The organism is Micromonospora sp. NPDC049004, assembly GCF_040649315.1.
GTDB lineage: Bacteria > Actinomycetota > Actinomycetes > Mycobacteriales > Micromonosporaceae > Micromonospora.
This window is the reverse complement of record NZ_JBEZFG010000002.1, coordinates 1-110,562: the sequence shown is the minus strand read 5'-3', so window position 1 is coordinate 110,562 and position 110,562 is coordinate 1. Positions and strand designations below refer to the sequence as shown.

Annotated in this window: 116 protein-coding genes and 2 tRNA genes (1 of these 118 only partly in view); 59 read left to right on the top strand and 59 right to left on the bottom strand. The window is 71.8% G+C overall.

The genetic code is table 11. From position 1 onward, the window contains the following. The 3 genes in view from AB0B97_RS05210 to AB0B97_RS05200 are tightly spaced (at most 25 nt apart) and all read right to left on the bottom strand, a layout consistent with a single transcriptional unit that may run on beyond the window. Window positions 1-2,216, bottom strand: partial view of an FAD-binding and (Fe-S)-binding domain-containing protein gene (locus AB0B97_RS05210; RefSeq protein WP_357490807.1) — the 5' portion only. 652 nt of this gene lie to the left of the window's left edge; only the first 2,216 of its 2,868 coding nucleotides appear in the window; the start codon lies at window positions 2,214-2,216; its stop codon lies off the left edge, out of view. Window positions 2,217-2,241: 25 nt separating this feature from the next. Continuing rightward, window positions 2,242-3,414 (bottom strand): anhydro-N-acetylmuramic acid kinase, encoded by a 1,173-nt coding sequence (locus tag AB0B97_RS05205; RefSeq protein WP_357490805.1) that lies wholly within the window; start codon window positions 3,412-3,414, stop codon window positions 2,242-2,244. 11 nt (window positions 3,415-3,425) lie between these two features. After that, window positions 3,426-4,994: a sodium:solute symporter gene (locus AB0B97_RS05200; protein ID WP_357490803.1), complete on the bottom strand. Its 1,569-nt coding sequence runs from the start codon at window positions 4,992-4,994 to the stop codon at window positions 3,426-3,428. A 188-nt stretch (window positions 4,995-5,182) separates the two neighbouring features. On the opposite strand from AB0B97_RS05200, the gene murQ reads away from it, so the two are divergent. Further along, window positions 5,183-6,076, top strand: a complete 894-nt coding sequence (gene murQ, locus AB0B97_RS05195) for an N-acetylmuramic acid 6-phosphate etherase (RefSeq protein ID WP_234586562.1) — start codon at window positions 5,183-5,185, stop codon at window positions 6,074-6,076. A gap of 41 nt (window positions 6,077-6,117) precedes the next feature. On the opposite strand, the gene AB0B97_RS05190 is transcribed toward murQ, so the two are convergent. From AB0B97_RS05190 to AB0B97_RS05160, 7 genes are all read right to left on the bottom strand, one after another. Beyond that, the gene (locus AB0B97_RS05190) at window positions 6,118-7,401 is read right to left on the bottom strand and encodes a GAF domain-containing protein (RefSeq protein WP_357490800.1); all 1,284 of its coding nucleotides are present in this window, start codon (window positions 7,399-7,401) and stop codon (window positions 6,118-6,120) included. Between the two features lie 138 nt (window positions 7,402-7,539). Continuing rightward, on the bottom strand, window positions 7,540-7,827 hold the full coding sequence (locus AB0B97_RS05185) for a hypothetical protein (protein ID WP_234586555.1): 288 nt from the start codon (window positions 7,825-7,827) through the stop codon (window positions 7,540-7,542). A gap of 32 nt (window positions 7,828-7,859) precedes the next feature. Further along, complete coding sequence (locus tag AB0B97_RS05180) at window positions 7,860-9,668, bottom strand: hypothetical protein (protein ID WP_357490798.1); 1,809 nt, start codon at window positions 9,666-9,668, stop codon at window positions 7,860-7,862. Further along, the gene (locus tag AB0B97_RS05175) at window positions 9,665-9,994 is read right to left on the bottom strand and encodes a hypothetical protein (protein ID WP_234584290.1); all 330 of its coding nucleotides are present in this window, start codon (window positions 9,992-9,994) and stop codon (window positions 9,665-9,667) included. The genes AB0B97_RS05180 and AB0B97_RS05175 overlap by 4 nt, the downstream gene beginning before the upstream one ends. Next, entirely contained in the window at window positions 9,978-10,412 is a 435-nt protein-coding gene (locus tag AB0B97_RS05170; RefSeq protein ID WP_357490795.1) for a YbaB/EbfC family nucleoid-associated protein, read from the bottom strand. The genes AB0B97_RS05175 and AB0B97_RS05170 overlap by 17 nt, the downstream gene beginning before the upstream one ends. Window positions 10,413-10,781: 369 nt before the next feature. Then, window positions 10,782-13,238: a ricin-type beta-trefoil lectin domain protein gene (locus tag AB0B97_RS05165; protein WP_357490793.1), complete on the bottom strand. Its 2,457-nt coding sequence runs from the start codon at window positions 13,236-13,238 to the stop codon at window positions 10,782-10,784. Window positions 13,239-13,669: 431 nt separating this feature from the next. Next, entirely contained in the window at window positions 13,670-15,040 is a 1,371-nt protein-coding gene (locus AB0B97_RS05160; RefSeq protein ID WP_357490791.1) for a lectin, read from the bottom strand. Between the two features lie 560 nt (window positions 15,041-15,600). Between AB0B97_RS05160 and AB0B97_RS05155 the strand changes: the two genes are divergently transcribed. Further along, window positions 15,601-15,963, top strand: coding sequence for an STAS domain-containing protein (locus tag AB0B97_RS05155; RefSeq protein ID WP_357490789.1), 363 nt, complete (start codon window positions 15,601-15,603; stop codon window positions 15,961-15,963). On the opposite strand, the gene AB0B97_RS05150 is transcribed toward AB0B97_RS05155, so the two are convergent. Continuing rightward, window positions 15,964-17,187, bottom strand: coding sequence for a PP2C family protein-serine/threonine phosphatase (locus AB0B97_RS05150; RefSeq protein WP_357490787.1), 1,224 nt, complete (start codon window positions 17,185-17,187; stop codon window positions 15,964-15,966). Window positions 17,188-17,379: 192 nt separating this feature from the next. Between AB0B97_RS05150 and AB0B97_RS05145 the strand changes: the two genes are divergently transcribed. The 3 genes from AB0B97_RS05145 to AB0B97_RS05135 all read left to right on the top strand — a co-directional run bounded on the left by AB0B97_RS05145 (window position 17,380) and on the right by AB0B97_RS05135 (window position 20,808). Beyond that, entirely contained in the window at window positions 17,380-17,913 is a 534-nt protein-coding gene (locus AB0B97_RS05145; protein ID WP_234584297.1) for a SigE family RNA polymerase sigma factor, read from the top strand. Further along, on the top strand, window positions 17,900-19,135 hold the full coding sequence (locus tag AB0B97_RS05140) for a hypothetical protein (protein WP_357490785.1): 1,236 nt from the start codon (window positions 17,900-17,902) through the stop codon (window positions 19,133-19,135). Before AB0B97_RS05145 ends, AB0B97_RS05140 begins: the two co-directional genes overlap by 14 nt. A 269-nt stretch (window positions 19,136-19,404) precedes the next feature. Continuing rightward, complete coding sequence (locus tag AB0B97_RS05135; protein ID WP_357490783.1) at window positions 19,405-20,808, top strand: glycoside hydrolase family 6 protein; 1,404 nt, start codon at window positions 19,405-19,407, stop codon at window positions 20,806-20,808. A gap of 200 nt (window positions 20,809-21,008) precedes the next feature. On the opposite strand, the gene AB0B97_RS05130 is transcribed toward AB0B97_RS05135, so the two are convergent. After that, window positions 21,009-22,229, bottom strand: a complete 1,221-nt coding sequence (locus AB0B97_RS05130; protein ID WP_357490781.1) for an MFS transporter — start codon at window positions 22,227-22,229, stop codon at window positions 21,009-21,011. Between the two features lie 254 nt (window positions 22,230-22,483). Between AB0B97_RS05130 and AB0B97_RS05125 the strand changes: the two genes are divergently transcribed. Beyond that, window positions 22,484-23,134, top strand: a complete 651-nt coding sequence (locus tag AB0B97_RS05125; protein WP_357490779.1) for a CGNR zinc finger domain-containing protein — start codon at window positions 22,484-22,486, stop codon at window positions 23,132-23,134. 96 nt (window positions 23,135-23,230) lie between these two features. Beyond that, the gene (locus AB0B97_RS05120) at window positions 23,231-24,634 is read left to right on the top strand and encodes a nitrilase-related carbon-nitrogen hydrolase (protein WP_357490777.1); all 1,404 of its coding nucleotides are present in this window, start codon (window positions 23,231-23,233) and stop codon (window positions 24,632-24,634) included. 1,162 nt (window positions 24,635-25,796) lie between these two features. Here the strand turns inward: AB0B97_RS05120 and AB0B97_RS05115 are convergent. From AB0B97_RS05115 to AB0B97_RS05105, 3 genes are read right to left on the bottom strand one after another with little or no spacing between them, the layout of a single operon-like run. Next, window positions 25,797-26,468, bottom strand: coding sequence for an HAD family hydrolase (locus AB0B97_RS05115; protein ID WP_357490775.1), 672 nt, complete (start codon window positions 26,466-26,468; stop codon window positions 25,797-25,799). Next, a complete protein-coding gene (locus tag AB0B97_RS05110; protein WP_357490773.1) occupies window positions 26,468-27,223 on the bottom strand; it encodes a phytanoyl-CoA dioxygenase family protein in 756 nt (251 codons plus the stop codon). The genes AB0B97_RS05115 and AB0B97_RS05110 overlap by 1 nt, the downstream gene beginning before the upstream one ends. Next, on the bottom strand, window positions 27,220-28,248 hold the full coding sequence (locus tag AB0B97_RS05105; protein WP_357490771.1) for a DUF5919 domain-containing protein: 1,029 nt from the start codon (window positions 28,246-28,248) through the stop codon (window positions 27,220-27,222). The genes AB0B97_RS05110 and AB0B97_RS05105 overlap by 4 nt, the downstream gene beginning before the upstream one ends. 132 nt (window positions 28,249-28,380) lie before the next feature. On the opposite strand from AB0B97_RS05105, the gene AB0B97_RS05100 reads away from it, so the two are divergent. The 6 genes from AB0B97_RS05100 to AB0B97_RS05075 all read left to right on the top strand — a co-directional run bounded on the left by AB0B97_RS05100 (window position 28,381) and on the right by AB0B97_RS05075 (window position 31,332). Further along, on the top strand, window positions 28,381-28,569 hold the full coding sequence (locus AB0B97_RS05100; protein ID WP_357490769.1) for a hypothetical protein: 189 nt from the start codon (window positions 28,381-28,383) through the stop codon (window positions 28,567-28,569). A 678-nt stretch (window positions 28,570-29,247) separates the two neighbouring features. Then, complete coding sequence (locus AB0B97_RS05095) at window positions 29,248-29,775, top strand: DUF6244 family protein (protein WP_357492030.1); 528 nt, start codon at window positions 29,248-29,250, stop codon at window positions 29,773-29,775. A gap of 185 nt (window positions 29,776-29,960) precedes the next feature. Beyond that, entirely contained in the window at window positions 29,961-30,371 is a 411-nt protein-coding gene (locus AB0B97_RS05090; protein ID WP_357490767.1) for a hypothetical protein, read from the top strand. 14 nt (window positions 30,372-30,385) lie between these two features. Continuing rightward, complete coding sequence (locus AB0B97_RS05085; protein ID WP_357490765.1) at window positions 30,386-30,841, top strand: SitI3 family protein; 456 nt, start codon at window positions 30,386-30,388, stop codon at window positions 30,839-30,841. Further along, window positions 30,838-30,975 (top strand): hypothetical protein, encoded by a 138-nt coding sequence (locus AB0B97_RS05080; protein ID WP_357490763.1) that lies wholly within the window; start codon window positions 30,838-30,840, stop codon window positions 30,973-30,975. The genes AB0B97_RS05085 and AB0B97_RS05080 overlap by 4 nt, the downstream gene beginning before the upstream one ends. A 284-nt stretch (window positions 30,976-31,259) precedes the next feature. Beyond that, window positions 31,260-31,332: transfer RNA gene (locus AB0B97_RS05075), tRNA-Arg, on the top strand. 156 nt (window positions 31,333-31,488) lie between these two features. Here the strand turns inward: AB0B97_RS05075 and AB0B97_RS05070 are convergent. Beyond that, window positions 31,489-32,454 (bottom strand): aminoglycoside phosphotransferase family protein, encoded by a 966-nt coding sequence (locus tag AB0B97_RS05070; RefSeq protein ID WP_357490761.1) that lies wholly within the window; start codon window positions 32,452-32,454, stop codon window positions 31,489-31,491. A gap of 187 nt (window positions 32,455-32,641) precedes the next feature. Between AB0B97_RS05070 and AB0B97_RS05065 the strand changes: the two genes are divergently transcribed. Beyond that, entirely contained in the window at window positions 32,642-33,163 is a 522-nt protein-coding gene (locus AB0B97_RS05065; protein ID WP_357490759.1) for a GNAT family N-acetyltransferase, read from the top strand. 9 nt (window positions 33,164-33,172) lie between these two features. On the opposite strand, the gene AB0B97_RS05060 is transcribed toward AB0B97_RS05065, so the two are convergent. After that, complete coding sequence (locus tag AB0B97_RS05060; protein WP_357490757.1) at window positions 33,173-34,075, bottom strand: NADP-dependent oxidoreductase; 903 nt, start codon at window positions 34,073-34,075, stop codon at window positions 33,173-33,175. A 105-nt stretch (window positions 34,076-34,180) separates the two neighbouring features. Here AB0B97_RS05060 and AB0B97_RS05055 point away from each other — a divergent pair, with 105 nt between their 5' ends. Beyond that, window positions 34,181-34,579: a helix-turn-helix domain-containing protein gene (locus AB0B97_RS05055; RefSeq protein WP_234584306.1), complete on the top strand. Its 399-nt coding sequence runs from the start codon at window positions 34,181-34,183 to the stop codon at window positions 34,577-34,579. Between the two features lie 40 nt (window positions 34,580-34,619). Here the strand turns inward: AB0B97_RS05055 and AB0B97_RS05050 are convergent, their stop codons facing one another. Both AB0B97_RS05050 and AB0B97_RS05045 read right to left on the bottom strand, forming a co-directional pair. Continuing rightward, window positions 34,620-34,931: a DoxX family protein gene (locus tag AB0B97_RS05050; protein ID WP_357490755.1), complete on the bottom strand. Its 312-nt coding sequence runs from the start codon at window positions 34,929-34,931 to the stop codon at window positions 34,620-34,622. A gap of 158 nt (window positions 34,932-35,089) precedes the next feature. Next, entirely contained in the window at window positions 35,090-35,860 is a 771-nt protein-coding gene (locus tag AB0B97_RS05045) for a hypothetical protein (protein WP_357490753.1), read from the bottom strand. A gap of 258 nt (window positions 35,861-36,118) precedes the next feature. Between AB0B97_RS05045 and AB0B97_RS05040 the strand changes: the two genes are divergently transcribed. From AB0B97_RS05040 to AB0B97_RS05030, 3 genes are read left to right on the top strand one after another with little or no spacing between them, the layout of a single operon-like run. After that, a complete protein-coding gene (locus AB0B97_RS05040; RefSeq protein ID WP_357490751.1) occupies window positions 36,119-36,955 on the top strand; it encodes a CPBP family intramembrane glutamic endopeptidase in 837 nt (278 codons plus the stop codon). Further along, entirely contained in the window at window positions 36,955-38,109 is a 1,155-nt protein-coding gene (locus AB0B97_RS05035) for a histidine kinase (RefSeq protein WP_357490749.1), read from the top strand. Before AB0B97_RS05040 ends, AB0B97_RS05035 begins: the two co-directional genes overlap by 1 nt. Further along, window positions 38,106-38,765, top strand: coding sequence for a response regulator transcription factor (locus tag AB0B97_RS05030; RefSeq protein ID WP_357490747.1), 660 nt, complete (start codon window positions 38,106-38,108; stop codon window positions 38,763-38,765). Before AB0B97_RS05035 ends, AB0B97_RS05030 begins: the two co-directional genes overlap by 4 nt. A 10-nt stretch (window positions 38,766-38,775) precedes the next feature. Here the strand turns inward: AB0B97_RS05030 and AB0B97_RS05025 are convergent, their stop codons facing one another. Together AB0B97_RS05025 and AB0B97_RS05020 are read right to left on the bottom strand one after the other, a co-directional pair. Continuing rightward, on the bottom strand, window positions 38,776-39,375 hold the full coding sequence (locus tag AB0B97_RS05025) for an ATP-dependent Clp protease proteolytic subunit (protein WP_357490745.1): 600 nt from the start codon (window positions 39,373-39,375) through the stop codon (window positions 38,776-38,778). 135 nt (window positions 39,376-39,510) lie between these two features. Continuing rightward, window positions 39,511-40,098, bottom strand: coding sequence for a helix-turn-helix transcriptional regulator (locus AB0B97_RS05020; protein ID WP_357490743.1), 588 nt, complete (start codon window positions 40,096-40,098; stop codon window positions 39,511-39,513). Between the two features lie 265 nt (window positions 40,099-40,363). Between AB0B97_RS05020 and AB0B97_RS05015 the strand changes: the two genes are divergently transcribed. Further along, window positions 40,364-41,377 carry a potassium channel family protein gene (locus AB0B97_RS05015; protein WP_357490741.1) on the top strand — a complete coding sequence of 338 codons (1,014 nt, stop codon included), beginning with the start codon at window positions 40,364-40,366 and terminating at the stop codon, window positions 41,375-41,377. 10 nt (window positions 41,378-41,387) lie between these two features. Here the strand turns inward: AB0B97_RS05015 and AB0B97_RS05010 are convergent, their stop codons facing one another. Next, on the bottom strand, window positions 41,388-41,867 hold the full coding sequence (locus tag AB0B97_RS05010) for a MarR family winged helix-turn-helix transcriptional regulator (protein ID WP_234584315.1): 480 nt from the start codon (window positions 41,865-41,867) through the stop codon (window positions 41,388-41,390). A gap of 82 nt (window positions 41,868-41,949) precedes the next feature. On the opposite strand from AB0B97_RS05010, the gene AB0B97_RS05005 reads away from it, so the two are divergent. Continuing rightward, window positions 41,950-42,594 (top strand): NAD(P)H-dependent oxidoreductase, encoded by a 645-nt coding sequence (locus tag AB0B97_RS05005; protein WP_357490739.1) that lies wholly within the window; start codon window positions 41,950-41,952, stop codon window positions 42,592-42,594. A gap of 69 nt (window positions 42,595-42,663) precedes the next feature. Here the strand turns inward: AB0B97_RS05005 and AB0B97_RS05000 are convergent, their stop codons facing one another. From AB0B97_RS05000 to AB0B97_RS04990, 3 genes are all read right to left on the bottom strand, one after another. Further along, window positions 42,664-43,698, bottom strand: coding sequence for a 2-oxoacid:ferredoxin oxidoreductase subunit beta (locus AB0B97_RS05000; protein WP_357490737.1), 1,035 nt, complete (start codon window positions 43,696-43,698; stop codon window positions 42,664-42,666). Beyond that, window positions 43,691-45,538 carry a 2-oxoacid:acceptor oxidoreductase subunit alpha gene (locus AB0B97_RS04995; protein ID WP_357490735.1) on the bottom strand — a complete coding sequence of 616 codons (1,848 nt, stop codon included), beginning with the start codon at window positions 45,536-45,538 and terminating at the stop codon, window positions 43,691-43,693. The genes AB0B97_RS05000 and AB0B97_RS04995 overlap by 8 nt, the downstream gene beginning before the upstream one ends. Window positions 45,539-45,761: 223 nt before the next feature. Further along, window positions 45,762-47,204 (bottom strand): hypothetical protein, encoded by a 1,443-nt coding sequence (locus AB0B97_RS04990; protein WP_357490733.1) that lies wholly within the window; start codon window positions 47,202-47,204, stop codon window positions 45,762-45,764. Between the two features lie 127 nt (window positions 47,205-47,331). On the opposite strand from AB0B97_RS04990, the gene ndhC reads away from it, so the two are divergent. Then, window positions 47,332-47,709, top strand: a complete 378-nt coding sequence (gene ndhC, locus AB0B97_RS04985; RefSeq protein WP_234584320.1) for an NADH-quinone oxidoreductase subunit A — start codon at window positions 47,332-47,334, stop codon at window positions 47,707-47,709. 70 nt (window positions 47,710-47,779) lie between these two features. Here the strand turns inward: ndhC and folP are convergent, their stop codons facing one another. Then, entirely contained in the window at window positions 47,780-48,649 is an 870-nt protein-coding gene (gene folP, locus AB0B97_RS04980) for a dihydropteroate synthase (protein WP_357490731.1), read from the bottom strand. Window positions 48,650-48,800: 151 nt separating this feature from the next. Here folP and AB0B97_RS04975 point away from each other — a divergent pair, with 151 nt between their 5' ends. Both AB0B97_RS04975 and AB0B97_RS04970 read left to right on the top strand, forming a co-directional pair. Next, window positions 48,801-49,436, top strand: a complete 636-nt coding sequence (locus AB0B97_RS04975; RefSeq protein WP_357490729.1) for a DivIVA domain-containing protein — start codon at window positions 48,801-48,803, stop codon at window positions 49,434-49,436. Continuing rightward, a complete protein-coding gene (locus tag AB0B97_RS04970) occupies window positions 49,433-49,930 on the top strand; it encodes an SRPBCC family protein (protein WP_234584323.1) in 498 nt (165 codons plus the stop codon). The genes AB0B97_RS04975 and AB0B97_RS04970 overlap by 4 nt, the downstream gene beginning before the upstream one ends. Here the strand turns inward: AB0B97_RS04970 and AB0B97_RS04965 are convergent. Further along, window positions 49,875-50,768 (bottom strand): sterol desaturase family protein, encoded by an 894-nt coding sequence (locus AB0B97_RS04965; RefSeq protein WP_357490727.1) that lies wholly within the window; start codon window positions 50,766-50,768, stop codon window positions 49,875-49,877. The genes AB0B97_RS04970 and AB0B97_RS04965 overlap by 56 nt on opposite strands. 138 nt (window positions 50,769-50,906) lie before the next feature. Here AB0B97_RS04965 and AB0B97_RS04960 point away from each other — a divergent pair, with 138 nt between their 5' ends. Beyond that, entirely contained in the window at window positions 50,907-51,476 is a 570-nt protein-coding gene (locus AB0B97_RS04960) for a DNA-3-methyladenine glycosylase I (RefSeq protein ID WP_357490725.1), read from the top strand. Window positions 51,477-51,501: 25 nt separating this feature from the next. Further along, the gene (locus AB0B97_RS04955) at window positions 51,502-52,125 is read left to right on the top strand and encodes a hypothetical protein (protein WP_357490723.1); all 624 of its coding nucleotides are present in this window, start codon (window positions 51,502-51,504) and stop codon (window positions 52,123-52,125) included. Here AB0B97_RS04955 and AB0B97_RS04950 read toward each other — a convergent pair. Genes AB0B97_RS04950 through AB0B97_RS04935 form a run of 4 tightly spaced genes read right to left on the bottom strand, consistent with a single transcriptional unit; the run spans window position 52,122 to window position 56,352 of the window. Beyond that, window positions 52,122-53,363, bottom strand: coding sequence for a DUF1501 domain-containing protein (locus AB0B97_RS04950; protein ID WP_357490721.1), 1,242 nt, complete (start codon window positions 53,361-53,363; stop codon window positions 52,122-52,124). The genes AB0B97_RS04955 and AB0B97_RS04950 overlap by 4 nt on opposite strands. 16 nt (window positions 53,364-53,379) lie before the next feature. After that, entirely contained in the window at window positions 53,380-54,678 is a 1,299-nt protein-coding gene (locus AB0B97_RS04945) for a DUF1800 domain-containing protein (protein ID WP_357490719.1), read from the bottom strand. Between the two features lie 59 nt (window positions 54,679-54,737). Then, a complete protein-coding gene (locus tag AB0B97_RS04940) occupies window positions 54,738-55,529 on the bottom strand; it encodes an enoyl-CoA hydratase-related protein (protein WP_234584328.1) in 792 nt (263 codons plus the stop codon). 4 nt (window positions 55,530-55,533) lie between these two features. Then, a complete protein-coding gene (locus tag AB0B97_RS04935) occupies window positions 55,534-56,352 on the bottom strand; it encodes a PaaX family transcriptional regulator C-terminal domain-containing protein (protein WP_007455243.1) in 819 nt (272 codons plus the stop codon). A 190-nt stretch (window positions 56,353-56,542) separates the two neighbouring features. Here AB0B97_RS04935 and AB0B97_RS04930 point away from each other — a divergent pair, with 190 nt between their 5' ends. Further along, window positions 56,543-56,710, top strand: a complete 168-nt coding sequence (locus AB0B97_RS04930; RefSeq protein WP_007455245.1) for a DUF3117 domain-containing protein — start codon at window positions 56,543-56,545, stop codon at window positions 56,708-56,710. Window positions 56,711-56,858: 148 nt separating this feature from the next. After that, complete coding sequence (locus AB0B97_RS04925; RefSeq protein WP_357490716.1) at window positions 56,859-58,334, top strand: leucyl aminopeptidase family protein; 1,476 nt, start codon at window positions 56,859-56,861, stop codon at window positions 58,332-58,334. 3 nt (window positions 58,335-58,337) lie between these two features. Here the strand turns inward: AB0B97_RS04925 and AB0B97_RS04920 are convergent, their stop codons facing one another. Continuing rightward, window positions 58,338-58,925 carry an O-methyltransferase gene (locus tag AB0B97_RS04920; RefSeq protein ID WP_234584332.1) on the bottom strand — a complete coding sequence of 196 codons (588 nt, stop codon included), beginning with the start codon at window positions 58,923-58,925 and terminating at the stop codon, window positions 58,338-58,340. Between the two features lie 281 nt (window positions 58,926-59,206). On the opposite strand from AB0B97_RS04920, the gene AB0B97_RS04915 reads away from it, so the two are divergent. Continuing rightward, a complete protein-coding gene (locus AB0B97_RS04915; RefSeq protein WP_357492028.1) occupies window positions 59,207-60,553 on the top strand; it encodes a trypsin-like peptidase domain-containing protein in 1,347 nt (448 codons plus the stop codon). Window positions 60,554-60,629: 76 nt separating this feature from the next. Next, on the top strand, window positions 60,630-61,052 hold the full coding sequence (locus tag AB0B97_RS04910) for a preprotein translocase subunit TatB (protein ID WP_234584334.1): 423 nt from the start codon (window positions 60,630-60,632) through the stop codon (window positions 61,050-61,052). 70 nt (window positions 61,053-61,122) lie between these two features. Here the strand turns inward: AB0B97_RS04910 and AB0B97_RS04905 are convergent, their stop codons facing one another. From AB0B97_RS04905 to AB0B97_RS04895, 3 genes are all read right to left on the bottom strand, one after another. Continuing rightward, complete coding sequence (locus tag AB0B97_RS04905; RefSeq protein ID WP_357490713.1) at window positions 61,123-62,271, bottom strand: Mrp/NBP35 family ATP-binding protein; 1,149 nt, start codon at window positions 62,269-62,271, stop codon at window positions 61,123-61,125. 87 nt (window positions 62,272-62,358) lie between these two features. After that, window positions 62,359-62,985, bottom strand: a complete 627-nt coding sequence (locus tag AB0B97_RS04900; RefSeq protein ID WP_234584336.1) for a DUF1003 domain-containing protein — start codon at window positions 62,983-62,985, stop codon at window positions 62,359-62,361. Continuing rightward, window positions 62,978-64,264, bottom strand: coding sequence for a CBS domain-containing protein (locus AB0B97_RS04895; protein ID WP_234584337.1), 1,287 nt, complete (start codon window positions 64,262-64,264; stop codon window positions 62,978-62,980). The genes AB0B97_RS04900 and AB0B97_RS04895 overlap by 8 nt, the downstream gene beginning before the upstream one ends. A 33-nt stretch (window positions 64,265-64,297) precedes the next feature. Between AB0B97_RS04895 and AB0B97_RS04890 the strand changes: the two genes are divergently transcribed. Together AB0B97_RS04890 and AB0B97_RS04885 are read left to right on the top strand one after the other, a co-directional pair. Further along, a complete protein-coding gene (locus AB0B97_RS04890; RefSeq protein ID WP_234584338.1) occupies window positions 64,298-65,173 on the top strand; it encodes a PhzF family phenazine biosynthesis protein in 876 nt (291 codons plus the stop codon). Between the two features lie 12 nt (window positions 65,174-65,185). Continuing rightward, complete coding sequence (locus tag AB0B97_RS04885; RefSeq protein ID WP_234584339.1) at window positions 65,186-65,716, top strand: hypothetical protein; 531 nt, start codon at window positions 65,186-65,188, stop codon at window positions 65,714-65,716. A 17-nt stretch (window positions 65,717-65,733) separates the two neighbouring features. On the opposite strand, the gene AB0B97_RS04880 is transcribed toward AB0B97_RS04885, so the two are convergent. After that, window positions 65,734-66,459: an HAD-IA family hydrolase gene (locus tag AB0B97_RS04880; RefSeq protein WP_357490710.1), complete on the bottom strand. Its 726-nt coding sequence runs from the start codon at window positions 66,457-66,459 to the stop codon at window positions 65,734-65,736. Window positions 66,460-66,565: 106 nt separating this feature from the next. On the opposite strand from AB0B97_RS04880, the gene AB0B97_RS04875 reads away from it, so the two are divergent. After that, on the top strand, window positions 66,566-67,525 hold the full coding sequence (locus tag AB0B97_RS04875) for a DMT family transporter (protein ID WP_357490708.1): 960 nt from the start codon (window positions 66,566-66,568) through the stop codon (window positions 67,523-67,525). A gap of 6 nt (window positions 67,526-67,531) precedes the next feature. On the opposite strand, the gene AB0B97_RS04870 is transcribed toward AB0B97_RS04875, so the two are convergent. From AB0B97_RS04870 to AB0B97_RS04860, 3 genes are all read right to left on the bottom strand, one after another. After that, window positions 67,532-68,176 (bottom strand): hypothetical protein, encoded by a 645-nt coding sequence (locus AB0B97_RS04870; RefSeq protein ID WP_357490706.1) that lies wholly within the window; start codon window positions 68,174-68,176, stop codon window positions 67,532-67,534. Window positions 68,177-68,483: 307 nt separating this feature from the next. Beyond that, window positions 68,484-68,759, bottom strand: coding sequence for a hypothetical protein (locus tag AB0B97_RS04865; RefSeq protein WP_357490704.1), 276 nt, complete (start codon window positions 68,757-68,759; stop codon window positions 68,484-68,486). A gap of 10 nt (window positions 68,760-68,769) precedes the next feature. After that, window positions 68,770-69,594 (bottom strand): SDR family NAD(P)-dependent oxidoreductase, encoded by an 825-nt coding sequence (locus AB0B97_RS04860; protein WP_357492026.1) that lies wholly within the window; start codon window positions 69,592-69,594, stop codon window positions 68,770-68,772. 125 nt (window positions 69,595-69,719) lie between these two features. Here AB0B97_RS04860 and AB0B97_RS04855 point away from each other — a divergent pair, with 125 nt between their 5' ends. Next, the gene (locus AB0B97_RS04855) at window positions 69,720-70,676 is read left to right on the top strand and encodes a CoA ester lyase (RefSeq protein WP_234584344.1); all 957 of its coding nucleotides are present in this window, start codon (window positions 69,720-69,722) and stop codon (window positions 70,674-70,676) included. A gap of 75 nt (window positions 70,677-70,751) precedes the next feature. On the opposite strand, the gene AB0B97_RS04850 is transcribed toward AB0B97_RS04855, so the two are convergent. After that, window positions 70,752-71,249, bottom strand: coding sequence for a DUF4190 domain-containing protein (locus AB0B97_RS04850; RefSeq protein WP_357490702.1), 498 nt, complete (start codon window positions 71,247-71,249; stop codon window positions 70,752-70,754). 117 nt (window positions 71,250-71,366) lie between these two features. Here AB0B97_RS04850 and AB0B97_RS04845 point away from each other — a divergent pair, with 117 nt between their 5' ends. After that, a complete protein-coding gene (locus AB0B97_RS04845) occupies window positions 71,367-72,272 on the top strand; it encodes an SDR family NAD(P)-dependent oxidoreductase (protein WP_234584346.1) in 906 nt (301 codons plus the stop codon). A 13-nt stretch (window positions 72,273-72,285) separates the two neighbouring features. Here the strand turns inward: AB0B97_RS04845 and AB0B97_RS04840 are convergent, their stop codons facing one another. Next, entirely contained in the window at window positions 72,286-72,822 is a 537-nt protein-coding gene (locus AB0B97_RS04840; RefSeq protein ID WP_234584347.1) for a DUF4190 domain-containing protein, read from the bottom strand. Window positions 72,823-72,998: 176 nt separating this feature from the next. On the opposite strand from AB0B97_RS04840, the gene AB0B97_RS04835 reads away from it, so the two are divergent. Then, on the top strand, window positions 72,999-74,195 hold the full coding sequence (locus tag AB0B97_RS04835; protein ID WP_354855922.1) for an acyl-CoA dehydrogenase family protein: 1,197 nt from the start codon (window positions 72,999-73,001) through the stop codon (window positions 74,193-74,195). Between the two features lie 60 nt (window positions 74,196-74,255). Here the strand turns inward: AB0B97_RS04835 and AB0B97_RS04830 are convergent, their stop codons facing one another. Then, window positions 74,256-74,663, bottom strand: a complete 408-nt coding sequence (locus AB0B97_RS04830; protein WP_357490699.1) for a CoA-binding protein — start codon at window positions 74,661-74,663, stop codon at window positions 74,256-74,258. A 26-nt stretch (window positions 74,664-74,689) separates the two neighbouring features. Then, the gene (locus AB0B97_RS04825) at window positions 74,690-76,756 is read right to left on the bottom strand and encodes an intein-containing Rv2578c family radical SAM protein (protein WP_357490697.1); all 2,067 of its coding nucleotides are present in this window, start codon (window positions 76,754-76,756) and stop codon (window positions 74,690-74,692) included. Window positions 76,757-76,848: 92 nt separating this feature from the next. Between AB0B97_RS04825 and AB0B97_RS04820 the strand changes: the two genes are divergently transcribed. Then, the gene (locus tag AB0B97_RS04820) at window positions 76,849-77,268 is read left to right on the top strand and encodes a DUF393 domain-containing protein (RefSeq protein ID WP_357490695.1); all 420 of its coding nucleotides are present in this window, start codon (window positions 76,849-76,851) and stop codon (window positions 77,266-77,268) included. Here the strand turns inward: AB0B97_RS04820 and AB0B97_RS04815 are convergent. The 3 genes from AB0B97_RS04815 to trxA all read right to left on the bottom strand — a co-directional run bounded on the left by AB0B97_RS04815 (window position 77,232) and on the right by trxA (window position 79,151). Continuing rightward, window positions 77,232-78,197 carry an HTTM domain-containing protein gene (locus AB0B97_RS04815; RefSeq protein WP_357490693.1) on the bottom strand — a complete coding sequence of 322 codons (966 nt, stop codon included), beginning with the start codon at window positions 78,195-78,197 and terminating at the stop codon, window positions 77,232-77,234. The genes AB0B97_RS04820 and AB0B97_RS04815 overlap by 37 nt on opposite strands. Then, complete coding sequence (locus AB0B97_RS04810; RefSeq protein WP_234584353.1) at window positions 78,194-78,634, bottom strand: hypothetical protein; 441 nt, start codon at window positions 78,632-78,634, stop codon at window positions 78,194-78,196. Before AB0B97_RS04810 ends, AB0B97_RS04815 begins: the two co-directional genes overlap by 4 nt. A 154-nt stretch (window positions 78,635-78,788) precedes the next feature. After that, window positions 78,789-79,151: a thioredoxin gene (gene trxA / locus AB0B97_RS04805; RefSeq protein WP_030329190.1), complete on the bottom strand. Its 363-nt coding sequence runs from the start codon at window positions 79,149-79,151 to the stop codon at window positions 78,789-78,791. A gap of 548 nt (window positions 79,152-79,699) precedes the next feature. Here trxA and AB0B97_RS04800 point away from each other — a divergent pair. From AB0B97_RS04800 to AB0B97_RS04750, 11 genes are all read left to right on the top strand, one after another. Further along, complete coding sequence (locus AB0B97_RS04800) at window positions 79,700-80,215, top strand: MaoC family dehydratase (RefSeq protein WP_234584354.1); 516 nt, start codon at window positions 79,700-79,702, stop codon at window positions 80,213-80,215. A gap of 104 nt (window positions 80,216-80,319) precedes the next feature. Beyond that, window positions 80,320-80,844 carry a hypothetical protein gene (locus AB0B97_RS04795; RefSeq protein WP_234584355.1) on the top strand — a complete coding sequence of 175 codons (525 nt, stop codon included), beginning with the start codon at window positions 80,320-80,322 and terminating at the stop codon, window positions 80,842-80,844. A 53-nt stretch (window positions 80,845-80,897) separates the two neighbouring features. Further along, window positions 80,898-81,521, top strand: a complete 624-nt coding sequence (locus tag AB0B97_RS04790) for an RNA methyltransferase (protein WP_234584374.1) — start codon at window positions 80,898-80,900, stop codon at window positions 81,519-81,521. Between the two features lie 47 nt (window positions 81,522-81,568). Further along, complete coding sequence (locus tag AB0B97_RS04785) at window positions 81,569-82,279, top strand: DUF6758 family protein (protein WP_308195366.1); 711 nt, start codon at window positions 81,569-81,571, stop codon at window positions 82,277-82,279. Window positions 82,280-82,395: 116 nt separating this feature from the next. Continuing rightward, window positions 82,396-82,554, top strand: a complete 159-nt coding sequence (locus AB0B97_RS04780; protein WP_007455302.1) for a hypothetical protein — start codon at window positions 82,396-82,398, stop codon at window positions 82,552-82,554. Window positions 82,555-82,560: 6 nt separating this feature from the next. Continuing rightward, window positions 82,561-83,430, top strand: coding sequence for a PH domain-containing protein (locus AB0B97_RS04775; RefSeq protein WP_234584357.1), 870 nt, complete (start codon window positions 82,561-82,563; stop codon window positions 83,428-83,430). A 103-nt stretch (window positions 83,431-83,533) separates the two neighbouring features. Continuing rightward, window positions 83,534-84,376: a SigE family RNA polymerase sigma factor gene (locus AB0B97_RS04770; protein WP_357490689.1), complete on the top strand. Its 843-nt coding sequence runs from the start codon at window positions 83,534-83,536 to the stop codon at window positions 84,374-84,376. A gap of 83 nt (window positions 84,377-84,459) precedes the next feature. Next, window positions 84,460-85,635 carry a hypothetical protein gene (locus tag AB0B97_RS04765; protein ID WP_357490687.1) on the top strand — a complete coding sequence of 392 codons (1,176 nt, stop codon included), beginning with the start codon at window positions 84,460-84,462 and terminating at the stop codon, window positions 85,633-85,635. Between the two features lie 183 nt (window positions 85,636-85,818). Beyond that, the gene (locus AB0B97_RS04760) at window positions 85,819-86,691 is read left to right on the top strand and encodes a PHP domain-containing protein (protein WP_357490685.1); all 873 of its coding nucleotides are present in this window, start codon (window positions 85,819-85,821) and stop codon (window positions 86,689-86,691) included. Between the two features lie 41 nt (window positions 86,692-86,732). Next, window positions 86,733-87,347 carry a MarC family protein gene (locus AB0B97_RS04755; RefSeq protein ID WP_234584361.1) on the top strand — a complete coding sequence of 205 codons (615 nt, stop codon included), beginning with the start codon at window positions 86,733-86,735 and terminating at the stop codon, window positions 87,345-87,347. A gap of 136 nt (window positions 87,348-87,483) precedes the next feature. After that, window positions 87,484-88,311 carry a PD-(D/E)XK nuclease family protein gene (locus AB0B97_RS04750; RefSeq protein WP_357492024.1) on the top strand — a complete coding sequence of 276 codons (828 nt, stop codon included), beginning with the start codon at window positions 87,484-87,486 and terminating at the stop codon, window positions 88,309-88,311. Between the two features lie 44 nt (window positions 88,312-88,355). Here AB0B97_RS04750 and AB0B97_RS04745 read toward each other — a convergent pair whose 3' ends face one another. Next, window positions 88,356-89,219 carry an oxygenase MpaB family protein gene (locus AB0B97_RS04745; protein WP_357490683.1) on the bottom strand — a complete coding sequence of 288 codons (864 nt, stop codon included), beginning with the start codon at window positions 89,217-89,219 and terminating at the stop codon, window positions 88,356-88,358. A 49-nt stretch (window positions 89,220-89,268) separates the two neighbouring features. Next, on the bottom strand, window positions 89,269-89,697 hold the full coding sequence (locus AB0B97_RS04740; RefSeq protein ID WP_357490681.1) for a Fur family transcriptional regulator: 429 nt from the start codon (window positions 89,695-89,697) through the stop codon (window positions 89,269-89,271). 204 nt (window positions 89,698-89,901) lie between these two features. Here AB0B97_RS04740 and AB0B97_RS04735 point away from each other — a divergent pair, with 204 nt between their 5' ends. Next, window positions 89,902-90,384, top strand: a complete 483-nt coding sequence (locus AB0B97_RS04735; protein WP_357492022.1) for a DUF2231 domain-containing protein — start codon at window positions 89,902-89,904, stop codon at window positions 90,382-90,384. 19 nt (window positions 90,385-90,403) lie between these two features. Here AB0B97_RS04735 and AB0B97_RS04730 read toward each other — a convergent pair whose 3' ends face one another. Further along, a complete protein-coding gene (locus tag AB0B97_RS04730; protein WP_234584364.1) occupies window positions 90,404-90,733 on the bottom strand; it encodes a hypothetical protein in 330 nt (109 codons plus the stop codon). Window positions 90,734-90,837: 104 nt separating this feature from the next. Between AB0B97_RS04730 and AB0B97_RS04725 the strand changes: the two genes are divergently transcribed. After that, a complete protein-coding gene (locus tag AB0B97_RS04725; RefSeq protein ID WP_357490679.1) occupies window positions 90,838-91,020 on the top strand; it encodes a hypothetical protein in 183 nt (60 codons plus the stop codon). Window positions 91,021-91,649: 629 nt separating this feature from the next. On the opposite strand, the gene AB0B97_RS04720 is transcribed toward AB0B97_RS04725, so the two are convergent. Beyond that, window positions 91,650-92,081, bottom strand: a complete 432-nt coding sequence (locus AB0B97_RS04720) for an FmdB family zinc ribbon protein (RefSeq protein ID WP_357490677.1) — start codon at window positions 92,079-92,081, stop codon at window positions 91,650-91,652. A 27-nt stretch (window positions 92,082-92,108) separates the two neighbouring features. Further along, a complete protein-coding gene (locus AB0B97_RS04715; RefSeq protein ID WP_357490675.1) occupies window positions 92,109-92,786 on the bottom strand; it encodes a 5-formyltetrahydrofolate cyclo-ligase in 678 nt (225 codons plus the stop codon). A gap of 85 nt (window positions 92,787-92,871) precedes the next feature. Between AB0B97_RS04715 and AB0B97_RS04710 the strand changes: the two genes are divergently transcribed. The 8 genes from AB0B97_RS04710 to AB0B97_RS04675 all read left to right on the top strand — a co-directional run bounded on the left by AB0B97_RS04710 (window position 92,872) and on the right by AB0B97_RS04675 (window position 101,165). Then, entirely contained in the window at window positions 92,872-95,241 is a 2,370-nt protein-coding gene (locus AB0B97_RS04710; protein ID WP_357490673.1) for a diguanylate cyclase, read from the top strand. Window positions 95,242-95,250: 9 nt separating this feature from the next. Continuing rightward, entirely contained in the window at window positions 95,251-96,213 is a 963-nt protein-coding gene (locus AB0B97_RS04705; protein WP_234584368.1) for a UTP--glucose-1-phosphate uridylyltransferase, read from the top strand. Continuing rightward, complete coding sequence (gene glp, locus AB0B97_RS04700; protein WP_139582488.1) at window positions 96,210-97,523, top strand: gephyrin-like molybdotransferase Glp; 1,314 nt, start codon at window positions 96,210-96,212, stop codon at window positions 97,521-97,523. The genes AB0B97_RS04705 and glp overlap by 4 nt, the downstream gene beginning before the upstream one ends. Before the next feature lie 73 nt (window positions 97,524-97,596). Beyond that, window positions 97,597-98,247 carry a GNAT family protein gene (locus AB0B97_RS04695; protein ID WP_234584369.1) on the top strand — a complete coding sequence of 217 codons (651 nt, stop codon included), beginning with the start codon at window positions 97,597-97,599 and terminating at the stop codon, window positions 98,245-98,247. Window positions 98,248-98,424: 177 nt separating this feature from the next. Beyond that, window positions 98,425-99,204, top strand: coding sequence for a hypothetical protein (locus tag AB0B97_RS04690; RefSeq protein ID WP_357490670.1), 780 nt, complete (start codon window positions 98,425-98,427; stop codon window positions 99,202-99,204). 440 nt (window positions 99,205-99,644) lie between these two features. Further along, window positions 99,645-99,721: transfer RNA gene (locus tag AB0B97_RS04685), tRNA-Ala, on the top strand. A 137-nt stretch (window positions 99,722-99,858) separates the two neighbouring features. Further along, window positions 99,859-100,509, top strand: a complete 651-nt coding sequence (locus tag AB0B97_RS04680) for a VTT domain-containing protein (protein WP_357490668.1) — start codon at window positions 99,859-99,861, stop codon at window positions 100,507-100,509. Between the two features lie 113 nt (window positions 100,510-100,622). Continuing rightward, the gene (locus AB0B97_RS04675) at window positions 100,623-101,165 is read left to right on the top strand and encodes a hypothetical protein (RefSeq protein ID WP_357490666.1); all 543 of its coding nucleotides are present in this window, start codon (window positions 100,623-100,625) and stop codon (window positions 101,163-101,165) included. On the opposite strand, the gene AB0B97_RS04670 is transcribed toward AB0B97_RS04675, so the two are convergent. The 3 genes from AB0B97_RS04670 to AB0B97_RS04660 all read right to left on the bottom strand — a co-directional run bounded on the left by AB0B97_RS04670 (window position 101,162) and on the right by AB0B97_RS04660 (window position 103,746). Beyond that, the gene (locus AB0B97_RS04670; RefSeq protein ID WP_357490664.1) at window positions 101,162-101,860 is read right to left on the bottom strand and encodes a hypothetical protein; all 699 of its coding nucleotides are present in this window, start codon (window positions 101,858-101,860) and stop codon (window positions 101,162-101,164) included. The genes AB0B97_RS04675 and AB0B97_RS04670 overlap by 4 nt on opposite strands. A 185-nt stretch (window positions 101,861-102,045) precedes the next feature. Further along, entirely contained in the window at window positions 102,046-102,948 is a 903-nt protein-coding gene (locus tag AB0B97_RS04665; RefSeq protein ID WP_357490662.1) for a hypothetical protein, read from the bottom strand. A 141-nt stretch (window positions 102,949-103,089) separates the two neighbouring features. Continuing rightward, window positions 103,090-103,746, bottom strand: coding sequence for a 4'-phosphopantetheinyl transferase superfamily protein (locus tag AB0B97_RS04660; RefSeq protein ID WP_357490660.1), 657 nt, complete (start codon window positions 103,744-103,746; stop codon window positions 103,090-103,092). A 185-nt stretch (window positions 103,747-103,931) separates the two neighbouring features. Between AB0B97_RS04660 and AB0B97_RS04655 the strand changes: the two genes are divergently transcribed. Beyond that, window positions 103,932-104,201 carry a hypothetical protein gene (locus AB0B97_RS04655; protein ID WP_234585444.1) on the top strand — a complete coding sequence of 90 codons (270 nt, stop codon included), beginning with the start codon at window positions 103,932-103,934 and terminating at the stop codon, window positions 104,199-104,201. A 55-nt stretch (window positions 104,202-104,256) separates the two neighbouring features. Here AB0B97_RS04655 and AB0B97_RS04650 read toward each other — a convergent pair whose 3' ends face one another. The 4 genes from AB0B97_RS04650 to AB0B97_RS04635 form a co-directional block, all read right to left on the bottom strand. Continuing rightward, complete coding sequence (locus AB0B97_RS04650) at window positions 104,257-105,039, bottom strand: peptidase (RefSeq protein ID WP_234585446.1); 783 nt, start codon at window positions 105,037-105,039, stop codon at window positions 104,257-104,259. Then, window positions 105,039-106,334: a VWA domain-containing protein gene (locus AB0B97_RS04645; RefSeq protein ID WP_357490657.1), complete on the bottom strand. Its 1,296-nt coding sequence runs from the start codon at window positions 106,332-106,334 to the stop codon at window positions 105,039-105,041. Before AB0B97_RS04645 ends, AB0B97_RS04650 begins: the two co-directional genes overlap by 1 nt. A gap of 87 nt (window positions 106,335-106,421) precedes the next feature. Then, window positions 106,422-106,787, bottom strand: a complete 366-nt coding sequence (locus AB0B97_RS04640) for an MmcQ/YjbR family DNA-binding protein (protein ID WP_357490655.1) — start codon at window positions 106,785-106,787, stop codon at window positions 106,422-106,424. 379 nt (window positions 106,788-107,166) lie between these two features. Then, window positions 107,167-108,720 carry a phospholipid carrier-dependent glycosyltransferase gene (locus tag AB0B97_RS04635; RefSeq protein WP_234585793.1) on the bottom strand — a complete coding sequence of 518 codons (1,554 nt, stop codon included), beginning with the start codon at window positions 108,718-108,720 and terminating at the stop codon, window positions 107,167-107,169. Window positions 108,721-108,966: 246 nt separating this feature from the next. Between AB0B97_RS04635 and rsmI the strand changes: the two genes are divergently transcribed. Next, the gene (gene rsmI, locus AB0B97_RS04630; protein ID WP_234585464.1) at window positions 108,967-109,815 is read left to right on the top strand and encodes a 16S rRNA (cytidine(1402)-2'-O)-methyltransferase; all 849 of its coding nucleotides are present in this window, start codon (window positions 108,967-108,969) and stop codon (window positions 109,813-109,815) included. A gap of 12 nt (window positions 109,816-109,827) precedes the next feature. Here rsmI and AB0B97_RS04625 read toward each other — a convergent pair. Next, window positions 109,828-110,562, bottom strand: a 735-nt coding sequence (locus AB0B97_RS04625) for a hypothetical protein (protein ID WP_357490652.1), incomplete at its 5' end; no start/stop codon positions are given.

Below are 110,562 nucleotides of genomic sequence, written 5' to 3'. Positions count from 1 at the left end.
AACGCCGCCGCCGAGCCGCCGGACGGGCCGTCCTCCGGCGCGAAGACGCTGCCGATGCACGCCGCGAAGAACACCGCCCGCGCGTCCGGCGCGCTGCGCGGCTCGGGCCGAGGGCCGCCGCCGCGCGGCATGTCGGCGCTCCACTGTGGTACGAGTTCGGTGGCGCCGAGGGAACGGATCACCCCGGTGGCCGCGCGGGTCAGCGGTGTCGGCACGGCGTGCGCGGCGTTCAGCCCGACCCGGACGCCGGCCACGGCGCCCTTCCAGTGCCGGGCGACACCGCGGGCGGTGCGCTGGGCGAGTGGACTGTGCCGCTCGGCGCGCAGCCGCTTCATCGCCGCGCCGGTGTCGATGCCGACCGGGCAGGCGGTGACGCAGAGGCTGTCGGCGGCGCAGCTGTCCACCGCGGCGTACTCGTAGTCGGCGGTCAGCTCCCGGCGGCGTTCCTCGTCTCCGGCAGCAGTGGCGAGGGCGATCTGTCGTTGCAGGACGATGCGCTGTCGGGGCGTGGTGGTGACGTCGGCGGTGGGGCAGACCGGCTCGCAGTAGCCGCACTCCACGCACGCGTCCAGCTCCGCGTCGACGGTCGGGACGGCCTTGAGCTGCCGCAGGTGCACCGTCGGGTCGTCGTTGAGCAGCACACCGGGGTTGAGCAGGTCGCTCGGGTCGCACAGCCGCTTCAGCTCGCGCATCACGTCGTACAGCTCATCGCCGTACTGTCGCCGGACGAAGGGCGCCATGGCGCGACCGGTGCCGTGCTCGGCCTTGAGTGTGCCCCCCTCGGCGAGCACGAGGTCGACCATGTCCTCGGTGAACCGGGCGTAGCGGTCGATCTCGGCCGGTGTGTCGAAGGACTGGGTCAACATGAAGTGCAGGTTGCCGTCGCGGGCGTGTCCGAAGATCACCGCGTCGGGATAGCCGTGCCGCTCGAACAGGCCGATCAGGCCGTCGCAGGTGCCGGTCAGGCGCGGCATCGGCACGGCGACGTCCTCCAGCAGGGCCGTGGTGCCGGGCGGGCGAGCGCCGGCGACCGCCGTGTAGAGGCCCTTGCGCAGGTGCCAGAGCCGGGCCCGCTCGCGCGGGTCGTGGGTCAGTTCGGTGCCGGCGACGGCGGGCAGCCGGTCGAGCACGGGCTGGGCGTCGGCAAGCGTCGCGGCCAGCCGCTCCGCGCTGTCCTCGGCGAACTCCACGAGCAACGCGGCGTGCCCGACGACAGTCAGCCCGCGCAGGGCCGGGCTCGCGTCGGGGTCGCGCTGGCTGACCCGCAGCGCGGCGGCGTCGAGCAGTTCGGCGGTACGCGCGCCGGCGGCGAGCAGGGCCGGCAACGCGTCGGTGGCGGCGCTGAGACCGGGCAGGATCAGCAGGCCGGTGGCGGCGTGTTGGTGGATCTCGACGGTCCGGAAGACGGCCTCGGCCACGAAACCGAGCGTGCCCTCGCTGCCGATCATCAGGTGGGCCAGCATGTCGACCGGGCTGTCGTGGTCGAGCAGCGAGTTCAGTCCGTACCCCATGGTGTTCTTCATGGCGAACAGCCGCTCGATCGTGGCCCGCGACGCCGGGGTCGCGCGCACCCGGTCGCGCAGGCGCAGCAGCCCGGCGTGCAGTTCGGGCTCGGCGGCGCGCAGCCGGTCGTCGGCGTCGCGGGCGGCGGAGTCGACGACGGTGCCGGACGGGAGGACGAAGCGCAGCGACTCCATGGTGCGGTACGCGTTGTCGGTGGTGCCGCAGGTCATCCCGCTGGAGTTGTTGGCCACCATGCCGCCGACCGTGCAGGCGGCCTCGCTGGCCGGGTCCGGTCCGAGCCGGCGGCCGTAGCGGGCCAGCCGGGCGTTGGCCTGCCGGATCGTCAGGCCCGGCTGGAGCCGGATGCGGCGGCCGTCGTCGAGCACCTCGGCGTGCCGCCAGTCGGTGCGTACGTCGACAAGCACGCCCGCGCCGCCGGCCTGCCCGGCGAGGCTGGTGCCGCCACCGCGCAGGGTCAGCGGCACGCCGGCCTCCCGGGCGCCGACCATCAGCGCGCCCACCTCGGCCGCCGAGGCCGCGCGGACCACTGCCTGCGGCTCGAACAGGTACGGCGAGGCGTCGTGCGCCGCCGCCAGCCTCCGGGGCAGCTCGGCGCTGACCCGGGTCGGATCGTCGAGGTGCGGGCGCAGCAGGTCGGCCACCTCGCGGGCACGGACGCCGGCGGCGTTCGGCGCGGGAACGACGGTGCTCATGGGCGGATCCTCCCGGGAAAGGTGGTCAGTCGGCGATGATCAGCATCCGCTCGGGTGCGGTGTCGACAGGCGCCGGCAGCCGCAGCGGTTGGCGGCCGGGGGTGATGCTGCCGAGCACCGAGGCGTGCCGCGCGCCGGTGCCCGAGGGCAGGGCACCCGGCAGCCCGTGCACGGTCAGGTAGCCCAGCAGCGCGAAGGCCAGCGCCTCCTTGGCGTCCGAGGCGACACCGACCTCGTCGCTCGACGTCAGGTCGACGTCGGGCAGCTCGTCGACGAGCAGGCCCATCAGGGTCGGGTTGTGTGCCCCGCCGCCGGAGACGACGAGCCGGGTGACGCCGTGCGTCCGGCAGGCGTCGGCCACCGTGACCGCCGTCAGCCGGGTGAGCGTGGCAAGCACGTCGTTCGGCTCCGGCGTGGGGGCGTCGGCGAGGGCGGCGAGCAGGTACGGCAGGTGGAACAGCTCCTTGCCGGTGCTCTTCGGGCCGGCCTGCCGGTAGTACGGCTCGTCGAGCAGCCGCCGCAGCAGGTCCGGGTTCACCTGCCCGGCTGCCGCGCCGCGCCCGTCCCGGTCGTACTCCTCGGTGCCGCCGCTGAAGTGGCGGACGGCGGCGTCGAGGAGCGCGTTGGCCGGCCCGGTGTCGAACGCGAGGGGATCCGCGTCCGGCGCGACGACTGTGATGTTGGCGATGCCGCCCAGGTTGAGTGCGGCGGGGACGCCGGGCAGGCCCCGCAGCAGCAACGCGTCGAACAGGGCGACCAGGGGAGCGCCCTGGCCACCGGCGGCGACGTCGCGGCTGCGCAGGTCGGCCACGACCGGAAGGCCGGTGGCCTCCGCGATCCAGGCCGGCTGACCCAGCTGGAGGGTGCCGCGGACCGTACCCGCCTCGACCCAGTGGTGCATCGTCTGGCCGTGCGAGACGACCAGGTCGGCGTGACCATCGCACAGTTCCGCGACCGCCCGCACGCCCGCCTCGGCGAAGGTCTGACCGATGCCGGTGTCCAGCACGCAGATCGCCTCGGTGGTGGTCGCCGCGGGTGGCAGGGCCGCGGCGATCCGGGCGCGCAACCACTCGGGGTACGGGTGGCTGAGCCGGCCCAGCGGTCGCATCCGCAGGGTGTCGCCGCTCCTGTCGAACTCGGCTGCGGCGGCTTCGATGCCGTCGTAGGAGGTTCCGGACATCAGGCCGATCACGCGCATCGCGTCCTCCTTCACGCCCGGCCGGCGGGCGTCGCCGCGGCGTCGTCGTCGATGTCGTCGTCGCGCCGTCCATGGTCGTACGGCGTCTCCGGGGCCGGGTGGAACCGGCTCGACACCGCGCCGACGACCAGGGTGATCAGGACGCCGATCGGCACCAGCCACTGCGCGGCGATGGCGGTGGCGGTGGTGGTGCCGGCCGTCGTCACGTCGATCTTGACGAAGCGGACGATGTAGGTCATCACCGCCACGGTGACGAGGAAGGCGATGAACGCGTCGACCTGGTTGGCCCGCTTGACCAGGCGGCCGAGCAGGAACGCACCGAGCAGCGCGCCGTAGGTGTAGCCGGCGATGGTCAGACCGGTCAGGTAGACGTTTCCGGTGCTGGAGCTGAACGCGCAGGCGAAGACCGCCATCAACACGGCCCAGACCAGTGTCATCACCCGGGCGAGCCGGAGCATCGCGTCGTCGGACGGGACCTTGCGGAAGAAGCTGTGGATGAAGTCGGCGACCGTGGAGTTCGACATCGAGTTCAGCGCCGACGACAGCGAACCCATCGCGGCGCCGAGGATGCCGGCCACCAGCAGGCCCGAGATGCCGACCGGCAGGGCGTGCAGGATGAAGCTCGGGTAGAGGTTGTCGCTGCTGGCCAGACCGAGTTCCTTGAACGTCTGACCCTTGTTGTACGACCACAGCAGTGCGCCGACCAGGGAGAACGCGGCGAACTGGATGACCACGAAGACGCCCGAGGAGATCATCGCCTTCTGCCCGTCGCGCAGCGTGCGGGTGGACAGGATGCGCTGGACGATCAGCTGGTCCGAGCCGTGGCTGGCCATCGCGAAGATCGCACCACCGATGATGGCGGTGGGCAGGGCGAACGGGCTGGTGAGCACGTGCGCGAGGGCGAAGTTGGTGTCGAAGAGCTGGAACTTGCCGGCGTCCAGCGCCTGCGAGTAGCCGTCGAAGCCGACGGCGTGGCTGAGCACCGCGATGGCCAGGATGGCTCCGCCCAGGTACAACCCCATCTGGATGGCGTCGGTCCAGATGACCGCCTTGATGCCACCGAGGTAGGTGTAGACCACGGTGATGAGCGTGAGGACCACGATGATGGCCTGGTAGCCGACGTGCAGGCCGAACTCGTCGAGGAGCAGCTTGATGGGGATGGCCGAGGCGAACAGGCGTACGCCCTCGGCGAGCAGGCGGGTGAAGACGAACGTGACCGACGCCAGACCCTGAAGTTTCAGGCCAAACCGCTCACCGAGGTACTGGTAGGCGCTGACGAACCCACCCCGTTTGTAGAGCGGGATGAGCACCGTGGCCACGACCACGCGACCGATGACGTAACCCAGGGCCAGCTCGACGTTGCCGAACCCCTGACCGCTGTAGGCGCCACCGGGCACGCTGATCACGGTCAGGACGCTGGTCTCGGTGGCCACCACGGAGAACGAGACGGTCCACCACGGCAGGCGGCCCTCGCCCACGAAGTAGTCCTTGGCGGATTTCTGCTTGCCGGACAGGCGTAGACCGACGAAGGCGATCACCACGAGGTACAGCACGATCACGACAAGGTCGAGTTGGCGCACGGTTCACTCCCCACGCAGCGGGTTGTCAATAAGTGACGTTGGCCCACAGTAACGCGAAACTTTTTGCCAGCGCCCGTCCGGGCTGGTTACGCTGTGGTTTCAGCCTGCTGATAGAGGGCGCGTCGGCCCAGCAGGACGCGCCCGTCGGCGCTCGGCGGCTGAACATCAGCGAGAGGAACGAACACCTGATGGACCTCAGCACCCTCGGCACCGAGACCCGCAACGACAAGACCAGCGACCTCGACCGGATGTCTCCCACCGAGTTGCTTCTCGCGATGAACGACGAGGACCGCTCGGTCGCGGACGCCGTTCGTCGGGCCGTGCCGGACATCGCCGCCGCCGTCGACGTCATCGTGGCCTCGCTCCGCCAGGGCGGACGGCTGATCTACGTCGGCGCGGGCACCAGCGGCCGGATCGGCATGCTCGACGCCGTCGAGATCCCACCCACCTTCGGTACGACGCCCGACCGGGTCGTCGGTCTGCTCGCCGGCGGGGCACGAGCCTTCGGCGTCGCCGTCGAGGGCGCCGAGGACGACCCGAACCGCGCCGTCGCCGACCTCGACGCGGTAGGCCTGACCGCCCGCGACACGGTGGTCGGGCTCGCCGCCAGCGGCCGTACCCCGTACGTGGTCGGCGGGTTGGATCACGCCCGCGCGCGCGGCGCGGCGACCGTCTCCGTGGCCTGCAACACCGACGCCGTGATCAGCCGGCACGCCGACGTCGCCATCGAGGTGCCGACCGGCCCCGAGGTGCTCACCGGCTCCACCCGACTCAAGGCCGGCACCGCCGAGAAGCTCGTCTGCAACATGCTCTCGACCGCCGCGATGGCCCGGCTCGGCAAGGTCTACGGCAACCTCATGGTGGACATGAACGCCACCAACGCCAAGCTCGTCGACCGGGCACGCCGGATCGTCGCCGAGGCCGCCGACACCGACCTCGACACGGCCGAGCGGGCGCTCGCGGCGGCGCACGGGCACGCCAAGACGGCAATCGTGCTGCTGCTGGCCCACTGCACCGCCGAGGAGGCCGCCGCCCGGCTGCGCGCCGCCGACGACGACGTCCGGGCGGCCGTCGCGGCCTGACCACAAGGCGTCGCCAGTCGACGCTGCGGTGCTCCGGTAAGTCAGCGGTTGACGTAGGCGGCCAGGCCGCCGAGCTCCTCGCTCGCGATGAACACCGACCGCACGTTGAGGATGGCCTCCTCGACGTGGGACTCACAGCCCCACGCCGCATCACCCCACGAGTCGGCGATCTTGACCTTCGCCGGTGCGGCGCACCCCTGGGCGCCGCCGAGCTGGCAGTGCTCGGGATGCGGTCGGGCGGCCTGTGCGGCCGCCGCGGCGCGCATCCGGTCGGCGAGTTCCGCCGCCGCGGCGGCGCGCTGCTCTGCCTCGGCGCGCAGCTGCCGCTCGGCGCGTACCGCCTTGGCCAGCTCCTCGTGCGCGGCCTTGGCGCGGGCTTCGGCGGCGACCTTCGCCTGCTCGACGTGGTGGCGTTCGATGGCCAGGGCCGCGGTGTCGGCGAAGACCCGGGCCAGGGCGAGGTCGGTGTCCTGCGGGACGCGCGGGGTGCGGTGGTACATGGCGAAGGTGCCCAACAGGCTGCCGTCGCGGGCCAGGACCGGCATCGACCAGCAGGCGGCGAGCCCGGCCCGCTCGGCCAGGTCGCGGAAGTCGTCCCAGAACGGGTCGGTGGCGATGTCGGTGACGATCACCGGTTCGCGCCGGTGCGCGGCGGTGCCGCACGAGCCGACACCCTCGCCGGTGGCGATCCCGTCGATGGCCTGGTTGTAGAACTCGGGCAGGCTCGGTGCCGCGCCGTGACGCAGGTGCCGGCCGTCCGGATCGGCGAGCAGCACGGAGACGAGCACCTGCTCCGGCGCCAGATTCTCGATGCAGCGGGCCATCCCGTCGAGCACCTCGGCCAAAGGCGCCTGGCGGGCGATCTGCTCCAGCATGGCGCGGTGCTCGACCATGAGCCGCTGGGCGTGCTTGACCTGTGTGGTCTCCACACCGATCACGCGGATCCCCGTCACGGTGCCACTGGCGTCACGGCGGGGCTCGTAGGTGAAGTCGAAGAACACCTCCCGCGCCTGCGGGCCGGTCCCCAGCACGATCCGGGCGTCCCGACCGGTGTAGGGCTCACCCGTGCGGTAGACCTCGTCCAGCAGGGCGACGAAACCCTGACCGGCCAACTCCGGCATCAGTTCGGAGAGCGGGACCCCGGTACGCGCCCGATCCTCACCGATGGTGGCGAAGAACGCCGGGTTCGCCGTCTCCACCACGTGCGTGGGCCCCACGAGCGACGCGAAAACGGCGATGGACTGCCCGAACAGCGCCCGCAGGTCCTCCTCGGCCGACTCCCCGGCACTCACCGCAGTCGACCGCTGGTCCGATACCGCCGTCATGCCGTGGTCGCCCCTCTCACGTACGACTTCGTCGGATGGCTCATGGTTCGCCGCCCGCTGACCGTCGCCAGAGTACGGGGGAGACCGCGACGCCGCCGTGCAGCGTACCGATGGCTGTCGTACCGGGGCGGTGGCGGCTCAGCCGCTCTCGTCCACGAATTTGTAGTAGCTCATCCGGAAGCGTTGCAGCAGGGCGCGCATGAAGTCGGGGCCGGCCTCCGGCGGCACCCGCTCCGCGCCGACCGGCACACCGTTGTCGTAGAAGTCCTGTGCGAGCGCACCCCACTCGGGGTCGAGGATGGTCAGCGACACCGCCTGGCCCGGCTGCCAACGGAACTCGGCCACCCGCCGGTTCGTGTGCTGGGCGAACGTGTACAGCGCCACGCGAGTCGCCGCCTGCTCGGTCATGCCTGCCTGCTCGGTCATGCCTGCCTCCTGGTTCACCACGGCTCCTTCGCTCACCACGGGCTCGGCGGACGGAACGCGTTCCACGCCTCGCCCGTGATCGTGCCTCGGCTGCGGATCTCGTTGAAACGGTCCATCGCACCGGACAGCGCCTGCTCGCTCAGGCCGGTGCCGCGCAGCCGGTCGGCCAGCACGGCCGGGTCGGTGGCCTGGATCCGGGCCATCGTGTCCGGACTGAGCGGCTGGTTCATCTGCTGCGCAACGAAGTCCGACCGCAGCGACTCGCCGTTCGACTCCGGGAACGAGTAGCCGTGATCGATGGCGACCAGGCGGCCGTCCGGGCCGGTCAGGTAGTTACCCATGTGCCGGTCGGTGTTGCCGCTGACGTAGTCGAGCACCGCCATCCGCTCGCGCTCCGCGACGGGATAGTCGCTGGCGGGACGACCAGGGCTCGCGTTCTCCACGAACTCCTGCATCGACCCGGCCCCGTGCGGACCGTCCCACCGTGCCGTCGTGGGCACCAGGCCGAAGCCCAGATCCTCGTCCAGGCGCGAGGCGGCGACCTCCCGGGCGGCCAGTTGATTCTCCGGGATGGTGGAGCGCACCTGGACGAACTCGTTCTCCGGCACATTCGGCTTGTAGACACCGTGCGTGCCGTCGGTGAACGTCACGTCGTACGCGTCGTTGACGTGCCCACCGGGGTCGAGCTCGGTCATGCTGTGCACCTCCCTGCCGAGCAGCCGCAACTCGGCCTCGCTCGCATGATCGGGCACCAGCGGATCGGCTGTGGACCCGGGCTCCGCCGCGTCGGACCCGTCGGTGTCCGGTGGATCGTCGGCGCCGTGCGCCGTACCGCCGTCGTGCGGTGGCCCGGCGTCGTGCGGTGGCCCTCCGGCCGGCCCGGGCGGGCCGCCGTGCGCCGGGCCGCCGCCGGCCGGTCCCGGCCCGTGGCCCGCACCGGCCGGCCCGGGCCCGTCCTGCCAGGCCCACGGCGGCGCCTGCCCACCCCCGCCCGCGGGATCGGTGTAACCCCGCGCGCCCGGGCCGGGAGCCGGCATGTCGGAAGGACTCGACCCGCCCGGGGTACGCCGCAGACCGCGCAGCGCCGTACGCAGGGTGTCGAGCAGTTCGCCGAGCTTGGACAGGATCGGCCGGAGCCGGCTGACGCTGCGGGCCAGCGCCGTGAGCAGCCCGGCGACCTTGGCGGCCCACTTGGCGACCAGCGTGGAGACCTGCGCCGCGACCAGTGGGGTGGCCGCTCCCAGGGTCAGCCCGGCCTCGGCGAGCCACTCCCACAGCCGGACGGCGAGGACCGAGACGAAGTCGGCGATCAGGTCCCGGACCAACTCCCGGACCAGCGCCACCAGCAGGCCCGCGCCCTCGACGACGGTGCCGATCAGCCCGGTGGCGTCCGCCAGGCCGGCGAGGTGGCGCACGTGCTGGTCGCTGTAACGGCGGTACGCCTCGGACGCGGGGCCCGTCCAGGTGGCGATCTCGGTGCGTACCGCCTCGGACAGGGCGGTGACCTGACCGGTGACCTGCCGCGAGACGTTGTGCCACGTCTGCGCGTACGCGGTGATCTGGTCCGGGTCGCCGGCCAGCCAGTCGAGGGCGTCGGAGAGCGGCTTGACGTGCTCGATGAGCCAGGCGACCCCCCACGAGACGATCGACCCGATCGGGTCGACGCAGGTCGCCAGCACCTCCATCGACGTACCGAAACCGCCGATTGTCGTGTCGATCCAGGACCCGCTCTCGATGCCGTGGCGCAGGTCCACCAGGCTCTCGACGAGGCCGACGCCGCTGTACGCGGCGGTGGTGTCCTGCCGGGCGGCGATCAGCGGGTTCGCCACGTCGGTGCTCATCGGTGCATCCGCCCGAGGGCAGCGGAGATCGTCCCGTCCGTCTGGTGGTAGGCGTCCACCGTCCCGTCGAGCGCCCCGGCCGCGCTGTGCAACGCCTCCTGCGCCGCGGCGAGCGCCTCCACCGCCGGCCCCTGCAGGAAGTCCAACAGGAAGGGGATCGCCTGGCAGACGGGCAGATGCCCGTACGCGCCGGCGCCCATCCGCACGTACGCCCCCGCGTCGTGCGCGGTGCCGATCGCCTCGGCGATCCGGTCGACGGAGCGGGCGTGCCCGGTCACCGCCGCAGTGGTGACCTCGAACCCGGCTGCCTCAGCGCCCACGGTCACCCCAGCCGGCGTACCCCTGCTCGTCCTCCTCCTCGGGCACCTCCGGGAAGCGCCGCTCGTAGCTGCCGACGACGGCGCGGGCGGTCTCGGAGTCGGCGCCCACGGTCTCCGCCGCGGCGTCCGCGACCTGCGGGGCCAACCGCCCCTGCGCCCGGCGCATGACCGCCAGCACCTCGGCGGCGATCTCGTCCGCCCGCCACCGCGACACCCGGTCGTCGAGTCGAAGGTCGGTCATGGCGCCGGACGCGGCGACGGTCACCTGGACCGCGCCGTCCGCGCCTTCGGCGGTCGCCGACAGCGCCGCGACCCGCTCCGACAACTCCTGCGCCCGGGCGGCCCGCTCGGAGATGTCCGCCGACCAGGAGGCGACGAACCGCTCGGTCGCCGCGCCGAAGTCGCCGCTGAGAAACTGCGCCATCAGACCTCCCCGTGTGACGGCTGCCGGCCGGCCGGGATGAGCCCGTGCGGCGCGGCCAGCACACGATACGCCCTGATCCTCCGACGTGGAGTCCGCCGACGACTGTGGTCAGGGGACGGTGGCCGATCGGGGCTTCCGCGTCCGGGTCGTGGTCGGAGGCCGTTCCGGCAAGCCGGAGGTCACCGTGATCATGTATGCGACCACGATCAGCGCCCGGTTCCCGGACGACCCGGGTTTCCTCGACCCTGACCCCGGCGGTCTGACGTCCACCGCAGCCGTGGGGATCCCTGGCGACGTCGGCCGCCCGCACGGACGGCGGCCGGCCGCTCAGTTGAGCGGCCGGCCGTCGCGAATCGGGTAAGCGTCAGGTCAGCTACGAATCCACTGCTGGTTGCTGCCGCCGGTGCAGGTCCAGATCTGCACGGCGGTGCCGTTGGCGGTGCCCGCGCCGTTGACGTCGAGGCAGAGCCCCGATCCGACGCCGGTGATCGTGCCGTCGGCGTTGACCCGCCACTGCTGGCCGCTACCGCCGTTGCAGGACATGATCCGCGCGCGGCTCCCCGCGGCGGTGCCCGGCACGTCGAGGCACTTGTTGCCGTAGACGGTCAGCTGGTTGCTCGCGGTGAGCGTCCACTGCTGGTTGGCGCCGCCGTTGCAGTCCCAGATCTGCACGACCGACCCGTCGGCCTGGCTGGCCCCGTTGACGTCCAGGCACCGGTTGGAGCCCGCGCCCCGGATCGCCCCGGTCGCGCCCGGCTCACCGGAGTTGCCGACCGGCGTGATGGAGAGGTTGTCGAACTGGGCGGTGACCCCCTGACCCGTGCCGTACCCGATCTGGCCGGCGACCCAGGTCGAGTCGGAGACCGTCCCGACGGTGTTGCCGTCGATGGCCCCGGTGAGGGTGCTCCCGTTGAGCGTCAGCGACAGGGTGTGCCAGCGTCCGGTGCCCAGCGCCGAGGTGTTCCCGCTGGCCAGCGTGCGCCAGTTGCCGCTCGTGTTGTTGCTCCGGATGGACCACGCGCCACCGTCGGTCACCCGGAAGTAGTAACCGTTGAGGTTCTGCGGCCCCTGGTGGTTGTACGTGTTGGCGCGTCCGATGAGCTGCGCGTAGCCGGACTTCTCCAGCATCACGTCCGAGGAGACCGTGTAGTTGCGCCACGACAGATCACCCAACAGCGTGTACGGCTCGGCCTGACCGGACGTCCAGAAGATCGGCGTCTGCTCGGACATCTGGCGTACGCACTGGCCTGCGCGACCGCCCCCGCAGCCGGCGATCTCGAACGAGCCCTGCTGGTCCATCAGGTACTTCGCCTCGCGCCCGACGGCGTAGCTGTCGAAGGTGTCGCTGTACGGCAGCTTCAGGTTGCCCGCCGCCGGGCTGGTCGCCGTGCTCTTACCCTGCCCGGTGGTGGTGGTGATGCTGTAGACGTAGCCGGGCTGGACGGTGAGCGAGAAACGACCGCCGCTCGGCGTGATGTCGCTGCCCCTGACGAAGTGGTCGGCGGTGTTGTTCGACCGGACGTTCGTCGACCAGACGTGCACGGCGCCGGTGGACAACCCGCCGGTGACGGTGAAGTCGAGGGTCTGCGCGGAGCCGGCGTCCATCGTCTCGATGATGGTGCTGTAGTCACTGTTGTTGGTGGACTTCAGCGAGACGTAACTGCCGTTGTTGCGGTTACCGCCGAGGTAGCCGGTCGACCCGTCGAGGTAGCGCCAGCCGGGAGCGGTGAACTGCGTGGTCTGCGCCATCACCCACGTGCTCTTGCCGATCGAGTACGCACCGGACCAGGGCTGCTGGGCCACCGCAACGCCCGTGGTCGCCCAGGGGATGTTGGGCGTGATGGCGGCGATGGCGGGCCAGTTGATGTAGCCGGTCATCTTGCCGTCGATGTAGCCACGGTTGATGCCCCGGGCGAGGGCCTGCGCGCCGGCGTTGTAGTCGTCGGAGCCGTTCTCGCTGGCCCAGAGCGACTTGCCGGTGGATATCGCGTTGCTGGAGCTGGGGCAGCTGGTCTGGGCGCTGCGGTAGCCGCAGACGTAGTGGCTGCCGAAGACCTGCACGGCGTTGGCGAACGCCGGGTCGCGCAGCGATTCGTCGGCGGCGCCCCACCCGAAGTCGTCCGAGGCGACGATCTTAACGCTGCTGTAGCCGTGGGAGTTGAGGGCCGAGCGCAGGTTCTTGTACCAGGTGGCGTTGTAGCCCTTCTCGTTCCACCCGCCGAGGTAGTTGATGGTGAGTCCGTGGGTGGCCGCGCAGTCCAGCCAGGCCACCAGGTAGTCGATCGAGTCGTTGGACCAGAAGTTGCCGTTCCCGATCCAGCCGGGCGCTCCCCAGGCCAGGCCCGCCAGGGCGATGTTGGCGTTGCGCGACCGCGCCTGCTCCATCAGCCACCACTCGTAGCCCCGGTTGCAGTTGATGTTGCCCCGGGTGTGCTCGTGGCTGGGCTCCGCGCCGGAGGTCGAGTTGGTGTCCCCGCCGATCTCCGTCTTCAGCAGCTGCATGGCGGCGCCGCGGCCCGGCTTGAACAGGTAGTCCAGGATGTCACTGCGCTGAGGCTCGGGGTAGTCGATCAGCAACCTGCTGTTGCCGCCGCCGCCACTGACCGCGCCGATCCCGTCGAGCGCCCGTCCACCGGATCCGCCGTTGATGGTGATGGCGGTCGCCGCCTGGGCGGGGGAGGCGAATCCGGTGAGCACGGCTGCCGCCAGGACCACCCCTCCCAGCACCGAAGCGGTCAGCCGACGCGGAGGTCGCGTGCTTCGCCATGCCCAGCGGCGCGGCCCGCCCTCGCCAGTACTGCGCCGATGACTCCCTCTACCGAACATCTGACTCGCCTCCCCAACCGCTTCCGACCCCAGAAGCCGTACGGCAGGTGTCGAGCTGTCGTACCGCAGAAGGCCGTTAATCGAAGATCGTTAATAACTAGACGTCATATGTTAGGCACCGCATGGATCGGCGGTCAACGGGTTCGACCAACCACAAATGCCGCGATCTTGGGCGGCGGGATCACCGGGCGCCCTCGAAAGATTTGATGAATGCCGCGAGCACGCACCGGCAGGGCGGGGCCCGGGCGGGCGGGGCGGGGACGGGGGGGGGGCGGCCCCCCGGGCCCCCCTGAACTTTTTTTATGTCGCCCGCGCCCCCGCCGGGGCGGGGGGGGGCGCCTGGGGGGGCTCCGGGGGTGGTTCCGCAGCCGAGCCGGCCCCGTGGTGGGCTCAGCGATCCCGATCGGTGCGCCCCGAGGTGTTCGCCGGGTTCAGCTCCGACTCCATCGCTGGTTGGCCCCGCCGTTGCAGTCCCAGATCTGGATGCGCGTGCCGTTGGCCGTACCGTTGCCGACCACGTCCAGGCACCGGCCCGAGCCAACTCCGGTGATCGAGCCGTCGGCGTTGAGCCGCCACCGCTGGTTCGACTGGCCGTTGCAGTCCCAGATGATCACCGAGCTGCCGTTCGCGGTGGCGGCGCCGTTGACGTCGAGACACTTGCCGCCGAAGACGCGCAGCTCCTGAGCGGCGGTCGAGGTCCAGCTCTGGTTGCTCTGGCCGTGGCAGTCCCAGATGATCGCCGCCGTGCCGTTGGCCTGCGAGGCGCCGTTGACATCCAGGCACCGCCCGGAGGCCGTGTTGCGCAGGGCCGACGTGCCGCTCGGAGGCGGGGTGGTCGGAGCGCCGGTGGGTGACACGGTCGGGGTCGGCGTCGGATCGGTGCTGCCGAACTGGGTGAAGAACCGCCACACCTCGCCCTTGGTCCAGGTCCGGGCTCCGCTGTCCCCGCCGCCGTCCACCGGGCCGGGGGTGTGCCCGCCGTCGAAGGCGGCCCACACCACGGGATAGCCGGCACGGCATCCGGAGTAGGTGGTGGTGATGTGGGTCAGGCTGCCCGCTCTCGGCTCGGGCGGACTCTGTGGGGTACAGCCGTTGTTCCGCACGAACGTGTCCCGCAGGGACCGTCCGGCCGAGATGTTGAGCACCGGGTCCCCGATGCCGTGGATTCCCATGTACGCGATCGGTTGGGTGCCGCCGCCGCACCCGCTGAGCTGCCCGCCGGAGTAGACCGCGACCGCGCGGAAGACACCCGCGCGCGAACAGGCGAGCGAATAGCTCATGCCTCCGCCGTAGCTGAAGCCGAGGGCGAAGAGCTGCGTCGTGTCGACGCAGAGGTCCGCCTCGATCAGGCTGATCATGTTGTCGACGAAGGTGACGTCCTGGCCGCCGGGGTTGGCCCAGCCGTTGCCGTTGCCCTGCGGGGCCACGAAGATGGTGCTGTTGTTCGCCTGCTGCCGCAGTCCGTAGTAGGACCAGGCCGCGCCGTCCGAGCCGCCGCCGTCGACGTCGTTGGCGGTGCCGCCGTTCCAGTGGAATCCGAAGATCAACCGGTACGGGTGGTTCCGGTCGTAGTTGTCGGGGATCCTCAGGATGAAGCTGCGGTTCTGGCCGCTGCTCTGGATGGACCGTGAACCGCTGGTCAACGTGGGCGCCTTGCCGCATCCGGCGGTCGCCGCGGCCGCTGTGACGTTCGCGGTCGACGCGTTGGCGCTCAGGCCACCGGTCATTCCCGCCACGCCCACGGTCGCGACGACGAGCGCGGCCGTCGCAAGAGAACCAAGGAGGGGTCTACGTCTTGTCATGAGGGGGCTCCCGCCATTCGGCACGAACTGATTCAGGTCAGGGGGCGCGCGACGACCACCCTCGGTCACCCCGCCGACTCCGCCCGTCGTCGAGGAACGTGGAAGACGCGATCTGCCCACGACGACGGCCGGCTCATCGCCACAGGTTTCCGCCCCTGGCCTCGCCGCCCATGCGGGACCAGGTGGTCGTCGAATCGTCGGTGGCCACGTCGTTCGCCCGAACACCACACGGCCCGCCGCCGAAGGACGCCGGAGGTGTCCGGCAGGTGGCCGAACCGATTCGACCCGACGCTAGATCGCACAGTGAAATATGTCAATGCCGTGTCCGGCGGGTTGCGATTCGGTCAGCCGGGGCGTCCGCACTGCGGTGCGGGGCCACTCGTCGGTCGGCGAGGCGCCTGGCGATGCGGCGCGGCACCGGCCCCGTTGGGTCGGGAGCGAAGACGACCACGTCGGCGAGTGCGCTGGTCAGGGGCAGTCCGCGGCCGGCGATGGCCGACGGCGGTTCGCCCCTCGGCGAAATAGGGTAAGGGTGAGGTCAACGGCGTGGGGAGGCTGTAGTGGATCTAGGGTTGTCGGTCCGGCCGGGCCGCGGCTGCACCGTTCTCGAGGTGCGCGGCGAGCTGGACATGGCGACGTCCCCACAGTTGCGCGAAGGCCTGCAACGGCTGGTTGAAGCCGGGGAGCGTCTGGTGGTGGTGGACCTGGCCGAGGTGGGGTTCATGGATTCCAGCGGGCTGGGCGCGCTGGTGGTGATGTTCAAGGCGTTGCGCGAGGCCGGGGGCCGACTGTGCCTGGCCACGGTGCAGCCCGCCGTCCGCAGCGTCCTGTCGGTCACCTCGGTGGACCGGGTCATCGGCGTCTACGACGACGTGCCGGCGGCTGAGGCGGATCTCCGCCCCGCCGACGCGACCGGCCGCTAGTCACCCCAGAGAGCTGGCGCGTTCCTGGTCGGCGCCGGCGCTGGTCCGCCGGTCCTCGCTGTGCCCGCCGTGCCAGTCGACGACGAACAGGGTGGCGTCGTCAGCGAGGGTCGGCCCGCTGACCTCCAGCACGGCGTCGGCCAACGCCCGGACGGCCTCGCGGGGGTGCAGACCGGCGATCGACCGCAGCATGGATGGCAGATCCAGGCTGGCCGCGTTGCGCTCGCGCACCCCGTCGGTGACCACCACCAGACGGTCGCCGGGGCGCAGCGTGACCTCGCCGGCGCTGTACGTGGCCTCGGTGAACATTCCCAGCGGGAAGTTGCCCGGCAGGGACAACGCCCGGGTGTCCCCGTTGCGTACCAGCATCGGCGGGACGTGCCCGGCGTTGAGCAGCGTGCACACCCCGGTGCGCAGGTCGAGACGGCCCAGTAGCGCGGTGACGAAACTGCCGGGCACGGCTGTGTGCCCGGCCACGTCGGCGTTCGCGGCCTCGGCCTGCTCCACCAGGCTCACCCCGCGACGTCGACCGTTGCGCAGACTGCCCACCCCCAGAGTGGCCGTCAGCGCGCTGGCCACCCCGTGGCCCATCGCGTCGGTGACGCTGAAGTGCAGCACGTCGCGGGCGAGGCTGTAGTCGAAGGTGTCCCCGCCGACGCTCGCGGCGGGCTCCAGCCAACCGGACAGGGTGAACGCGCTGGCCTCACACGTGAACGAGCCGGGCAGCAGGCGGCGTTGGATCTCTCCCGACAGGGTGAACGGGGTCGTGCGTTGCCCCCACTCGAAAAGGTCGGTGTGCCGCCGGTTGGCGATCACCACGAACGCCAGCACGTGCGCCGTGCGGCCGATCTCCTCCAGCTCCCGTGAATCCGGCTCCCTCGGCAGGACCATCTCGAGCAGGCCGATCGCCTCACCACGGTCGGTCACCGGTGCCAACACCGTCCAACCATCGGGCTGCCCGAAGACCCGCACCGTCTGGCTCCGCAACGCCTGCTCCACGGGGCCGCTGTCGAACGGCAGGACCGTGGCGAACTCAGCGCCGTCCCGGCGTCCGCCACCGGCGTCGGCCCCGGCGAACGGCACATGGGCCAACCGGACCAGCGCCCGGCCGCTGAGGTCGGCGATCAGAAACGCGACGCTACGTGCTCCCAGCGCCGCACCGAGTTCCCGGGTGACCGCCTCGACCGCGTCGACAGGCGAGGCGTTCTCCGCCGCATCCAACATGTGAGCCATTATCTGGCTCCGACTGCTCTCCACCATCCGAGCCTACGAGAGGCCCGAGCTGCCGCGCACAGGCGGCGAAGGTCCGCGCTGAGCCGAGACGTCACGACCGGTGATCGCACAACTACTTTTTTCGGCGTGCAACTTCCCGGGCGACCGGCTCCGTTCTACCTCCGTCACGAGGAGGCAGTGGACTTGAGAGCCGAAGACGAGCAGGCGTTCCGCGAGTTCGTGACGTCCGAGATGGCGTCGCTGCGCAAGCTGGCGTACGTGACCTGCGGCGACTGGCACACGGCGGAGGACGCAGTGGCCAACGCGTTGGTCAAGCTCTACCCCCGCTGGCGCAAGCTGGACCGACCCGATCTCTACGTCAAGACGATGGTCTATCGGGCAGCGGTCGACGAGACCCGCCGGCCCTGGCGGCGCGAGCGGGCGGCCGGCGACGCCATGCCGGACGTCGCCCTGCGGGACCCGACCGGTGCGACCGACGAGCGGATGCGCCTGCGGGCGGCGCTCGACGCCGTACCGCCCCGACAGCGGGCCGCGGTCGTGCTCCGGCACTACCTGGGTCTGAGCCTGGAGGACACGGCCGGCGTCCTCGACTGCACGGTCGGCACCGCCAAGAGCCAGGTCTCCCGGGGCCTGGCGAAGCTGCGCGTGTCACTGGCCGCCGAACGCATCAATCTCACCGGAAAGCCGATCGAGGAGTGGACAAATGCAGTTGCATGAGTTCGTGGACGCCGTGACGGGCGAGGAGCCACCGATGGCCCGCACCGCGGACGACATCATCGCGGCAGGGCGGCGGGCCGAGCGGCGTCGCCGGGCCGGGTTCGCGTCGGCCGGCGCGGCCGGTCTCGTCGTGGTCGCGGTCGCGGGCGCGTTCGCGCTGCCCACCCTGGGCGCCGAGCGGAACACGCCGGCCCCGGTCGGCGCGGCGACGTCCAAGCTCGCCGCGGCCACGTGGTCCGACGCCGCGCCGTTCACCTTCACCTTCCAGGGGTACGACGCCGGCACCCTGCACGTGCAGGACCCGATCGTCGCGTCCACCGCCTACCAGATCGCCTCCGTCTACTCCGACGGTCACACCTCGAACGACAAGCCCCTCACGGAGGAAGAGGCCGCGGCGCTGGGCGGCGCCACCGAGCAGGACAAGAAGAAGGCCGCCGGGGGAAAGCCGAGCCTGTGGGCGTACCTGACCGTCTACCGGCCGGGCGTCTTCGACCCCGCGAAGATCAAGGACGGCACGGACGTCACAGTTGCCGGGCGCAGGGCCGTGCAGGCGCTGCTGCCGGTCGGCCTCGACCCGCGGAACGATGCCGACGCAGGCAACAAGCTGTTCGCCTGGGAGTACGCCGACAACGCCTGGGCGGCTGTCACGTCGATCTCCAGCGACGAGGCCACGCCGAGCTTCGAGAATCTGGGCGGCCTGGTCGAAGGTCTGAAGCCCACCAAGCCGACGCCGGCTCTGGTGCCGTTCACTCTGGGCTACGTGCCGGGCGGCTACGCGCCGTTGCAGATCGGCAGCCACGCGATGCCCGGCCTCAGCGGCATCGCCGCGGCCCGTGCCGGTGACTACGGCGGCGCGACGTACACCAGGCCAGCCGCGCCCACGACGGGCCTTTCCGCGCCGTACGACACCGTGGAGGGCGCCATCAAGGACGGGTTCCACATCTTCGTCACGCCGAGCACCAGCTCGAACCAGTCGCCGGAGCCCGGCGCGACGACGTGCCACAACGTGTCCGATCAGCGCGGCCAGGACGCCGGCACCGGAGACGGCGGCTTCTGCAACGTCTGGAGCGCCGACGGGAAGGTCGTCGTCCAGGTGAGCACCAGTGGCCTCGGCAACGGCCTGCCCCGGGCGGAATTGGAGAAGATCGCCAAGGGCATCACGGTCGCCGACGTCGGGAACGAGTCGACCTGGACCTCGGCCGCGGACGCTCTGCAGCCGTAACGATCAGCCTCTGACCGACCGCGCACCACCACGGCGGTGATCGCACAGACAGGTGCGGTCACCGCCGTCGCGCGTTCGGGGGTCGTCAGCGACAGCGGGCCGGCCAGCCGCCGACCGCGTCCCCGTGTCGCTGCGCGAGGCCGCGAAGCCCGCGCCCACCGCCGCAACGACGAGCCCGCACGTCTTGGCAGCGACGCCCGCCTCCGCTACCGTCTTGGGAACGCTCCCATGAACTTAGATACATCAATGTGATCAGGAGGAAACACGTCGTGGCTATCCTCTCCCCCCGGCGCCGTAGATCGGTGGCCCTCAGTGTGGCGGCCATCGCGGGCACCGCCGCCGCCAGCATCTGCTACGCCGTCGGCGGCGCGTCCGCCGGCACGGTGTCCGGGTCGCTCTACCGCGACCCGAGTTCGGCAGTCGTCCGCTGGGTCGCCGCCAACCCCGGCGACTCGCGTGCCGGCGTCATCCGCGACAAGATCGCGAGTCAGCCGCAGGCCCGCTGGTTCGCCAACTTCAACCCGTCAACCATCCAGTCCGAGGTCTCCGGGTTCGTCGGCGCTGCCAACGCGGCGCAGCAGATCCCGGTGCTTGCGGTGTACGAGATCACCAACCGGGACTGCGGCGGGGCCAGCGCCGGTGGCGCCCCGGACCTCAACCAGTACCAGACGTGGGTGTCGAACTTCGCCCGAGGTCTGGGTAACCAGACGGTCCTGATCATCCTGGAGACCGACTCGCTCGCCCTGCAGACATGCCTGAGCAGCAGCGAACTCAACGCCCGCAACCAGGCGATCTCGACTGCCACCCGGACCATCAAGTCGGGCAACCCCAACGCCAAGGTGTACCTCGACGCCGGCCACTCCACCTGGAACAGCGCGGGTGAGACGGCCAACCGGCTCCGGGCAGCGGGCGTGCAGTACGCCGACGGCTTCTTCAGCAACGTGTCGAACTTCAACTCGACGTCCAGCGAGGCGAACTTCGGCCGGGCGGTCATCTCCGCCCTCAACGGCATGGGCCTCTCGGGCAAGCGCCAGGTCATCGACACCAGCCGCAACGGCGGTGCCAGCGGAGACTGGTGCGGCGACGACAACACCGACCGGCGTATCGGGCAGTACCCGACGACGAACACCGGCGACAGCAACATCGACGCGTACCTCTGGGTGAAGCCGCCGGGCGAGGCCGACGGCTGCCGCTACACGGCTGGTTCGTTCCAGCCCGACCTGGCCTACAGCCTGGCCAACGGGGTGCCGAACCCGCCGACGACCGCGCCGCCGACGACGGCCCCGCCGACCACGGCTCCGCCGACCACCGCTCCGCCGACGACGGCCCCGCCGACGACCGCTCCGCCGACCACCGCGCCCCCCACCACTCCGCCGCCGACCGGTAACGGCTGCTCCGCGTCGGTGGCGGTCAACCAGTGGTCCGGCGGATTCACCGCGAGCGTGACGGTCACCGCCGGCTCCGCGGACATCAACGGCTGGACCGCGACCATCACGCTGCCCAGCGGCACCGCGATCACCGGCACCTGGAACGCCCAGGCCAGCGGCACCAGCGGAATCGTCCGGTTCACCAACGTGGGCTACAACGGACACGTCGGCGCGGGACAGTCGACCAACTTCGGCTTCCAGGGCACCGGCACCGGCCCGGCATCGGTCATCTGCGCAGCCAGCTGACCCCCCCGAGGCGACGGCCCGGCGTGGAGGACCACCCTCCACGCCGGGCCCGACCTCGTGCTCAGTGGCGGCCACATCGACGCTGGCACACCGGCCATCGTGGCCCGGCGAGCGGCCGCACCGGTGCGACCTTCGGCGACACGTCGTGGACCGTGCCCGGCGGGGTGGTCGTGATCCAGGAGCCCGATGGAACAAGGGGATCAAGCGTGAGCTGCGCGATGTCCGACCGGTGGTAGCTGGGCATCGATCCGGGCAGCCTCATCGCCGCGCCTTCTCCTGCGGGACATCTCGTGGCAGGCGAGCAGGGCGAACGCCGCGGCCGTCAGCAGGCCACCGAACAGCGGGATGACTCGTATCCCGGCCGTCGCCAGCAGGCCCGCGCCGATGAGCGAGCCGGCCGCGAGGCCGACGTTGAACGCGACGCTGAGACCGGCCGACGCCATGTCGGTGGTCGACGGGGCCACCTGCATGATGCGGTGTTGGATTCCCGCGATCAGCGAACTGAACGACATGCCCGCCACGGCGAGCAACGGGATCGTCAAGGCCTTGCTCGTGCCGAGCCCGTAGAGGCCGAGCATCGCTGCGGTGATCAGCCCGAGCAGACCCAGCACGACACCGAGCGGGAACCGGTCCAGCACCCGGCCGACCGCCCAGGTGCCGACGACGCCGAACGAACCCTGCACGAAGAGCAGTACGCCGAGAGACGCCGCGGCGAACCCGCTGACGTCGAGGAGGAAGACGGTCATGTAGGTGAACGCCCCCATGGCGCCGGTGACCACGAGAATGGTGGCGACGAGGAGCACCACGAAGCGGTGCCGGTCCGGCATCGGCCCGACGTCGCCCGCACTCTCTTGCGGTGTGACTCTCGGCAGGAGCAGCGCGACCGCGATGCACGTGACGAAGCCGAGGACGGCCATGGCGACGAAGGCGGCCCGCCACCCGGCCTGCCCGCCCAACCAGGTGCCCACCGGCACGCCGAGCACCGGCCCCAAGGCGCTGCCGATCGACAGCCGCGCCACGATGCGGCCTCGGATGTTCGCGGGGAACATCGAGATCGCCACCGGAAACACCACCGCCCAGAAGACACCGTTGGTGGTCGCGGCCAGCAACCGCGCGGCGAGCAACACCTCGTAGGAGGTGGCGAAGGCCGACACCGCCGTCGCCGACGCGAACACGCCGAGGGCGCCGGCGAGCAGTGGGCGTCGGGGCACTCGCCGGGTGACCCGGGTCAGCGGGAGCGCCACGATCATGACCACCACGGCGTACCCGGTCACCAGCAGGCCGGCCTCCGACCTGGACCGGCCCAGGTCTGGCGCGATCAGCGTGAGCAGCCCGATCGGAAGCACCTCGGTGGTGACGTAGCAGAACGTGGCGGCGGACAACGCGGCGAGGGCATAGATCGCGCGTCGGTGGTGCGCCATTGGCTACCTCCAAACCTCGAAGCCGCTACGCGGGCGCTGTGCAGTGAACGCCCGACCACGCTGCCGAGCAGTGATTGCAGGCCCGTCCGCGTGATGCCGGCTAACTGGGCTTTGACGGTAGCATGTGATCATCGAAACATCTCAGCGTTTCCTGTGTGGAAACTGTCCTGCGCTCATGCCGTGGCGGCCTCGGTGCGCGCACCGGCCACGATGGAGCAACCGCCTTCGGCGGGTTGGATGGTAGCCTTGCTCGCATGCCACCCGATGTGTGCCAGTTGCCGTTGGTCGGCGGGCACCCTGCACTCGATCTGGCCAACACCCTCGAACGAGGGGGCTCGTCGCCGCACGACTTCCTGTCCGACAGCTCCGCCCTGCTGCGCTGGTCGGTTCTGGCGGGCGTGATCAGCGACGCTGAGGCGGACCAGGTCGGCCGGGCGTGGGGCGACGAGCCCGCGGCGGCACAAGCGGGCCTGGTCGCCGTGCGGGACATCCGTGAAGGGCTGTACCTCGTGATGCTTGCGGTGATCACCGACGCGGACGGTGGTACGTTGGGCGATCCTGTCGCCGCCCGCGCCGCGCTGGTCGCCCTACACCAGCGCTGGTCCAGCGCCGCCGCCCGCGCAAGATTCGTGCTCGACCCGTCGCGGGTACGGCTGGCGTACGGCACGGTGCCGGCCATGCTGGTGCCCGACCGGATCGCCGAGGCCGCCCGCGACGTCATGCTGAACGCCGACCTGACCCGGGTGCGCCGCTGCCCGGTGCGCGAAGGTGGCTGTGGCTGGCTGTTCCTCGATCAGAGTCGCAACGGCTCCCGTCGCTGGTGCCGCATGGCCGACTGCGGTAACGCGGTGAAGGCGCGACGGCTCACCGAGCGCCGTCGCGCCGCCCGACCCCCGCTCGGTTGACGCGGACCGGCATCGATACGCGCCGGTACCATTCGGGAACTACCCCTATCGAACGGGATTGCCGATGTCCTGTCGGGACTCGTCGTGAGCGGTGCGGTGGTCGGGCAGGTCGCCGTGTGTGTGGCAGTCACCGTGTTTTCCGGCGGGATGTATCGGCTGGGTTCGGGGCTCCGGCCGATTGCAGTTGCCGTGTGGGTGGCGCCGGTGCCGCTGCTCGTGCTCGCGCCGAGGGTCCCGTGGATCGCGGCGGTCACCGTGGCGGCTGGTGCCTGGCACATCGGTCAGCTCGGGCTCTGGTCGTACTACACGCGTGATGTGAAAATGCCCAGCCCGCTTGTCGCGGTGCAGTTCGTCGGCGGCGCCGCAGGGGTCGCGTCCATCGTGGGGCTCGCGCGGGCGCACCTCGTCGGCGGTCACGTCGCGATGGCCGCGCTGGCCCTGCCCGTGGCGTGGGTGGCAATGGAGTTTCTCGTGGCGCGCGGATCGCCGCATGGTGCGTGGTGGAGCCTGGCCTATTCGCAGGCGGACGTTCCGACCATCACCCAGGTGGCCTCGCTGACCGGGGTCTGGGGCATCACCGCGTTGCTCGTGCTGCCGGCCAGCATCGCCGCTGCGGTGACCGCGCCAGTGGGCCCGGACGGCGAACGGGTGGTGGTGCTCTTCGTCGCCGCGACACCTGTCGCCGCACTCATCGGGTACGCCGCCCGGCGCGGCAGACGCGCCGTGGTCGGGGAGCCCACACACGTCGGACTGGCCGCAGTTGAACAGCCCGATGGGCCGGTGCCGATCGACTCGCCGGACGGCACGGTACTGCTGGCACGGTATATCGAGCGGGTGCGGCTGCTCGCGGGTCGGGGGGCCGGTGTCATCGTCCTGCCCGAGCTGACGTTCAGCGTCGACGAAGCCCGGATGGTTGAACAGATGCGGCCCCTCGCGCGGGCGGCGGTCGACCTGAACGTGGACGTCGTGGTCGGCGTGGCACGCCTAGCTGAGACCGGGGCGGCCAACGTCGCGGCGGTGTTCGGCGCCGGCGGCGACCCACCAACCATGTACGAGAAGCATCACCTCGTGCCGGGGTTGGAGGCCGCCTACCGACCAGGTCGCGACCTGCTCCACCTGCCCAGTGACCGGCGCATCGGTGTGCTCATCTGTAAGGATCTTGATTTCCCCGGACTGGTTCGCGCCTACCGGCGAGGTGGCGCGCAGATGCTGCTCGCGCCGGCGTGGGACTTCGCCCGTGATGGTTGGTTGCACAGCCGGATGGCGGTGGTGCGAGGTGTGGAGTCGGGCGTCGCAGTGGCACGCGTTGCCCGCACTGGCCGAGCCACGATAAGCGACGCGTTCGGCAGGGTCCTCGTCGATGTCGACACCTCCGAGGACGAGACCGTTGACGCCACATTCGCGCTGGCCGCGACCCCGACCGTCTACAGCCGAGTCGGAGACTGGTTCGGGTGGTGCTGCGTTACAGCTGCGGTCCTGACCACGGTGACGCTGATCTGACGCAGGCGGCCACCGGCCTTATCCGTTTTAATCGATCTCTACGTGCGGCCTGTTACCACCGCCGCCGTACCCACCGACGGTCGGCTCTTGATGTATCGCGCGACACCACCACCGCGCACCGGCTTGGCGTTCATGCCGCTGCTGGATTGGCACCGCAGCCCGGACTCCACCGGCGCCGCCGGTCTCGGGAGGCGACGCTGCGTTAACAGGCGGCCGTCCGACGAAACGACGTCGGCTTCCGGATCTGCCGGGAAGCGGATGTTGGGCAAGTGGGCGCTTGGTGCAGACCGCTACGCTGCGCACCTGAGTTGTGAACTCGACTCTCGACCTCCCAGGCTCTGGGGGTGGTGGTGCCGGTCGTACTTGGGCCATACCCGCTGTGTTTGCTGTGCCAAAAGACCAACGGCGGTCTGATCGCCGTTAGACACCGCCAGATTCACCTCCGAGCTCACGGCAAGGAGGCGTGTGTGGATGGCGGGCTTGCCGGACTGCTGGCCAGCTTGTGGGCGGTCTGCGACACGCGGAGCTGTTGCGAGAACGACGGCGGGCGTGCGTACGTCGTACCGACCGCGGATACCTGTGACGCGGCAGTACGTCTGCTGACCAAGCTTGGACTGCACCCGACGGTCCTCGACGGGACCATCTATTTCCAGACGCCCAGCTCATTGCGGTTGGACGACGTTGACCAGGTACGACGAGTGCTCGAACAACCAGGCGGTGCACGCTCGCGCTGGCGGGTGAACGAGAACGGGGTGTTCGAACCCGTCCGACCTGTCGACGGGTCTGCCGTCCCTGACGCCTGAACATGAGGAGCGTCTGCCGCGTTCCGTGCGCGGATGTGTCTGCGATGGGGTAACCGGGCGTAGTCGGACAGAGTGCTCCGCCTGAGTGGCGAGGGGCCGGTCATGAGGCGGTCGAGGCCTCAGTCGTAGGCAAGGTCCATCCTCGCGCACTACGACCGCGTGTCATGCCGGCGTCGTCCATTGTCCGGGCCACAAACCGACACCCGTGACTGATCTCGAAGTGCCGCAGCCAGCAATGCATTGGGTATCGCCCCGGACCGGCGTCCGTCGGATGTCCTCGACAGCACCCGCCCACTGGCCCTACTCAACATCACCCGACGACTGTGCCAGGGCCCTGACTGGCATACATGTCGCCGGGGCTACTGCAGCCGGTGGGGGTCCGGTGCCGATCGTGCGGGCCGCACGATCGCGATTGCCGCTTCGAGGACGCTGTCCACCTCCAGGTCGGGACGGCAGGAATGTTCGTTCCACCGCCGCCCACGTCGCACCCAGGCAGTCCGCAGACCCGCCCGCACGGCCCCACAGATGTCTTCGACAGGCGCATCGCCGATCATCCATCCATCCAGCGCGACGCCGCAGCGGCGCGCAATCTCGACGAATATGCGCCGGTCCGGCTTGCGGATTCCAAATTCCTCAGCTACGCATAGTGCGTCGATTAAGGGCTCCAGGCCGACCCTTGCCAGCTTTTCCGCCGTCCGGACCTTGGATCCGTTAGTCACCACACCGATCCTCCACCTTGCGTCGCGTAGAAGGGTTAGTGCGTGGATAGAGTTGGCGTCCGGAAGGTAGCAAGAGGCGTAGTTGGCCATGTACCAGTCCTGGAGTTCCTTAAGGCTCATCCGCATGCCCGGCAAAGCCTGCACAACTGCGAGGAATTCGCGGCGTGGCATCTCTCCTTCGCCGTCCGCGTCGACGATTGCCTCCACCGCACTTTCGGGCAAGCCCTCGTGCCGGGCGAGCAGCTGCGCCCAGCGCCGCATTGCCGCGGAGCGGTCGACCAGCGTGTTGTCCAAATCGAATAGCGCGAGCATCAGAGCCCTCTTGGCGCTTTCCGTAGCGACCCAGAGACCTCAAGCACGGAGTTGGCAACAAAGCGGCGCTGTCCGAACAGCCGGATCACTGCGGGATTCTCCAGCTGGCTGAGCTCATCAGAACTACGGCATGCAAAGACTGCGCTGCGCCGCGAGTGGCTAGTCATGTTGCGTCCGACGCTGTGAAAGCACAAGCAGTTGAGCAATAGCACCCCTCCGGCAGGCATCTCCAGGGGAAGCTCCTGCCCTCTGAGGTGGCGGTATTCGTCATGTTCATCGGCCCAGTTGCCGCCGCCATCGTTCGACTGTGGGCCGACGTAAGGCAGCCGGTGGGTGGCCGGAACCACGTGGGTACATCCGTTCATGACGGTCGCCGGCTCTAGGTAGAAGAAAACGGCCACGAGTGGCTGGGACCATTGTTGGATGTCGCGGTGGAGCCGGAATGGGATATCGTCGGCGTTGTTCAAGGTCGCGTGATTGTGCCGGTTCAGCACGACGTCCACGGCCGGGCCGAGGACTTGTCCCAACGGGCCTGCGACATGCTCGTGGCGGAGGGCTTCGAGGAAGACCTCGTGGCGTTCGAGCAGTGCATCCAGCCGGCACGGCTCTCCCCGGTGGTTCACTCGGTACGGCGGCACGGCACGGGCGAAGTGGTCGTCTATCACAGACCGCATCCGGTCGACCAGCGAAGCCGGCAGGCCGGTGGGTAGCCGTGCGTAGCCTGCGGCGTCGAAGAAGCGTGCGAGATCGTTCATGGCTGGCCTCCGCCCGTAATCTCCTGGGTGTCGTCGTCGTCCCACATGGCTTGGAACTGGCTCCTGAAGCGCTCGTACCACAGAGGGTCGCTCGACCGCGCAAGGAGGAATCCGGGACGCCACGAGGACGGCTGCCGCCATGACCAAAACCAGATGTAGGCGTGCGCGGTTTCATCGTCGGGGTTGAAGAAGTACGCGGTGAAGGGCGGCATGATGTCGTACGCCCGTAGCTGGAGGCTGTCTGCGGTGGCGTCTGAAGCCGAGCGGATCGCATGGAATGTCGCGATTCCGCTGCGATGCTGATGCCGCACCGATCCCGGAGATGCCTTTGGGGTGGAGCTGCGCCGGTTCGCATCCAGGACAGCCAGGCCCTCTGGGTCCTGCATTAGCACCCGGACGCGACCGCCCGACTTGAGGATCCGGCCAATCTCCGCCGAGTAGGCGACCGCCATCCGGTTGTGACCAAAGCCGCACATGTCGACGGCATGCGCCGTCTCCCACGACGCCGCAAAACGCGGGCTGTTGCGGACGTAGTCCTCGGCGAAGAACGTCAGGGCGCTCACCGAATTGCCGCGGGAGCCTCCAACGTTCTTGCCGTCCAAGGCGGAGAATGGTTCGAGCTCGGCGGCCGGGCGGGTGCGCATCAGTAGCTGCAAAAGAGCGAGATCCGCGCGATGGCGGACGTTGCGCGAGCTGCCGATCCACTCGTGGTCGATCGTGAAGTTCTCGGCGCGTTCCAGCCAGTTGAAGTTGCCAAAAGCGCGATCGATGTTGAAACACAGCAGTAGCAGTTCCCGCTCGTGCGGAGGTGACTTGTCGATGAGCTGCCTGAGGTTGTCCAGGCCGCGTCGGAGTTCGCTCTCTGTGTCTCTCTCGATACGCAGCATCCGCTGTTTGACGTACGCGGATAGATAAGAGAGGTCATCGGGCCCAGTGATGCCTCTACCTCTGCGCAGGCGTTGAAGACTGTCGAAGTCCTCCCCGAAGCCCTGCGCCTTGGCCAGCACGGCCACATTGACCCTCATTCGGCCACGATACGGCAGTTCGCTCGTGTCCAGTGGTGTCCAGCGGGCGCCATGGAACCGCCATGACGGGCTGGTGCCGCGTCCGGTGGCTTGGGCAGGGTTTGGCTAACAACAACCGATGGGAGGTCTGTCATGACGCCATCGCCCGGCCCGCTCATGACCGTCCGCACCGCCCTCATCCTGCTCCTGACGCTCATCACCGGTCTGCTCGCTGGCGGCATGTCCTACCTCGTGGACCACTCGGTCCCGTCGGCGGTGCTCGTAGGTGGCGGCACCGCCGGCAGCGCCCTCCTGCTGTTCCACTCCGTCATCGAACCGTGAGCATCGAGGGTGTCAGGGCTGACAGGTCTCCGCCCCGTGAGTGGCTGAGCCGTCGGGAGCAGCTCTAGGAGAGCGGGACCTGCCGCCGAAGGCCGCGCACGAGATGCCGCGGCAGGTCCTCGATTCTGTGCACGGTGGAGACGTCAGCGTCAGGGGCCGAGTCAGCGGGTGCGTCCATCGGCTCGTGCTCGACCACGGTGATGGCCACACCACAGCAGCCCGGCTCGCCGGTGGCGCGGATCGGTCCGATGACGAGCTGCGCTCGCCTCAGGGATCGGCAGCGATCTTGAGCTGGTCAGCTATGACGTCTGCAGGGCAGAGATGGACGGGCGTCCCTTGTTCCAGGCCGAAGACGAACTGGAGCACTGCTATGCGGGCCCGGACCCCGCCTTAGCTCGGTCGCTAGGTCACCGGTGTTTCGGCGGCGTGAACCAGATGCCAGCCCTTGGGCACGTGCCCGCCAGACCGCAAAGCATGGATCAGCCGATGCCAGGCCGCCCTCACCTCTTCAGGCGGATCCAGAACCTGCACAATCCCTTTCGCCTCCGGCGAACCGGGGGAATCTCAGGGGCGGATGCCAGTTGCCGACCGCCTCGCCGTGTCTGGTGGCCCCGCAAGAGACCCGGTAGTTTCAGCTGTCGGGCACTTTAGCTTTCGTCCATGGGGGATGTCGGTCACGTGTCGCAGCTCGAGAAGCTCGCCGGTGAACTCCGCGCGTTGATGGCCGGGGTCGAACGCGCGCAGGGGTTGGCAGCCGCCGCGGACAGCCAGGCGCAGGAGGTGGCGCTGCGGGCTGCGGGCGCGGGCTTCGTCGCCGTCGCGGCGGGTGTGGCGCGGTTGCGCAACGCGATCACGGGCATCCAGGGCGGCCTGGGGAGTCTCGCCGGTTCGATCAGTGAGGCGACGAAGGCCACCGCGGCGGTGCCGAACGAAGCCACCCCCCAGGAGACGATCGCCGGGCTGGCGCCCGTGCAGAGCGCCGTGGACGCCGCTCGTGACGCTGCGACCGGGGCCATCACCGGAGTCGGTGAGGCGCAGCAACTCGTCGCCATGGTCCTGCAGGGTGGGCAGCCTGGGCCGCTGTTGCAGGCGTTGGAGGCCATCAAGCAGGTCCTGGTGCTGATGGTTCAGCGCACTGGCGGGGCCCGGCAGGCCGTCGAAGCGGCGATCGCGCAGGCCCGGCAGTTGGGGTCGTCGGGAAACTGACAGGGGCTGGCGGTCATCCACCGGCCAGCCCTACCCCTTTCGAGCACGGTGACCCGCCGTCGACACCTCATGCCGCCGGCGACGCCACATCTGCTGACCGCGGCCACGGCACGCCCTGGACCAGACAGCCAACCGGTGTCCCGGGCGGGACGCCGACCGGTCCGAAAACCAGAATTCCACCCCGGTTGGACGACGAAGGCCGGCGTCCGTTGGAGCTCGAGAACGAATGCGCCGATATAGTCGCCAGCAAGAGCTACCGGGTCCACCAGAACCCCACCAGGCAGGAGATCGCCGACGCCCGGCTCCGTACCGGCGACTCGGGCAACCCGAACAAAGACCCGGATTACTTGATCGAAGGTCACGTGTTCGACTGCTATTCGCCCACTCTCGGCAAGCCAGTGCGGGGCGTCTGGAGCGAGGTCCGCGCCAAGGTCGACAAGGAGCAGACCCAACGCGTGGTGCTGAACCTGCACGACTGGCACGGAGACCTCGCGGCCCTGCGGACACAGTTCGACACCTGGCCCGTCGAGAGGCTGAAAGAACTCGTCGCGGTAACGACGAGTGGCGCGATCGTGCAGATCGTCCGTCGAGACTGAGGAGAGGCGCAGAGATGGCTGTCGAGTTCAGGTTGACCCTCGCCGGTGACCTGCCCCTGGACCACGTGGCTGATCTCGTGGCGGCGGACGCCGCCGAGAAGCCCAAGCCGAGCGGCACCAACCCGCGGCTGTTCAGCGCTCGCCTCTACGACACCCGCGGGTACGCGCTGACCGTCTCCTCAGGGAGCCAGGGTTATTTCGATGCCGAGGCCGACGACGGTGCCCGCTGGGAGTGGGAGCCGGAGACGTACGTCGACATCGACTTCTCCATGCGGGCAGACGACGTGGTCGACAAGGGGATCCCAAACATGATGAAGGCCGTGGCCCGGGTGTTGGCCGCCCGGCAGGAGGACGCGGCGCTGGTCCAGAACGGCAACTGGCTCCTGCTGACCCGCGTCGGAGGCAAACTCCGCAGACACCGGCCTACCTGGTGGAGCCACTACGGCATAGACGACCTCATCACCCAATGAACCAGCCCAGCGCCGGTGACCCGCTGACGAACGAAGCCGCTTCGACCCCGCCGTCCGTGCGCGACGTCGACGTCGCCTCTCTCGACTCGACGGACCTGACCCGTTACAAGGACGACCAGTCACCGCGCGGCTGACTGCGACCTGGCCAGAATCCCCCTTGGGAGGCGGTGCCTAGCCGGCGGAGCGGGCAGTCCAGATCATCTTCCATGATGCGCGCGCTGTGTGCTCTCCAGCGGATGGCAACCCGGGTGAACCGGTGCCAACGCGGGTCACCGCAGCTGGTCGCCGGTCGCAGACCGGGGTTCGTGTGCTCAGAGGTGGCCTTGGGCTGGGAGAACGGCCGCCCGGGGAACGCGGTGAACCCGGGCCACTCCCTGCCGTCCCTGGTGAACCCCAGGTCGCTAGACTGGGCCCTCGCGCCCTCGTAGCTCAGGGGATAGAGCATCGGTTTCCTAAACCGTGTGTCGCAGGTTCGAATCCTGCCGGGGGCACCTCGAAGATCAGCCAAAGCGCCACCTGACCTGCGGATACGCTCGCACGTCGATCGGTTTGGCACGCGCAGCCCTCCACGCAGATGCTGCATTGATGGATCAACCGCAAGTGCGAAGCGACAGGTTGTGGCAGCGCGCTGACCGGTCGGGAGCAGGTCAGGGCGTGTAGGTGGTCTCGGCGACGGTCTCGGCGATGCGGGTCAGCCAGTGCCTGTCGTTGGCCTGGGATTCCGGACTGGAGTGGCGGCTGAGGATGCTGGACAGAAATGCGGCGACGTCGTCGAGCTGCCGCTCGGCGCGGTAGTAGCTCAGCATGGTCTGGTCTGGTTCCAGCGGTCCGTAGCCTCGGCGGAAGAGCTCCGCCCGGTGCGCGTTGACCGGGTGGTCGCCGAAGTCCTGGCTGTAGACGAACATCAGGTCCCGCTCGCGCGGTGCCAGGATCGGCGCATCCCAGTCCACGACGTGCAGCGGACCGTCGCCGTCAGCGAGCAGGTTGCCGGGGTGGATGTCGGCGTGGCAGATCACGTGGTGCGCGTGCGTCACTCGGGAGGCGAGCTCATCGACCGTTGCCGACAACCGGTGCAGCGCCGCACCGTACCGGTCCCAGAAGGCGCCGAGGGCCTCGCTCGCCGCAGCCTGCTTCCCGAGGACGCGTAGCCGCTCGCCCGCGTTCGATCGGTAGGTCTCGACCGGCAGGACCCCGGCGAGGTCGGCGCTCGGCCTGACCGCGTGCAGCCGACCCAGGAACTCGCCGTACTCGACCCACTGACGGTCGGTGAGACCGCGATCCCACAGACTGCCGCCGTCGTGGAACGGATAGAGCAGCAGCTGGTAGTGCCCGAACCCGCGACCGGCTCCGCCCTCGGGAAGGTCGATCGGCGCGACGACCTGCCGGACGCCCTGCGCTCGGAGAAAGCGGGGCAACAGGACTGCTGCCTCGGTGAACTCACCGCGGCGCATCTTCAGGAAGTAGCGCTCGCCGGTAGCCGTGTCGACCCGGTACGCCCACGCACTCTCGTCGAGCCCGACCGGCAGAAAGACGAGGTCGGTGACGTCCACGGCCCAGGCGGCGGCCACCTCAGCGGCCAGCAACCGCTGGTCGACGCGAGGCTTGTCGAACATCGACGGAGCGTCGCAGAGTGCAGTCCGGCCGGCAACAGATTTGCCATCGGTAGGCGGATTCAGCGGAAAGCGTCCGGCTCGCGGCCGGAACGGCTGTCGACAGCAACGTCATGGGACGGCGGCGCTCTGACGAGCGTTGGGACGGTAATGCTGGCCCGGCCGCTGGGCCAGCATTACCGTCGGCCGCATGCCCGAACTGATCCTGCCGACCATCGACCTGCATGCTGCCTTCCTGCGGTGCCGCGACGACTGGGGCCCCGGCGTGCACGAGGACGGCTTCGGTCTGGGCGCTGACGACGACGTGGATTCGCCGGATGGCTTCGCCGACTGGGTGCGTCAGCGGACCCGGCTGGCCCATCCCGCCGGAACTCCGTGCCCGGACGAGGAGCACGGCTCGCCCCGGTGGATCGTCGCAAACGGTCAGGTTCTCGGTGCAATCGCGCTGCGGCACACGTTCGACGACGCCCTCGGGCAGATCGGCTACGGCGTACGCCCGTCCGCGCGTGGACGCGGCGTGGCGAGTTGGGCGCTGGGCGAGATGCTCAAGGAGGCCCGGGCTGCGCTGGGCCTGGACCGTGTCCTTGTCATCTGCCTCGCGGACAACCTTGCCTCGGCGCGAACCGTCGAACGCAACGGCGGTGTTCTTGACGGCATCCGCGACACCGGACATGGCCCGGTGAGGCGCTACTGGATCAACCTGGTGGGGTGATTCCGCCGGTCAGGGGATGATGACCACGCCGCCGCGTACGCCGCCCTGGGCGAGCCGTTCGTGGGCGGTGGCCGCGGCGGCGAAGGGGTACACGCCGGCGACCCGCAGCGGGATGTCGCCGCTGGTGACGAGCTTGACCAGTTCTGCCAGCCGGGATCCGTCCGACTCCACCTCCAGCGCGAAGGTTTGGATGCCCCGCACCGGCTCCGGGCGCAGCGGAGGTGACGCGGCCACGTAGCCGCCGCCGTCCCGGACGCGGTCCAGCAGCGAGGAACCGATCACCGCCAGGTCGATGACCGCGTCGTACGTCCCGGTCGGTTCGTCGGAGCGCGACAGGAACGCAGCGCCCAGCGATTCGACGAACTCGCGGTCGTCGGGGCCGGCGAGGCCGGTGGCCCGCAGGCCGGCCGCCCGCGCCAGGGCCAGGACGAACCCGCCGACCTGCCCGGCGGCGCCGGTGACGAGCACTGTCGAGCCCGCCGGGAGCGCGAGCAGGTCGAGAGCCTGGGCGGCGGCGAGGCCGTTGGTCGGCAGGGTCGCCGCCTCGGTGGCGGGGACGCCGGTGGGTGCGGGGGTCAGCGAGGTGGCGTCGAGCACCACGTACTCCGCGTGGGCGCCGGTGGTGGTTTGCAGCCACGGCGAGAAGCCGATGACCTCATCGCCGATCGTGTGCTCGTCGACCGATGGCCCGACGGCGTCGACGGTACCGACCACGTCCCACCCGGGCGTGTACGGCAGGCCGGTCGGCAGCGGCGCCGGGAACCCGCCGGAGCGGACGATGAGGTCGACCGGGTGGACGACGGACGCGGCGACGCGTACCCGCACCTGTCCCGGGCCGGGTTCGGGCGTCGGTACGTCGGCCACGTGCAGGACCTCCGGGCCTCCGAACTCTTCGTAGCGGACTGCGCGCATCGTCGTCTCCTTCGTAGCTGTCGTGATCACCTCGACCGTACGAAGTGGCGGGCACCATAAGGAAGTAGGTACCTTGGAGTACCTAGGGCACCGCAGGAGGGCAAGATGGCGACGACAACGGCGGCGCAACGCCGCGAGCAGGCAAAACGTGATTACGACGCGTTCCTGGAGCGCTGCCCGACGCGGGAGCTGCTGAGCAGGCTCACCGACAAGTGGGTGGCGCTGGTGATCCCGGCGCTTGCCAACGGCCCGCAACGGCACGGCGAGCTCGCCCGCCGCATCGCCGGCATCAGTCAGAAGATGCTCACGCAGACCCTGCGGACGCTGGAGCGCGACGGCCTGGTCACCCGCACGGTCACGGCGTCGGTGCCGGTCCGCGTCGACTACGAGCTCACCCCGCTGGGCCATGAACTGTTCCCGGTCATGATCTCCATCAAGGACTGGGCGGAATCACACATGGACCGGGTGTTCGAAGCCCGAGCCCGATTCGACGCACTCCCCTGAGGAGTCGCGGTCCAGCGGCGACCGTGGGGCGTCCGGGCAGTCACCAGCGGTAGGCCAGGTGAACGGCGAGCGCGGCCAGCACGGTGACGAAGAAGACGGCCCATCCCACGAGATCGCGTGATCCCACCCGGAGGTGGGCGATGAGCGCGCCGACGAAGTAGAGCACCAGCCCCGCCGCGGCGAGCGTCCCCAGCAGCGGTATGGCGAAACCGGCAAGGAGCCCCACGGAGCCGGCCGCCAACAGCAGGCCCAGCACCGGTAGCCAGGACCGTGGCACCCGCTTCATGTCCGCCTGGGACTTGGGATAGTCGTGGCCGATGAGGTAGGTGACCGCGGCGGTGCCGGTGAACACCGAGGCGATGATGGTGACGTCACGTAAGCGGCGAACATGAACCCTCCCTGTGGTTGTCACCTCAGGGACGGGGCAGCTCCGCGAAACGTTACGGGCGCGCGCTCAGCAGAAAGCGGTGCCCTCCGGGTCATCCCGGAGGGCACCGCTTCGTCGCAGGGTCAGAGGAACTTGTACATGTCCGCGGAGGCGGGCTCGGTGTCGCCGGCGGGCGGCGCGGTCACCGAGACCTGCTCGCCGAAGCCGCTCATCTTCATGTCGGTGACGAGATCACCGACGCTCTTCGTGGCGATCGTGTAGGAGAGCGCGGTGAGCCGGCCGTCGGCGTCGACTGTCGCCTCGAAGGGGACCGCCGCCGGGTCCTTCGCCAGCTTGGCGGTGGACTTGAGGCCGTCGCGCATTCCACCGTCGGTGCCGGCGGCCTCCGCGGCCTTGTTCAGGTCGGCGGTGCCGCTGTAGCGGCCGGGGCTCACCTCCTGGGCGGTCACGATGCCGCCGATGATGCCGGTCTGCGCCTTGAGGTCGAACGACTGGCGCAGCGAGCTGGTCGGCCGGAGCTTGTTGAGGTCGATCTTCATCCAGGGCTTCTCGCCCTCGAGCGAGTCCGACTTGATGTAGGCGGCATCGCCGATCAGCCGGGCCTCGATCGGCTCCGGGGCGTTCCCGGTGACGTGGATCGCCTTGGCGGCGGGGTCCATCTTGCCGCTGAGGGTGATCGACTGGTTGCCGGCCTTGACCGAGGCGTCCATGGTGACCGTGCCAGCGAGACTGCGGTCCATGGCCTGCCGCACGGCGGCGACCGGTTCGACCTTGGACGTGGCGGGGGCCGCGGAGGGCCCGGCCCCTCCGGTGTTGTCACCGGAGCTGGTGCCGCAGCCGGCCATAAGGGCGGCGGCGAGGGCAATCGAAAGGGTAGGGATCAGTCGACGCATAGACGTGACCCTAACCGCCTACCGCTACCCGATTTTCACGAGTGGCGGACGCCGCGCGAACAGGCCGAGGCGACAGGTGCAGGAGCCGGACGGTTTTCAGCTGTCCCGCTCGGCTGAGAACCCGGTCGACGAGGCCGTTGTCCCTCGTGCGAGCTACCCGCAAGTGTCCACCGCACGGTGACGATTCCTGACCGGCGGCTCCATAGCGTTTGACGTGGCCGCGGCGCTACCGCCGGGGACCTCGTTGAAGGAGTCATCATGCGCCTGTTGAAGCAGCTCGTGGCCGTTGCGGCGGTCGCCTTCGTCGGTGGTCAGGCCATCGTCGCGGTGGAGGGAAACGACTTGCTCACCCTGCTCCTCGGTCTGTCGACGGCCGTGGTCGCCGTCCTCGTCTACGGGTGGGTGGTACGGCGTACCGAACGTCGCCCGGTCACCGAGTTGGAGCGGTCCGGGGCAGGCGCTCGGATCACCCGAGGACTTCTGATCGGGTTCGCGATGTTCGCGGCGGTGATCGTCAACATCGCCTTCGTTGCCGACTATGACATCGACGGACTGGGGTCGGTGACCGGCGCGGTGGCGCTGCTCGGGTTCATGGCCGCCGCCGCCGTGACCGAGGAGTTGATGTTCCGGGGTGTGCTGTTCCGGATCGTCGAGGAGCGTACGGGCACCTGGATCGCGCTGGCGCTCACCGGCGCGGTGTTCGGCCTGATGCACCTGTTCAACCCCGACGCCAGCGTGTGGGGTGCGATCTGCATCGCGGTCGAGGCCGGGTTCATGCTCGCGGCCTGCTACGCCGCCACCCGCAACCTGTGGGTGCCGATCGGCCTGCACTTCGCTTGGAACTTCGCCGCCGGCGGTATTTTCAGCGTGGTGGTGTCCGGGAACGGCGAGTCCGAGGGCCTGCTGGACACCTCGCTGTCGGGCCCGGCCCTGGTCACCGGCGGCGACTTCGGACCGGAGGGCAGCCTGTACACGGTGGCGGCGGGTGTGGCGCTGACCGTGGTGTTCATGTGGCTGGCTCGCCGCCGGGGTCACATCGTTCCGCGTCGCCGCAAGGCGGTCGTCGCCGAGCCGGCGCCGGTTACGGTTTCCTGATGATCGACCTTCGGATGGTCCCGGGCTCGTGGCGGCGGTGGCCCGTCACGGTCCGGGATCTACCGTTGGCGCTGCTGCTCGCTCTGGTGTCGGTGGTGCCGCCGCTCCGCAATCACGGTACGCAGCTCGGCGACCTGCCGGGGCGTCCCTTCGACGCGCTGACCGTCGCGGTGATCGCCCTGGAGTGCCTCCCACTCGCCGTCCGCCGGCGCTGGCCTGCCCTCTGCCTCGCCCTGGTGTCGGTCGGTTTCGTGATCGACCAGCTGCGCGCCTATCACACGGTGGCGGGCTCCGCGTTGGCGATCGCGCTGCTGAGCGCGGGGGCACATGTGCAACGTCATCGACGTGCCACCATGGTGCTGGGCTCCGCCGCGTATGTGGCGCTGGCCGTCGCTCTCGACCGACAGGGGTCGACCGAGGGCGTGCTCGGCTTCGCCACGTTCTACCTGTTGCTGGTCCTCGCGTGGGGCGTCGGCGCGTGGTTGCGGGAGGCCCGGGCCGTCGAAGCCGAACGCCGTCGCCATGTCGCGGCGACCGCCCGCGCCGCCGAACGCACCCGCATCGCGAGCGAACTCCACGACATCGTGACCCACCATGTGACGGCGATGGTCGTGCAGGCCGAGGCGGCCCGCTACCTGACCGCCGCCCCGGAGCGCCTCGACACGACCCTGACCGCCATCACCGACACCGGCCGCCGGGCCATCACCGATCTGCGGCACCTGCTCGACCTGCTCAACCCCGACCACAGCACCGACCCGCGTACGCCGGCCGTGGGCGAGCTGCACGCCCTCGTGGCGCAGACGCGGCAGGCGGGTCAGCCGGTGGATTTCACCGAGGTCGGCAGCCCCGCGGAGACGACAGGCGGTGCCGAGGTGGTCGCCTACCGGGTGGTGCAGGAGGCGCTGACGAACGCCCTCAAGTACGCGCGCGGCAGCCGCACCACTGTTCACGTACAGCACGGCGAGAGGGAGACCACTGTGCAGGTCAGCACCGAGGGTTCGGGTTCGTACTCCGAGGGTCCCGGCGGGAGCGGGCGTGGCCTCGCGGGACTGCGCGAACGGGTCGACGTGCTCGGTGGCGACTTCAGCGCGGGACGGCAGGCGGACGGCAGCTTCGTCGTGCGTGCCTGCATTCCCACCGGCAGCCCGTCATGACGACGCCGATCCGGGTGCTGGTCTGCGACGATCAGGCGTTGATCCGCACCGGCTTCGCGACGATCATCGGCGCTCAGCCCGATCTCGAGGTGGTGGGTGAGTGCGGCGACGGGCGTGCCGCGGTCGACCTCGCCAGGCGGCTGCATCCGGACGTGGTCGTGATGGACGTACGGATGCCGGTGCTCGACGGCATCAAGGCGACGCGCCTGCTGGCCGGTGCCGGGGTGGCCCAGCCCGTGAAGGTGCTGGTGGTGACGACGTTCAACCTCGACGAGTACGTGTACGAGGCGCTGCGCGCGGGAGCGAGCGGGTTCCTGCTGAAGGACGCCCCGCCGACCCAACTGCTGCACGGTATCCGCACCGTCGCGAGCGGTGCGGCACTGCTGGCGCCCGAGGTGACCCGACAGCTCGTTGGCAGGTACGCGGCGCGGATCCGCCCCGCCGAGGGCACGCCGGACGACGTCGGGCTGACCCCACGTGAGCTGGAGGTGTTGCGCCTCATCGCGGATGGCCTGTCCAACAGCGAGATCGCCGCGACGCTGGTGATCAGCCAGGAGACCGTCAAGACGTACGTGTCACGCATCCTCACCAAGCTCGACCTGCGCGACCGGGTACAGGCGGTGGTCTACGCCTACCGCGCGGGCCTGGTGACGTAGGAGTCCGACGTCAGTCCGCCGGCAGTTGATCGGCCCGGGTGAGCACCCGGTCGACGAGGCCGTACTCCCGGGCCTGCTCGGCGGTGAACCAGCGGTCCCGGTCCCAGTCCCGCTGGATCTCGTCGAGCGTCCGTCCACTGTGCTCGGCGATCAGCTCCTGCATGGTCCGCTTCACGTGCAGCATGTTCTCGGCCTGGATGGTGATGTCCGAGGCGGTGCCGCCCATCCCGCCGGAGGGCTGGTGCATCATGATCCGCGAGTGCGGCAGCGCGTACCGCTTGCCGGCCGCGCCCGCACACAGCAGGAACTGCCCCATCGAGCCCGCGAACCCGAGCGCCAGCGTGGCCACGTCGTTGCGGACGTAGCGCATCGTGTCGTAGACCGCCATTCCGGCGCTCACCGAGCCACCCGGCGAGTTGATGTAGAGGTAGATGTCCCGCTCGGCGTCCTCGGCCGCGAGCAGCAGGATCTGCCCGCAGATCTGGTTGGCCGACTCCTCGGTCACCTCGGTGCCGAGAAAGACGATCCGCTCCCGCAGCAGCCGCTCGAACACCTGGTCACCGAATGTCGGTTGCCCACTGTCCCGCATCTGTACGCCGTACCCGATCATTCGTCGCCGCCCTCCGCCGTGCCGGCGGGCGGGGGAACCGCCCGGGGGACCGGCACCTCCAGCCTGCGGCGGTGACCGGCGGCCAGCCAGGGATTCTGCCGCCGGCAGATCCGCCGACGGCAGAACCCGGCGGGCCTACACCAGGGTCAGCCGCCGCCGGCCCGTCAGGGCCCGGCGGCAGGCCAGCATCTTGGAGGTACGCGGGCCGGGGCGCCCGGTCGGCGCGGAGGCGATCAGCCGGACCCGCAGCCCCGCCCCGCCGACTGTCGACCCGACCGGCGATGCCGGACCGCCGACGTGCAGGATCGGCCCGCCCAGCCGCAGCACCGGCCCGGCCGGCTGCCGAACGGGGGCCGGGACGGCGGCCACGGGTGGCGTGGACCCACCCGGCTGGAAGCCGATCCGGAAGGTTGTACCGGTCTCGGCGCGCGCCGAGGGCACCCGCTCCAGCCGGGCCAGCGCGGCCCGGGGTGCGGCGGGGAGGCGACGTTCGACGCGGCGCAGGTCGTCGCGGGCCGCTTCGAGCAGGTCGGAGAGTTGGATGCCGAGCGCCCGGCAGATCGCCGCGAGCACCTCCGAGGATGCCTCCTTGCGGCCGCGCTCGACCTCGGACAGGTAGGGCACGGAGACCCCGGCGGACGCGGCCACCTCGCGCAGTGTGCGGCCCTGGCTCTGGCGCAGCCGGCGCAGCACCCCGCCGATCACTCGTCGCAGCAACGACATGCCGACCTCACTCTCGCGGTCGTCGGAGGAACACCTCCATCATGCCGGTTGTCGGACCGGTCGGCGGTCCCGTGCGGTCGCGCGCCGCAGCCGTCCGCCGCTCGTCACGGATCCCGGCTGCCGGCCCGCACCGGGCTCGGTGGTGTCGTCCAACAGTGGCGTGCCGGCGGCGGTGCGGTGTCCGCTGCGCGACCCGGGCGTGCGGCGTGCGGCGTACCCGCTATGTTGTGCTCGTGCAGGCGACGGCGGCGGAGCAGGTTCGACGGTGATCCATTTTCCCGCGCAGCGCCGGGGCCCGCTGAGCGCGCTGAGCCTTCGGCTCGCGGCCGCCCTGGGTCTGGTCTTCGCCGTGGTGGCGGCGGTCTATCTGGACCGGGACGGCTACCGCGACGTCAACGAGGACGGCCTCACCCTGCTCGACTGCTTCTACTACGCGGTCGTCTCGCTCTCCACGACCGGTTACGGGGACATCACCCCGGCCGCGCCGTCGGCCCGGCTGGTCAACGTCCTGTTCGTCACCCCGGCCCGGGTGCTCTTCCTGATCATCCTGGTCGGCACCACCCTGGAAGTCCTGACCGAGCAGTACCGGACCGGCCGTCGCCTGTCGCGGTGGAGGAGAGTCGTGAAGGACCACGTCATCATCTGCGGCTACGGCACCAAGGGCCGCAGTGCGGTCAACGCCCTGATGGAGAACGGCCTGGACAAGTCGAGGATCGTGGTGGTGGAGCGCAGCAGCGCCGCCCTGCGACAGGCCACGTCGGCCGGGCTGGTGGCGATCGAGGGGTCGGCGACCCGGTCGTCGGTGCTGAACGAGGCACACGTGCGCAACGCGAAGGCAGTGATCATCGCGACCGACAGTGACGATGCCTCGGTGCTGGTGGCGCTGACCGTACGGCAGCTCACCGCCGGGCAGGTCCGGATCATCGCGGCGGCGCGGGAGGCGGAGAACGCCCCGCTGCTCAAGCAGAGCGGCGCACACCACGTCATCGTCTCCTCGGCGACCGCCGGCCGGCTGCTCGGCCTGTCCACCTCGGCGCCACCGTTGATCGACGTGGTGGAGGACCTGCTCACGCCCGGGCAGGGCATGGCGCTGGCGATGCGCTCGGCGGAGCGGGACGAGGTGGGTCGCTCGCCGCGCGAGCTGGATTCCCTCGTGATCGCCCTGGTGCGACGCGGCAAGGTGGTCACCCTGGCCGACCGGGCCGGTGCGGTGATCGAGACCGGCGACATGCTGGTGCACGTCCGCGACGACCGCCCGCAGTCCACGGCGACTGTCTGACGCTGGCACGTCAGCAGGCGTCGGGCTCCTCGATGAGCGCTTCGCCGCAGCTGATCGGTGTCGTGGTGGCGGCCCGCCTGAGCAGCTCGTAGAGCGTTTCCCGCTCGGCCGGCTCCAGCGCCCCGAACACCTCGTCCTCGGCGCCCGCGAGGGCGCATTCCGCCTCTTTGAGGCGTTTCGCACCATCTTCGGTGAGTTCGACGACGTGTCGGCGGCGGTCCTGGGGTGACCGTCGCCGCTCGACCAGGTCTTTCGCCTCGAGATCGTTGAGCAGCCCGACGATGTTGGTGCTGTCCATCTCCAGGGTGCTGGCGAGCGCCTGCTGGCTGGTGCCGCCGCCCGCGCGCAGCACCGTGAGCGCGACCAGGTGTCGGGGCCGCAGGCCCAGTGGCGCGAGCACCGACTCGGCCCGCAGTCGCATCCGCCGCGCCAGGTGATCCAGCAGGGCTCCTGAGCGGTGCTCCGAGGGATCCAGCGGTAGGGCGGACATGTGACCCAGTCTACCGAGCCGTCGGAACATCTGCCTGCTATAAATAGTTGGCGCTACACAGACGATCCTTGGAGGAGAAATCATGAACCTGCTGCATATCGATTCGAGCATCCGGGGTGACTGGTCGGTCAGTCGGCGGCTCACCGCCCGTGCCGCCGCGGCCTGGCGCTCGGCACACCCCGACGGCACGGTGACCTACCGTGACCTGGGCGCCGAGCCGCTGCCGCACCTGGACTCGGAGGGCGGGCTGGCGCGGATGACGCCGCCGGAGCAGCACACTCCGGCCCAGCGCGAGTCCTGGGAGCTCAGCGTGCGGTTGGTCGACGAGGTGAAGCAGGCCGACGTGGTGCTGCTCGGGCTGCCGCTCTACAACTACGGGGCGCCGAGCAGCGTGAAGTCCTGGGTCGACCACCTGATCGTCGCCGGCCTCACCTACGACCCGACGACGCAGGAGGGCCTGCTCAGCGGCCGCGAGTTCGTGGTGCTGGCCACCCGGGGTGGCGGCTACGGCGAGGGCACCCCGCGACACGGCTGGGACCACGCGGAGCAGTGGCTCCCGCACGGCCTGTCGATGACCGGCCTGGAGCCGCGTTTCATCAGCACCGAGCTGACCCTGGCCCCGTCGGTGCCGGCGATGGCCGAGCTGATCCCGCTGCACGAGGCGAGCCTCGCGGCGACCGAGAAGGAGATCGACAACCTCTGGCTGCCGGCCTCCGCCCAGCGCTGAAGCAACGCCGGAACGACGAGAGCGGCCGCCCCCGAACTGGGGACGGCCGCTCTCGTCAGGTACGCCGAATCAGAGGATCGTCCAGGTGTCGCCACTGCCCAGCAGACCGGCGAGCTGCTGCTCGGGGGTCTCGGTGACCGTCGCCTTCGCCGCCGCGAGCTGGCCCTGGACCACGCTGTCGTAGGACGGCCGGTCCACCGACCGGAACACCCCGATCGGGGTGTTGCGCAGGTCCAGGCCGGGCAGCCGGGACAGCGCGAAGGCGTACGCGGGGTCGGTCACCGTCGCGTCGTGCACGACGATCTCCTCCGGGCGGACCGAGGCGGTCTCCCGGACTTCCAGGCCGAACGCGCCGGGCGGGTGCACCACGCAGAACCGCCCGTCCGCGCCGAAGGTGATCGGCTGCCCGTGTTCGAGGCGGATCAGGTAGTCGTCCCGGGTGGACGGGTCCTTGAGCTGTTCGAACGCCCCATCGTTGAAGATGTTGCAGTTCTGGTAGATCTCCACGAAGGCCGAACCCTCGTGCTCGGCGGCGGCCCGCAGCACCGACTGCAGGTGCTTGCGGTCCGAGTCGATGGTCCGACCGACGAAGCTGGCCTCCGCGCCGAGCGCGAGCGAGAGCGGGTTGAACGGGGCGTCCGCCGAGCCGGCCGGGGTCGACTTGGTGACCTTGCCGACCTCGGAGGTGGGCGAGTACTGACCCTTCGTCAGGCCGTAGATCCGGTTGTTGAACAGCAGGATCTTGAGGTTGACGTTGCGGCGCAGCGCGTGGATCAGGTGGTTGCCGCCGATGGACAGCGCGTCGCCGTCACCGGTGACCACCCAGACCGACAGGTCCGGCCGGGACACCGACAGGCCGGTCGCGATCGCCGGGGCGCGGCCGTGGATCGAGTGCATCCCGTACGTGTTCATGTAGTACGGGAAGCGGGACGAGCAGCCGATCCCGGATACGAAGACGGTCCGCTCGCGGGGGATGTTCAGCTCCGGCATGAACTGCTGGATGGCCGCCAGGATCGCGTAGTCACCGCAGCCGGGGCACCAGCGCACCTCCTGGTCGGACTTGAAGTCCTTCGCGGTGAGCTTGAGGGCGACGGGCTCAGACATTCTTCAGGACCTCTTCCAGCGTCGTCTCCAGCTCGGCGGCCGTGAACGGCAGGCCGCGGACCTGGTTGTAGCTGATCGCGTCGACCAGGTAGCGGGCCCGGATGACGTGGGCCAGCTGGCCCAGGTTCATCTCCGGGATGACCACCTTGTCGTAGGAGCGCAGCACCTCACCGAGGTTGGCCGGCATCGGGGCCAGGTGCCGCAGGTGCGCCTGGGCGATGGACAGCCCGCGCTGGCGGACGCCACGGCAGGCGGCGCCGATCGGCCCGTACGTCGAGCCCCAGCCGAGCACCAGCACCCGCGCGTCGCCGTCCGGGTCCTCCACCTCGATGTCCGGCACCGGGATCGTCTCGATCCGGGCCGCCCGGGTGCGGACCATGAAGTCGTGGTTCGCCGGGTCGTACGAGATGTCACCGGTCTTGTCGGCCTTCTCCAGCCCACCGATGCGGTGCTCCAGCCCCGGGGTGCCGGGGATCGCCCACGGCCGGGCCAGGGTCTCCGGGTCACGCAGATACGGCAGGAAGGTCGTGCCGTCGTCGCCGTTGGGCCTGGTGGCGAACTCGACCCGCAGGTCGGGCAGCGACTCCACGTCGGGCAGCAGCCACGGCTCGGAACCGTTGGCCACGTAGTTGTCCGACAGCAGGATCACCGGCGTGCGGTAGGTCAACGCGATCCGCGCCGCCTCCAACGCCGCGAAGAAACAGTCCGACGGCGACTTGGGCGCGATCACCGCGACCGGCGCCTCGCCGTGCCTGCCGTACAGCGCCATGTTGAGATCGGCCTGCTCGGTCTTGGTCGGCATGCCCGTCGACGGCCCGGCCCGCTGCACGTCCACGATCACCAACGGCAACTCCAACGCCACCGCCAGGGAGATCGTCTCGCTCTTGAGCGCCACACCCGGCCCGCTGGTGGTGGTCACCCCGAGCGACCCGCCATAGGACGCGCCCAGCGCCGCGCCGACCGCGGCGATCTCGTCCTCGGCCTGCATGGTCAGCACGCCGAAGCGCTTGTGCTTGCTCAGCTCGTGCAGGATGTCCGACGCCGGAGTGATCGGGTACGCCCCGAGGAAGACCGGCAACCCCGAGCGCACCCCGGCGGCGACCAGGCCCAGCGAGAGCGCGGCGTTGCCGGTGATGTTGCGGTAGGTGCCGGGATGCATCTTCGCCGGCTTGACCTCGTAGCGGACCGCGAAGTCCTCGGTGGTCTCGCCGAAGTTCCAGCCGGCCTTGAAGGCGGCCACGTTCGCGGCGACCAGCTCGGGACGGGCCGCGAACTTGCGCTCCAGAAAGCGCAGGGTCGACTCGTACGGCCGGGAGTACATCCAGGAGAGCAGACCGAGGGCGAACATGTTCTTCGACCGCTCGGCGTCCTTCTTGGACACCTCGTACGCGGCGAGCGCCCCGACCGTCATCGACGTCAGCGCCACCGGGTGCACGACGTAGCCGGCCAACGAGTCGTCGTCCAGCGGGCTGGTCTGGTAGCCGACCTTGGCCAGGTTGCGCCGGGTGAACTCGTCGGTGTTGACGATGATGTCCGCGCCGCGCGGCAGGTCGGCCAGGTTGGCCTTGAGCGCGGCCGGGTTCATCGCCACCAGCACGTTCGGCGCGTCGCCCGGCGTGAGGATGTCGTAGTCGGCGAAGTGCACCTGGAAGCTCGACACACCGGGCAGGGTGCCGGCGGGAGCCCGGATCTCAGCGGGGAAGTTCGGCAGCGTGGAGATGTCGTTGCCGAGCTGCGCCGTCTCGGAGGTGAACCGGTCGCCGGTCAACTGCATGCCGTCGCCGGAGTCACCGGCGAACCGGATGACCACCCGGTCGAGTTGACGGATCTGCTTGGTCACTGTGCCACCTTCGTTCGCGACTGCGGGCCCGCAAGCGCTGTCGTTCCTCCCCCAGAGCCTACGTCGAACGGACCCCCGACCCTCCCCGGAGGTCCGCCGACTGAGACCCGATCGACCCGATATTTGCCCAATTTTGCGGGGTTTCGCCCTGGCCGCCGTAATTCAGATCACCGTCCCCGGCCGGCCGCGACCCCGGCCGGGGACGGCCAGGGTCGTCGATCGGTCATTCGGTGGGCGGAGCCGTGGGCTCTGCCGGCGGCCCGCCGAGGCGGCGGCGCAGCGAGGTGGTCGCCAGCGTGAGGGCCAACACCACCAGCAGCGCGGAGACCGCGATCAGGATGACCGCGGTCCGCTGCACCGAGGACATGCCGCCGTCGTCGTCGGTGGTCGCGCCCGCCGGGAGTACGCCCTGCGAGCCGGTCGGCGCGGGCGGCGAGACGACAGGCGTGGCCATCGCGGCGGCCGCGGTGATGCGGAAGCTCATCTGCACCCGCCGGGTCGCGCCATTGCGCGGGTCGAGTTGACCGATCACCGCTCCGGACAGCGGCGCCTCCCGCTGGGCCTGCGGAGTCGCCTCCACCGGCAGCCGCAGCTCGCGGGTCTCGCCGGCCGACAGCAGGCCCGCGTCGCACCGGGTGCGGGACGCCTCGACCGGCAGGCAACCCGCCGGTGGGGTCGGCACGTTCACCCCGGCTGGCAGGATCACCTCCACCAGGCCGGCGGCGTCCACCGTGCCGGTGTTGACCAGCCGCACCGCGAGGGTGCTCGCCGCGCCGCTGATGTCGAACGCGACCTCGTCGGCGGCCAGCGAGATGCCGGGCACCGGCGGGCCGGGTGGGAACAGCACCGCGAAGCCCTGGTCGTCGGCCACCTCGCCGGACACCCCCGGCGCGTCCGCGACGACCCGCACGGAGCCACTGAGCGGCATCCGCTCCCAGGCGTCGCCGGCGACCCGCAGCCGGATCAGGCTGCTGAACCGGACGCCCGCCTCGGCCGTCCAGGCACCGCACTGGTACGCGCTGCCGCCCGCTGCGGCGCACCCCTTCGTCCCGGCGTCGCTCAGCCCGGCCGGCAGGGTGTACGAGAGCCGGACGCGCTGCGCTGCGGTGCCGGTGTTCGCCACGGTGACCCGCAGCGTGGTGGTGGTGCTGGCCGCGTTCCAGTACGCCTCGGGCAGGGTGACGTCCTCGGTGGTCACCTGCACGCCGAGCGGGCTCGGCACCGGCGCCGGCGTGCCACCCGGCGCGGGCGGCTGAACCGGGGGAGGCGGCGGCCCGGGCGTCGGTGGTCGCGTGCTGCCCCCCGGTGCGGGAGCGGTGGTGGTGGGCGGCGGCACGTTCGGCGGGGTGGTCGGCGGAGGCGCCGGGGGCGTCGTCTCCGGCGGCGGCGCGGTGGTCTCCGGGGCCGGGTCGGTAGGTGCGGGATCGCCGCCCGGATCCTCGGTGGGGGTGGGCTCCTGGGCCGGGGTGGTCTCCGGGTCCGGATCGGGATCGGGCGCCGACTCCGTCACGGCGGCGATCGGGTGGGTGTGCGGCACCGCCGCGCTGGCGAGGGCCGGAGCGCCCGCGAGCGCCGCGAGCAGCCCGAGCGCGAGCGACGCCGCCAGCAGGGGCGCGGGATGTCGCCCCGCAGCCCGGCGTTCGGGCGATACCTTCACGCGGGCCATCTGTCCTCCGGTGCCATGGGTGGAAGTCCAATGTTCGTAACAGTTGTCTCAGTGCACTAGTCCCACGCGGAAACAAATCCGTAACGTGTTTGGGACGGCCTGTCCGTCTGGGCGGTAGGCTCCCGATGTGACCGGTTACCTGGGCTCGTACGCGACGCTCGGGCTCTTGCTGCTCGCCAGTGTCCTGTTCTTTGTGACGGCGTTCTCGGCCAACCGGGTGTTACGTCCCGCCCGTCCGGCCGACCCGTTCGGCAAGCGGACCAGCTACGAGTGCGGGCTCGACCCGGTCGGCGCCGACTGGGCGCAGATGCAGATCCGCTACTACGTGTACGCGTACCTGTACGTGCTGTTCGCGGTCGAGGCGGTGTTCCTCTTCCCGTGGGCGGTGGTCTTCGACCGGCCGGGCTTCGGCCTGGTCACGGTGGTGGAGATGGCGGTGTTCGTGGCGGTGCTCGCCCTCGGCATCCTCTACGCCTGGCGTAGGAACATCCTGCGCTGGACCTGAGCGCCCCGTCCTCCGGCGATCGTGCCGCTCCGCCGACCGTTCACGGTGGTCGCCGCACCGACCAGACGACTCAGGCCAGACCCCGCCGGGTCGCCGCGGGCGGTCGGTCGCCGCGGATCGAGGCGACCATGTCCAGCACCCGACGGGTGGGCCCGACCTGGTGGGCCCGGAACACCCGAGCGCCCAACCAGGCGGAGACCGCCGTCGCGGCGAGCGTGCCCTCCAGCCGCTCGGCCACCGGCAGGTCCAGCGTCTCGCCGACGAAGTCCTTGTTGGAGAGCGCCACCAGCACCGGCCAGCCGGTCGCGGTCAGCTCGTCCAACCGGCGGGTGATCTCCAGGGAGTGCCGGGTGTTCTTGCCGAAGTCGTGCGCCGGGTCGATGAGGATGCCGTCGGGGCGTACCCCCGCCGCCACCGCGCGCTCGGCGAGCCTGGTAACCGTCTCGACCACGTCGGCGACCACGTCGTCGAAGGCGGCCCGGTGCGGCCGGGTCCGGGGGACCAGCCCGCCGGCGTGCGAGCAGACCAGGCCGGCGCCGGTGCTCGCCGCGACCCGGGCGAGCGCCGGGTCGGCGCCCGACCAGGTGTCGTTGAGCAGGTCCGCGCCGGCTGCCACGGCCTCCGTCGCCACCTCGGCACGCCAGGTGTCGATGGAGATCACCACCTCCGGGAACGCGGCCCGTACGGCGGCGATGGTGTCCACGGTGCGGCGGATCTCCTCCGCCACGTCCACCTCGGCGCCCGGTCCCGCCTTGACCCCGCCGATGTCGATGATCGCCGCGCCCTCGTCGACCGCCCGCTCGACGGCACGCAGCGCGCTGTCGGCGGCGAAGGTGGCGCCCCGGTCGAAGAACGAGTCCGGTGTGCGGTTGACGATGGCCATCACCACCAGCTCACCCGGGGCGAACGTCCGCCCACCAAGCCGAAGTGCCCCGGCCATCACGCCTCCCGACTGTCCGCACCGTCGCCGCCGCTCCGGCCGCCACCGACGCTAGCCGGTCGGCCGGCCGGCGCGCGGGGCGGGCGTGGGCGTCGATCGCGATCGGGGTGGTGGGGTCGCTCCCAGCCGCCTGTCGTGCCACGATCAGTGCATGGGTCAGCTTCTGCTCCTCCTGGTCGTGGCATTGACGGTCGCGGCGGTTGTTTTCGGCGTGACGGTGTTGGTCAGTGGCCGGGATCCCGGCCTCGCGCCGACCGAACCGGATTCGCAGGCCATCCCGCTGCCCGGCACCCGGCCACTGCGGGAATCCGATGTGGGCGCGGTCCGGTTCGACACCGGTTTGCGCGGGTACCGGATGGCCCAGGTCGACCAGGCGATGCGCCGTGCCGCCTACGACATCGGCTACAAGTCCGAGCTGATCGGCGTGCTGGAGTCGGAGGTCATCGCGTTGCGTGAGGGCCGCATCGACGACGCGGACGCGCTGCGCCAGGCCCGCGAGCAGGCCGCGACGGCGGTGCCGGCCGCGGCCACCGCGGAGTCGGATGCGGACGGATCGCCGGCCGACGCCGTGCCCGCTCCCACCTCCTCGGCTGCCGATTCGGACGGCGTCGCGCCGGGGGACAGCGAGCCGACCGACCGCACGCCTACCGACAGCGAGCCAACCGCCCACAAGCCGGCGGACGGCGAACCGACTGACCGCGAGCCGGCCGCTGACGAGCCGGCCGAGGACCAGCGGGCCGGTGGGGCCGGGCAGCACGGCGCGGTGGTCCGGTCGGAGTCCGCGTGACCGGTCCGGAGGGCGCCGACGATCTTCAGGAGGCGGCGCAACCCGGTGCCGGTGAGGTGACCGCCACCGTCATCGTCAACGCCCCGGCGGCCCGGGTCTTCGCCGCGTTGCTCGCCTGGGAACGACAGTCGGACTGGATCCCGTTCACCCAGGTCCGGGTCGTCGAGGGCGACGGGCGCGAGGGCAGCCGGATCGAGGCGGTGACCGCGCTCGGCCGGGCGACACTGCGCGACGAGATGCTTGTGGTCCGGGTCGACGAGCCGTACGAGATCGGCGTCGTGCACCACGGCCAGGTGCTACGCGGCCCGGGTGTCCTGCGGTGCACCGCACTCGGCGAGGCCCGCACCCAGGTCGTCTGGCACGAGTGGTTCCACCTGCCGGGCGGCCGGGCCGGCCGGCTGGCGTGGCCGGTGCTCTGGCCCGGCTCCAAGCTGGGCCTCACCCAGGCGCTGAAGAGGTTCGCCCGTCTGGTCGAGCAGGGCCGACTGCCCTGACCACGCCCGGCGCCGGCTGCCAGCCCGGCGCGCGGAGGAGATGCCCCAGGCGGTGCCGCCACGTCCCGGCGGCGCGCAGGTCCCGGGCGATCGAGACGTATTCGTGGAAGGCCACGCGCACCGGGTTGTAACTGCCCACGTTCTTGGTCAGGCCGTAGACGCAGCGCTCCCGCTCCGCCGCGAAGGAGCCGAACAGCCGGTCCCAGACGATCAGGATGCCGCCGAAGTTGCGGTCCAGGTAGCCGCCCTGGGAGGCGTGGTGGACGCGATGGTGCGACGGGGTGTTGAAGACGAACTCGTACCAGCGTGGCATCTTCTCGATGCGCTCGGTGTGGATCCAGAACTGGTAGAGCAGGTTGACCGAACCGCAGAACGCGACGACCGCCGGGTGTACGCCGGCCAGGATCAGCGGGACGTAGAAGACCCAACTGGTCAGCCCGGTCCACGGCTGCCGCAGCGCGGTGGAGAGGTTGAACCGCTGCGACGAGTGGTGCACCACGTGCGAGGCCCAGAGGATCCGGATGACGTGGTGGCCCCGGTGTGACCAGTAGTAGCAGAAGTCCTGCGCCAGCAGGATCAGCGGCCAACTCCACCAGATGTCGGCGATCCGCAGCGGGGTGAGCGCGTAGAGCAGCGCGTACGCGGCGGCGATCGGCACCTTCCAGAGCAGGTCCGTGAAGACGCTGCCGAGCCCCATCGCCAGGCTCGTCGCGGTGTCCGCGCCGCCGTAGCCGACCTCGTCGTCGTCGCGGTGCAGCAGGTAGGAGACCCGTTCCAGCACGATGAGCAGCAGGAAGGCCGGGATCGACCAGGCGATGACGTCCGGAAATTCCTTCATCGCGCCGCCTCCACTCGCCGTCGTCGGCCGGGGACGCCCCGCTGGGTGACCCCGACCTACCGGTCGGTAACAAGCACGATAGGCAGTGGAGCGGCAGGTGGCAATGGGCTGTCGGTGCGATGGCCTAGCGTGTGCGACGTGAGTGACCTGGTGATCGGCGCCGACGGGCTGGCCCGCTGCGCCTGGGGGGCGAGCACCCCGGACTACGCCGTCTACCACGACACCGAGTGGGGGCGGCCGCTGCGCGGTGACGACGCGCTCTACGAGCGGATGACCCTGGAGGCGTTCCAGTCCGGCCTGTCCTGGCTGACCATCCTGCGCAAACGCCCGGCGTTCCGGTTGGCCTTCGACGAGTTCCACCTCGCGACGGTGGCCGGCTACGGCGAGGCCGACGTGACCCGGCTGCTCGCCGACGCCGGCATCGTCCGCAACCGGGCCAAGATCGAGGCGGCGATCGCCAACGCCCGTGCCGCCCTGGAACTGCCCGACGGGCTGTCCACGCTGCTCTGGTCGTTCGCTCCGGAGCGCCGGCCGGCCCGCCCCGCCTCGTTCGCCGAGCTGGCGCCGATCACCCCGGAGTCGACGGCGATGGCCAAGGCGCTCAAGAAGCGCGGCTTCCGGTTCGTCGGCCCCACCACCGCGTACGCCCTCATGCAGGCCACCGGGATGGTCGACGATCACATCGTCGGCTGTCACGTCACCCGCTGACCGGCGGCGTGATGGGATGGCAGGCATGACGACCGAGACCGCGTACCGGGCCGGTGCGGCCGGCAACACCGACGGGCCGGGCACCTGGGCCGTGCTGCTGCCCCCGGAGCGCTACGAGGCCGAGCGGCTCGTGCACCACGACTCGCTGGAGCTGACCGGGCTGACCGACGTCGGGCGTCCCGGCCCCGGTGACCGGGTGGCGGTGCTGGCCGACGCGCCGCCGCGACTGGTGGCCCTCGGCCGGGTCACCGCGCCGACGCAGCGGCACTCCGAGGACCCGGACGATCCGCAGTCCGACATCGAGCCGGGGACGCTCGTCGTGACGTACACCCGCAGGGCCTTCGACGAGCCGGTGCCGACCGACCTGCTCACCCTCGACGGGCCGGTCACCGCACTGGAGCCGGCCGCCTTCCGGGCGTTGGCCGACCGGCTCGGCCCGCCCCCGGTGCGGCGCACCTGGCTGGTCAGCCTCGACCTGCCGATCGAGGCCGGCACGCCGGCCGAGGCGGTGCGTCTGTTCTGGTCGTACGTGCAGGAGTTGGGGCCGCGCGAGCTGCCGGCGTTCGTGTCACCGGCCGGCGACGAACTCGCCATGCAGGCGTTCGTGCTGGGCGCGGAGGCCAACCAGGACCCGGAAGAGGACGACTAGAACAGCTTGTCGAGGCGTCCCCGCCAGTCGGCCAGCACCGGCCCCGGGTCGGTGTCCAACACCCGCTCCAGCAGCGTGGCGTAGACGTCCCGGAAGTCGGTGGTGTATTTCAGGTCGCCATCGTCGAGGTCGGTGAGGCTGGGCGCGTCCCCGTGCCAGCCGCCGCGCACTCCCGCGCCGAGCAGCAGCATGTCGGAGGCGGTGCCATGGTCGGTGCCGTCCGAGGCGTTGGCCTTCACCCGGCGGCCGAACTCGGAGTAGACCGCCACCACCACCTTGCGGCCCGCCTCGGTGCGACTCATCCGGTCGGCGAACGCGGTCAACGCCCGGTCCACCTGCCCCAGCAGGACGGCCTGCAACTGCTTCTCGTCGGCGTGCGTGTCGAAGCCGCCCAGCGACACCGAGAAGACCCGCGTGGACACGTTCGCCTCGACACACTGCGCGACCAGGTCCAGTTGGGCGTCCAGCGGGGTTCGTGCCCCGCCGGTGGCCGTGGCGGGCGCCTGGTCGCCGTCCGGGTCGTCCGCCTCCGTGGCGGCGGAGTCGCGTACCTGGTGGATCATCTCGTCCACCGACCGCAGGTCGGCGAAGCAGGCGGCGGCTCTCGCCCGTGCGGCTGACTCACCCGGCTCGGCGGCGGAGAACGCCTTCAGCGTCTCCGCCGGCAGGCCCTTGGTGGCCTTGCGGTCGGTCACCGGCACGGCAGCGCCCGCGCTGCGCGCCCCGGCCAGCAGCGGCGGCAACGCCGGCTCGAACGACACGGCCAGCCGGGGGTCGCCGCCCGTCCCGTCCAGCCAGCGGCCGAGCCAGCCGGTGTTGCCCGGCCGGTCGGGCTGCGCCGTGTGCCAGATGTCCATCGACCGGAAGTGGCTGCGGTCCGGCTTCGGGTAGCCGACCCCGCGCACGATCGCGAGCCCACCGCCCGACCAGCGCTGGTGCAGCCCGGCCAGCGCCGGGTTGAGGGCGAAGTCGTCGTCGAGCCGCCGCACCTCGCCGTCGGGGTACGCCAGCTCCGGGCGGGCCGCCCGGTAGGCCGGGTCGCCGTACGGGATGACGGTGTTCAGGCCGTCGTTGCCGCCGTAGAGGGTGACCAGCACCAGCGTGCGGGACTGCGGATCACGGTCTCCGGCGGTGTCCAGGAGGTCCCGCAGGCCGTACGCGCCGGCACCGGCGGCCAGCGCGCCCGCGCCGACCACCCCGCTGGTGAGCAGGAACCTGCGTCGGGTCAGGGTGTCCACTTCTCGACTCCTCCGCTCAGCTGACGGTGTATTCGGGGCTGACCAGCCCGGCGGCCAGCAGCTTGCGCGGCTCGCCGGCCAACGGTGTGAGGGCGGCCCGGGTGCGGGCGCCCCAGCCGTCGACGACCAGCAGTCGGGCCAGCGCGTCCGGCCGGCCGGCGACGGGCGCGGCGGTCAGCCGGGCCAGCACCGCCGGGGTGGCCGCCGCGGCCAGCATCCCGGCCATCCGGAGCCGGGCCTGCAACGACGAGGTGGTCAGCCATGCGGCGCCGGCCGGCCAGCCGCCCACGCTGGGCGGCCGCAGTGGCACCTGGTCCAGCGCGTTCAGACCGGAGAGCAGTTGCTTGCGCTGCTGCTCGGGCAGGGCGGAGGGCCGGACGCCGAGCTGTCGCAGCGCGCCGACCATCCACTCCACCGGCTGCTTCACGAGGGTGCCCCGGGTCTGGGCGAAGGCCGGCGACGTGAACAGCGCGCGCAGGGTGGCGACGGTGTCCGCGCCGGCCAGGCCGTCCGGCGCCGGGACGTCGGTGCCGGCGTAGCGGAACCAGAGCCGCCCGGCAACGAACGTCGCCGCCGTCGGCTGGGTGGCCAGCAGCCCGGCGTACGCCTCGGCGTCGAAGCGGCCGGTCTGTCCCAGGATCGTCTTCTCCCCGGGGTCGTGCCGTTTGGCCTCCAGGCGGGCGACGCCGGTGCGCCGGTCCACCACCCAGCCGGTCAACGCCCGCGCGCCGGCCTTCACGTCGGCCTCGGTGTAGCCGCCGATGCCGAGGGTGAACAGCTCCATCAGCTCGCGCGCCAGGTTCTCGTTCGGCGCCTTGCGGGTGTTCTTCTGCCCGTCCAACCAGATGATCAGGGCCGGGTCGCGCACCATCGCGGCGACCAGCGGGGCCAGCGGCCCGCGCCCGTGGCGGCGCAGGGTCTCCAACTGGCCCAGCATCACCCGCGCCGACTTGACCTTCTGCGCGCTGGTCGCCCAGTGCCCGTGCCAGAAGAAGAGCAGCTTCTCGGTCAGCCCGTCCTCGGCGGCGACCATCCGGTCCAGCCACCAGAGGGTCACCTGCTGGAGCTGCTCCCGGCGCTGGGCGTTGGCCTTCTGCCGCTCTTCGCGGGTGGATTCCTTGGTCAGCGCGGCGTACGGGTCCGGGGGCAGCGTCGGCGGTGGGGTGGCCGCCGCGCCCCGGTCGGCCCCTTTCGGGGCGAGCAGGTTGTCCAGGGTCGCCGCCGGCCCAACCCGCTCGGCCGCGTCCACCTCGTCGGCGGTCGGCCCGAAGGTGGCCCGCCGCAGCAGGTGCGCCACCGCTTCACGATCGCTCATGCGGCCCGACGCTAGGCGGCCCGCGTACGAGGACGGTAAGGGCGGGGTGCGAATCGCGTTCAGTGTCCCTCGAAGACCGGTTTCTGCTTGGCGACGAACGCGAGGGTGGCCGCCCGGTGGTCGGCGGTGGCGCCGCAGATCGCCTGAGCCTGCGCCTCGGCCGAGAGGGCGTCGGCGAGCGTGCCGGCGTCGGCGATCGAGAGCTGCCGCTTGATGGCCCCGTACGCGACGGTGGGGCCGGCGGCGAGCCGGGCGGCCAGGTCCTGCGCGACAGGCAGCACCTGCTCGTCGTCGTCCGTCAGTCGGGTGATCAGCCCCAGCCGGCAGGCCTCCTCGGCGCGGACCGGCTCGGCCAGCATCAGCAGCTCCACGGCCTTGGCGTGACCGACCAGCCGGGGCAGCGTCCAGGAGGCGCCGGTGTCGGCGGCGAGGCCGACCTTGGCGAAGGCCATCAGGAAGCTGGTGCTCGGGCCGCCGATCCGGATGTCGGCGAGGAAGGCCAACGACGCGCCGGCGCCGGCGGCCATTCCGCGGACCGCTGCGACCACCGGCTTGGGCAGGTTGGCCAGCCGGGCGGCGATCGGGTTGTAGTGCGCCCGCACGGTGTCCAGCGGCGGGCCGGAGGAGTTGCCCAGGGTGGCCACGTGCTCGCGCAGGTCCTGCCCGGCGCTGAACGCTCCACCGGCCCCGGCCAGCACGACCGCCCGGCAGGACCGGTCGGTCTCCAGCTCGGCCAGCGTGTCCCGCAGGGCCTCCTTGAGCGCCAGGTCGAGCGCGTTCATCGCCTGCGGCCGGTTGAGGGTGAGGGTGACGACGGCGTCGGTCCGGTCGACGAGCAACGGCTCGGTCACGTGTCTAACGACCCTTCTGTCGAACGATGCGGTTGCCGGCGTCGAGGCACTGCTCGACGTACCGGTCGGCGGCCGGACGCAGGCGGGCCGCGTGCCGGTCGAAGAAGCTGGCGGCGGCGGTGCCGGGCCAGCGCTCGGGCAGCAGCGCGGGGGGCAGCTGCGGGTCCCGGAACAGGAAGGTACGCCACGCGTGCACCAGCCGGAATCGGGCCGCGTACGCCTCCTCGTCGCTGCTGCGCACGGTGACCGCGCCGAGGAGGGGGCGCTGGTCGGCGACGAACCGCTCGTACGCGCGGCCGATCTCGGCCAGGTCCCAGGCGCGGCGGACGACGCCCATCGCACCGGGGGTGCCGGAGAAGTGCGAGGCCGTGAACCGCTCGAACCGGATGCCGGCCTCGGCGAGCAACAGGTCGACGTCCTCGGCGGGCCGGGTGGCCACCCAGGTCTGCTCGTCGAGCGTGCCGTAGCCGAGGAAGCTGAGGGTGGCGGCGAGTCGTTGCCGGTCCCGCCGGGAACCCGGGGCGTCGAGCACGAGCAGATCGAAGCGGCCGTCCCAGGTGACCCGGCCGGTTCGGTAGATCCGGGCCGCCGCCTCGTCGAGTCGTCGGGCGGCTTTTGGTGTGATCGAATATCCCGGTCCGGAGGCCAGCCGGAGCGGGTCGAGCCAGCCTTGACGCACCATCCGGGACACGGCGGTGCGAACGGCGGGCGGCGCGATTCCCAACGGCGCCAGTAGCTTGACCAGGGCGGCGACCGGTGCCCGGCCACCCCTCGGCCGGAGGTGGTCGCCGTACAGGTCGAAGAGTGCCGACCGTGCCTGCATGACCGCACATTGTGACAGGCCTTCTCAAGATAAGCTAGATGCTGTTACATCAATGCTGCTCCGGTTTGGGTCCGGCGGTGTTCATCAGGGAAAATCGTCTGTCGACACCCCCGCGAGAGTTGCGGGAGGTCGTGACGAAGTGGCTGTGGGGCAACCCACCGACCCTGGTGTAGGTCTGAGGGGAGACAACATGGCGGCGATGAAGCCGCGGACGGGCGACGGTCCGCTGGAAGTCACCAAGGAGGGTCGGGGCATCGTCATGCGGGTCCCGCTGGAGGGCGGTGGCCGGCTCGTCGTCGAGATGACTCCCGACGAGGCCAACGCGCTCGGTGACGCGTTGAAGGCAGCCGCCGGCTGAGTGAGGAGCGACCCGGACGGCGTACGCCGCTCGGAGCGTTTCTTGGACCCTGAGCCACCGGGATCGCCGGTGGCTCAGGGTCTTCATCGGTGTGGGCGGGCGATGGCCCGGTCCCACTCTGCGACATTTCCTGGAGGTGCGGTTCCGCGTGCTCGCCATCCGTCCGCTTGCCGAGCCCGATCGGCTCGACGTCCTCGTCCTGCCCGTCCGCCCCACCGATCCGGCGGCGGGAGGTGACGCCCCGGCGGAGTTGGCGCCCACCGCCGTGACGCCGCCGGACGGCACCGTCGAGGAGGCTGCCGCGCTGGTGCCGGTCGCCCGACTGAGCGGCCGGGCCGGCGAGATCGCCACCCACCTGCGCCCAGGGCGCAGCCCCGGTCGGCTGGTGCTGCTCGGTATCGGCGACGGCGGAGAGTCGTCCTGGCGGGCTGCCGGCGCTGCTCTGGCCCGCTCCGCGTCCGATGAGACGCAGATCACTATCGCGCTGCCGGCCGAGGTGACCTCCGAGGCGGTCCGTGGGTTGACCGAGGGGCTGCTGCTCGCCTCGTACCGGTTCCGGCTGACCGAGGCCGGCGACCCGCCCGCGCTCACCGGCGTCGACCTGCTTCTCGACGACCCGGAGGCGTACGAGAGCACCGTGGCCACCGCGCGGACCACCGCCGCGATGACCCGCCTCGCCCGCGATCTGACCAACACCCCCTCCTCGGTGAAGACCCCGCAGTGGTTCGCCGACCAGGTGGCCTCCGCAGCCGCCGACCTGCCGGACGTGCGCCTGACGGTGCGTGGCCCGGCTGAGCTGGCCGCGGAGGGCTTCGGTGGGATCCTCGCCGTCGGCGGCGGCTCGGCCAGCGGCCCGCGGCTGGTCGAGGTGGACTGGCACCCCGCGAACGCGCGCACCCACGTGGTGCTGATCGGCAAGGGCATCACCTTCGACACCGGCGGCATCTCGATCAAACCGGTGCCGGCGATGAAGCTGATGCGCAAGGACATGGCCGGCGCGGCGGCGGTCGTCGCCGCCACCCTCGGCGCGGCGGCGCTGCGCCTGCCGGTCCGCGTCACCACCCTGGCCCCGCTCGCCGAGAACATGGTCAGCGGCTCGGCGTTCCGCCCGGGCGACGTGATCCGGCACTACGACGGGACGACCAGCGAGACGACCAACTCCGACGCGGAGGGCCGGCTGGTCCTCGCCGACGCGCTGGCGTACGCGGTGCGGCAGCTCAAGCCCGACCTGCTGATCGACCTGGCCACCCTCACCGGCGCCAACGCCGTGGCGCTGGGCAAGCGCACCGCGGCCCTCTACAGCGAGAACGACGATCTCGCCGCCGACCTGCTGACGGCGATCGAGGCGGCCGGCGAGGCGGCCTGGCGGATGCCGCTGCACACCGACTACGTCGAGTACCTGGGCAGCGAGATCGCCGATCTCTACAGCGCGCCCGCCCAGGGCGCCGGATCGGTGACTGCCGCGCTCTACCTGCGCGAGTTCACCGGCGACCTGCGGGACCGCTGGCTGCACCTGGACATGTCCGCCCCGTCCTGGGCGGACGGCGACCAGGCCGAGCTCACCCGCGGTGCGACGGGCTGGGGCGTCCGCTCGCTGCTGCGCTGGCTGGCCGCCGTCGACTGACCGTCAGCACTTCACGGCGGCGAGCACCCCGTGCCCGACCGGGAGCAGCGCGGGAATCCAGTGCTCCGACTCCCGGACCGCCTTGATCGTTTCGCGGACCGTCACCGTCTCCGCGTCCCGGGCGGCCGGGTCACCGATCCGACCGTGCGCGAGCATGCCGTTGAGCGCGAGCACGCCGCCCGGGCGCAGCAGTCGCAGCGCCGCTTCCACGCAGGCGTGGAAGCCGGTCGCCTCGGCATCGACGAAGACCAGGTCGTACGCCCCGTCGGCGAGCCGCGGCAGCACGTCCAGCGCGCGACCGGTGATGATCCGGGTGCGGCCGGCGGCGAAGCCCGCCTCGGTGAAGATCCGCCGGGCGATCCGCTGGTGCTCCACCTCCACGTCGATGGTGGTGAGCACGCCGTCGGCGCGCATGCCTCGCAGCAGCCAGACGCCGCTCACGCCCGTGCCGGTGCCGATCTCCACCACCGCGCGGGCGTTGCCGGCCGCGGCCAGCAGCCGCAGCGCCGCCCCCGCTCCGGGGGTGACCGCGTCGAGGCCCACCTCGTGGGCCAGGCTGCGGGCGGTCCGTAGGACGAGATCCTCGGTCACGTACGACTCGGCGAACTGCTGAGCCTGGGTCGTCGAACTGCCGGAACCGGCGACCGTGGCGATGGGGCACCTCCGGGCGGTGCGTGGTGCGGGGGCGGGTTGGCACTGTGAGCGTAGAGGCGACCCGACCGAGGCGCAGCCGCGCCTCCGTCCCCTCGCGATCGCCGGGGGCAACCGCTGACTCCACCGCGCGCATCCGTGCAATCCTGGAAGCGGTATTCCGTCAGCCTCGACCGCGCCGAACCGTGGCCGGGCGACGCCGCGCGGGATCCGGGGACGGACTGGGAGGCACCGACGTGACCGACGGCTGGGATTGGCGCCGGGGCGGTGAGACTCCGGCTCCGGCGAGCCCGCCCGGGGCAGGAGCCCCGCCGGCGGGGGCGCCGACCACGCCGGGGAGCGACACCGCGCCTGCGGCTGCGGCCGGCGCGTCGCCCTGGTGGTCCGACGCGCTCGGTGATCCGTGGCGTGATCCGGCGACGCCCGCCGCAGTGGTGGTGCCGGGGGTGGTGGCGGCCGGCACCGAGCCCGAACCGGTCACCGACCCGGACGCGCCGGGTCGACCGACGCTGCGTCACCTGCTGCTCATACCGGTGATCACCGCGCTGCTGGCGGGCACCCTCGGTGGCGCGCTGGGCTACGCGTTCGCGGTCCGTGGTGGCGCCGCCGGCACGGTGCTCGGCGCGCAGGCCGCGGAGCCGCCCGCGCTGGCCCAGCGCAAGCCGGAGTCACTGGCCGGAGTCGCCGAACGTGTCCTGCCCAGCGTGGTCACCGTCCGGGTGAGCAGCCTGGGCGGGACCAGCGAGGGCTCCGGCTTCATCGCCAGCGCCGACGGTCATGTGATCACCAACGACCACGTGGTGTCCGGCAGCAGCGGCAAGGCCTCGGTGATCTTCAACGACGGCACCTCCGCCCCGGCGACAGTCGTCGGTCAGGACCCGGAGTCCGACATCGCGGTGATCAAGGTGAACCGGACAGGGCTGCGACCGGTGGAGTTCGGCGATTCCGACGCGCTGGCCGTCGGCGACCCGGTGCTCGCCATCGGCTCGCCCCTGTCGCTGGCCAACACGGTCACCGCCGGCATCGTGAGCGCCCTGGACCGGACGATGCAGGCCGGTGAGCCGGGTGGCCCGGTGCGCTACTACGCGGCCATCCAGACCGACGCCGCGGTCAACCACGGCAACTCCGGCGGCCCGCTCGTCGACGGCGCCGGGCGGGTGGTCGGGGTCAACTCCACGATCAAGTCGCTGGTGGCCGAGGGCCAGGAGGCCGGCAACATCGGGCTCGCCTTCGCCATCCCGATCAACCAGGCCAAGCGGGTCACCCAGGACATCATCGGCACCGGCAAGGCCCGGCGTACGGTCATCGGCGCCCAGGTCGGTGGCCCCGGGGCGGGTGCCAACGGCGGCGTACGGCTGGCCGCCGTGGAGCCTTCCGGGCCAGCGGCCGGGGCGGGGCTGAAGGTCGGCGACGTGATCCTGAAGCTCAACGGCCGGCCGATGACCGAGCCGACCGACCTGATCGCCCTGGTCCGCAAGTTCGCTCCGGGTTCGGTGGTGACTGTCGAGTTCCGGCGGGGGGCCGCTCGGCAGAACACGTCGGTGACCCTCGCCGCGGATGCCAAGTGAACAGCGGGTCACCCCCTGCCGGAAAGCCGTCCGACGTGCGTAGTCTTGCTGCTGACGCCGAGAGGAGGCCCACGGGATGTTCGAGAACCTGAACATGTGGGAAGTCGGGGCGCTGCTGCTCCTGGCGCTGTTGATCTTTGGTGACCGGCTGCCTGCCGTGATCAACGACGGCCTGCGGATGGTGCGCAATCTGCGCAACATGGCCCGCAACGCCACCGGCGACCTCAGTCGCGAGCTGGGCACCGACATCCAGCTCGAGGATCTGCACCCGAAGGCCTTCATCCGCAAGCACCTCCTCAGCGAGGAGGACGAGGCGGCGATCCGCAAGCCCATGCAGGGCGTCTACGACAACCTGCGCGCGGACGTCAGCGGCGTGCACAACGAGCTGAAGGACGTGGCCAACGCCGTGGACCCCCGCGCGAACGGCTCCCGGCCCGGCACGGCCACCGGCGCCTCGCCGGCACCGGCTCCCCGGCCCAGCTACGACGACGCCACCTGACTCGTACGGCACAGCGACGACAACGCCCCGCAGGCCCGAGTGGGCCGGCGGGGCGTCGTCGATCGGGGGGTCAGCGCCCGGCCGGCTTGAGGCCGAGCGGCTTGCCGAGCAGCGACTCGCGGCGCAGCGCGAGCCGGTCGGCGATCGTGCCGAGCGCCTGCGCGGCCGGGGACTCCGGCTCGGCCAGCACGATCGGGTTGCCGGCGTCGCCGGCCTCGCGGACCCGGGTGTCCAGCGGGATCTGACCGAGCAGCGGCACCTGGGCGCCGATGGTCCGGCTCAACGACTCGGCGACAGCCGCACCACCGCCGGCGCCGAAGACCTCCATCCGGGAGCCGTCCGGCAGCTCCAGCCAGGACATGTTCTCGATGACGCCGACCACCCGCTGGTGGGTCTGCAGGGCGATCGCACCCGCCCGCTCGGCCACCTCGGCGGCGGCGGTCTGCGGGGTGGTCACGATCAGGATCTCCGAGTTGGGCAGCAACTGGGCCAGCGAGATGGCCACGTCGCCGGTGCCCGGGGGCAGGTCGAGCAGGAGCACGTCCAGGTCGCCCCAGTAGACGTCGGCCAGGAACTGCTGCAACGCCCGGTGCAGCATCGGACCGCGCCACACCACTGCCGCGTTGCCCGAGGTGAACATGCCGATCGAGATGACCTTCACGCCGTGCGACTGCGGCGGCATGATCATGTCTTCGACGCGGGTCGGTCGGCCGTCCGCGCCGAGCATCCGGGGCACCGAGTGGCCGTAGATGTCGGCGTCGACCACGCCCACGGAGAGCCCACGGGCGGCGAGCGCCGCCGCCAGGTTGACAGTCACGCTGGACTTGCCGACACCACCCTTGCCGCTGGCCACCGCGTACACCCGGGTGCGCGAGCCGGGCTGGGCGAACGGGATGACCGGCTCCTCGCTGGCGCCGCCGCCGCGCAGCTGCGACTGCAGCGACTGCCGCTGCTCGGGGCTCATCACACCGAAGTCGATCTCCACGCCGGTCACGCTGGGGACCGCCGCTACGGCAGCGGTGATGTCCGTGCGCAGCTTGTCCTTGAGCGGGCAGCCGGCGACGGTGAGCAGCAGCTCGACCCGTACGACGCCGTCGGCGCCGATCGTGGCGGAGCGGACCATGCCCAGCTCGGTGATGGGCCGGCGGATCTCCGGGTCGTTGACGGTGGCCAGGGCGGCCTGGATCGCGTCCTCGACGGTGCTCACGGGTGCTGACATGCCCGCAATGCTACGTCGCGGGGCATCCGCTCCGACCGCTGGCCGACGGTGGTGTGAGCCATACGATTACCGAACCCGACCCGCTGATCAGCGGTCGGGCCGGGCGTCGCGGGCGAAATCCCCGTCCAGGTCGTCGCGGGGCTCGTCCAGACCCAGGCCGTCGGTCGCGCGCTGCGCGCGCCGCTCCTGCTGGCTGTCCTTCTCCTGCTGCCGGCGCTCCAGGCGTTGCCGGCGCTGCCCCGCCTCATCCAGCTCCTCGGCCAGCCGGGTCAGCTCGGAACGCAGGAAGTCGCGGGTGGCCACCTCGCCGAGCGCGATCCGCAGCGCGGCGATCTCCCGGGCCAGGTACTCGGTGTCCGCCTTCTGGGCGGTGGCCCGCCGCCGGTCCTCCTCCAGCGCCAGGCGGTCCCGGTCGGCCTGCCGGTTCTGGGCCAGCAGGATCAGCGGCGCGGCGTAGCTGGCCTGCAACGACAACACCAGCGTGAGGAACGTGAAGGTGTACGGGTCGAAGCGCAGCTCGGCCGGGGCGAGGGTGTTCCAGCCGAACCAGATCGCGATCACCACGGTCATGACGACGATGAAGTTCGCGGTGCCCATGCCCCGGGCGATGCCCTCCGACCAGCGACCGAACGCCTCCGCGTCGAACCGGGGGAGTTTGATGCCCCGGGGCTCGCGGGGCTGGTCGAGCCGCTCCGTGCGCCGCTGCTCAGCCACCGTCGCCGTCCAGCACCGCGTCGGAGGTGCCCGGGGCGGCCAGGGCGTCCCGGTCGCGCCAGTCTCGGGGCAGCGAGTGGTCCAGTACGTCGTCGACGGTCACGGCGCCGACCAGCCGGTTGCTCCGGTCGATCACCGGCATGGCGACGAGGTCGTAGGTGGCCATCCGGCGGGTGATCTCCGGCAGTGGGGTGGTGGGACGCAGCGGGTCGATGTCGTTGACCACCACCTTGCCCAGCAGGTCGGCCGGCGGTTCACGCAGCAACGCCTGGAAGTGCACCATGCCCAGGTAGCGGCCGGTCGGGGTGTTCTGCGGGGCCCGGGTCACGAAGACCTGGGCGGCGATGGCGGGGGAGAGCTGCGGCTCCCGGATCCGTGCCAGCGCCTCGGCGACCGTGGCGTCCGGCGGCAGGATGACCGGCTCCGAGGTCATCACGCTGCCCGCCGTGCCCGGGGTGTACTTGAGCAGCTGCCGGACCGGGTCGGCCTCGTCCGGCTCCATCAGGTCCAGCAGCACGTCCTGCTCCGGTGGGGGCAGCTCGTTGAGCAGGTCCGCCGCGTCGTCCGGGTCCATCTCCTCCAGCACGTCCGCGGCCCGTTCCCGGTCCAGCGCGGCGAGGATCTCCACCTGGTCGTGCTCCGGCAGCTCGCTGAGCACGTCGGCCAGCCGCTCGTCGTTCAACGCCGCCGCAACCTCGTTGCGCCGCGCGTCGGGCAGGTCCTGCAGCGCGTTGGCCAGGTCGGCCGGGCGCATGTCCTCCAGGACGGCGAGCAGGTTCGCCGTACCCCGGTTGTCGGCGATGCCGCTGAGCCCGCGTACCCGGTCCCAGTCGACCTGGTGCAGGTGGCCGCGGCGGCTGAGCCGGCCGGTCTGCTCGCGGACCGCGACCCGGCTGAGCGACCATTCGCCGCCGCGCGTGCACTCCATCGCGACGTCCACCACCGCGCCGGGCTGGCCGCCCGGTTCGAGCTGTACGCGCCGGTCCAGCAGCTCCTGGAGCACCAGCAGCTCGTTCGGGCGCTTCTCGAAGCGCCGCAGGTTGAGGGTGCCGGAGCCGAGGACCACCGCGTCCGCGTCGATCGAGGTGATGCGGTTGATGGACAGGAAGATCCGTCGGCGCATCGGCATCTCGGCGACCAGACCCACCACCTCGGGGGGTCGCTTGGTCGCCCGCAGCCGTGCCACGGCGTCACGAACCCGCCCCACCTGGTCGCCGTTCGGATCGAAGACGGCGACTCCGGCGAGACGGGCGATGTAGACCCGGGTCGGCGTGCTCACGGGCACCAGCCTAAGCGCCTAGTGTTTATCAACATGTCGACCTTGGCCTACGAGATCGTTGACGTCTTCACCGACCGCCCGTTCGCCGGCAACCCGCTGGCCGTGGTGTTCGGTGCGGAGGCGTTGGCCACCGAGCAAATGCAGGCGCTCGCGCTGGAGTTCAACCTCTCCGAGACGGTGTTCGTGCTGCCGCCGACCCAGGTGGGGGCCACCTACCGGGCCCGCATCTTCACGCCGGCCGAGGAGTTGCCGTTCGCCGGGCACCCGAGTGTCGGCGCGGCGGTCACCGCGAGTCGGCGCGGGATGTTCGGTGTGGGGCAGGTCACCCAGGAATGCGGCGCGGGTGTGCTGCCGATCGAGGTGACCGCGACCGGCGCGACGCTCACCGGAGGCAGCCCCACCCTCGGTCCCGAGCTGGATCCGGAGCCGTTGCTGGAGATCGCCGGGCTGGTCGCGGACGACCATGACCAGGCCGGACCCGCCCCACGGGTGGCCGGCTGCGGGCTGGAGTTCCCCTACCTGCCGGTCCGTCCGGAAGCGGTGGCCAGGGCGCGGGTGAACCCGGCGGCGGCGGAACGGTACGGGGTGGCGCACGTCAGCGTCTTCTCCTGGGACGCCGGCACGCAAACCGCGCACGCCCGGGTCTTCGTGCCGGGGCTCGGCGTTCCGGAGGACCCGGCGACCGGCTCGGCGGCGCTCGGGCTCGGCGTCTGGCTGGTGGCGACCGGCCTGCTGCCGGGCGACGGCCTGGCGCACTACGCGGTGCGCCAGGGCATCGAGATGAACCGCCCCTCCGCGCTGGCCTGCACGGTGACCGCGGCGAACGGTGTGGCAGTCGGCGCGACAGTCGCCGGTCAGGTGATGCCGGTGGCCCGGGGCGAGATCGCCGTGCCGCCGTTCGTGGGCTGACCGACGGTGCCGATGCGGGAGAATGCCTGTGTGACGGACGAGAATGCCTCCGCTGGCACGCCGCTGGTCGACGAGGCGATGAAGAAGGCCGCGGTGGCCTGGGTCAGCGTGTCCGGTGGCCCGGCGCTCGCGCTCTGGTGCGCGCCGCTGGAGGGTGCGCTCCTCGTGGTGAGCGGGCCGGGCGAGCAGGCGGCGCCGGGGCTGGCCGACGCGACCGAGGCGCAGGTCACCCTGCGCGGTGACCACGGAGGGCGGATCGTCACCTGGCCGGCCCGGGTGACCCGGCTGGCACCGGGCACCGACGAGTGGGACACCACCGCGCCGCTGGTGGCTGCCAAGCGCCTGAACGCGCCCGGCCCGACCGCCGATCTGGTGGCCCGCTGGGCCGCCGAGGGTTGCGCGGTGAACCGACTCGTCCCGGCCGGTGAGCCGCTGACCGGCGCCGGCCTGCCGTCCGACGCGCAGGCCGAGCAGCCTCGGGAGACGCCGGCGGTCCGCGCCACCCGCAAGCCGTTCCGCCTGCACCGGGTCCGCCGCCGCTGACCACGGGCCGGGCTCGGTCAGGCCGCCGGACCGCCCGCGCCGACGGCAGCGACTCCGGCGGCGGTGCCCACCAGGTCGAGCACCTCGCGCAGGGTGCCCAGCGTGCGGCCGCGCCACTCCCGGTCCGCGTTGAACACCATGTGCTCGGCCAGGTCGGGCGCGGCCAGCCGGACGGCGGTCATCCCGGCCCGTTCGGCGCCGGTCAACTCCTGGCTGCCGCCGTCGCCCACGTACAGGCACTCGTGCGGCGCGAGCCCGAGCCGACCACACGCGGTCAGGTAGAGCGCCGCGTCCGGCTTGCAGCGTCCGACCTGCACGGAGAAGACCCGCACGTCGAGCAGGGGCGCGATCGGGAGCTGCGGCAGGAACGCCGGCAGTTCGTGCGTACAGTCGCTGACCACGCCGGTGCGCAGGCCGCGCTGCCGCAGCGCCGCCAGCACCGGCACGGCGTCGGCCCGCAGCCGGGTGTCCGCGCGGATCGCGCGGTGCCGGGACGCCACCGCCGCCCGCAGCGCACTGTCACTCGGGTGTACGCCCGCCTGGCCGCACACCCACCGCAGGGTCGCCTCGGCGTTGCCGAGCCGGCCGGTGGCCCGCTCGTAGTAGGTGCGATTGAGCACCTCGGTAAGTGTCTCGGTGGGGCAGCCGAGCAGTTCCGCGGTGCCGAGGTGCGCGGCGCCGCGCTGGACCGAACGGGTCAGCGTGCCGAAGAAGTCGAACAGCACCGCCTGGAAGTCGGGCATGGGGGAGCGCCTCCGCGCGGTCGAGGGTCGTCGGCGCGAACGCGCGTGATCGTAACGGAGTGCTGACGGTCCGTGTTGCCCGCGGTTCGTGTGACCATTGCTTCCCGTGCCCCCTGGATCTCCCCGCCCGCCGCTGGATCCGCTGACCACCGGCGCGGTCGGCCTGGCAGTTGTCGCCGTGTCGTCGTCCGCGCCGCTGATCGCGTACGCCGCCGCTCCCGCGCTGGCCATCGCCTTCTGGCGCAACCTGCTCGCGGTGGCCGTGCTGAGCCCGTTCTCGCTGGCCCGGCGCCGCGCCGAGTTCCGCGCGTTGGCGAGCCGGGCCGGCCGGCGGGAGGGCCTGTTCTGCGTACTCTCCGGGGTCGCGTTGGCCGGGCACTTCGCGACCTGGGTGCCGAGCGCCCAGCTCACCTCGGTCGCCGCGGCCACCGCGCTGGGTGCCACGCAGCCGGTCTGGCAGGGGCTGATCGCCCGGGCCCAGGGGCGGCGGCTGCCCACTGTGGTGTGGGTCGGCATCGCGGTGGCCGTCGGCGGCGCGGTGATCGCCACCGGGGCGGACGTGGGCATCTCCGGCCGAGCCGTCGTCGGTGACCTGCTGGCGGTGACCGGCGGCATGTTCGCCGCCGTCTACACCGCCTTCGGTGAACGGGCCCGCGCCAGCATCAGCACCACCACCTACACGACCATCTGCTACGGCATCTGCGCGTCGATCCTGCTGGTGATCTGCCTGGTCGGTGGGGTCCGGATGACCGGCTTCGACACTCGGACCTGGCTGGCGATCCTGGTCCTGGTGGCGGGCGCGCAACTGCTCGGGCACTCGATGTTCAACTACGCCCTGAAGAAGATCGCCGCGACCACTGTGAGCGTGCTGATCCTGCTGGAGGCCCCCGGGGCGGCCCTTCTCGGTTGGGCCTGGCTGCACCAGGTGCCCCGCCCGTACGCGCTGCTGGGCATGGCGGTGCTGCTGGTCGGGGTCGTCGTGGTGGTGGTTGGCGGTGCCCGCGCGGGCCGCCGCGCCACGCCGCCCACCCCGCTCCCGGCCGACGCCGCCCCGCTGGAGAGCTGACCGCTCTCACAGGTACGGCGCGAAGTGCTCCTGCACCACGTCGGTCAGCTCCTCGCCGCCGAGCGTGCCGTCGACCCGGATCACCCGTACGCCCAGCCGTTCCGCCTGCGCCGCCGCGTCGTCCGCCACCAGTTCGTCGCGTGCCCACCGGTTGCGCAGCGCCCGTTCCGGGTCGCTGACCCCGGCGGGGACCGCCCGCGCCCGCGGCAGTCGGGCGATCTGCTGGGCACGGAACTCGGCGGTGGGCACCAGCACCACCATCTGCCGTACCGATTCGACGACAGGTGCCACCAGTTCGGGGCGCAGTCCCCAGCCCTCGGCCACCATTCGGCGGCCGGGAACGAGGGCGCTCAGGTCGTCCATGACCCAGTCGAAGCGGCGGGAAAAACTCGCGAGCGTGTCGGCGGCCATCCGGGCCGGGTCGGTGCGCACCCAGGTGGTGTCCGGGTCGGGCCCGGCGGGCGGTTCGCCCCGCCGGACCCGGTCGGCGACCCGCCGGTCGTCGTGGCCGCGGGCGTCGTGTCGGTCGTAGAGGTACGTGGTCAGTCCGTGTCGCAGGCTCAGGTTCACGGCGACCGTGGACTTGCCGGCCCACTGTCCACCGCCGATCCAGAGGGCCTGCCGGGCGGTGGCTGTCGCATCGAAATCCATGCCTCGACCCTGGCCCTCGAACAGTCCAAGATCAAGTCTTGTTCCGGCCCACCACCACGTGATGAAGTAGGGGAAGAGGCGGATCTCTGCCTCCGCGCGGCGCTCAGCTGGTTGTCCTACGCCCAACCCGGCCGCCCTTCCCCGGCGCCTGCTTCACGCGGCCCGCGCGGTCCGCTTCGCGCGGCCCGGCCGCGAAGCGCGCGCTGAAGAGATCTTGGAGTTGGCCGCCAACGGAACTGTCCAAGATTGCGAAGAAGCGCCGGGTGCCGCGTCCGCGCCCGGCACTTTGCCCATGCTCGGGCGGCGGTCAGACCTCGTGGACCTCGATGACCCGGGTGTTCGGGGCGGTCTCGCCGAGAGCGGTGCGCAGCGCCGCCCGCTCCGGGTCGACGAGGAACGACTCGTACCCGGCCCGGTCGTCGAAGGTGATCACGTGGACCTCGGCTCGCCCGTCGGTGCCGCGCAGCCGTCGCTCCAGCCGGGCACCGTGCCGGCCGAGCAGCGCCAGCACGGTGTCCTCGTAGCGCTGCCCGACGGCCTCGGCTCCGGTCGGATACTCGACGACTGCGACAAGGGTCAGCATGACGGCCACGCTACCCATCGATGCCGACGGCCGTGGCGCTGGCTTCCCAGAGCCGGGCCGCGAGCCGCGGGTCGGCTGCCTTGCGGTACGGCCGGCGTGGCCGGCGGTTGTAGTAGTACCCCCCGTTGATGAGCCGGGCCGGATCCCGGTTGGCCAGCCAGACCAGCGTCTCGGCGCCCTTGGAGGGGCTGCGGAAGGGCAGGAACCGCATGCCGAACGCGACGATCGCACTGTCGTTGGCGAACCGGGTACGCACCACGCCGGGGTGGAAGCTGTGCGTGGGGATGTGCGGCCAGCGGCGGGCCGCCTCGGCGGCGAACAGGATGTTGGCCTGCTTGCTGGTGCCGTACGCGCCCATCGCCCGGTAACGGCGCAGCGGTTTGTTGAGGTCGGCCGGGTCGAGCCCGCCGTAGCGGTGCGCGCCCGAGGCGGTCACCACTATCCGGCCCACCCGGTCGGCGAGCAGGTTGGTCAGCAGGAAGGGGGCCAGGTGGTTGGCCTGGATCGACAGCTCGAAGCCGTCGACAGTGGTGAGCGGTTGGAGCGCGATGGCCCCGGCGTTGTTGGCCAGCACGTCGATCCGGTCGTACCTGTCGCGCAGCCGCTCGGCGAGCCCGCGTACGTCGTCGAGCACCGCGAAGTCGGCCCGGAACAACTCGGGCCGCGCGCCCGAGGTCTCCCGTACCCGTTCCGCCGCGGCCTGTAGGCGGGCCGGATCCCGCCCGACCAGCACCACCTGGTCGCCGCGGCACGCGAAGCTCACCGCGGCGGCCAACCCGATGCCGGAGCTGGCCCCGGTCACCACCACCAGCCGACGCCCAGTGAGATCTTCCACAGGTCCATTCACCCCGGTCATGGCGCGAGGTTACCGTGACGTCACCACGCCCTTTGGGATCGTTAAGTTTTCTTCGGAGTCACGTGGCGTCGGCGTGTCCGCCGGTCGCTGGAAGGAGCACATTCATGGCCGCAGTCGGTCGTCCCCGCCGGTCCTGCCTGGCCGTGCCGGGTTCCAGCGTCAAGATGCTCGGCAAGGCGCAGGGTCTCCCCGCCGACCAGGTCTTCCTCGATCTGGAGGACGCCGTGGCCCCGCTGGCCAAGCCGGATGCGCGCAAGAACATCGTGGCCGCCCTCAACGACGGTGACTGGGCCGGCAAGACCCGGGTGGTGCGGGTCAACGACCTGACGACCCCGTGGACCTACCGGGATGTCATCGAGGTGGTTGAGGGCGCCGGCGCGAACCTGGACTGCATCATGCTGCCGAAGGTGCAGAACGCCGCGCAGGTGCAGTGGCTGGACCTGACGCTCACCCAGATCGAGAAGACGATCGGCCTCGAGGTCGGCCGGATCGGCATCGAGGCGCAGATCGAGAACGCGGCGGGTCTGGTCAACGTGGACGCCATCGCGGCCGCCTCGCCGCGCGTGGAGACCATCATCTTCGGCCCGGCCGACTTCATGGCGTCGATCAACATGAGGTCGCTGGTGGTCGGCGGCCTGATCCCGGACTACCCGGGCGACCCGTACCACTACATCCTCATGCGGATCCTGATGGCCGCGCGGATGCACGACAAGCAGGCGATCGACGGCCCGTTCCTGCAGATCCGCGACGTCGACGGGTTCCGCGAGGTGGCCAAGCGCTCGGCGGCGCTGGGCTTCGACGGCAAGTGGGTGCTGCACCCGGGCCAGATCGACGCCGCCAACGAGGTGTACCAGCCCGCCCAGGCCGACTACGACCACGCCGAGCTGATCCTCGACGCGTACGAGCACTACACCTCGGAGGCCGGCGGCAAGCTCGGCGCGGTGATGCTCGGCGACGAGATGATCGACGAAGCGTCCCGCAAGATGGCTCTCGTGATCGCCGCCAAGGGCCGCGCCGCCGGAATGAGCCGTACCTCGTCGTTCACCCCGCCGGCCCAGTGACGCCTCGGGCCGGGTCGGTCGCCGCCGGCTGCCGACCCGGCCCAGCAGTCGGCGGTACGCGACCCGCCGGCCGGCTCAGTAGCTGCTGCCGCTGTCGTTGCCGGTCGTGACCGCGAGGACGATCGCGACGACGTAGAACGCGATCCCCAGCACCATCAGCGCGGTGATGATCCAGCCGACGATGATGCCGGCCTTCGCCATTCCCTCGCCGCCCTCGCCGCTGACCCGGATCTGCTTCTGCGCCACGTGGCCGAGGATCGCCCCGATCGGCCCGGTGACGCCGCAGGTGGTCAGGCCGGCCAGGGCCAGTACGAGCGCCGCGATGGCCAGCCCGTTGGTCTTCGGCGGTGGCGGGTAGCCGTAACCGGGGTGCGGCGGATAGCCGGGTGGCGGGTACGCCCCCGGCGGCAGCTGTCCACCCGCGTACGGGTCGACGGGCGCGTACGGGTTCGTGAGGCCGGGTTGGGTCGGTACGGGCTGGCCGGCCACCAGGGTCGGGTCCGGGGGTGCGCTCGACGGTTGAGCCGACCAGGTGGGGTCGGTCCAACCGCCGGGGGGTGGGGGATTGGTCATGCGAACTCTCCGTCGGCTCGGGTGCGCCGACAGAGTAGCCAGGGGTGCCTAAACCCGATGCCCCCGCTCCCGGGTGCCGCGTTGCTCGGGCCGGTCGTAACGGGCAGGATCCCTGGCATGGCAATAGACGCGCGCGCCGCGGACCGTTCCGGCAGCCGACCGCGACGGGACGTGAGCCGCCCGGGTACGGGCCGCCGCGGTCGGGCGGCCACGCCGGCCGGCGCTCCCGGCCCGGACGAACCTGTCGCACTCGCCGATCCGGTGACCATGCGGCTCGACGGCCGGGTGGCCCTGGTGACCGGGGCCGGCAGCCCGGACGGCATCGGTTACGCCACCGCCCGGCGGCTCGCCGACCTGGGGGCGCGGGTGGCCATCGTCAGCACCACCCGGCGCATCCACGAGCGGGCCGGTGAGCTGGGGGCGACCGGGTTCGTCGCGGACCTGACCGACGAGTCCGAGGTCGGCGCGCTGGCGGACGCGGTGGCCGAGCAGCTGGGTGACGTCGAGGTGCTGGTCAACAACGCCGGTCTGGCGAGCCGGGCCAGTCAGGGGGTGCTGCGTCCCGTCGCGCAGCTGACCTACGACGAGTGGCGCGGCGAGATCGACCGCAACCTGTCCACCGCGTTCTTGTGCAGTCGCGCGTTCATCGGCGGGATGGCCGAGCGGGGCTGGGGGCGGATCGTCAACCTGGCGGCCACCGCCGGGCCGGTCAACGCCCTGCCCACCGAGGCCGCGTACGCCGCCGCGAAGGCCGGCGTCGTCGGGCTGACCCGTGCCCTGGCCATGGAGATGATCGCCGACGGGGTGACGGTGAACGCGGTCGCGCCGGGCACGATCTACACGGCGGCGTCCACGATGGCCGAGATCAAGCAGGGCCTGGGCACGCCTGTCGGTCGACCGGGCACCCCGGACGAGGTGGCCGCCGCGATCAGCTTCCTCTGCTCGCCGGCCGCCTCGTACATCACCGGCCAGATGCTTGTGGTGGACGGCGGCAACAGTGTCCGGGAGGCGCGTTTCCGCTGACCGGCCCGGCGGGTCAGTAGCCGCTGCTGTCGCCGGTGTTGCTGAAGATGACCAGCGCCAGCCAGCCGCAGCAGGCCAGCAGGGTCAGCGCGGTGAAGGCGTAGCCGAGGATCAGCCCCCAGGTGGCGAGCTGGTCGCCGTCCTCGCCGCTGGTACGGATCTGTCGCTTGGCCACGTGGCCGAGGACGGCGCCCGCCGGCGGGAACACGAAGGCGAACACCAGCGACAGGATCGCCAGCACGTTGGTGCCCCGACCCGGGCCGGACGGCGGTGGGCCGTACTGGCCGTAGGGGCCCTGCGGCGGGTACGGCGGCTGCTGCCCCCAGTGCGCCGGCTGGTGCGGCTTCTGCTGCTCGTACGGCGACGGCTCGTCGGCGGGGGGCCCGTACGGTGAGCGTTCCGGCGACCCGAACGACGACTGGTCCGGCGGCGGCGGGTACGGCGACTGGCCGGCCGGCGGTGGCGCGTACGGCGACTGGTCCCGGGGTGGCTCGTAGGGTGACGGCGGCGGCTCGTCCCCCGGGGGGCCCGACGGTGGCGGGTAGCTCACAGCTGTCCTCCTCCTGCCGGTGCCGGAAAAGTCCTTCTTGCCGGACGGTACCCGCAGCGGTGAACCTTTTCACAGCGGTTGTGTGGACTGGTCACCTTGGCCTTGCCGACCGGGAGGCCGATACTGACCGAGCGTTCAGTTACCCATGAGTAGTGCGCTGATCCCCGGAGGCTGAGATGGCCCGACTCGCCCAGACGCCCGGCCTGACCGATGTGCAGCGATCGATCCTGGAGACCGTCCGGGAGTTCGCCGACAAGGAGATCATTCCGCACGCCCAGCGGCTGGAGCACGCCGACGAGTACCCCACCGACATCCTCGACGGGATGCGCGAAATGGGGCTGTTCGGCCTCACCATCGACGAGGAGTACGGCGGGCTCGGCGAGTCGCTGCTCACCTACGCCCTCGTGGTGGAGCAGCTGTCCCGGGGCTGGATGTCGATCTCCGGCATCGTCAACACCCACTTCATCGTGGCGTACCTGATCTCCCAGCACGGCTCGGCCGAGCAGAAGGCCCGCCTCCTGCCGAAGATGGCCACCGGCGAGGTGCGCGGCGCGTTCTCGATGTCCGAGCCGGAGACCGGCTCCGACGTCTCGGCGATCAAGTCCCGGGCCGTTCGCGACGGTGACAGCTACGTGCTCAACGGGCAGAAGATGTGGCTGACCAACGGCGCGTACTCCTCGGTGGTGGCCACCCTGGTCAAGACCGACACCGGCGCCGAGTCGGTGTACGGCAACATGAGCACCTTCCTGCTGGAGAAGGAGCCGGGCTTCGGCGAGACCGCCCCCGGCCTCACCATCCCCGGCAAGATCGAAAAGATGGGTTACAAGGGCGTCGAGACCACCGAGATGGTGCTCGACGGGGTGACCGTGCCCGACTCGGCCATCCTCGGCGGCGCCGACAAGGTGGGCCGCGGCTTTTACCAGATGATGGACGGCATCGAGGTGGGCCGCGTCAACGTGGCCGCCCGCGCCTGCGGCATCTCCATCCGCGCCTTCGAGTTGGCAGTCGCGTACGCCCAGCAGCGCAAGACCTTCGGCCAGCCGCTCGCCCGGCACCAGGCGATCGCGTTCAAGCTCGCCGAGATGGGCACGAAGATCGAGGCCGCGCACGCCCTCATGGTCAACGCCGCCCGCCTCAAGGACGCCGGCCAGCGCAACGACGTCGAGGCCGGGATGGCCAAGCTGCTCGCCTCGGAGTACTGCGCGGAGGTCGTCCAGGAGGCGTTCCGCATCCACGGCGGCTACGGCTACTCCAAGGAGTACGAGATCGAGCGGCTGATGCGCGAGGCCCCGTTCCTGCTCATCGGCGAGGGCACCTCCGAGATCCAGAAGACAATCATCTCCCGCGGCCTGCTCAAGGAGTACAAGCTCTGAGCTGCCCCTGGTCCGGCTCGACGGCCAGCTCCATGATCGACCCTGGGTGGGGGAGAGGGGTCAGGGGAGGCGGGTCAGGCCGGCGGCGGCGCGCTCGACGATGAGGCAGCGGTCCTCGACGTAGTCCATCCCGGCCTCCTCGGCGATCCGTCGCGCCTCGGCCGAGACGATGCCCAGTTGCAGCCAGACGGCCGGAGCGCCGATCGCCGCCGCGTCCCGGACCACCTGCACGGCGTCGGCCGCCGGCCGGAACACGTCCACCAGATCCACCGGGTGCGGAATGTCGGCCAGCGTCGGGTACGCCCGCTCGCCGAAGAGTTCGTCCACTGTCGGGTTGACCGGGATGATCCGCCAGCCGTACTGCTGCATCTGCAACGGCACCCCGTGCGCGGCCTTGCGCGGGTCGCGTGACGCGCCCACGACAGCGATGACTGCGGAGTCGGCGAGGATCTGCTGAGCGGTACGCACCCGCCGACTGTAACGCCGCCTGCTGGCTAGAGCAGGGTCAGCTGCTCGGCTGCCGGCGGTGGGGGTGGCTCGGGCAGCCGACGGTTGTCACCCAGCTCGCCCCGGTGCAGCCCGTGGCGGCGGGCCGCGATCCGCACCCGGGCGGTCAGCTCCCGCTGGTACGCCTGCGGGGCGTACGCGCCGGCCCGGTAGAGCTCGCGGTAGCGGGGCGCGAGGTGCGGATGCTCCCGAGCGAGCCACTGCGCGTACCACTCCCGGGCGCCTGGGCGCAGGTGCAGCGCCAGTGGGGTCACGCTTGTCGCACCGGCCGCCGCGATCGCCGACACGGTGGCGTCGATCGACTCGTCGCCGTCGCTGAGCCCGGGCAGGATCGGCGCCATCAGCACCCCGACCTCGAAGCCGGCGTCGGTGAGCCGGCGGACGGCGTCCAGGCGGCGGCTCGGATGCGGCGTGCCCGGCTCGACGCCACGCCAGAGCTGCTCGTCGACGAAGCCCACCGAGTAGGAGATGCCGACCCGGGTCACCTCGGCGGCCTGGCGCAGCAGCGGCAGGTCCCGCAGGATCAGCGTGCCCTTGGTCAGGATCGAGAACGGGTTGGCGAAGTCGCGCAGCGCCGCGATGATCTGCGGCATCAGCCGGTAACGCCCCTCGGCCCGCTGGTAGCAGTCCACGTTGGTGCCCATCGCCACGTGCGCGCCCCGCCACTTCGGCGCGGCCAGCTCCCGCCGTACCAGCTCACCGGCGTTGACCTTGACGATCACCTGCCGGTCGAAGTCCGCCCCGGCATCGAGGTCGAGGTACGTGTGAGTGTTTCTTGCGAAGCAGTTGTGGCTCACCACGCCGTCGGCGATGAAGTCGCCAGTGCCGGTGGTGATGTCCCAGAGCGGCAACTCCAGCCCGAGCGCTTGAACGCCCGCAATCCTGAGGTTGGCCTGGCACTTCAGTGCGGTGCCCTCGATCGAGCGCTTCCTGGTGATGGCCGGGTCGGTCAGGTGGAAGAACCGAAGCCGGGCGGGAAGGCCACCGGTCAATCTGATCTGCCGCACGCGGTTGGGTTTACCGGGGTCTTCGAGCACGCAGCTGAACCCGAACCGGCGCAGTGCCTCAGTTGTCTGGTCGAGGATCGCATCGTCGCTGTTGCAGATGCGCAGGATGCCCCTACCACAGCTGCCCTCGGCGTCGAAGATGCCGGCCAGGAAGCCAAGCCGCCACTCGTCGCTGGGGTTGACCGGCCACTCGATCAGCTTGGTAATGCTCTCGATGTCGCGCTGTTTGGAGGTGCGGATTGCAGAAAGAGCCTTGCGGGTGGCGCTGGCGGGCATGAACGAGAAACGCCGTGTCTGGATGCCCTCCTGGGCAAGGTAGCGCTCGCTCCGGCTCAACGCCTCGTCGTCGATCAGCGCCAGCCGGAACCGGTGCACGACGCCGTAGGAGTACGAGAAGGTGCCGAGATGCGCGTCACCGCGGATCATCCCGCAGAGGTAGCCTCGGCGGTAGTCGGGCGATTCCTTGGGTCCGGTTGCGAAACGGCCCGTGCCGATCAGGCGATTGTTGGTGGTCAGGTAGGGGCGTTGGCCGACACCCTGCATGGCGCCGGTGACGTACTTCCAGCCACGGTCCGAGAGAAACCTGTGGTCACCGCTAGCGATGAGCGTGGTGCCGTCCGTCAAGGTGACGCGGTACGCGGGCTTCACGGTGGACCACTTGTCCAGCACGGTGGTGACGACGTAGCGGCGGTAGGCGCCGCGCCGTTCCGTCCCGTAGATCCGGTCCCCTGGTTCCAGCTCACTGATCGGTTTCGTGCGACCGTCCGCCATCAGGATCGGGGTGTCCGCTCCCAGGCAGTACACACACGCATGGGAGCAGCCACGGTACGGGTTGATGGTCCACTCGAAGGGCACGCGGGACTGGCCGGGCACCCGGTTGAGAATGGACTTCGCCTGCACCTCGTGAAAGGTCATCCCGGCGAACTCGGGGGTGTCGAAGGTGCGCACGACGGCGCCGGGCAGCGCCAGCGGCAGGGGTGGCGTCGCTGGCGCTGCCCGCTCGGGGTCTCCCTCAGCCGGGGGAGCGGTGAGGTTGTCCCAGCGCATGGCCACTATTCGAACACGTGTACGAGGTGCGCGCAAGTGACCCGCCGGACACCGGAGCCCACCCGGCGGTCGCGCGGGGGAGGATGGACACCATGGAGAGGTCGACCTTCGTCTACGACGGGGACTGCGCGTTCTGCACGACTTGCGCGGAGTTCATCGAGCGCCGCATCCCCACCGCCGCCCGGGTGGTGCCCTGGCAGTTCGCCGATCTGGACGCGCTCGGCCTCACGGTCGCCCAGTGCGAGGAGGCCGTGCAGTGGGTCGGCGCGGACGGCTCCCGCGCCGCCGGGCCGGACGCCATCGCGAAGCTGCTCGCCGCGAGCGGTCCGCTCTGGCGGGTCGCCGGAGCGGGGCTGCGGTTTCCGCCGGCCCGCGCCGTCGCCTGGCCCGCGTACCGCTGGGTGGCGCGCAACCGGCACCGGCTCCCGGGTGGCACGGCCGCGTGCTCGCTGCCCCAGGAGGCCCGGGAGCGGCTCTACGGGCCGGCCGGCCGCCCGAGCGCCGGGGCCTGACCCCCGGGCGGTGCCGGCTCCGCACCGGCTCCCACCGGAGCTGGGTCGGGAGGCGTCGGCTCGGTCTCGACGCGCGCCGGGCTGTCCGTCGCCGACCCGCGAGTTCCGCGGCCGACGAGCCGGCGGGCCCAGACCAGCGGGCGGACCCGCTCCAGCGGCAGGAAGCTCGTCATCGCGGCGAGGTGCGGCGCAAACGAGATCGTGATGGTCGCGATGGTCACCACGTGGAACGAGTAGAAGAAGCCGACCATGGCCAGGCGCCAACGGGCCGGCAGCAGGAACACCACGGGGCTGAACAGTTCGAACGCCACGATGCCGAACTGGGCGACGATCAGCAGGTACGGCACCTGGGCGACGAGGTCCGCCAGGTCGGTGCCGCGCCGGATGATGGCCCGTGCCAGCACCGAGCCGGTCAGCCAGTCCAGGCCGCCGAAGCGCAGCTTCGCCCAGGCCGCCAGGAAGTACGTGCAGATCACCGCTATCTGGGTGACCCGCAGCGCCCAGCCGCCGGCCTCGGTGCGGGTGGTGTCGCCGTGGCGGGCCCGGCCGGCGGTGGGCAGCACGGCCAGTGCGACGAGGAGCCCGAACCGGTCGTGGTCGACCTTTCCGTAGCTCATCGCGATGATCATCCACTCGAGGTAGAGCGCGCAGACCGACCAGCCGAGCAGCCGGGGCGCCCGGCCGGTCGCGGCGAGCAGGGCGAGCAGCAGCAGCGCCCAGAAGATCACGGCCACCAGCGTCGGCGTCGGTGTCGGCAGGGGGAGCAGCCGGCCGATCAGCAGTGGTTGGTACAGCTCGCCGGGCACGCTGGCCCTGGTGCGTACCCACGGGGTGAAGACCACCAGGTCGGCGGCGACGAACAGGTAGATCAGGGTGCGGAAGGCGGCGATCCGGCCGCGCGGCACCGCCTCGGTCAGCCAGCCGCTCATCGGGCGACCTGCCAGCGGACCACCGTCTCGTCGGTGTGCTGCCCGGTGGGCCGGCCGGCGCGGATGCCGTGCCAGCGGATGACGATGCGGACCTCGACCAGCGCCGGGGCGGCCGGGTGGCGTTCGGCGTACGCGTCGGCCACCTCGGCGAGCAGCGTCGGGTCGGCGGCGTACCGGTCCTGCTGGCCCTCGATCTCGGCGCGGCGGATGCCCGTGGCGCCCTGGTCGAGGTCGACCACGGCCCCGGTGCTGTTCACGCCCTCGACCCGGGTGTCCGGGGCGGGGGCGTTCGGCGGGTTGGAGGTGGCGTACATCCGGAACGGGCCGAACGGAAAGTCGTCGTCGCTGCCCCAGAAGGTGCCGAGCAGCAGCAGGACGAGGCCGAGAGCGGTCGCGCCCAGCCGGGTCGCGCGCCCGCGGGTGGTGAGGGTCTCCATCGGGTCGTGACGATACGGGATGTACCGGCCGTGTCGGGTCCCTCCGACGGTCAGTTCCGCCTGCCCAGGTCGGTGATCATGAGGGTGTGCCCGGGTACGACGAAGGGCCGGACCCGAATCGGGCCCGGCCCTCGCGCGCCGTCGCGGGGACGGCTCAGTGGTTGTGCTCGGCCAGCTGCTTGCGGACGTCGTCCATGTCCAGCGCCTCGACCTGCTCGATCAGGTTCTCCAGCGCGGACTCGGGAAGCGCGCCCGGCTGGGCGAAGACGATGACGCCGTCACGGATCGCCATGATCGTCGGGATCGACCGGATGTCGAACTTCGCCCCCAGCTCCTGCTGGGCCTCGGTGTCGACCTTGCCGAAGACGATGTTCTGGTGCTTCTCCGAGGAGCGCTCGTAGACCGGGGCGAACCGCTTGCACGGGCCACACCAGTCGGCCCAGAAGTCGACCAGGACGATGCCGTCGTTGCCGGTCACCTCGTCGAAGTTCGCCGAGGTCAGCTCAACGGTTGCCATTGCACTCTCCGATCACCGCGGTTTGTCTGCGTCCCGTAGAACCAGGGCTGACCGTATCGAATTCCCGGGCCGTCCAGCACGAAACGTGCGCAGGGCTGCCCGGGGTCCTCGTCGGCCATCGAACTATGTCAGTTCATCCCGTCCTGCGGAACGCAAGTGCATGACGCACTTGCGTGACCTGGGGTGATGGGAGCGATTCCAAGGAGATCCACCCGATCGAGCGCTACGAATCGGTAACTTGAGCCCTGACGAGGAGGTATCCGGCCTGCGGAGATCGCTGATCAACCCGCTCTCCGTCACGGAGAGTAGTGTTACAAAAAGATAAATGTGACCTCGATCTCTGTCGTACCTACGCCGCCGTAGGGCAGAATTCCTCGCATCAGAGCGTGGGCGGCGGGTGCCGGGGAGGGCCCCGCCGCTCATTGCGTCTCCCCTCGGGTGAGTGACCGGTGTGACATTTCCGCCGGGGTCGCGCCCCGGCCGTCGCCTTAACCACCGGTAAGGCATGCTGTGCCGAACTCCATCGCCGCCCGTCGAAGGGGACCAGGATGCAGTTCGGCCGCTACTACGAGGAGTTCGAGGTCGGCGCGGTCTACCGGCACTGGCCGGGCAAGACCGTCACCGAGTACGACGACCACCTCTTCTGCCTGCTCACCATGAACCACCACCCGCTGCACATGGACGCGCACTACGCCGCGACCGCCAGCCAGTTCAAGCGCAACGTGGTGGTCGGCAACTACATCTACTCGCTGCTGCTCGGCATGTCGGTGCCGGACGTCAGCGGCAAGGCCATCGCCAACCTGGAGGTCGAGTCGCTGCGGCACGTGGCGCCCACCTTCCACGGCGACACCATCTACGGCGAGACGACGGTGCTGGACAAGCGCGAGTCGGGCTCCAAGCCCGACCGGGGCGTCGTGTCCGTGGAGACCCGGGGCTACAACCAGGACGGCACCATGGTCTGCGTCTTCCGCCGCAAGGTCATGGTCCCCAAGCGGGAGTACGCGGCCGACGCCGTAGCCGAGGGAGTGGACCCGGAGCGGCCCAGCTTCCCGAGCCCGCGCTGACCCTCCGGGCGGCGCTGAGCAGCAGTCGTCGCCGCCCTGGCACGGGCCTCCATCCCCACCGCAGGTTCTGCCGGGGAGGGGGCCCACCGCCCGTTTCGGGGCTTATGCTGGCGCCGGAGGTTCCGATGAGCCACTCCGTCGCCGGAGAGCCGCCCTCTGCCGGCCGCCGCGCCGCACCCTTGACCACCGCCGTCTACTCCGCCGCCGAGTGGGACCTGCTCACCAGCCTGCCCGCCCGGGTGCTCGTGGCCGCCGCAGCGCCCGGCGCCGGCCGCCCGGAGCGGGGGGTGATGGCGGGCCTCGCGGGTCTGGACGCGGTGGCTGCCGGCCGCGGGTTCGACAGTGATCTGGTCCGTGCCGTGGTCGCCGCGATCTACGCCCGCCACGACGGCGCCCCGGCGCCCGCCGAGCGGCTCACCGACCTGGTGGACCTCCTGGTCGCGTGCCGGGCGGCGGTGCGGGTCCTGCACCGGCGCGCTGATCCCGCCGACTCGGCCGCGTACCGCCAGTGGGTGCAGTCGGTCGCGGCCCGCGTCTGCCGGGCGGTGCCCGGCCCCGGTGGACGTCCGGCCAGCCCCGCCGACCGACGCTTCCTGGACCGGCTGGGTGACGCGCTCGGCCTCGGCTGAGGTCGGCGGGCCGTCGCGGCGGACGCCGAGGTGGCCCGTACCCTCTGATGACCGTGACCGACGACCAGCTTGAGGTGGGCGTGGGCCCCTGGCCGGGGGACCCGCCCGAGGACCCGCGCTACGACCCGGCGTTGCTGGCCGAGGGGGACCGGCGCAACGTGGTCGACCGCTACCGCTACTGGCGGCTCGACGCGATCGTCGCCGACCTGGACCGGCGCCGGCACGGCTTCCACGTCGCCGTCGAGAACTGGCAGCACGATTTCAACATCGGCACGGTCGTGCGCAACGCCAACGCCTTCAATGCCGCCGAGGTGCACATCGTCGGACGGCGGCGGTGGAACCGGCGGGGCGCGATGGTGACCGACCGGTACCAGCACGTGCGGCACCACGAGACGATCGAGGAGTTCGTCGACTGGGCGGCGGGGCGGCGGCTGCCCGTGCTCGGCATCGACAACCTGCCCGGCTCCCGCCCGCTGGAGACCGGCACCCTGCCGCGGGACTGCGTGCTGCTCTTCGGCCAGGAGGGACCCGGCCTGTCCGAGCCGGCGCGGGCCGCCTGCGCCGCGCTCTACTCCATCGCCCAGTACGGCTCGACCCGGTCCATCAACGCAGGCGTGGCCAGCGGCATCGCCATGCACGCGTGGATCCGTACGCACGCCGGGCCGCCACCGGACTGACCCTCGCCCCGCCGGCGCAATCGGCGTTCCGGCTTGACGTGCCAGCGATGCCGGGTGACGGTGGGGTTGTGAGTGTCGCGGTGAGTTGTCCGAGATGCGGGGGCCCGGTACGGGCGCCGGATCTGATGCACACCGAGTCGAGGTGCCTGCGCTGCGGTCCCGTGCCGCCGCTGCACGTGCCCGAACACATCGGAGCGGAGATCGTCGCGAGCGTGGTGGAGCGGATCGCCGCGACCGGCGGTCCACCGGGGACGCCGCTGTGGTGCCCGTGGCCGCTGCCGCCAGGGTGGACCCTCACCGGCGTGGCGTACGCCGGTGACGACCGCACCGGCGTACGGGCGACTGCGGTGGCCTGCGCCGGGCCCGCGCCGCTCGACGACGGCCCGGCGGATCTGGTCTTCGTGGCCGAGGAGCCGGGCGTCGGCCTGGGCACCCGACTCGCCGGCCTGGCCGGCCCGGATCCCGGACCGGAACTCGCCGACGCGCTGACCGACCCCGGCCCGGGGCACCCCGAGCACGTGGGGCAGGCCAGGATCCGGGTCGGTGGGCACCCGACTCCACTGTGGTTGGTGAATTCTCCGACGGATCGAAGCGCGTACGCCGGCGAGGCTCGGGGAATGTGGCTGCATGCGATAGCCTGGCCGGCGAGTGCGGGTCACCTCCTCGCGGAAGACGTCGTTTTGCACGACCTGACCGAGTGGACTCCGCCCGAACTCGTGTACGGCGCACCATCCCCGTACCTGTCCGGGAGGGCTTGACAGCCTTCCGGGTTTGACGGAGAACGGACGCAGATCTTCACTGTACGACACCACACTGATACTCTGGGTGCCGCTGCGGTAATGGGACCCGGCGCCGCGCGAGAGGATGGCCCGCCATGGTCAAGAAGGTCCTCACCTGGGCCGGAATCGCATTCTTGATCTTCTTCGTCGCCTATCGGCCAAACTCTGCGGCTGATGTGTTCAAGTCGCTGGGCGGCGGGATCATGGACATCGCCCAGGGGTTCGGCGACTTCTTCACCAGCCTCGTCGCCTAACCGTCGATGGGCAGCCCCTCCGGTCCACCCTTCGACCCGGACGACCCCGACCGGGACCGGCGCGACACCGAGCCGATACCGCGGATCGGGCCGGATGACGGCCCGGGCTACGGAGCCGGTCCCGGCCTGTCCGACGGGCCGTCCCTTTCGGACGACGTCGGCTACGGCGAAGGGCCCGGCTATGCCGGCGAAGGGCGGTCCGGCCGGGGCTGGATCCGCGATCCCGAGGCCGCCTACCAGCCACCGCAGATCTCCGAGGACGAGCTCGCGGGGCTGCGTGCCGACGCGACGGGGGCGACTCCCCGGCGGGTGCTTCCGCTGGAGGACGAGCCCAGCTCGCTGGTCGCCCGCTACCTCTTCCCCACCGAGCGCTACCGGGGCGAGTGGAAGCGGCACTGGATCCACCTCACCAACCCGCTCCTGATCGGCATCGCGGCGACGTTCGTGCTCGGCTACCTGTCCGGCTTCCTCGCCGGCAACAACGTGGGCGCGTTGACGACCATCGCGGTGCTGCTCTGGTTCGCCGTCATGGGCTGGGTGGCCTGGAAGGTCGCCGACTGGTGGTATGACCGGTTCATCCTGACCAACAAGCGGGTCATGGTGGTCAACGGCATCGTCACCCGCAAGGTGGCCATGATGCCGCTGGTCCGGGTCACCGACATGAAGTACGAGCAGACGCCGACCGGCCGCGCACTCAACTACGGCACCTTCGTCCTGGAGTCCGCCGGCCAGGAGCAGGCGCTGCGGGAGATCAAGAACCTGCCCAACCCGAACGAGCTGTACCTGCGCGTCGTGGAAGAGATGTACGAGCCGCAGGCGGTCGAGGCGCGGTTGGGCAAGGAGGCCGACGAGGCCAAGGCCGACGACGGGGCGTGAAAGTTTTCGTCCGAACATCGGAGCAAGTGCGCACCTTTCGTCATGGACCGGAACGCCTCTGACGTGGCACTCTGCCAGGACGGTGTGGGTGCGGAGGTGTGTGGTGGCCAGCAGGGACCCGTTGGAGGAGGAGTTTCGCGAGTTCGTCGCGGCTCGCTCCGCCGCCCTGCTCCGTACCGCCTATCTGCTCGCCGGCGACTGGGCGACGGCCGAGGATCTGCTCCAGACGGCGCTGACCAAGACCTACCTCGCCTGGAAGCGGCTCGGCGGGATCGAGGCCGTCGAGCCGTACGCCCGTCGTGTGATGGTCAACACCTCGACGAGCTGGTGGCGGCGACGCTGGCACGGTGAACGCCCCACCGAGGTGCTGCCCGAACGGCCCGGTGTCGACGAGATCGAGCAGCAGCTCGACCGTGACCTGCTCTGGCGGCACCTCCGGGAGCTGCCGAGCCGGCAGCGGGCGGTGCTGGTCCTGCGCTACTACGAGGACATGTCGGAAGCGCAGACGGCCGCGCTGCTGGACATCTCCCCGGGCACGGTGAAGAGCCAGGCCTCCCGGGCACTGGCCACGCTGCGCCGACGGATGGGCACCGCCACCCCGGACCTGGTCGATGCCCCCGGTACCGACGGTCGCGCTGCTCTCTCCGGCCGGGGCCGCGACGCCGCTCTCCCGGGTCGCGCTGCTTCCTCCGGCGGTGGGGCTGCTCCCGCCGGCCGGGGGGATGCCGCGGGAGCTGGCCGAGGTGCCGACGCTGCCCGACCTGGGCCGGCCGGGAGGGATTCGGGGGGTCGTGCCGTGGCGACGCCGCGTCCGGCGGCCGGCCGGGCCGTGCCGGGAGCTGTCGTACCCCGCCCGTCCGTGCCTCGCCCGATCGCACCGGCGGTCGAGCTGCCCACCGCTCCGGCGGCCGTGCCCGTCGGCACCGGCGCCGGAGATCAGCAGTGAGCGCATTCCCGCGGCGGCCCGACAACCTGACGGGCGGTCCGCAGCGTCCTAACCAGGTGCGACGTGACCAGCTGGAAGGTGCGGTGCGGGAGACTCTCTCGCACCAGGTCGCCGTCACCCGTCCGCTGACCGCCGACCCGGCCGGTCAGGCCATCCGCCGGGCCAACCGGATCCGACGGCGCCGTACCGGTGTCGGTGTCGCGCTCGGAATGGTCACCACCGTGCTGATCGGCGCCGGCATGACGCAGCTCGCCGACGAGACCGGCCGGCAGGGCCCGCCCATCGTCGTGATCGGCGATCCGGATCTGTCGGCCCGGCCGCTTCCCTCGGCGCCCGTTGCCCCACCCGCGTCATCGCCCGGAGCGCCAGCCGGCCTGCTCCTCGACGGCACCCTGATCAACCCCGACGGCAAGCGGCTGGCGCTGCCCAGCATCGGGCCCGCCGAACGCGCCCACAGCCTGCCCAGCGGCGCCGGCCTGCTGGTGGTCGGTGCCCCGACCACCGCCGGCCGTTCCCTCTGGGTCGCCCGGGACGACGGCCTGGTGCAGGTGCTGCTGGCCGGTGCGGGCCAGATCGTTCTCGCGCCCGACGCCAGCCAGGTCGCCTGGCGCGACGGCAAGGACCTGCTCGTGGCGGGAGTCGTCGGGAGCCAGCTCATCGGCACGGTGCGCATTCCGGTCCCGGACGGCGCGGAACCCGTCCGGTTCGTCGGAAACAGCGTGCTGGTCCGGCTCGACCGGAACGGGCCGACCCATGCCCTGTGGCGGCCGGGCACGGGGGAGCTGACCGCGGTGTCCGAGCGGGGCACCCTGAACGTCTACGGTGCGCTGCCCGACGGGCGGCTGATCGGTCAGGTGTCCGCGAGCGGGTCCGGTGGGACCTGCCTGGCGGCGCTCGACCCGAAGCGGGCCCTGAAGCCGGTACGCACCGCCTGCGGCACCCAGTTGAGCCGGGACGGCGCAGGCGGCGTGTCCGACGACGGGCGGTGGCTTCTGGTGAACGGGAAGGTCGGCCCGACCGATCAGGCCCTCCTGGTCGATCTGCAGCGACTCGGAGCGACGGTGAACGCCATGCCGGCCGGTCCGGCGCTGAGTGGCGCGGTCGCCTGGACGACCGGGACGGACGTCTCCTACGTCGACAGCGCCGGCAAGCTGGTTCAGGTCGACGTCGAACGGGTGCGTGCCGGGCAACCGGCCGAGCCGGTGCCCGTGGACGGCCTCGCGCCCGGTGACCGGCCGGTCCTGGTCACCGGCTCCTGATCCGCACCCGGCTCCCCGTCAGTCGTGGCGTCCCGCGCTGCGGCGACCGGCTCGGCTCGCTGTGCGCGTTCCGGTGCCCTGCGCCGGGAGCGGCCCGTGGCCCGGCGTGCGCTGAGGGGCACGCCCCGGGGCTGGCCGGCACCTACGCGAGCCGGATTCGGGTCCGCTGGGTAGCGTCGGGAGGTGACCTCGCGTACCGGCCCCGCGCCGCGGATCGACCTGCACGCCCACTCGACCGCCAGCGACGGCACGCTCAGCCCCGCCGACCTGGTCCGCGCCGGTGCCGACGCGGGCCTCGACGTGCTGGCCATCACCGACCACGACACCACCGCCGGTTGGGCGCCGGCCGTGCGGGCGCTGCCGCCCGGTCTGCGCCTGATCCGAGGCGCCGAGCTGTCCTGTCACTGGGCGGGCGCGCAGCCGCCGGTGCCGCTGCACCTCCTGGCGTACCTGTTCGACCCCGACCACCCGGAGTTGGTCGCCGAGCTGACCCGGGTGCGGGCCGCCCGCGAGGAGCGCGGCGAGCGGATCGTGGCGCTGCTGCGCGCCGACGGCATCGACGTGAACTGGCCGGACATCCTCACCGGGGCGGGCGGCGGCACGGTGGGCCGCCCGCACATCGCGCAGGCGCTGATCCGCGCCGGTCTGGTAGCCAGCACCAGCGAGGCGTTCGGGCCGGACTGGCTGGGTGAGCGGTACCGGCTGCCGAAGGAGGACATCGACGTCTTCCGTGCCGTCCGGCTGGTCCGGGCCGCCGGCGGTGTACCGGTCTTCGCCCACCCCCGCGCCACCCGACGTGGCCGGGTGGTGCCCGACGAGCTGATCGCCGAGCTGGCCGCCGCCGGGCTGGCCGGCCTGGAGGCCGATCACGAGGACCACAGCCCGGCCGAGCAGGCGCACGTACGCGCGCTCGCCGCCGACTTGGGCCTCCTGGTCACCGGCTCCTCCGACTTTCACGGCACCCACAAGAGCGTCCAGCTCGGCGCGTTCACCACAGGAGTCGAGGCGTACGAGCGGATCGTCGCCGCCGGGGTGACCGAGGTCGCTTCGGGCTGATCCGCGTATTTCGCCCACCACGGCGCGGCTAGGTTTCTCACGTGGATCTGAAGCTGTTCGGCGAGGTTTTCGTGACCCTGCTGGTGATCACCGACCCGCCGGGCATGATGCCGATCTTCCTGGCGCTGACCGGGCCGTTGCCCGCGCGCGACCGTAACCGGGCAGCGTGGCAGGCCGTCGCGCTGGCTCTCGGCGTAATCGTGATCTTCGCGGTGGCCGGGCAGACCCTGCTCGACTACCTGCACGTGGACCTGCCCGCGTTGCAGGCCGCCGGTGGGCTGCTGCTCGTCCTGGTGGCCCTGGAACTGCTGACCGGCAAGGCCGACGATCCCAGCCAGCAGGTCACCTCGAACATCGCGCTGGTGCCGCTGGGCACCCCGTTGCTGGCCGGACCGGGCGCCATCGTGGCGACAATGCTCTTCGTCCAGCAGGCCGACGGGTTCGGCGACTTCACCGCCATCGCCGCGGCCATCCTCGCCGTCATGGTCGCGGTCTGGATCGTGCTGCGCTTCTCCGGCGGAATCGTGAAGATCCTGCGCCCCGGTGGCATCGAGGTGCTGACCCGGATCGCCGGCCTGCTCCTGGCCGCGATCGCCGTACAGCTCATCGCCGACGCGGTGGCGGCCTTCGTGACGCAGTACGTCAACATGGCCTGACCGCACACCCGCAATGTCGGCGGTGGATGGCAGGATCGCAGGCGTGCGACGAGCCTCTTCAGCCGGACGACCCGCCGCAGGCGGTCGAGCCCCCCAGCAGCGCCCCGGTGGCGCCGAGCAGCTCGGCTTCGAGGGGATGCCGGAACGGCTGTTCGTCTGCACCCCGAGCAAGCTCGGCGCGTACGCGGACTGCCCCCGCCGCTACCGCTACTCCTACGTCGACCGGCCCGCGCCGTCGAAGGGGCCGCCGTGGGCGCACAACTCGCTCGGCGCCAGCGTGCACACCGCCCTCAAGAACTGGTACGCGCTGCCCGCCGACCGGCGGCACCCGAAGGCGCTGGCCCTCCTGCTCAAGGGCACCTGGGTCCGTGAGGGTTACCGCGACGACGCGCAGGAGCGGGCCGCCTACCGGCGGGCGCTGGCCTGGCTGGAGGCATACGTCGAGACGCTGGATCCGGAGTCCGACCCGCTCGGTGTCGAGCGGGTGGTGGCGGTCAAGACCGCCGTGCTGGCCTTCAACGGCCGCGCCGACCGCATCGACTCCCGCCCCGGACCGGAGGGCCCGGAGCTGGTCATCGTCGACTACAAGACGGGCCGCACCGGGCTGGACTCCGACGACGCCCGGGGCTCGCAGGCGCTGGCCCTCTACGCGTACGCGGCCGAGCGGGTGTTCCGCCGGCCGTGTCGCCGGGTGGAGCTGCACCACCTGCCGACGGGCACGGTCGCCGGCCACGACCACACCGTCGAGTCGCTGACCCGCCAGTTGACCCGGGCCGAGGACACGGCACGCGACATCATGGCCGCCGAGCGGGCGGTCGCCGAGGGCGGCGACGCCGACGAAGCGTTCCCGGTGGCGCCCGGCCCGCGATGCGGTTGGTGCGACTTCCGGCGGCACTGCCCGACCGGGGCGCAGACGCCGGGCAAGGAGCCGTGGGCGGCCGTGGACCGGCCCGCCGACGGCTGACCGTCAGCGGCCTGCCCGCACCTGACCCCGAGCGGGTCCGGCTGTCAGCCGGCCAGCGAGGTCGCGGTGTGCCGCTCGGCCCGCTCCTTGGCGGCCTGTATCAACGGCCCCTCCAGGTAGCGGCGCGGCACCGCGGCGAGCGCCAGGCGCAGGGCGCGCACCGTGAGGTCCGCCGACAGCTCGGTGGTGGGCAGCCCCAATCCGCCGTACATCCGCCGGGCCCACGGAGGCAGCAGCGCGAGCGCGGTGCCGGCGATTCCCAGGTACGCCCAGCGCGGCGGGCCGAGGGTGAGGCCCAGCCGGGCGGGCAGGCTGAGTTTCCACGGCAGCGGTGGGGCGGTGAGGAAGATCGCCGTCTCGGCGGCCTCCCGGGTCATCCGCAGCTCCGGCCGCACGGCGCGGTAGTACGCCGCCACCTCGGCGGCGGTGCCCGGCACCGTGGCCGGATCCAGCCCGACGAGAGCTGCCGACCGACGCTGCTCGGTGTAGTAGCCGTCCACCTCGTCGTCGGTGAGCGGCAGGCCCGCCCGCCGGGCCGTGGTGAGGAACGATTCGACCTCGGTGACGTGCACCCAGCGCAGCAGGGCCGGGTCGTCGATCCGGAACTCCTCGCCGGTAGCGGTGTCGGTGGCCCGCAGCCGGTCGTGCAGGCGACGCAGCCGCGCCCCGGCCTGCTCCGCTTCAACCGTGGTGCCGTAGACGGTGGTCGCCACGTAGGTGGCGGTGCGCACCAGTCGACCCCACGCGTCGGTGCGGTAGTTGCTGTTCTGCGCGACCCCGGCCATGGCCCGGGGGTGCAACGCCTGGAGGTAGAGCGAGCGCAGGCCCGCGACGATCAGGATCGGCTCCTCGTGCACCTTCCACGTGACCGAACCCGGACCGAAGAGGCCGAGGTCATCGGAGTCCACCGACCAAGCGTGCCACGGGCCGCCGGTCGGTGCCGGTGGAGCGGGCGGGTCAGCTGTCGGCGGCGCGGCGCGACTGGCAGCTCGGGCAGAGACCCCAGAAGGTCACCTCTGCCTCCTCCACCTCGAAGCCGTGCGCGGTGCCCGGCTCCAGGCAGGGAGCGCTGCCGACGGTGCAGTCGACGTCGGCGATCTCGCCGCAGCCCCGACAGACCACGTGGTGGTGGTTGTCGCCGGCGCGCGCCTCGTACCGGGCGGGACTGCCGGCCGGCTCGATCCGGCGGGACAATCCGGCCCGGCTCAGCGCCCCCAGCACGTCGTAGACCGCCTGCGTGGAGACCGAGTCGAGGCGTTCGCGGACCCGCCGGGTGATCTCGTCGACCTCCAGGTGACCGCCGTCGGCGAGAACGTCGAGCACCGCGAGGCGCGGTCGGGTGACGCGCAGGCCCCTCGATCGCAACAGCTCCTCGCCACCGGACATGCGCCAATGACAGCACGTACGACCAGCAGCGACAACCGTCGCTTGCCCGGGGTGGCCACGGACACAGCCCGCAGGACCGACCAGCGGGGTCGCGCCGTGCTGAACCTGATCGCCGCCGCGCGCGTGTCTCCGGGCGAGAGCTCGGGGACGACCGGCGGTCCGTACGCTGGCGCTCCCCGCACCGTGATCCACCTGGAGGTGTCGATGTTCGAGGAGATCCTGGGTCTACCGGTACACGTCCTCGTGGTCCACGCGGTGGTCGTCATCGTCCCACTGCTGGCGGTGCTGGCCATCGGATACGTGGGGCTGCCGCGCTGGCGGCACCGACTGGACTGGGCGCTGGGCATCCTGGCCGTGGCCGCGCCGGTGACCGCGTTCGTGGCCGTCGAGTCCGGTGAAGCCTTCACCGACGCCCTGGTCGCCCGCGGCTACCAGGGCCAGATACTCGACCAGATCTTCGAGCACTCCCGCTACGGCGACATTCTGTTCCGGATCGTGGTGCCCCTGGGGATCGTGGCCATCGCGCTGCTCGTGGCGACCAGTGGGCACCCGCGCGTGCCCAGGCTGCCGGCGCTGGTGACGCCGGTGCTGGCGGTGGTTACCGTCGCGCTGGCCATCGCCGCCCTGGTCTACGTCTACCTGACGGGTCACTCCGGCGCCGAGGCCGTCTGGGGCACCACTCTCTGACCAGCGGTCGGACGCCGCCTCAGAAGATGAGCCGCGAGCAGAGCAGGCAGACAAGAGCCACCAGCACCACGGCGGCTGCGGCGCCGAAGCCGTAGGTGACCCGCTGGGAACGCTGCTCGGCCGCATCCAGGACGGCCATGTCCTGTGGCGGGAGCTGTCGGGGCGGGGCCGGCTCCAGGTGCACCGGGGGACGCCAGCCGGCCGGCGGCGGCACGCTCGGGGGCGGTCCCGCGTACCCGCTCGTGGGCGTGGTGGCGGGTGGGGGTCGGTCCGCCATCGGGCCGTCGCCGGTCCCGGGCCGGCGCCAGTAGTCGTCGTCCGGGGTGCTGCCACCGCTGGGGGTCGTCACGGCGTTCGACGCTACCAACGGAGCCGGCGGCCCGGTCGCTTCTGGTCGATGTGCTGACCGCGGCGAGCGGCCGCCCGCTGTCGCCTGCGCTAGTCTTGCCGCTCGTGAGCACCGAGGACCCCGGCCCGCAGGGCGCGCGCGGCGATGACGACCGCACCGTCGACCTGAGCGACGACTTCGTGGTGCTGCCCGAGCAGACCTCGGACGACACCGACCAGGGCTGGGGCGAGCGGAGCAGCGGCAACGACGACTGGCTCCTCTCCCAACGCCCCCCACACTGGGACTGACCCCGACGCCGCGCCCGCAGGGCGGGCGACCGTCGGCACGGCGGCGGGTTGGGTGAGCCGGGCCGGTGCCCTGACTGCGCCGTTGGCCGCCGGGCAGCCGGTCGCGGTGCGATCGCCGGTCGGGGGGGTGTCCATGCCGGTGGGGGTGTGCAGGATCGCGGCGGCGAGGCCGAGCAGCGCGGCGACCAACCCGGCCCGCAACAGGGTGCGACCGCCGGGCAGGGCCGGCCGGCGCAGCGGGCGCAACGCCCGAGCGGAGTCCAACGTGCGGGTGATCATGTGCCGCCTCCGTCCCGGGCGCCGTCGTGGTGACACCCGTAGAGCGGCACGGTAGGCCGGCAACGGCCCGCCCCGCGGACCCCTCGTCCCCGCCTGTGGACAACTGTCCGGCCTGTTGATAACGCCCATTTACCGGCCGGATCTGCTATCGCGAGGGGCGCGGCCGCGCTGGCACGGGGGCCGCGCTGGCACGAGGGCCGATCCACTCGGGTTCCTGGAATCCGGGCGATCAACACCGCCGGGACAGGCCGACTTCCGGCAACCCGAGTGGATCAAGGCCGAAACAGCGCCGCCCGGGGCGATCGCGGGCGGCGCTGTCGGCGAGGCGAGGTGAGGTTGGGAAGGCCGGGTCAGGAGGCGGAGCTGGCCGCTGGGGCCTTGCCGCCGCCCGACCCACCGGACGACGACCCACCAGACGACGATCCGGAGGACGATCCACCGGACGACGACCCGGACGACGAGGACGAGGACGACGACCCGGAATCCCCACCCGAGGACGAGGACGACGAGGACGACTCGGACTTGGCCGGCTTGCTCGGCGTGCCGCCGGCGGAGGTCTCGGAGCCGGACGCGCGGGAGTCGGTGCGGTAGAAGCCCGAGCCCTTGAAGACGATGCCGACCGAGTTGAAGACCTTGCGCAGCCGCCCCTGACACGCCGGGCACTCGGTCAGCGGCTCGTCCGAGAAGGACTGCACCGCCTCGAGCTGGTGACCGCACGCGGTGCAGGCGTACTGGTACGTGGGCACGTTCTCCTCCGGTATCTGAGCTCGGCCAGTTGGCACTCGACGTATTCGAGTGCCAATGGTGCGTCATTCGCCCCGGGTTCGTCCAGCGGACGTGTGGGGCGCGACACCCTGCGCCGTACCCGGGCCGTCGTCAAGCGTACGCATCCCGTCGGTGGGGGTGACGACCGCGCGGACCGGACGGTCGTGCGGCTCCGCCGGCAGCGCCTCGACCAGCTCCCCGTCGTGCAGCGGGACCACGGTCAGGACCGCCCGGGGCACCCGTGCCAGCGCCCGGTCGTACGAGCCGCCGCCGCGCCCCAGCCGTCGGCCGCGCCGGTCGACGGCGAGCGCCGGCACGACGACCAGCTCCGCGCCGGTGACCGCGGCTACGCCGAGGCGGGGGCCGATCGGCTCCCGGATGCCCCGGCCGGCCGCCGCCAACGCGTCGGGTCCGGAGTACGCCGCCCAGTCCAGGTCCAGGTCGGCAAGGAGCACCGGCAGCAGCAACTCGGCGTCGGGCGGCAGCGCCGACCGCAACACCTCCGGCAGGTCGGCCCCGCCCGGCTCGGAGCCGACCGGGACGTACGCCGTCATCCGGGCCGGGCGCAGCCGGCGTACCAGGGCGACCAGCTCGGCCTGGACGCGCCCGGCGGCCTCGGCCCGCGCCGGGGCAGTCAGGGCCCGGCGGCGGGCGAGCAGGTCGACACGGGTTTCCCGCTTCGCCACTCGGGCCACTTCCGCTTCATAAGAAAATTCCGGCACGCAACACTCCTGACGCAACGCCACTCCCACGGTTGCTCTGTGTCAGCATCGCAAGCAACGGAGGCGGAACTTCCGGGGGGACCGAGTGACGCTACGCGGGCGGTTGACTGCAGCCTTCCTCGTGGTGGTGCTCGGCCCGGTCGTGCTCGGCGCGTTCTTCGTCGCCTCCACCGTCGCGGCAGTCGACCGCAGCCGGTCCACCGAGCGCCTCGCGGTGGCGGCCTCGACGGTGCGTACCTCGGTCGACGCGCTCTGCCAGCAGCTGCGCGCCGCCGCCGACACGGTCGCCCTCACCGGTGACCCGGCCATCGCCGCCGGCCAGCTCGTCGGCCGTGGGTTGGCGGCAGCGGTGCAGGTCACCGACGTGAACGGACGCGTCACGTACGCCTCGCCCGGCGCTCCGCCGACGCCCTGGCGGGACTGCTCCGAGCCGGCCGCCGCGCCGTCCGGCCCGGTCCGCGCGCTGGCCGCCCGGGTCGACCGCCGCGACCCGGCCGGCGCGCTGCTGGGCACGGTGGCCGCCGCGCACCTGGTCGACCCGGCCTTCGTGGCCCGGCTGGCGGCGGTGACCGGGGTCGCGGTCACCCTGCTCGACGGCGGTGCGAGCGCCGCCCGCTTCACGCACACCACCGAGTCCCAGCAGGAACGCGACGCGGTGCTGGCCGCCGCCGGGTCCGCCAGCGGTGAGCGGGTCACCGAGAGCACCAGGGGTCGGTACGTGCGCCGGATCGGGCCGTCCGCCGGCCAGCCGCTGCCGCTGGTGTTGTCGGTGCCGAGCGAGCGGCCGCCCGGGCTGCACGTCACGCTGGCCGGCGTGGTCGTGCTGGCCGGGCTGCTCGCCGTGTTCACCGCCTGGCGTCTGGCCCGGGTGACCACCCGGCCACTGGTGGAGCTGGCCGGAGCGGTCGACCGGGTGGCGCACGGCGACCTGACCGCCCGGGTGCCGGTGCGCAGCCGCGACGAGCTGGGACGGCTGGCGGCAGCGTTCAACCGGATGACCCGCGAGACCGGGTCGTACGTCGCGGCGCTGACCAGCAGCCGCGACCAGCTACGTGGGCACCTCGCGGTGCTCGGCGACACCCTGGCCAGCACCCACGACCTGCAACGCATCCTGCGGGTGATCCTGCACAGCGCCATCGCGGCCACCGGGGCGCGGGCCGGCGCGGTGCTGCTGGTGGAGGCCGGCGGGGTGCTCGTCGCGCAGTGCAGCGAGGGGTTGGACGGGCGCTGGCCGGCGGGGGACCCGGACGGGTCGCAGGGCCTGCGGGTGCCCGTGGGCGTCGGCGTGGTCGGCGCGGTGGCCGCGACCGGCGAGCCGCAGCGGGGCCGGCTGGAACCGACGGAGGCTCCGACCGGCGAGCCCCGCTGCCGCACCTACGTCGCGGTCCCCTTCTCGACCCCGGGCGGAGCGACCACACCGGGCGGCCCGACAACGACCACACCGGGCGGCCCGACAACGACAGTCCCGGGCGGCGAGCGGTGTCTCGACGAGGCCGGCGCCGCGGCGGCACTCGGTGTGCTGGCCCTCTACGACCGGGTGGGCGCGGACGAGTTCGACGACGACGACCTGGACACCCTGCGCACCTTCGCCGGCCACGCGGCAGTGGCGGTGGAGAACGTCCGGGTGCACGAGGAGGCCCAGCGGCTGTCGCTCACCGACCCGCTCACCGGCCTCTGGAACTACCGCTACCTGCGCGAGTCGATCCGGCGGGAGGTGGAGCGGGCCAGCCGGTTCGGCCGGATGCTCAGCGTCCTCGCCCTCGACCTGGACCGCTTCAAGGACGTCAACGACACGTACGGGCACGCGGCGGGGGACACCGTGCTGGCCGAGTTCGCCCGGCGGGTACGCGGCGAGATCCGCGAGGTCGACCTGGCCTTCCGGCAGGGCGGCGAGGAGTTCGTGCTGCTCCTACCGGAGACCGACGCCCGGGGCGCCGCGATCGTCGCGGAGCGGCTCGGCGCGGCGGTGCGCGAGACGCCGATCGCCGTCGAGGCGTACGCGGGGCCGATAGTGGTCACCGTGTCGGTGGGCATCGCCGTCTACCCGGACCACGGCAGCACCGGACGGGAGGTGCTGGAAGCCGCCGACGACGCCCTGTACGCGGCCAAGGCGGCCGGCCGGGACACCTATCGCGTCGCCGAGGCCCGCCCCGACGTGCCGACGTGGGAGATACCGGTGCCCGCCGGCGCCGTCAGCCCACCCGACGGGCTGCCGCGGGCCGGCCGGCAGGTGCAGGTCCCGCGGGAGCCGGGCGGGCACGCCCGGTCGGAGTCGACAGCTGGCGTACCGGAGTCGAACCGGTCGGGGCCCGCGCACGCCCGCCCGGATCCGGCGGACGAGCCGGCGGCCACCGCCGCGGACGCCGCGCGGGCCGGCCCCGACGTCGGCCGGCCGGGGCCGGGCGGCGGCGCGTCTTCTGGGCCACACCCGCCGCGGCAGAGCCGTGGCCGATAGTCTCGCGGCATGTCGGAGCACTCAGCGAACCCCTCATCGACGGTCGCCGCAACCGGCCGTCCCCTGGCGGTCAAGGCCGTTATCCCGGCCGCCGGACTGGCCACCCGCTTCCTGCCGGCCACCAAGGCGGTCCCGAAGGAACTGTTGCCGGTGGTCGACCGGCCGGTGCTGCAGTACATCGTCGAGGAGGCCACCCAGGCCGGCATCGGCGACGTGTTGCTGATCACCGGTCGGGGTAAGACGTCGATGGTGGACCACTTCGATCGACGCCCCGACCTGGAGACCAGGCTGGAGGAGAAGGGCGACGCCGAGCGGCTGGCCGCCGTGCGCCGGCCCAGTGAGCTGGCCGAGATCTACACCGTCCGGCAGCCGGAGCAGCTCGGGCTGGGCCACGCCGTCGGGTACGCCGAGTCCCACGTCGGCGACCAGCCCTTCGCGGTGCTGCTCGGCGACGAGTTCGTCAAGCCGTCCGAGCCACTGCTGCCGGCGATGCTGGAGCTGCAGGCCCGCACCGGCGGCGTGGTGCTCGCCTTCTTCGAGGTCGACCCGGCCGACACCAAGCGGTACGGCATCGCCTCCGTCGAGCCGGCCGAGGCGGAGCTGACCGACATCGGCGAGGTCGTCAAGGTCACCGGCATGGTGGAGAAGCCGCAGCCGGAGGACGCGCCGAGCAACCTGGCGGTGCTGGGTCGGTATGTGCTGCCCGGCAAGATCTTCGACGCGATCCGCCGCACCAAGCCGGGCAGCGGCGGCGAGATCCAGCTGACCGACGCCATGGAGCTGCTGCGCACCGAGGGCACACCGGTGCACGCGATCGTCTACCGGGGCACCCGCTACGACACCGGCATGCCGCTGGGGTACCTCCAAACCGTCGTGCAGATCGCCGCCGAGCGCGAGGACCTCGGCGCCGAGTTCCGCTCCTGGCTGGCCGAGTTCGTCAAGGCCGACGCGGCAGGCGGATCTGGTACATGACAGCGACGGCCGACGCCGAGGCGGCCGCGAACGAGTTGACGCCGCTCGCCGACTACCTGGGCAGCGTGCTGCGCAGGTTACGAGCGCTGCCGCCACTCGACCTCGACCTCACCCAGGCGCACGGCAACGTCCTCGCCGAGGACGTCGTCGCGCCGCACGCCTTCCCGGCCTTCGACCAGGCGGCCGTGGACGGGTACGCGGCCCGGTGGGAGGACATTTCCGGAGGGGGCCGGGGCCCGAGCTACGTCCCGGCCCCCTCCGGCACGCCCGGCGGCCGGACCATCCGGCTCAACGTGGTCGGCGACCTCGGCGCGGCGAGCTGGCGGCCGGTGCGGCTCACCCCGGGCTCGTGCTTCTCGGTGGCCGCCGGGGCGCCGCTGCCGGTCGCCGCGGACGTGGTGGTCCCGGTGGAGTGGACCGACCAGGGCATGGCCGCCGTCGAGATCTTCCGCACCCCCAAACGGGGGTACGGGGTACGCCGCGCCGGTGAGGAACTGCCCGCCGGCACCCTGCTCGCCCGCGCCGGCACGTACGTCTCTCCGGCCCTCGTCGCCGTCTTCGCCGCGACAGGCATCGGTCACGTGGTGGTCCGGCCCAGCCCCCGGGTGGTCATCGTGGCCACCGGCGACGAGTTGGTCGACGTGGGCCGGGGCAGCCAGCCCGGTCAGGTGGTGGACGCGAACTCGCACGCGTTGACCGCCGCCGCCGCCGAGGTGGGCGCACTGGCGTACCGGGTGGGCATCTGCGACGACGACCCGGAGGGGCTGCGCGGGCTGCTGGAGGACCAGACCCTGCGCGCCGACCTGATCATCACCACCGGGGGGACCGGCACCGGCCCCGGGGACATGGTCCGGCGGATCCTGTCCCGCCGCGAGGGTGGCCGCGCCGGCCCGGTGACCTTCACCGACGTGGCGCTCTATCCCGGCACCGCCCTCGGGTTCGGCACCGTCGGCGCCGAGGAGGTGCCGGTGGTCTGCCTGCCCGGCGACCCGGGCGCCGCGCTGATCGGTTTCGAGGTGCTGGCCCGCCCCGCGATCCAACTGCTCGCCGGCGCCGAGCCGGTGTTCCGGCCCAGCGTCCGGGCGCACCTGCTGGAGACCGTGTCGTCCCCCGGCGGGCTGCGGGAGTTCCGCCCCGCGCACGTCGCGGAGCGTCGCGGTGGCGGCTATACGGTGCAGCCGCTGCGCGGCGGCCCGTTCACCCTCTCCGGACTGGCCGAGGCGAACGGGCTGCTGGTGCTCGGCGAGCGGGTCACCACCGCCGCCGCCGGCTCCACCGTGGACGTCCTGCTGCTCGACAGGCGCCGGTGACGTTTCCGCGCGCCCAGCGGTCCATCGCGGGTCCACTTGCGCGCTTTACGGTCCCGCGCGGGAGACTGTGGGAGTGAGTCTCTTTGGACCGGCCCGAGCACCCGGTTGGCCGGCGGTGCTGGTCGACGGTCCAGTGCTGCTGCGGCCCTACCGGCGCTCCGACGCGGCGGCGTGGTCGGAGGTGCGTCGGGCCAACCGGGCCTGGCTGGCACCGTGGGAGTCGTCGCTGCCGGGCAGTTGGGACGAGTTGAACTCGCCTGCCGCGTTCCGCTGGGTGCACCGTGACCAGCGACGTTCCGCCCGCGAGGGTGAGGGGATGCCGTTCGCGGTCTGCCTGCGCGAGGCCGACCGGGACCGGCTGGTCGGGCATCTCAACGTGGGCAGCATCGTGCGCCGCGCCTTCTGCTCCGGCTACGTCGGCTACTGGGTGGACGCCCGGGTCGCCGGGCAGGGAGTGATCCCGACGGCGCTCGCACTCGCCGTCGACCACGCGTTCGGCCCGGGTGGGCTGCACCGGGTCGAGGTCAACATCCGGCCGGAGAACCGGCCGTCGCGGCGGGTGGTGGAGAAGCTGGGCTTCCGCGAAGAGTCGTACCACGTGCGCTACATGCACATCGACGGCGCCTGGCGGGACCACATCGGATACGCGATGACGAGCGAAGAGGTCGCCGCCGAGGGCGGTCTGCTGGCCCGCTGGCACCGGGTGCGCGCCACCGCGCGGTGAGCCGTCCCACGGACGGGATCGGCGCGGCGCGGCGGCATCGCGGTCGGTCCGCCGTAACCTCAAGTAACTGCAAGCTGCGGCAAGCGCTCAACGCCCGGACGATCTACGCACCCAGGCACGATCGGTGGAAGATCCTGCGGTCGGGGAGCGGTTGCTCCGAATTCGGTGACGGGAGGGGTGAGGGTGCCGACCTCGGTGCTCCTCGCCGTCCTCGCCGCCGCCGGCCTGCTCGCCCTGGCCCCGGCGCTGGTTCGCCGGTACGACGCCACCGAGCGGCTGGTGGCGGAGCGGGCGCAGTCGACGGCGCGGGTGCTCCAACGCCGTCGACGGCGCCGCACTGTGCCAGGACGGCAGCCCGTGCACCCGCCACGCTCTCTCGTCGTCACTCTGAGTGAAGATGCGACTACGGGCAGGTTGGCTGCGCCGGTCTCCGCGCCCCCGGCGGCACGCCGCTCCGGCCGCCTGCGGGCCGTACCGCCGGCACCCAAGCGTTCCCGCCGTCGTCCGCCGCGCCGGCAGCACACTCCCGCCGTGTACCGCCGACGTCGGGTGCTCGCCGCGCTGCTGCTGCTCAACGTCGTCGAGCTGATCGGCGTGCTCTTCGTCAGCCCCGGCTTCTGGATCGGATTCTCGGTCACCTTCCTGCTGCTGGCCCTGTACGTCGTACACCTGCGCGGGCGTGCCCTCGCCGGCCGCCGTCGCCGCCGCGCCCGCGCCCGGGAGGCGGCGTGGCTGGCCGCCCGCCAGGCCGAGGTCCGCCGCGAACAGGCCCGCCGCGCGGCGGCCCGCCGGGAGGCGCAGCGCCGCCTGGCAGCCCAGCGCGAGGGGGTACGCCGAGCAGCCATGGGCCTCGACCGGCCCGGCGACCTGCCGGCGGCCGTCAACGGCGGCTCGGTCTCGTACCGTCGCTCGGGCGGACTGCGTGGCCGCCCCTACGAGGCCGGCCGCGGCGCCTGACGCCGCCCGACCCGGCCGCGGCGCCTGACGTCGCGTTGCCCGGTGCCGCCCTGCCCAGCGCGTGGCGGCGCTGCCCGGCGCGTGGCGGCGTGGCCCGGTGCGTGGCGGGGCTGCCCGGCGTGTGGCGGGGCTGCCCGGCGTGTGGCGGCGCTTGATCGACTCCGGTTCGCCGAGGTGGCGGTATCGCCGGAAGATGATGCCGCCACATCGGCGATGTCGAGTCGATCAAGGACGTGCGGGCGCTTGATCGACTCGGCTTCCTGGAAGTCGGGGTGTCGGGGCGTCCGGGATGCCCCGGTTTCCGGGAAGTCGAGTCGATCTCCGTACTGCTGTCAGCGCCGCACCGGGGGCGGATTCGCGGTGGAGGCCGGCGACCTGTTAGCCTTGCTGCCGGCCCGCCCGGTGTAAGCCGGGTGGGACCGAAGCCGGTTCGCCGGTGGGGGGCTGTGGCGCAGACTGGTAGCGCACCTCGTTCGCATCGAGGGGGTCAGGGGTTCAAATCCCCTCAGCTCCACCAAGAAACAGCAGGTCAGGGCGGGTTCTCGGATGACGGGGAACTCGCCCTTGATCATTTGTCCGTCGTTTGTCCGCCGGGCAGAGCCCCATACCGCGGCACTGGGCGGCACAACTCGGCTATTAGGTGACAATTGCCGGATGGATCGGGTGCTGAACGTGTTGGTGGCGCTGCCACCCGTCCTGGTGCTCGTCTTGGCGTTCCTTCTCCCGGCGCTGGAGGCGTCGACCTTCCTCGGCCTGGTGGTGCCGGGGGAGGTGGCCGTGCTGGTCGGCGGAGTCGTCGCCCACTCCGGGAGGCTGCCGCTGTGGGCGGTGGTGGTTGTGGCACTGGCCGGGGCGGTGCTCGGTGACCAGGTGGGTTTTCTGGTTGGCCGTCGTTACGGCCGGCGGTTGCTGAACCGGGCGCCACGCCGGTTCGTTCGCTCTGGTGAAGTGCGCCATGCGTTCGACCTGATCCGTCGGCGGGGCGCCGCCGCAGTGGTGTTCGGCCGCTGGGCGGCCGCGCTGCGGGCGCTGGTGCCGGGTCTGGCGGGCATGAGCGGCATACCGCGGCGTACGTTCACGCTCGCCAACATTGCCGGCGGGGCGCTGTGGGCAGCGGCGGTGGCGGTGCTCGGTTACCTGGCTGGCGCCTCGTACGGGCTGCTGGAGCGGCGGCTCGGCCTGGGCGGGGAGGTGCTGCTTGCGGTGGTGGCGCTGGTGATCGTGGCACGGATCTGGAGTGGCCGGCGGGCTGCGCGCCGCGAGCGGGCCGTGCGGGAACCGGCGAAGCCTAGTGACGGTCGCTGACGATTGAGGCTGTCGGCGGACAGGCTGTCCGTGACCGTGCCGCTGGCCATGGACACCAGGTTCGCCCGTCCCGCGGGCACCCGATCGTCGGTGCTCCACCTACGCTCTCGTCCGTGAATCTGCGCAAGCTCGTGATCGCGGCGGCCTGGACGATCCCGGTGGTGGCCATTGTGTGCGCCGGAGCCGGGTTCCTCCTGGTCCAGAAGGACGCGGCCGACCGACGTGCCTGCCAGGAGTCGGTGAACGCTTCGCAGGCGAAGGTGCGCACCGATGCGTGGGACCCACCGGCGGACCTGCCGGGCGTCGGCACGGATCCGGAGATCCACTGGCAGGTGCGGCCGTTGAGCAACCCCTGTTCGTTTGGACCGGGGCCGACTGACTGGGCGTACCAGGGCGTGGTCAACCTGCGCCCGGAGGATGCGCGGGTGCTGGCGGACCAGTACGACTTCGTGCCGTACGCCACTCTGGACCCGGATGAGCTGCCTCTGTCCAACAGCCCGGCGGATGTATGGCCGGCGCTCGCGTCGTATCTGCCCGACAAGCCACGGTGGCAGTACAGCTCGTCGTACAGCGTGGGAAGTCACGTCGCGGAGTTGAGCGCCGTGTTCCTCGATGTGGAGCACCACACGCTCTTCTTTCACCTCCTGAACAGCTAGCAGAATCGTTCGGTGGTCACGGCGATCAGGCCGTGCTGCCGCAGCAGGTGCGTCAGGTCGGTCAGGGTCGAGCGCACCGCCCCGGCCGCGCCGGTTCCCATCAGGACTGTCACGTCGAGAGCCCAGGCGAGGGTGTGGCCGACCCGTCGCAGGTCCCACGAGAACTGGTGGCCGCCCCTCTCGTGGTGGCCACCGGCGACGGATCCGGCGGTGCCGTCGTCCGCCGTCCGCCACACGGCCCGCAGGGCCGCCACCTGATCCGCGCGGAGGTCCTTGGCGAAGAGGACGCGGTACACGCGTCGCTCCTGGAAGCCCTCCGGTGGCTGCGCCGGGCCGAGCCGCAGGGGCGGGGCGGTCGCGAAGGCCTGATGGTCACGAAAGTACGTGCGCACGACCGCCTCGGAGGGCAGGTGCCCACCTGAGAGGCGGCTGTAGGCGGCGACGGCGTCAGGGCGTGCGACGGGAACGACCCGGGCGAGCACTGCCGGATCGGTGCGTAGGTCGCGACTCAGTGAGGCGGAACTCCACCAACCGGCGTTCGGCGTCCAACCCGCGCTGTGCAGCCCTGTCGTGGTGAAATCGTCGTGCCGGGTGAACTCCTCGACGAGGAGGCCCTCCGCCTCATGGTCGTCCGGCGCGGGCAGGACCAGGTGATAGTCCAGCGAAGGCCCCGAGGGCGGCCGATCGGTCCTCACCAGCCTCATCCTCCAACCACGCCGCACCTCGGGCAAGATTCGTCGCCGGCGCCGCCCTGCAGGTCGGGAGAACAACAACCAGTACCTGACGACCGGGTGACTCCGGTCCGCTGGACGGGCTGCTGAGCGCGCGACAAACGGGGGCGTGGGGCCGGTCCGGTCAATCGGGCCGGCCCCACTGCTCGTCACGGCTTCCAGGAGCCGGCGGTCGCGAACTTGTGCTGGTACTCCAGCACTCCCGCGGTGTCGTGCACGTCGAACACGACGCTGCCGGTGCGCCTGGTGCCGGCGGTCAGGTCGTTGGCGGCCGGCATCGGTTTGCCGCAGCCGGAGAAGGCACCGGCGATCGCGTTGGTCTCCGTGCCGTCCGCGGCGACCCACTGGAAGTAGAGCGGGTTCGCCGAGGCGGTGCCCTTGGTGACCGCCACCGTCACGTCGGCGATCACGTACATGCCCTCGTCGGGCTTGAGGCCGTACGAGGTGCAGGGTTTGGTGGCGGTGCTGAACTTCGTCACGGTGATCTCGACGGTGCCGCCGTTGTCGTCGATGACCAGGGTCTCCCCGGCGGACATGTTCCGGGTTTCGCCGTCGGTGGACGCCCGGGGCGACGGCGCGGTGGCCGGTGGCTGCCCGACGCCACGGGTCACTCCCGGGGTGGGCAGCGCGTCGGTCACCTCGTTCGCGGCGCGGTTCGCGCCGATGACCACCGCCACGATGCCGCCCGCGCAGCACAGCAGGGTGAGCACGGCCGCGGTCACCGCGATGGCCACCACCGTCTTCTTCGATTTGTTCGTCTGCACGGGCGACGGCGGCATGAGCGGGTAGCCCGGCACACCCGGCGGTGGGTAGGCCCCAGCGCCGGCCTGCGGGTAGGCGCCGCCGGCCTGCGGGTACGCGCCGCCGGAGAACGGTGGCTGCGGCGGGTTCGCCGCTGCCGACCACGGGTTGGGCGGCATCGGCGCCTGCGGGACCGTCGGGTCGGCGGCGGACTGCTGCGGCTGCGGTGTCGCCGCGAACGGTTGCGTCGGCGGCTCCAGGTTCGGCTGCTGAGGGTCCTGCGGCCCGGCGGGGGGCTGGGGGTGGGTCACCGTACTCCTTGACGCGTCGTACGTGCGGTTCGGGAACCCGCCGACGCTACCGTGCGTCGCCGATCCGCCGGTCGCCGCGCCGGCTCGTGTCCCACCGTCCGCGAGTCGTCGACGGACCGGCCAGCATGGACGGTGCCGGGGTCAGCGGAGAGTGAGGACGGCGGCGGTGCGGATCAGGCCGTCGGCGACCACGAACCGGCCGGTGATCGTGCTCGGGGGATCGGCGACCTCCGCCGCGTCCACCCGCGCCGGTGCGATCCGGGCGGTGAACGTGCCGGCGTCCGGGTCGATGTCCAAACGGGCGTCGTGAAAGTCCAGCCAGCTTCCGACGACGGGGTGCCAGACCTTGTAGACGGTCTCCTTGGCGCTGAACAGCACCACGGGCCAGAAGGTGTCGGAGGGTAGCCGCGCGAGGCTCTCCTCCTCCTCGGGCAGCAGCACGAGTCGGCGTACCCCCGCATTGATCTCGCGGTGCCGTTCGGCGTCCATGCCTACCGATCGCAGGTCGGTGGCGCGCGCCGCGGCGGCGGCGCAGTAGCCGGTGGTGTGGGTGATGGTGCCGACCACCCCGGCGGGCCAGATCGGCGCGCGGTCGGCGGCGGCCGGCACGGCCACCGCCGGCAGGCCGAGGTCGGCCATCGCCCGACGGGCGCACACCCGGCCGGCGGTGAAGTCCCGTCGACGGGTCTGCACCGCCCGTTCACCGAGGCACGCCTGTTCGGCGGTGAGGAGTTCCCCGGTCCAGTCGTCGGGAGCGGCGACCGCCACGGCGACCGTCGGAGGCAGGAGGTCACGCACCGCCGCCACCTACCGTCCGGTAGCGAAGGGTCATCTGTTCGACCGTCAGATTTCCGACTCCCACGACGGGAGAAGGTACCGCAAAGATGTAACACCGGAGGGACGCGTCGCGCCCTCCAAGATGGCTCCGGGGGGACCACCATCAATAGCTGGCCAGTCCCGCGAACATCTGGAGAGGACCTGCGATGAGCGATGGCACCGAACCGCCGGGGGGTCGGGCCGACGACCACGCACCGACGACCCCGGGCTGGAGTTGCGGCTCCTGCGGCGACGAGTGGCCGTGCGCGACGAAGCGCAGCCGGCTGATCGCGGAGTACGGGGATGATCGGGCCATGCTCAGCGTCTACCTGGGCTCGTGTCTCGCCGCCGCCGCCGAGGACCTGCGAGCGGCCCCGGTGATGTCGTTGCAGGATCGGTTCATCGGCTGGCTGCCACGCGGCGCGAGACGTCGCTGAGCCCGCCGGTGGCCCCGCCCGACGTCGGGCGGGGCCACCGGGCGGCCGGGCGGGTTCAGGCTCGGCGGGGCCGGCGGGTCAGGGCGAACCCGAACACCCCGGCCACCGCGGCGAGCACGCCGCCGATGCCGGTCCAGATCCACCGCGAGCCGAGATCCGGCAGCCAGTCCGTCAGCGAGTCGCCCTCGTCGTCGGCCTCCGGGTCGGGCGTCGGTACGGCGTTGAGTACCGTGCCCGCCCTGGTGTTCGCCACCAGCGGCGCGGCCAGCTCCCCGTCGTCGGCCGAGGCGCCCCGGTCCGCGAGGACGCCGACCAGCAGGTCCACGTCGACGGGTGCGCCCAGGTCGGGCTCGGGCAGGTCGATGACGGAGAGCCGGACGACGTACGTGCCGGGCAGCGGGTCGGCCGACCACGGCTCCGCCCAGGGCCGCACCTCGCGCAGCGTGCAGCCCAGCGCCACGCTCGACGCCTTGCCGTCCACAGTCGGGGTCTGCGCCCCGGCGGTGCACGCCTGCCGTCGGCGCAGCCCGTCGAACACGTCGATCGTCCAGGTGGAGGCGCCGCTGCGTGCCTTCGGGAAGGTGACGGTGGCGCTGATCTCGTGCACCTGCCCGGCGGTCGCCGGGAACGACCAGTAGAGGTAATCGCCGACCGAGGCGTCCACCCGCACCGGTTGGCCGGCCGTGATCGGCGTGGCGGTGAGGAACGAGGTGCCGGCCCGGGTCACCGGCGTGGCGCCCGGAGACGGGGTGGGGGCGGCCACGGCAGCCCCGGGCAGCAGCGCGGCCCCGCCGGCGGCGAGCAGCGCCGCCAGTGACCGGAACAGTGCGGTACGCATCAGTTCTCCCTCCAGGTGGCGACCCACCAGCGGGTGAGCAGGCCGGCGATCAGGCCGGTGAGCAGGCCAGCCACGGTGAGCAGGGCGAGCAGCACCCAGCCTCGGCCGAGGTCCGGCCCGTCCGGGGTCCCCGCGGCGGCGACCACGTCGATGGTCAGCTCCACCGGCATGCCGGGCGTCGCCGCAGTGCCCGGGCGTGCGGCGAAGGAGTTGCTCACCACCAGGCAGACGGTGGTGGGCTCGACGACGGGCGTCGAGGTCTCGGCGGTCTCGTTCTCGTCGTCGGCGGCGTCCTCGTCGTCGGCGGTGGCCGACCAGCGCAGGCCGGCGGAGAGCACGTCGGCCCGGCCGCTGCCGGCGTCCGCGCCACGGACCAGTTCCCGGCCATCCGCCGCGGTGGCCCGCAGCAGCACCCCGTAGTCCCGGTTCACCGGCCGGTCCAGCGCCATGCTCACCGACGCGCGCAGCTCCTGCCCGGGGCGTACGGGCACCCGGTAGTAGCGGTGCTCGGAGAACGCCTCCCGGTCGGCGTACACGCCCGGGGCGAGCAGCGGCGCGGAGTCACAGGCGTTCGCGCCGCCGACCACTGTCGGGGCCCGGGTGTGGGTGTCACCGGCCCGCTCGACGAGCTGTTTGATCCGGCCGGTCAGCTCGTCGGCGCTCTGGGCGGCGGTGTAGGTGCCTCCGGTCGCCCCTGCGATGCAGAGCAGCTGGCGGCGTACCTTCTCGTCGGGCGCGAGACCGAGCGTGTCGACGACCAGGCTGGTGCCCTGCGCGGCCAGTTCCCGGGCCACCTGGCACGGGTCCGGCGGTGCGCAGGTGTCCTCCCCGTCGGTGATCAGCACGATCCGCCGGGTGGTGGCGCCGGTGCCCAGGTCCTGCGCGGCGGAGCGCAGCGCGAGCCCGACCGGGGTGAACCCGGTCGGCCGGAGCGTCGCGACCGCCGCCTTGGCCCGGGTCCGGTCGACCGGCCCGACCGGAACGATCTGCTGGGTGTCCTGGCAGCCGACCTTCTTGTCCTTGCCCTTGTAGGTCGCGCCGAGCACCCGGATCCCGAGCTGGGTCTCCTCCGGCAGCGCGTCCACCACCTCGTTGAACGCCTGCTGGGCCACCGAGATCCGGCTGCGCCCGTCGATGTCCGCGGCCCGCATCGAGCCGCTGACGTCGAGCACCAGCTCGACCCGGGGCGGCTCGGCCGCCTGCTCCTCGTCGGCCGCCGCCGGGACCGGCCCGGTCAGCGCGGTGGTCGCCAGCAGTCCGAGGAGGACGGCCGCCGATCGTCTGAAGTTGATCACGGCCGGCAGTGTAGTGAAATCCACTTTGGATGATCATTGGGGTGGTTGGTCGTCCCGGATGACCGGTGACGCGCGGGACCGGCCGGGTCAGGCGGGCGAATCGAGCAGTGCGACAAGCCGCTTCGGCGCGATCTCCCGGTACGCGTCCCGGCACAACTCGTCGATCTCGGCCCAGTCGACGGTGCCGTCGAGCCGTACGCCGAGCCATCCCCGGCCGCCGACGTAGGGCGGGCGGAAGAAGCGGGCCGGATCGGCGGCGGTCAGCTCCGCCTGGGCGCCGGTCGGCGCGGCGCACCAGAGGTGGGGAAAGTCGTTCTGGTGGTGCCCGTCGGCGTGCAGGGTGACGAACACGCTCTTGTCCCGGACGAACCAGGTCGGTGACCCGTGGCTGGGGCGTTCGGTCACCTCGGGCAGCGCGAGGCAGATCGTCCGGACCCGCTCCAACAACTCCACGGCATCCCGCCTCCCGTCACGATCGCGACGCCCACCACGGCGAGCCTAGTGCCTCGCGCCGCGTCGCCGGCAGCCCTCGCGGCGGCCTCCGTCGGCGTCGGGACGCCGGTTCGGGGCGCTGGGTCCACGCCAGGTCACCCTCGGTCAACGGTTGGAGGGGAGTAGTGGTGCCGGGCGGAATCCGTCGGAAATCTGACCCAAGTTGACCCGTTGTGCCGGTGGTGCGCGGTGGTTAAGCTCTTCATGCGCGCCCCAATCGCCCGCTTCCCCCGTGGCAGGCGATCGGGGCGCGCGTCTTTGTGTAAGAGGTCGGGCCCGCACGCGAAGCGCGTGCGGGCCCGATTTCCGTCGCGCTGTGCGGCGCGTCGCCTGCCGGTGCTTATATCCAGCGGCCGTCGAGCCACATGCGGGACAGCCAGTCCGAGTACGGGATCACCCGTCCCACGAAAATCGGATAGAAGTACGCGAAGCACAACCCCACCAGCAACACGTACGCCCCGGCCGCGACGCTGCCCACCAGCCGGCGTTCGTAGCCCGCGTCGCCGGGCACCAGGGCTGCCGTCTCACCCACGTCACCGCCGGGCGGAGCGATGAGCGCGCCCAGCACGTACACCACGGCCAGCACCAGGAACGGCAGCGCCGGCGCGACGTAGAACGAGAACATCGTCCGGCCGTCGAGAGCGAACCAGAACCAGGGCAGCAGCCCGGCGGCCACGGTGAGCAGGATCGCGCCGGCCCGCCAGTCTCGTCGGGCGATGCCCAGCCAGACCAGCGCCACCAGGGCGGGCAGGAACGACCACCACAGCAGCGGGGTGCCGAGCAGCAGGATCTCCGAGGCGCAGGTGGGCGCCCCGCAGGCGCCGTCGCCGGACCAGTGGAACGCCACCGGCCGCCCGAGCAGCAGCCACTGCCACGGCCACGACTGGTACTTGTGCGGGTCGTCGAGCTGGGCGTGGAAGCCGTACGCGGCGCGGTGGTACTCGAAGAGGTTGACCAGCGGGCCGATCACCGGGGTGTCGCTGAGGGAGCCGGTCGGGTACGCCGTCGACGACGCCAGCCGGTAGTAGCCGTCGTCGCTGAGCAGCCACCCCGACCAGGTCGCGAGGTAGGTGCCGACCATCAGCACGCCGGCCAGCACCAGCCAGGGGACCTCGTCGAGCAGAGTGTCCCGCCAGGGTCTGCGGACGCCCGCCGAGCGGCGGACCCCGACCTCCCAGAGGACCACGAACAGGGCGAACACCGGCACGAAGTAGAGCGCGCTCCACTTGACCGCGCAGGCGCAGCCGATCAGCACCCCGGCGGCGAGCCGCCACCACGGCCACGTGCGCCAGCCGGTCGGCGGTCGACCCGCGCGACCCGGCAGGCTCGGGTCGAGCCCGTCGTCCAGGGCGCGCGCCCAGCGCCGGCGGCGGGCGTCCCGGTCGAGCACCAGCGCGCCGAAGGCGGCCAGCACGAAGAACAGCAGGAAGATGTCGAGCAGCGCCGCGCGCGACAGCACCAGGTGGAAGCCGTCCAGCGCGAGCAGCAGGCCGGCCGCGCAGCCGAGCACCGTCGAGCGGAACAGCCGCCGGCCGATGCGGACCAGCAGCAGCACCGACAGCGTGCCGATCACGGCCGCCGAGAACCGCCAGCCGAACTCCGGCGCGGTGGTGAACAGGTGCCCACCGACGGAGACCTTCGACTCCGCGTCCTGGTAGCCGAAGGCCCACTCGCCGACGCCGATCAGCCACTTGCCCAGCGGTGGGTGCACCACGTACGACGGGACGTTGTCCTTGTAGTTCCACTCGACGCCCCGGCTGATCAGCCCGTACGCGTCCTTGGCGTAGTACGTCTCGTCGAAGATCTTGCCCTTGGGGCTGGACAGGCCCACGAAGCGCAGGATCCCCGCGATCACCACCACCACGGCGGTGGCGAGCCACGAATACGGGTCCATCCGGCTGTCGACGGTGGCGAACCGGCGACGGACCACGGCGGATATGCCCCCGCCGTCGGCACGTGGTGCCGCCGGTTCCTGGTGGGGGCTGGGCTCGCCGGACACCTCGACCGTGTCTGCCGGGTCGGCGCTCGGGCTCTGCGCTGTCGACGCACTCGTCACCCGGCGATCGTAGGCTGCCAGGGTGTCGTGTGGCGCCCGTCGTCCCTGATACCGGTATTCGCTGTCGATGAAGGAGACGAATTCGTGGGTGAAATGTCCGAAGCTGGGCGCCTGATCCTGCTCGGTGCCCCGCTCGGCAACCCCGCCGACGCCTCGGCCCGACTCCGGGAGGTGCTGAGCACCGCCGACGTGGTCGCGGCCGAGGACACTCGCCGACTGACCCGGCTGGCCCGCGACCTCGACGTCACGGTCGGCGGCCGGATCGTCTCCTACTTCGAGGGCAACGAGGAGCGGCGTACGCCCGAACTGGTCGAGGTCATCCTCGGCGGGTACGTGGTGGCACTGGTGACCGACGGAGGGATGCCGAGCGTCTCCGACCCCGGCTACCGGCTGGTCCGGGCCGCGCTGGACGTCGGAGCGCCGGTCACCGTCGCGCCCGGACCCAGCGCGGTGACCACCGCCCTCGCCGTCTCCGGGCTGCCCTGCGACCGGTTCTGCTTCGAGGGGTTCCTGCCCCGCAGCGGGGGCGCCCGCCGGTCCCGGCTGCGCGCGCTCGCCGCCGAGGAGCGCACCCTCGTCTTCTTCGAGGCGCCGCACCGGATCGGGGCGGCGCTCGCCGACCTGGCCGAGACGTTCGGCGCGGACCGGCCGGCCGCGCTCTGCCGGGAACTCACCAAGACCTACGAGGAGGTGCTCCGCCGCCCCCTCGGCGAGTTGGCCCGGTGGGCCGCCGAGAGCGATCCGCGCGGGGAGATCACCCTGGTGGTGGCCGGCTCGCCGGTGACCGCCCCGGAACGCCCCGACGACGACACCCTGCGCGCGGCCGTCGCCGAGCGGGAGGCCACCGGCCGGTCCCGCCGGGACGCCATCACCGACGTCGCCACCGAATACTCGCTGCGCCGACGCGAGGTCTACACGATCGTGCACAGCTGACTCCCGGCGCACTCACCACGCGGCTGCGAGGAAGCCGACTGTGATCAGCGCGGGGCCGGCGAGAGCGGCGGCCACCGCCCAGCGGCGGTGTCGCCGGCCGGGCAGCCGGGCCGACCCCGTCCACCGGACGATGCCGGCGGCGCAGCCGAGCACCGCCAGCAGCCCGGGCAGCCAGCGCAGGTGACGGCCCGCGCCGGTGTCGGCGTACGCGGTGCCGGCGTCCGGGCCGGTCATCCGCGCCCGCAGCGCCGCCCCGGGGGCGCCACCTCCGGCGGGTACGCCGCTGACCCGTACCCCGTGGGCCAGGAACCGTCCGTCGTCGGCGGTGAAGATGCCCCGGCACCGCTGGGTGAGACCGCCTCCGGTGCAGTTGTCGATCACCACAGTGCCGTCGCGCCCGTGCCCGGCCGCGAGCCAGAACGGGCCGGCGCTGACCCAGGCGAAGAAGGCCGCGACCAGGCTCAGCAGCACCAGCGCGGTCAATCCGGGCAGCGGGTCCGGCAAGGTCCGCGAGGAGTCACGGCGAGCCCGCGTCGCGGCACGGCGCTGGGGGGCGACGTCCTCCCGGACGGGGGTGCCGTCCCAGTGCACCTGCTCGATCGGTGCCCAGAACGTGCCCTCGTCGTCCGGTGGCCGGTCCCCGTCGACCCGGTGCACATCCCGGCGACGGCTCTGCTGGCGTACCGGCACCCGACGTGGCACCGCGTCCACCGGCGCCCCGGTGGTCGGCTCCACCTCGACCGGGGC

Coding starts and splice junctions, on each gene's coding strand:
- AB0B97_RS05205 (WP_357490805.1), bottom strand. CDS start 3,414: ATGCGCGTGATCGGCCTGATGTCCGGAACCTCCTACGACGGCATCGAA.
- AB0B97_RS04800 (WP_234584354.1), top strand. CDS start 79,700: ATGCAGTTCGGCCGCTACTACGAGGAGTTCGAGGTCGGCGCGGTCTAC.
- AB0B97_RS04780 (WP_007455302.1), top strand. CDS start 82,396: ATGGTCAAGAAGGTCCTCACCTGGGCCGGAATCGCATTCTTGATCTTC.
- AB0B97_RS05185 (WP_234586555.1), bottom strand. CDS start 7,827: ATGACCGAGCAGGCAGGCATGACCGAGCAGGCGGCGACTCGCGTGGCG.
- AB0B97_RS04870 (WP_357490706.1), bottom strand. CDS start 68,176: ATGGATTTCGATGCGACAGCCACCGCCCGGCAGGCCCTCTGGATCGGC.
- AB0B97_RS04865 (WP_357490704.1), bottom strand. CDS start 68,759: ATGCTGACCCTTGTCGCAGTCGTCGAGTATCCGACCGGAGCCGAGGCC.
- AB0B97_RS05045 (WP_357490753.1), bottom strand. CDS start 35,860: ATGCGTCGACTGATCCCTACCCTTTCGATTGCCCTCGCCGCCGCCCTT.
- AB0B97_RS05150 (WP_357490787.1), bottom strand. CDS start 17,187: ATGTTGGATGCGGCGGAGAACGCCTCGCCTGTCGACGCGGTCGAGGCG.
- AB0B97_RS04905 (WP_357490713.1), bottom strand. CDS start 62,271: ATGTCAGCACCCGTGAGCACCGTCGAGGACGCGATCCAGGCCGCCCTG.
- AB0B97_RS04740 (WP_357490681.1), bottom strand. CDS start 89,697: ATGTCCGGTGGCGAGGAGCTGTTGCGATCGAGGGGCCTGCGCGTCACC.
- AB0B97_RS05170 (WP_357490795.1), bottom strand. CDS start 10,412: ATGGCGCAGTTTCTCAGCGGCGACTTCGGCGCGGCGACCGAGCGGTTC.
- AB0B97_RS04795 (WP_234584355.1), top strand. CDS start 80,320: ATGCTGGCGCCGGAGGTTCCGATGAGCCACTCCGTCGCCGGAGAGCCG.
- AB0B97_RS05115 (WP_357490775.1), bottom strand. CDS start 26,468: ATGCTCGCGCTATTCGATTTGGACAACACGCTGGTCGACCGCTCCGCG.
- AB0B97_RS04850 (WP_357490702.1), bottom strand. CDS start 71,249: ATGACCAATCCCCCACCCCCCGGCGGTTGGACCGACCCCACCTGGTCG.
- trxA (WP_030329190.1), bottom strand. CDS start 79,151: ATGGCAACCGTTGAGCTGACCTCGGCGAACTTCGACGAGGTGACCGGC.
- AB0B97_RS04990 (WP_357490733.1), bottom strand. CDS start 47,204: ATGGCCCGCGTGAAGGTATCGCCCGAACGCCGGGCTGCGGGGCGACAT.
- AB0B97_RS04935 (WP_007455243.1), bottom strand. CDS start 56,352: ATGCAGGCACGGTCGGCACTCTTCGACCTGTACGGCGACCACCTCCGG.
- AB0B97_RS05035 (WP_357490749.1), top strand. CDS start 36,955: ATGATCGACCTTCGGATGGTCCCGGGCTCGTGGCGGCGGTGGCCCGTC.
- AB0B97_RS04680 (WP_357490668.1), top strand. CDS start 99,859: ATGGATCGGGTGCTGAACGTGTTGGTGGCGCTGCCACCCGTCCTGGTG.
- AB0B97_RS05025 (WP_357490745.1), bottom strand. CDS start 39,375: ATGATCGGGTACGGCGTACAGATGCGGGACAGTGGGCAACCGACATTC.
- AB0B97_RS05140 (WP_357490785.1), top strand. CDS start 17,900: ATGCAGTTGCATGAGTTCGTGGACGCCGTGACGGGCGAGGAGCCACCG.
- AB0B97_RS04930 (WP_007455245.1), top strand. CDS start 56,543: ATGGCGGCGATGAAGCCGCGGACGGGCGACGGTCCGCTGGAAGTCACC.
- AB0B97_RS04635 (WP_234585793.1), bottom strand. CDS start 108,720: ATGGACCCGTATTCGTGGCTCGCCACCGCCGTGGTGGTGGTGATCGCG.
- AB0B97_RS05180 (WP_357490798.1), bottom strand. CDS start 9,668: ATGAGCACCGACGTGGCGAACCCGCTGATCGCCGCCCGGCAGGACACC.
- glp (WP_139582488.1), top strand. CDS start 96,210: ATGACAGCGACGGCCGACGCCGAGGCGGCCGCGAACGAGTTGACGCCG.
- AB0B97_RS05160 (WP_357490791.1), bottom strand. CDS start 15,040: ATGACAAGACGTAGACCCCTCCTTGGTTCTCTTGCGACGGCCGCGCTC.
- AB0B97_RS05070 (WP_357490761.1), bottom strand. CDS start 32,454: ATGTTCGACAAGCCTCGCGTCGACCAGCGGTTGCTGGCCGCTGAGGTG.
- AB0B97_RS05100 (WP_357490769.1), top strand. CDS start 28,381: ATGACGCCATCGCCCGGCCCGCTCATGACCGTCCGCACCGCCCTCATC.
- AB0B97_RS05040 (WP_357490751.1), top strand. CDS start 36,119: ATGCGCCTGTTGAAGCAGCTCGTGGCCGTTGCGGCGGTCGCCTTCGTC.
- AB0B97_RS04910 (WP_234584334.1), top strand. CDS start 60,630: ATGTTCGAGAACCTGAACATGTGGGAAGTCGGGGCGCTGCTGCTCCTG.
- AB0B97_RS05060 (WP_357490757.1), bottom strand. CDS start 34,075: ATGCGCGCAGTCCGCTACGAAGAGTTCGGAGGCCCGGAGGTCCTGCAC.
- AB0B97_RS04815 (WP_357490693.1), bottom strand. CDS start 78,197: ATGAGCGGCTGGCTGACCGAGGCGGTGCCGCGCGGCCGGATCGCCGCC.
- AB0B97_RS05165 (WP_357490793.1), bottom strand. CDS start 13,238: ATGTTCGGTAGAGGGAGTCATCGGCGCAGTACTGGCGAGGGCGGGCCG.
- AB0B97_RS04945 (WP_357490719.1), bottom strand. CDS start 54,678: ATGAGCGATCGTGAAGCGGTGGCGCACCTGCTGCGGCGGGCCACCTTC.
- AB0B97_RS05085 (WP_357490765.1), top strand. CDS start 30,386: ATGGCTGTCGAGTTCAGGTTGACCCTCGCCGGTGACCTGCCCCTGGAC.
- AB0B97_RS05010 (WP_234584315.1), bottom strand. CDS start 41,867: ATGTCCGCCCTACCGCTGGATCCCTCGGAGCACCGCTCAGGAGCCCTG.
- AB0B97_RS05055 (WP_234584306.1), top strand. CDS start 34,181: ATGGCGACGACAACGGCGGCGCAACGCCGCGAGCAGGCAAAACGTGAT.
- AB0B97_RS05110 (WP_357490773.1), bottom strand. CDS start 27,223: ATGAACGATCTCGCACGCTTCTTCGACGCCGCAGGCTACGCACGGCTA.
- AB0B97_RS04845 (WP_234584346.1), top strand. CDS start 71,367: ATGGCAATAGACGCGCGCGCCGCGGACCGTTCCGGCAGCCGACCGCGA.
- AB0B97_RS04965 (WP_357490727.1), bottom strand. CDS start 50,768: ATGAAGGAATTTCCGGACGTCATCGCCTGGTCGATCCCGGCCTTCCTG.
- AB0B97_RS05080 (WP_357490763.1), top strand. CDS start 30,838: ATGAACCAGCCCAGCGCCGGTGACCCGCTGACGAACGAAGCCGCTTCG.
- AB0B97_RS04810 (WP_234584353.1), bottom strand. CDS start 78,634: ATGGAGACCCTCACCACCCGCGGGCGCGCGACCCGGCTGGGCGCGACC.
- AB0B97_RS04825 (WP_357490697.1), bottom strand. CDS start 76,756: ATGCGCTGGGACAACCTCACCGCTCCCCCGGCTGAGGGAGACCCCGAG.
- AB0B97_RS05005 (WP_357490739.1), top strand. CDS start 41,950: ATGAACCTGCTGCATATCGATTCGAGCATCCGGGGTGACTGGTCGGTC.
- AB0B97_RS05000 (WP_357490737.1), bottom strand. CDS start 43,698: ATGTCTGAGCCCGTCGCCCTCAAGCTCACCGCGAAGGACTTCAAGTCC.
- AB0B97_RS05125 (WP_357490779.1), top strand. CDS start 22,484: ATGCCACCCGATGTGTGCCAGTTGCCGTTGGTCGGCGGGCACCCTGCA.
- AB0B97_RS04775 (WP_234584357.1), top strand. CDS start 82,561: ATGGGCAGCCCCTCCGGTCCACCCTTCGACCCGGACGACCCCGACCGG.
- AB0B97_RS04735 (WP_357492022.1), top strand. CDS start 89,902: ATGTTCGAGGAGATCCTGGGTCTACCGGTACACGTCCTCGTGGTCCAC.
- AB0B97_RS04705 (WP_234584368.1), top strand. CDS start 95,251: ATGTCGGAGCACTCAGCGAACCCCTCATCGACGGTCGCCGCAACCGGC.
- AB0B97_RS04955 (WP_357490723.1), top strand. CDS start 51,502: ATGACGACCGAGACCGCGTACCGGGCCGGTGCGGCCGGCAACACCGAC.
- AB0B97_RS05190 (WP_357490800.1), bottom strand. CDS start 7,401: ATGACGGCGGTATCGGACCAGCGGTCGACTGCGGTGAGTGCCGGGGAG.
- AB0B97_RS04885 (WP_234584339.1), top strand. CDS start 65,186: ATGCGGGAGAATGCCTGTGTGACGGACGAGAATGCCTCCGCTGGCACG.
- AB0B97_RS04855 (WP_234584344.1), top strand. CDS start 69,720: ATGGCCGCAGTCGGTCGTCCCCGCCGGTCCTGCCTGGCCGTGCCGGGT.
- AB0B97_RS04750 (WP_357492024.1), top strand. CDS start 87,484: ATGCCGGAACGGCTGTTCGTCTGCACCCCGAGCAAGCTCGGCGCGTAC.
- AB0B97_RS04880 (WP_357490710.1), bottom strand. CDS start 66,459: ATGCCCGACTTCCAGGCGGTGCTGTTCGACTTCTTCGGCACGCTGACC.
- AB0B97_RS04650 (WP_234585446.1), bottom strand. CDS start 105,039: ATGCGTACCGCACTGTTCCGGTCACTGGCGGCGCTGCTCGCCGCCGGC.
- folP (WP_357490731.1), bottom strand. CDS start 48,649: ATGGCCGGGGCACTTCGGCTTGGTGGGCGGACGTTCGCCCCGGGTGAG.
- AB0B97_RS05105 (WP_357490771.1), bottom strand. CDS start 28,248: ATGAGGGTCAATGTGGCCGTGCTGGCCAAGGCGCAGGGCTTCGGGGAG.
- AB0B97_RS04785 (WP_308195366.1), top strand. CDS start 81,569: ATGCCGGGTGACGGTGGGGTTGTGAGTGTCGCGGTGAGTTGTCCGAGA.
- AB0B97_RS04890 (WP_234584338.1), top strand. CDS start 64,298: ATGTCGACCTTGGCCTACGAGATCGTTGACGTCTTCACCGACCGCCCG.
- AB0B97_RS04975 (WP_357490729.1), top strand. CDS start 48,801: ATGGGTCAGCTTCTGCTCCTCCTGGTCGTGGCATTGACGGTCGCGGCG.
- AB0B97_RS05030 (WP_357490747.1), top strand. CDS start 38,106: ATGACGACGCCGATCCGGGTGCTGGTCTGCGACGATCAGGCGTTGATC.
- AB0B97_RS04835 (WP_354855922.1), top strand. CDS start 72,999: ATGGCCCGACTCGCCCAGACGCCCGGCCTGACCGATGTGCAGCGATCG.
- AB0B97_RS05130 (WP_357490781.1), bottom strand. CDS start 22,229: ATGGCGCACCACCGACGCGCGATCTATGCCCTCGCCGCGTTGTCCGCC.
- AB0B97_RS04820 (WP_357490695.1), top strand. CDS start 76,849: ATGGAGAGGTCGACCTTCGTCTACGACGGGGACTGCGCGTTCTGCACG.
- AB0B97_RS04655 (WP_234585444.1), top strand. CDS start 103,932: ATGAGCGATGGCACCGAACCGCCGGGGGGTCGGGCCGACGACCACGCA.
- AB0B97_RS05065 (WP_357490759.1), top strand. CDS start 32,642: ATGCCCGAACTGATCCTGCCGACCATCGACCTGCATGCTGCCTTCCTG.
- AB0B97_RS05020 (WP_357490743.1), bottom strand. CDS start 40,098: ATGTCGTTGCTGCGACGAGTGATCGGCGGGGTGCTGCGCCGGCTGCGC.
- murQ (WP_234586562.1), top strand. CDS start 5,183: ATGGACCTCAGCACCCTCGGCACCGAGACCCGCAACGACAAGACCAGC.